99 protein-coding genes, 9 pseudogenes and 1 riboswitch (2 of these 109 cut by a window edge) are annotated in these 115343 nt (G+C 35.2%); of the genes and pseudogenes, 17 read left to right on the top strand and 91 right to left on the bottom strand.

Annotated features, from left to right (window positions below):
• On the top strand, window positions 1-48 hold the end of the coding sequence (locus CO726_RS03930) for a hypothetical protein (RefSeq protein WP_098079194.1). It extends 198 nt beyond the left edge of the window; 48 of the gene's 246 nt are visible here — the last part of the coding sequence; its start codon lies off the left edge, out of view; it ends in the stop codon at window positions 46-48.
• Between the two features lie 62 nt (window positions 49-110).
• Here the strand turns inward: CO726_RS03930 and entD are convergent, their stop codons facing one another.
• The 7 genes from entD to CO726_RS03885 form a co-directional block, all read right to left on the bottom strand.
• Window positions 111-1043 carry a cell wall-binding protein EntD gene (gene entD / locus CO726_RS03925; RefSeq protein WP_099683361.1) on the bottom strand — a complete coding sequence of 311 codons (933 nt, stop codon included), beginning with the start codon at window positions 1041-1043 and terminating at the stop codon, window positions 111-113.
• A 348-nt stretch (window positions 1044-1391) separates the two neighbouring features.
• Window positions 1392-3251 (bottom strand): PTS fructose transporter subunit IIABC, encoded by a 1860-nt coding sequence (locus CO726_RS03915; protein WP_099683360.1) that lies wholly within the window; start codon window positions 3249-3251, stop codon window positions 1392-1394.
• A gap of 13 nt (window positions 3252-3264) precedes the next feature.
• Window positions 3265-4176 carry a 1-phosphofructokinase gene (gene pfkB, locus CO726_RS03910; RefSeq protein ID WP_099683359.1) on the bottom strand — a complete coding sequence of 304 codons (912 nt, stop codon included), beginning with the start codon at window positions 4174-4176 and terminating at the stop codon, window positions 3265-3267.
• Window positions 4173-4925, bottom strand: a complete 753-nt coding sequence (locus CO726_RS03905) for a DeoR/GlpR family DNA-binding transcription regulator (RefSeq protein ID WP_099683358.1) — start codon at window positions 4923-4925, stop codon at window positions 4173-4175. Before CO726_RS03905 ends, pfkB begins: the two co-directional genes overlap by 4 nt.
• Before the next feature lie 157 nt (window positions 4926-5082).
• Window positions 5083-6246 (bottom strand): iron-containing alcohol dehydrogenase, encoded by a 1164-nt coding sequence (locus CO726_RS03900; protein WP_099683357.1) that lies wholly within the window; start codon window positions 6244-6246, stop codon window positions 5083-5085.
• A gap of 120 nt (window positions 6247-6366) precedes the next feature.
• Window positions 6367-6906 carry a DUF420 domain-containing protein gene (locus CO726_RS03895; RefSeq protein ID WP_098761926.1) on the bottom strand — a complete coding sequence of 180 codons (540 nt, stop codon included), beginning with the start codon at window positions 6904-6906 and terminating at the stop codon, window positions 6367-6369.
• A gap of 317 nt (window positions 6907-7223) precedes the next feature.
• Window positions 7224-7562 carry a hypothetical protein gene (locus CO726_RS03885; protein WP_136699347.1) on the bottom strand — a complete coding sequence of 113 codons (339 nt, stop codon included), beginning with the start codon at window positions 7560-7562 and terminating at the stop codon, window positions 7224-7226.
• A gap of 338 nt (window positions 7563-7900) precedes the next feature.
• Here CO726_RS03885 and CO726_RS03880 point away from each other — a divergent pair, with 338 nt between their 5' ends.
• A complete protein-coding gene (locus CO726_RS03880) occupies window positions 7901-9370 on the top strand; it encodes an RNA-guided endonuclease InsQ/TnpB family protein (RefSeq protein WP_099683355.1) in 1470 nt (489 codons plus the stop codon).
• A 34-nt stretch (window positions 9371-9404) separates the two neighbouring features.
• Here CO726_RS03880 and CO726_RS03875 read toward each other — a convergent pair.
• Window positions 9405-9851, bottom strand: a pseudogene (locus CO726_RS03875) (GABA permease); the annotation flags it as partial.
• Window positions 9852-9955: 104 nt separating this feature from the next.
• On the opposite strand from CO726_RS03875, the gene CO726_RS03870 reads away from it, so the two are divergent.
• Window positions 9956-11038 carry a chitinase gene (locus tag CO726_RS03870; RefSeq protein ID WP_099683354.1) on the top strand — a complete coding sequence of 361 codons (1083 nt, stop codon included), beginning with the start codon at window positions 9956-9958 and terminating at the stop codon, window positions 11036-11038.
• A 105-nt stretch (window positions 11039-11143) separates the two neighbouring features.
• On the opposite strand, the gene CO726_RS03860 is transcribed toward CO726_RS03870, so the two are convergent.
• Window positions 11144-12037: a metallophosphoesterase gene (locus tag CO726_RS03860; RefSeq protein ID WP_099683353.1), complete on the bottom strand. Its 894-nt coding sequence runs from the start codon at window positions 12035-12037 to the stop codon at window positions 11144-11146.
• Between the two features lie 196 nt (window positions 12038-12233).
• Here CO726_RS03860 and CO726_RS03855 point away from each other — a divergent pair, with 196 nt between their 5' ends.
• Window positions 12234-13049, top strand: a complete 816-nt coding sequence (locus CO726_RS03855) for a formate/nitrite transporter family protein (RefSeq protein WP_099683352.1) — start codon at window positions 12234-12236, stop codon at window positions 13047-13049.
• Window positions 13050-13190: 141 nt separating this feature from the next.
• Window positions 13191-13463, top strand: coding sequence for an HU family DNA-binding protein (locus tag CO726_RS03850; RefSeq protein WP_001043904.1), 273 nt, complete (start codon window positions 13191-13193; stop codon window positions 13461-13463).
• A 20-nt stretch (window positions 13464-13483) separates the two neighbouring features.
• Here CO726_RS03850 and CO726_RS03845 read toward each other — a convergent pair whose 3' ends face one another.
• The 11 genes and pseudogenes from CO726_RS03845 to CO726_RS03795 all read right to left on the bottom strand — a co-directional run.
• On the bottom strand, window positions 13484-13963 hold the full coding sequence (locus tag CO726_RS03845; RefSeq protein ID WP_099683351.1) for a GNAT family N-acetyltransferase: 480 nt from the start codon (window positions 13961-13963) through the stop codon (window positions 13484-13486).
• Window positions 13964-14110: 147 nt separating this feature from the next.
• A complete protein-coding gene (locus CO726_RS03840) occupies window positions 14111-16537 on the bottom strand; it encodes a heavy metal translocating P-type ATPase (protein ID WP_099683350.1) in 2427 nt (808 codons plus the stop codon).
• Window positions 16538-16632: 95 nt separating this feature from the next.
• Window positions 16633-16839, bottom strand: coding sequence for a copper chaperone CopZ (gene copZ, locus CO726_RS03835; RefSeq protein WP_000436973.1), 207 nt, complete (start codon window positions 16837-16839; stop codon window positions 16633-16635).
• A gap of 204 nt (window positions 16840-17043) precedes the next feature.
• Window positions 17044-17346: a metal-sensing transcriptional repressor gene (locus CO726_RS03830; RefSeq protein WP_000349637.1), complete on the bottom strand. Its 303-nt coding sequence runs from the start codon at window positions 17344-17346 to the stop codon at window positions 17044-17046.
• A gap of 313 nt (window positions 17347-17659) precedes the next feature.
• The gene (locus CO726_RS03825) at window positions 17660-17887 is read right to left on the bottom strand and encodes a hypothetical protein (RefSeq protein WP_000849103.1); all 228 of its coding nucleotides are present in this window, start codon (window positions 17885-17887) and stop codon (window positions 17660-17662) included.
• A gap of 319 nt (window positions 17888-18206) precedes the next feature.
• The gene (locus tag CO726_RS03820) at window positions 18207-19034 is read right to left on the bottom strand and encodes an alpha/beta hydrolase (protein ID WP_099683349.1); all 828 of its coding nucleotides are present in this window, start codon (window positions 19032-19034) and stop codon (window positions 18207-18209) included.
• Between the two features lie 15 nt (window positions 19035-19049).
• Window positions 19050-19871: an ABC transporter ATP-binding protein gene (locus tag CO726_RS03815; protein WP_099683348.1), complete on the bottom strand. Its 822-nt coding sequence runs from the start codon at window positions 19869-19871 to the stop codon at window positions 19050-19052.
• 14 nt (window positions 19872-19885) lie between these two features.
• Window positions 19886-20908: a FecCD family ABC transporter permease gene (locus tag CO726_RS03810; protein ID WP_099683347.1), complete on the bottom strand. Its 1023-nt coding sequence runs from the start codon at window positions 20906-20908 to the stop codon at window positions 19886-19888.
• Complete coding sequence (locus CO726_RS03805; protein WP_001173058.1) at window positions 20901-21908, bottom strand: FecCD family ABC transporter permease; 1008 nt, start codon at window positions 21906-21908, stop codon at window positions 20901-20903. Before CO726_RS03805 ends, CO726_RS03810 begins: the two co-directional genes overlap by 8 nt.
• A 27-nt stretch (window positions 21909-21935) precedes the next feature.
• Window positions 21936-22901, bottom strand: a complete 966-nt coding sequence (locus tag CO726_RS03800) for an iron-hydroxamate ABC transporter substrate-binding protein (RefSeq protein WP_099683346.1) — start codon at window positions 22899-22901, stop codon at window positions 21936-21938.
• A 287-nt stretch (window positions 22902-23188) separates the two neighbouring features.
• Window positions 23189-23326, bottom strand: a pseudogene (locus CO726_RS03795) (exodeoxyribonuclease III); the annotation flags it as partial.
• Window positions 23327-23404: 78 nt separating this feature from the next.
• On the opposite strand from CO726_RS03795, the gene CO726_RS03790 reads away from it, so the two are divergent.
• The 3 genes from CO726_RS03790 to CO726_RS03780 are packed head-to-tail and all read left to right on the top strand — an operon-like array spanning window position 23405 to window position 25420.
• Window positions 23405-24001, top strand: coding sequence for a bifunctional transcriptional activator/DNA repair enzyme AdaA (locus CO726_RS03790; RefSeq protein WP_099683345.1), 597 nt, complete (start codon window positions 23405-23407; stop codon window positions 23999-24001).
• Window positions 23982-24512 (top strand): methylated-DNA--[protein]-cysteine S-methyltransferase, encoded by a 531-nt coding sequence (locus CO726_RS03785; RefSeq protein ID WP_099683344.1) that lies wholly within the window; start codon window positions 23982-23984, stop codon window positions 24510-24512. The genes CO726_RS03790 and CO726_RS03785 overlap by 20 nt, the downstream gene beginning before the upstream one ends.
• Window positions 24509-25420, top strand: coding sequence for a DNA-3-methyladenine glycosylase family protein (locus tag CO726_RS03780; RefSeq protein WP_099683343.1), 912 nt, complete (start codon window positions 24509-24511; stop codon window positions 25418-25420). Before CO726_RS03785 ends, CO726_RS03780 begins: the two co-directional genes overlap by 4 nt.
• 38 nt (window positions 25421-25458) lie before the next feature.
• Here the strand turns inward: CO726_RS03780 and pepT are convergent, their stop codons facing one another.
• Complete coding sequence (gene pepT / locus CO726_RS03775) at window positions 25459-26691, bottom strand: peptidase T (protein WP_099683342.1); 1233 nt, start codon at window positions 26689-26691, stop codon at window positions 25459-25461.
• 195 nt (window positions 26692-26886) lie between these two features.
• Here pepT and CO726_RS03770 point away from each other — a divergent pair, with 195 nt between their 5' ends.
• Window positions 26887-27531 carry a YczE/YyaS/YitT family protein gene (locus tag CO726_RS03770; protein ID WP_098761906.1) on the top strand — a complete coding sequence of 215 codons (645 nt, stop codon included), beginning with the start codon at window positions 26887-26889 and terminating at the stop codon, window positions 27529-27531.
• 91 nt (window positions 27532-27622) lie between these two features.
• Here CO726_RS03770 and CO726_RS03765 read toward each other — a convergent pair whose 3' ends face one another.
• From CO726_RS03765 to CO726_RS03750, 4 genes and pseudogenes are all read right to left on the bottom strand, one after another.
• The gene (locus CO726_RS03765) at window positions 27623-27940 is read right to left on the bottom strand and encodes a hypothetical protein (RefSeq protein WP_098761905.1); all 318 of its coding nucleotides are present in this window, start codon (window positions 27938-27940) and stop codon (window positions 27623-27625) included.
• Between the two features lie 375 nt (window positions 27941-28315).
• A pseudogene (locus tag CO726_RS03760) lies at window positions 28316-28444 on the bottom strand (histidine phosphatase family protein); the annotation flags it as partial.
• 30 nt (window positions 28445-28474) lie between these two features.
• A complete protein-coding gene (locus tag CO726_RS03755; protein ID WP_099683341.1) occupies window positions 28475-29290 on the bottom strand; it encodes an alpha/beta fold hydrolase in 816 nt (271 codons plus the stop codon).
• A 209-nt stretch (window positions 29291-29499) separates the two neighbouring features.
• Window positions 29500-29889: a VOC family protein gene (locus CO726_RS03750; protein WP_099683340.1), complete on the bottom strand. Its 390-nt coding sequence runs from the start codon at window positions 29887-29889 to the stop codon at window positions 29500-29502.
• Window positions 29890-30310: 421 nt separating this feature from the next.
• Between CO726_RS03750 and CO726_RS03745 the strand changes: the two genes are divergently transcribed.
• From CO726_RS03745 to CO726_RS03735, 3 genes are all read left to right on the top strand, one after another.
• A complete protein-coding gene (locus tag CO726_RS03745) occupies window positions 30311-33034 on the top strand; it encodes a putative bifunctional diguanylate cyclase/phosphodiesterase (protein ID WP_136699367.1) in 2724 nt (907 codons plus the stop codon).
• A gap of 167 nt (window positions 33035-33201) precedes the next feature.
• Entirely contained in the window at window positions 33202-34368 is a 1167-nt protein-coding gene (locus CO726_RS03740; protein ID WP_099683339.1) for a DUF2515 domain-containing protein, read from the top strand.
• Window positions 34274-34744 (top strand): CBO0543 family protein, encoded by a 471-nt coding sequence (locus tag CO726_RS03735; protein WP_136699345.1) that lies wholly within the window; start codon window positions 34274-34276, stop codon window positions 34742-34744. The genes CO726_RS03740 and CO726_RS03735 overlap by 95 nt, the downstream gene beginning before the upstream one ends.
• A 22-nt stretch (window positions 34745-34766) precedes the next feature.
• On the opposite strand, the gene CO726_RS03730 is transcribed toward CO726_RS03735, so the two are convergent.
• The 8 genes and pseudogenes from CO726_RS03730 to CO726_RS03695 form a co-directional block, all read right to left on the bottom strand.
• Window positions 34767-35192 (bottom strand): YfmQ family protein, encoded by a 426-nt coding sequence (locus tag CO726_RS03730; RefSeq protein WP_099683338.1) that lies wholly within the window; start codon window positions 35190-35192, stop codon window positions 34767-34769.
• A 21-nt stretch (window positions 35193-35213) separates the two neighbouring features.
• Window positions 35214-35885 carry an LrgB family protein gene (locus CO726_RS03725; protein WP_099683337.1) on the bottom strand — a complete coding sequence of 224 codons (672 nt, stop codon included), beginning with the start codon at window positions 35883-35885 and terminating at the stop codon, window positions 35214-35216.
• Window positions 35886-35908: 23 nt separating this feature from the next.
• On the bottom strand, window positions 35909-36265 hold the full coding sequence (locus CO726_RS03720) for a CidA/LrgA family holin-like protein (protein ID WP_099683336.1): 357 nt from the start codon (window positions 36263-36265) through the stop codon (window positions 35909-35911).
• A 33-nt stretch (window positions 36266-36298) separates the two neighbouring features.
• Window positions 36299-37732, bottom strand: a complete 1434-nt coding sequence (gene pdxR, locus CO726_RS03715; RefSeq protein WP_099683335.1) for a MocR-like pyridoxine biosynthesis transcription factor PdxR — start codon at window positions 37730-37732, stop codon at window positions 36299-36301.
• A gap of 174 nt (window positions 37733-37906) precedes the next feature.
• Window positions 37907-38098: a hypothetical protein gene (locus tag CO726_RS03710; protein WP_098761895.1), complete on the bottom strand. Its 192-nt coding sequence runs from the start codon at window positions 38096-38098 to the stop codon at window positions 37907-37909.
• 214 nt (window positions 38099-38312) lie between these two features.
• Window positions 38313-38426 (bottom strand): annotated as a pseudogene (locus CO726_RS03705) (GntR family transcriptional regulator); the annotation flags it as partial.
• 25 nt (window positions 38427-38451) lie between these two features.
• Entirely contained in the window at window positions 38452-39447 is a 996-nt protein-coding gene (locus CO726_RS03700; RefSeq protein WP_099683333.1) for a phosphatidylinositol-specific phospholipase C, read from the bottom strand.
• A 177-nt stretch (window positions 39448-39624) separates the two neighbouring features.
• The gene (locus tag CO726_RS03695; protein WP_099683332.1) at window positions 39625-41466 is read right to left on the bottom strand and encodes a S8 family peptidase; all 1842 of its coding nucleotides are present in this window, start codon (window positions 41464-41466) and stop codon (window positions 39625-39627) included.
• Window positions 41467-41760: 294 nt separating this feature from the next.
• Here CO726_RS03695 and CO726_RS03690 point away from each other — a divergent pair, with 294 nt between their 5' ends.
• The 3 genes and pseudogenes from CO726_RS03690 to CO726_RS03680 form a co-directional block, all read left to right on the top strand.
• A complete protein-coding gene (locus CO726_RS03690) occupies window positions 41761-42558 on the top strand; it encodes a cell wall hydrolase (RefSeq protein ID WP_099683331.1) in 798 nt (265 codons plus the stop codon).
• 266 nt (window positions 42559-42824) lie between these two features.
• Complete coding sequence (locus tag CO726_RS03685; RefSeq protein ID WP_099683330.1) at window positions 42825-44162, top strand: NAD(P)/FAD-dependent oxidoreductase; 1338 nt, start codon at window positions 42825-42827, stop codon at window positions 44160-44162.
• 32 nt (window positions 44163-44194) lie between these two features.
• Window positions 44195-45250, top strand: a pseudogene (locus CO726_RS03680) (LTA synthase family protein); the annotation flags it as partial.
• Between the two features lie 99 nt (window positions 45251-45349).
• On the opposite strand, the gene CO726_RS03675 reads toward CO726_RS03680, so the two are convergent.
• Window positions 45350-48133 (bottom strand): dynamin family protein, encoded by a 2784-nt coding sequence (locus tag CO726_RS03675; protein WP_099683329.1) that lies wholly within the window; start codon window positions 48131-48133, stop codon window positions 45350-45352.
• 503 nt (window positions 48134-48636) lie between these two features.
• Between CO726_RS03675 and CO726_RS03670 the strand changes: the two genes are divergently transcribed.
• The gene (locus CO726_RS03670; protein WP_099683328.1) at window positions 48637-48822 is read left to right on the top strand and encodes a hypothetical protein; all 186 of its coding nucleotides are present in this window, start codon (window positions 48637-48639) and stop codon (window positions 48820-48822) included.
• 265 nt (window positions 48823-49087) lie between these two features.
• Here CO726_RS03670 and CO726_RS03665 read toward each other — a convergent pair.
• The 3 genes and pseudogenes from CO726_RS03665 to CO726_RS32935 all read right to left on the bottom strand — a co-directional run.
• A pseudogene (locus CO726_RS03665) lies at window positions 49088-49282 on the bottom strand (family 1 glycosylhydrolase); the annotation flags it as partial.
• 87 nt (window positions 49283-49369) lie between these two features.
• A complete protein-coding gene (locus tag CO726_RS03660) occupies window positions 49370-49567 on the bottom strand; it encodes a hypothetical protein (RefSeq protein ID WP_245916542.1) in 198 nt (65 codons plus the stop codon).
• Between the two features lie 161 nt (window positions 49568-49728).
• Entirely contained in the window at window positions 49729-49983 is a 255-nt protein-coding gene (locus CO726_RS32935; RefSeq protein WP_099683327.1) for a SunI/YnzG family protein, read from the bottom strand.
• A 541-nt stretch (window positions 49984-50524) separates the two neighbouring features.
• Between CO726_RS32935 and CO726_RS03645 the strand changes: the two genes are divergently transcribed.
• Window positions 50525-50995: an IS3 family transposase gene (locus CO726_RS03645; protein WP_099683325.1), complete on the top strand. Its 471-nt coding sequence runs from the start codon at window positions 50525-50527 to the stop codon at window positions 50993-50995.
• 80 nt (window positions 50996-51075) lie between these two features.
• Here the strand turns inward: CO726_RS03645 and CO726_RS03640 are convergent, their stop codons facing one another.
• From CO726_RS03640 to CO726_RS03365, 54 genes and pseudogenes are all read right to left on the bottom strand, one after another.
• Window positions 51076-52827 (bottom strand): methyl-accepting chemotaxis protein, encoded by a 1752-nt coding sequence (locus tag CO726_RS03640; RefSeq protein WP_099683324.1) that lies wholly within the window; start codon window positions 52825-52827, stop codon window positions 51076-51078.
• A 132-nt stretch (window positions 52828-52959) separates the two neighbouring features.
• Window positions 52960-53122 (bottom strand): annotated as a pseudogene (locus tag CO726_RS32305) (IS3-like element ISBce13 family transposase); the annotation flags it as partial.
• Between the two features lie 144 nt (window positions 53123-53266).
• A complete protein-coding gene (locus CO726_RS03635) occupies window positions 53267-54694 on the bottom strand; it encodes an S-layer homology domain-containing protein (RefSeq protein WP_099683323.1) in 1428 nt (475 codons plus the stop codon).
• A gap of 462 nt (window positions 54695-55156) precedes the next feature.
• Entirely contained in the window at window positions 55157-57097 is a 1941-nt protein-coding gene (gene mutL / locus CO726_RS03630; protein WP_099683322.1) for a DNA mismatch repair endonuclease MutL, read from the bottom strand.
• An 8-nt stretch (window positions 57098-57105) separates the two neighbouring features.
• A complete protein-coding gene (mutS, locus tag CO726_RS03625; protein ID WP_099683321.1) occupies window positions 57106-59784 on the bottom strand; it encodes a DNA mismatch repair protein MutS in 2679 nt (892 codons plus the stop codon).
• Window positions 59785-59965: 181 nt separating this feature from the next.
• Entirely contained in the window at window positions 59966-60508 is a 543-nt protein-coding gene (cotE, locus tag CO726_RS03620; protein ID WP_099683320.1) for an outer spore coat protein CotE, read from the bottom strand.
• A 125-nt stretch (window positions 60509-60633) separates the two neighbouring features.
• Window positions 60634-61065 (bottom strand): YlbF/YmcA family competence regulator, encoded by a 432-nt coding sequence (locus CO726_RS03615; protein ID WP_098758316.1) that lies wholly within the window; start codon window positions 61063-61065, stop codon window positions 60634-60636.
• A 3-nt stretch (window positions 61066-61068) separates the two neighbouring features.
• On the bottom strand, window positions 61069-62598 hold the full coding sequence (gene miaB, locus CO726_RS03610) for a tRNA (N6-isopentenyl adenosine(37)-C2)-methylthiotransferase MiaB (protein WP_099683319.1): 1530 nt from the start codon (window positions 62596-62598) through the stop codon (window positions 61069-61071).
• A gap of 427 nt (window positions 62599-63025) precedes the next feature.
• Window positions 63026-63892 (bottom strand): 2-oxoacid:ferredoxin oxidoreductase subunit beta, encoded by an 867-nt coding sequence (locus tag CO726_RS03605; RefSeq protein ID WP_000190154.1) that lies wholly within the window; start codon window positions 63890-63892, stop codon window positions 63026-63028.
• Window positions 63879-65636: a 2-oxoacid:acceptor oxidoreductase subunit alpha gene (locus tag CO726_RS03600; protein ID WP_098758314.1), complete on the bottom strand. Its 1758-nt coding sequence runs from the start codon at window positions 65634-65636 to the stop codon at window positions 63879-63881. Before CO726_RS03600 ends, CO726_RS03605 begins: the two co-directional genes overlap by 14 nt.
• A 227-nt stretch (window positions 65637-65863) precedes the next feature.
• A complete protein-coding gene (locus tag CO726_RS03595) occupies window positions 65864-66787 on the bottom strand; it encodes a dipeptidase (protein WP_099683318.1) in 924 nt (307 codons plus the stop codon).
• Between the two features lie 58 nt (window positions 66788-66845).
• Window positions 66846-67106 carry a stage V sporulation protein SpoVS gene (gene spoVS, locus CO726_RS03590; protein WP_000404341.1) on the bottom strand — a complete coding sequence of 87 codons (261 nt, stop codon included), beginning with the start codon at window positions 67104-67106 and terminating at the stop codon, window positions 66846-66848.
• 149 nt (window positions 67107-67255) lie between these two features.
• Window positions 67256-68050 (bottom strand): TIGR00282 family metallophosphoesterase, encoded by a 795-nt coding sequence (locus CO726_RS03585; RefSeq protein ID WP_098758312.1) that lies wholly within the window; start codon window positions 68048-68050, stop codon window positions 67256-67258.
• 313 nt (window positions 68051-68363) lie between these two features.
• Entirely contained in the window at window positions 68364-69926 is a 1563-nt protein-coding gene (gene rny, locus CO726_RS03580; RefSeq protein ID WP_000099774.1) for a ribonuclease Y, read from the bottom strand.
• A gap of 481 nt (window positions 69927-70407) precedes the next feature.
• Window positions 70408-70830, bottom strand: a pseudogene (locus CO726_RS03575) (recombinase RecA family protein); the annotation flags it as partial.
• Window positions 70831-71157: 327 nt separating this feature from the next.
• A pseudogene (recA, locus tag CO726_RS03570) lies at window positions 71158-71766 on the bottom strand (recombinase RecA); the annotation flags it as partial.
• Between the two features lie 143 nt (window positions 71767-71909).
• Window positions 71910-73148 carry a competence/damage-inducible protein CinA gene (gene cinA, locus CO726_RS03565; protein ID WP_099683316.1) on the bottom strand — a complete coding sequence of 413 codons (1239 nt, stop codon included), beginning with the start codon at window positions 73146-73148 and terminating at the stop codon, window positions 71910-71912.
• 20 nt (window positions 73149-73168) lie between these two features.
• Window positions 73169-73747, bottom strand: a complete 579-nt coding sequence (pgsA, locus tag CO726_RS03560; protein WP_099683315.1) for a CDP-diacylglycerol--glycerol-3-phosphate 3-phosphatidyltransferase — start codon at window positions 73745-73747, stop codon at window positions 73169-73171.
• A 63-nt stretch (window positions 73748-73810) separates the two neighbouring features.
• Window positions 73811-74722 (bottom strand): helix-turn-helix domain-containing protein, encoded by a 912-nt coding sequence (locus CO726_RS03555; RefSeq protein ID WP_099683314.1) that lies wholly within the window; start codon window positions 74720-74722, stop codon window positions 73811-73813.
• A 21-nt stretch (window positions 74723-74743) separates the two neighbouring features.
• Window positions 74744-75529, bottom strand: a complete 786-nt coding sequence (locus CO726_RS03550; RefSeq protein ID WP_000574107.1) for a DUF3388 domain-containing protein — start codon at window positions 75527-75529, stop codon at window positions 74744-74746.
• Between the two features lie 138 nt (window positions 75530-75667).
• Entirely contained in the window at window positions 75668-75916 is a 249-nt protein-coding gene (locus CO726_RS03545) for a DUF3243 domain-containing protein (RefSeq protein WP_000114448.1), read from the bottom strand.
• A 75-nt stretch (window positions 75917-75991) separates the two neighbouring features.
• Window positions 75992-76705: an elongation factor P 5-aminopentanone reductase gene (ymfI, locus tag CO726_RS03540; protein WP_099683313.1), complete on the bottom strand. Its 714-nt coding sequence runs from the start codon at window positions 76703-76705 to the stop codon at window positions 75992-75994.
• 104 nt (window positions 76706-76809) lie between these two features.
• Entirely contained in the window at window positions 76810-78096 is a 1287-nt protein-coding gene (yfmH, locus tag CO726_RS03535) for an EF-P 5-aminopentanol modification-associated protein YfmH (RefSeq protein WP_099683312.1), read from the bottom strand.
• The gene (yfmF, locus tag CO726_RS03530) at window positions 78097-79371 is read right to left on the bottom strand and encodes an EF-P 5-aminopentanol modification-associated protein YfmF (RefSeq protein ID WP_099683311.1); all 1275 of its coding nucleotides are present in this window, start codon (window positions 79369-79371) and stop codon (window positions 78097-78099) included.
• 199 nt (window positions 79372-79570) lie between these two features.
• Window positions 79571-80530 carry an ABC transporter permease gene (locus CO726_RS03525; protein ID WP_099683310.1) on the bottom strand — a complete coding sequence of 320 codons (960 nt, stop codon included), beginning with the start codon at window positions 80528-80530 and terminating at the stop codon, window positions 79571-79573.
• Window positions 80531-81589: an ABC transporter permease gene (locus CO726_RS03520; protein ID WP_099683309.1), complete on the bottom strand. Its 1059-nt coding sequence runs from the start codon at window positions 81587-81589 to the stop codon at window positions 80531-80533.
• Complete coding sequence (locus CO726_RS03515) at window positions 81582-83114, bottom strand: ABC transporter ATP-binding protein (RefSeq protein ID WP_097949871.1); 1533 nt, start codon at window positions 83112-83114, stop codon at window positions 81582-81584. The genes CO726_RS03520 and CO726_RS03515 overlap by 8 nt, the downstream gene beginning before the upstream one ends.
• 108 nt (window positions 83115-83222) lie before the next feature.
• A complete protein-coding gene (locus CO726_RS03510) occupies window positions 83223-84290 on the bottom strand; it encodes a BMP family lipoprotein (RefSeq protein WP_099683308.1) in 1068 nt (355 codons plus the stop codon).
• 90 nt (window positions 84291-84380) lie between these two features.
• Window positions 84381-85106, bottom strand: coding sequence for a GntR family transcriptional regulator (locus tag CO726_RS03505; RefSeq protein ID WP_099683307.1), 726 nt, complete (start codon window positions 85104-85106; stop codon window positions 84381-84383).
• A 232-nt stretch (window positions 85107-85338) separates the two neighbouring features.
• Window positions 85339-85440, bottom strand: a riboswitch (purine riboswitch).
• A 203-nt stretch (window positions 85441-85643) separates the two neighbouring features.
• Window positions 85644-88025 (bottom strand): DNA translocase FtsK, encoded by a 2382-nt coding sequence (locus tag CO726_RS03495; RefSeq protein ID WP_099683305.1) that lies wholly within the window; start codon window positions 88023-88025, stop codon window positions 85644-85646.
• Window positions 88026-88235: 210 nt separating this feature from the next.
• Window positions 88236-88439 (bottom strand): YlzJ-like family protein, encoded by a 204-nt coding sequence (locus CO726_RS03490; RefSeq protein ID WP_099683304.1) that lies wholly within the window; start codon window positions 88437-88439, stop codon window positions 88236-88238.
• Complete coding sequence (tepA, locus tag CO726_RS03485) at window positions 88436-89185, bottom strand: translocation-enhancing protein TepA (RefSeq protein ID WP_048550058.1); 750 nt, start codon at window positions 89183-89185, stop codon at window positions 88436-88438. The genes CO726_RS03490 and tepA overlap by 4 nt, the downstream gene beginning before the upstream one ends.
• Window positions 89186-89288: 103 nt before the next feature.
• Window positions 89289-90959 (bottom strand): ribonuclease J, encoded by a 1671-nt coding sequence (locus tag CO726_RS03480; RefSeq protein WP_063221064.1) that lies wholly within the window; start codon window positions 90957-90959, stop codon window positions 89289-89291.
• A gap of 756 nt (window positions 90960-91715) precedes the next feature.
• On the bottom strand, window positions 91716-92594 hold the full coding sequence (gene dapA / locus CO726_RS03470) for a 4-hydroxy-tetrahydrodipicolinate synthase (protein ID WP_099683303.1): 879 nt from the start codon (window positions 92592-92594) through the stop codon (window positions 91716-91718).
• Window positions 92595-92605: 11 nt separating this feature from the next.
• Window positions 92606-93838: an aspartate kinase gene (dapG, locus tag CO726_RS03465; RefSeq protein WP_099683302.1), complete on the bottom strand. Its 1233-nt coding sequence runs from the start codon at window positions 93836-93838 to the stop codon at window positions 92606-92608.
• 23 nt (window positions 93839-93861) lie between these two features.
• Window positions 93862-94908 carry an aspartate-semialdehyde dehydrogenase gene (asd, locus tag CO726_RS03460; protein ID WP_000414856.1) on the bottom strand — a complete coding sequence of 349 codons (1047 nt, stop codon included), beginning with the start codon at window positions 94906-94908 and terminating at the stop codon, window positions 93862-93864.
• Window positions 94909-95058: 150 nt separating this feature from the next.
• A complete protein-coding gene (dpaB, locus tag CO726_RS03455) occupies window positions 95059-95658 on the bottom strand; it encodes a dipicolinate synthase subunit B (RefSeq protein WP_001049480.1) in 600 nt (199 codons plus the stop codon).
• Entirely contained in the window at window positions 95655-96557 is a 903-nt protein-coding gene (gene dpaA / locus CO726_RS03450) for a dipicolinic acid synthetase subunit A (RefSeq protein WP_099683301.1), read from the bottom strand. The genes dpaB and dpaA overlap by 4 nt, the downstream gene beginning before the upstream one ends.
• A gap of 275 nt (window positions 96558-96832) precedes the next feature.
• Complete coding sequence (locus CO726_RS03445; protein ID WP_098758294.1) at window positions 96833-97084, bottom strand: YlmC/YmxH family sporulation protein; 252 nt, start codon at window positions 97082-97084, stop codon at window positions 96833-96835.
• 128 nt (window positions 97085-97212) lie between these two features.
• Window positions 97213-98454 carry a M16 family metallopeptidase gene (locus CO726_RS03440; protein ID WP_099683300.1) on the bottom strand — a complete coding sequence of 414 codons (1242 nt, stop codon included), beginning with the start codon at window positions 98452-98454 and terminating at the stop codon, window positions 97213-97215.
• A gap of 86 nt (window positions 98455-98540) precedes the next feature.
• Window positions 98541-99440, bottom strand: coding sequence for a polysaccharide deacetylase family protein (locus tag CO726_RS03435; RefSeq protein ID WP_099683299.1), 900 nt, complete (start codon window positions 99438-99440; stop codon window positions 98541-98543).
• Between the two features lie 151 nt (window positions 99441-99591).
• Window positions 99592-101730 carry a polyribonucleotide nucleotidyltransferase gene (gene pnp, locus CO726_RS03430; protein ID WP_099683298.1) on the bottom strand — a complete coding sequence of 713 codons (2139 nt, stop codon included), beginning with the start codon at window positions 101728-101730 and terminating at the stop codon, window positions 99592-99594.
• Window positions 101731-101890: 160 nt separating this feature from the next.
• Window positions 101891-102160: a 30S ribosomal protein S15 gene (rpsO, locus tag CO726_RS03425; RefSeq protein ID WP_001229392.1), complete on the bottom strand. Its 270-nt coding sequence runs from the start codon at window positions 102158-102160 to the stop codon at window positions 101891-101893.
• A gap of 100 nt (window positions 102161-102260) precedes the next feature.
• Entirely contained in the window at window positions 102261-103232 is a 972-nt protein-coding gene (gene ribF, locus CO726_RS03420; protein WP_099683297.1) for a bifunctional riboflavin kinase/FAD synthetase, read from the bottom strand.
• A 43-nt stretch (window positions 103233-103275) separates the two neighbouring features.
• Window positions 103276-104199, bottom strand: a complete 924-nt coding sequence (gene truB, locus CO726_RS03415) for a tRNA pseudouridine(55) synthase TruB (protein WP_099683296.1) — start codon at window positions 104197-104199, stop codon at window positions 103276-103278.
• A gap of 86 nt (window positions 104200-104285) precedes the next feature.
• Window positions 104286-104642, bottom strand: coding sequence for a 30S ribosome-binding factor RbfA (gene rbfA, locus CO726_RS03410; protein ID WP_000776443.1), 357 nt, complete (start codon window positions 104640-104642; stop codon window positions 104286-104288).
• A 15-nt stretch (window positions 104643-104657) separates the two neighbouring features.
• Entirely contained in the window at window positions 104658-104939 is a 282-nt protein-coding gene (locus CO726_RS03405; RefSeq protein ID WP_098758288.1) for a DUF503 domain-containing protein, read from the bottom strand.
• On the bottom strand, window positions 104936-106996 hold the full coding sequence (infB, locus tag CO726_RS03400; protein WP_098758287.1) for a translation initiation factor IF-2: 2061 nt from the start codon (window positions 106994-106996) through the stop codon (window positions 104936-104938). The genes CO726_RS03405 and infB overlap by 4 nt, the downstream gene beginning before the upstream one ends.
• Before the next feature lie 4 nt (window positions 106997-107000).
• Entirely contained in the window at window positions 107001-107312 is a 312-nt protein-coding gene (locus CO726_RS03395; RefSeq protein WP_016086616.1) for a YlxQ family RNA-binding protein, read from the bottom strand.
• On the bottom strand, window positions 107313-107585 hold the full coding sequence (gene rnpM / locus CO726_RS03390; RefSeq protein WP_000071127.1) for an RNase P modulator RnpM: 273 nt from the start codon (window positions 107583-107585) through the stop codon (window positions 107313-107315).
• An 11-nt stretch (window positions 107586-107596) separates the two neighbouring features.
• Window positions 107597-108703, bottom strand: a complete 1107-nt coding sequence (gene nusA / locus CO726_RS03385) for a transcription termination factor NusA (protein WP_000102596.1) — start codon at window positions 108701-108703, stop codon at window positions 107597-107599.
• Between the two features lie 17 nt (window positions 108704-108720).
• Complete coding sequence (gene rimP, locus CO726_RS03380; RefSeq protein ID WP_000359095.1) at window positions 108721-109191, bottom strand: ribosome maturation factor RimP; 471 nt, start codon at window positions 109189-109191, stop codon at window positions 108721-108723.
• Window positions 109192-109523: 332 nt separating this feature from the next.
• Complete coding sequence (locus tag CO726_RS03375; protein ID WP_099683295.1) at window positions 109524-113825, bottom strand: PolC-type DNA polymerase III; 4302 nt, start codon at window positions 113823-113825, stop codon at window positions 109524-109526.
• A gap of 124 nt (window positions 113826-113949) precedes the next feature.
• Window positions 113950-115343, bottom strand: the 3' portion of a protein-coding gene (locus CO726_RS03365; RefSeq protein ID WP_098758284.1) for a proline--tRNA ligase. It continues 307 nt past the right edge of the window; only the last 1394 of its 1701 coding nucleotides appear in the window; the start codon falls outside the window, past its right edge; the stop codon is at window positions 113950-113952.

The raw sequence follows: 115343 nt of genomic DNA, 5'->3' as shown, positions 1-115343 counted from the left end.
AGTGCATATAAAATTATTACAGGTAAAACTATTTATCCTTTTCAATAATCCGTAAAAGGCGGTTGCTTACATGCTTTCAAGCAACCGCCTTTTATATTAATACATATACACTACTCTATAACTTTCACTTTTACAAATTTGCGCCCCCAGCTATTAGCACTACCATCTGAACCGACTAATACATCAATACGATTCCCTTTAATCGCACCACCAGTATCTCCAGCAATCGCTTCTCCATATCCTTCTACCCACACTTTTGATCCAAGCGGAATTACTTTAGGATCAACGGCAATTACTTTCATATTTGGATTTGCTGTTAAATCATGCCCCATTGCAGTTAATACACGACCACCATACGTACCATTCTCACTTGGATGCGCTGTATACGCCGTCGCTTCTACTGTTATTTCACGTCCACCAGCAGGTGCACTTGTTTCAGTAGATTTCACAACTGGTTTCGTAGTTGACTTCTCTTGTGCCACAGGTTTACTTGATTCTACATTCTTAACAGACTCTTTGCTCTTAACTACTTTATTATTTTTAACCTTCGTATTTACTCTTACTGGTGCTTCTTCTTGCGTTACAACTTCTTTCTTTTCAATTACAGGTGCCGTCCCTGTTAAAAATGGTACGTGAACATATCCTGTTTTTCCATTATAGTCAAATTGTAACCATTCATTTTGAACTTGATTTGTCGTTTCAATTACATCATCTTTATTCAGTTTACCAATAATTTCAGATTCAGTATTCGCTCCAGAACGAACATTTAACACGCCTGCCGTTACATAATATGTACTTTTTGTAAATTCAGCACTTACAAACGCTTCTTGACCATTTAATTTAATTTTTGTCCATCCGTTTTCTGTATTTATAACATCTAATTTATTTCCACTTAACATTTTACCTACAAGCTTTGACTCTACAGTTGGGTTTTCTCTAACATTTAATACGTCTGTTGTTACAATCGTTTCTGCTTTCGCAGAACCTGCAAAAATCCCAAGACCAAAAACTGCCGCCGTTGCTATACCTAATAATTTTTTCATGAATAGCCTCCATTTGCTTTGTTTTCGTATTTTTATTATAGCAACGGATTTTTAAGATTTTTAGAAATCACACAATTACAAACCATTCGTAATATACGATTAATGAGTTGTAACATACATTTCCATATTAATAAATTCCATTTCCAATAGAATTCCCAACAGTTTTCATATATTTTCCACATACAAGCACCAGAATTTTTTTCCAGAAAAAATTACAGTATTACTTTTTTGTTACAAAAAAATCATATTTCATTACATCTTTTACCAAAACTCATCATTCTCCAATTATTTACCTCCTTTTTTGTAATAAAAAGGAGCAGCTAATAAGAGCTACTCCCTTTACATGTATTATTTAACTTTCTTTTTCCAAATTCCCATCATAAGAGCAGAAACTACTGCCCCTATCAATATCGAGAAAATATATAACACTGGTTTATTTACTAACGCGATAACAAACAATCCACCATGCGGTGCCGGTAATGTAATTTGGAATAACATAGATAATGCACCTGCAATACTTGAACCAACAACACAACTTACTATTACTCGAACCGGATCTGCAGCTGCAAATGGAATCGCACCTTCTGTAATAAACGATGCTCCCATAATATAATTTGTTAAACCAGACTTACGTTCCGCTTCTGTAAACTTCGATTTAAAGAATGTAGTTGCTAATGCAATTGCAAGCGGCGGTACCATACCACCAGCCATAACCGCTGAGTGCACCCCAAAGTTCTGTGCTTCTATTGCAGCAATACCAAATGTAAATGCTGCTTTATTAATTGGACCACCCATATCAATTGCCATCATCGCACCTAAAATAAGACCTAGTAATATAGCATTTGTACCGTTCAAACCATTTAACCATCCTGTTAACATTTCATTCAATGCTACTACAGGCGGAATTACTACTTTTTGCATAACAACTCCTGTAATCAATAATCCAAAGACTGGATATAACAAAACAGGTTTAATTCCTTCTAACTGTACTGGTAACCCTGAAAATAATTTTTTTAATCCTAAAACAACATATCCGGCTAAGAAACCAGCAATTAATCCACCTAAAAATCCAGCATTCGCATGTGCCGCTAAAAATCCTCCGACAACACCAGGCATAAAACCAGGACGATCAGCAATAGAACTCGCAATAAATCCGGCTAAAATTGGTACGAGGAATAAAAATGCTCCTGTTTTTCCTCCACCAATAGACATTAACAATTCAGCCAATGGTCCTTCTGCTTTTATACCACCAACCCAAAATGCTAATGCAATTAAAATCCCGCCACCAACAACGAATGGAAGCATATTACTTACACCGCTCATTAAATGCTTATAAATTCCTAATCCTTTTTCTTTCTCTGTACTTTCTGTCTTCCCATCTTCTTTTATTCCTTTAAAGATTGGTGCATCTTGTTTTACAGCACGATTAAGAAGTATTTCTGTTTTTCTAATTCCATCAGCGACTGGTACTTGAATGACATGCTTCCCAGCAAAACGGTTCATTTCTACTTGTTTATCTGCCGCAACGATAATAGTTGTTGCTCTTTCAATATCCTCTTTCGTTAAACCGTTCTTTATACCTGTTGATCCATTCGTTTCAACTTTAATCGCTATTCCTAGCTCTGCTGCTTTTGCTTTCAAGCTATCCGCAGCCATATACGTGTGAGCGATTCCAGTTGGGCAAGCGGTAACTGCTAATACGTACGGTTCATTTCCTTCTGGTTTTGCAACTTCAACCTCTTCTTCTTCTTTTTCATTCTCTTTTTCATCAAATAAACGAAGAAGTTCCTCTCCATCCTTTGCTTCTAATAATTGTCTGCGAAAACCTTCATCCATTAATAATGTAGATAGGCGCGACAACGTTTCTAAATGCGTATTATTCGCCCCTTCACTCGCAGCGATCATAAAGAATAAAAGCGCAGGCTGTCCGTCAAGCGATTCATAGTTGATACCGCTTACACTTCTACCAAAACAAATCGCTGGTTGCTTAACAGCTTTTGTTTTCGCATGTGGTATTGCAATCCCTTCACCAATGCCTGTTGTACTTTGTGACTCCCGCTTTAAAATAGCTTCTTTAAATTCGGCTTTACTATTTAAACGATTTGCTTCATTTAATTTCTCAACTAATTCATCTATGACAGCTTCTTTATTTGAAGCTGTCAAATTCATAATAACTGTATCCCTTTTTAATAGTTCTGTAATTTTCATATGTTGCTTCCCCCTATCGCTTAGTTACAATTACTTGCGACAATAATTCTTCTACTTTTTCCTTTTCACATAAATCAGCTGAAAATGCTGTTGCACTCCCTGTTGCAACGCCATATTGAAATGCCTTTTCAATATCTTTTGTCTGTTCATATTTACCTATAAATCCTGCAACGAGAGAATCTCCTGCCCCAACCGAGTTAATTACAACACCTTTTGGAACAGTTGCTTCATATATACCTTCTGCCGTAAATAATAAAGCTCCATCTCCAGCCATTGACACGATCACATGCTCTACACCTTGTTCGATTAATTTTCTTCCATACGGTAAAATATCTTCTACTGTTGAAATCTCTACATCGAATAACTCACCAAGTTCATGATGATTAGGCTTTATTAAAAATGGCTTATTTTTAATTACATGCTGCAGCGCACTACCACTTGCATCTACTACTATGCGAATACCTTTTTCAGCTCCGAACGCTGCGATTGATTCATAAAAAGTAGTTGGGATAGAAGCTGGTACACTTCCAGCTAGTACAACACAATCTCCCTGCTCCATACTTTCGATTTGTTTCATTAATTGTTCAAATTGTTCCTTAGTCACACTAGGACCTTGTCCATTTAACTCTGTTTCTTCTTGTCCTTTTATTTTCACGTTAATTCGGGAATCTCCGTCTACTTGGACGAAGTTTGTCGTTACACCTTCCGCCTGTAATACATCTTTAATAAATTTACCGGTAAATCCACCAGTAAATCCGAGTGCTACATTTTCAACACCTAAACGATGGAGAACGCGAGAAACATTAATGCCTTTTCCTCCAGGAAACTTCATATCTTTCTCCGCTCGATTTACTGCGCCTAAATCTAAGGAATTAACTTGTACTACATAATCGATAGATGGGTTTAAAGTTACTGTATAGATCATTGTTTATCAGCCTCAATTACATTGGTTTGTCTTTTATATTTTTCTAAATCCATTTCTAAATGGTTTGTAATAATACTTGCCTCTTCAACGTTGGCAATTTTCGCAAACGCAACTTCTGAAAACTTACTTTCATCAATTAAGAAATATCCTTCGTTTGCTAATGTTAATGCCATTTGTTTTAAAAGTGCCTCTTCTGGATCTGGAGTTGTAAAACCAAGCTGTTCATGTACACCATTCGCCCCTAAAAAACATTTATCAAAGCGATACTTCTGCATACTTTCCTGTGCCATTGCACCGATTAAAGCTTTCGTCCTACTCTTCATCATCCCGCCTAGTAAATACGCACGAATATTATTTTCAACTAAAGCTTCAATATGCATAAGTCCATTCGTAACGACAGTTACATCTTTATTTATTAAGAATGGAATCATTTCAAATGTTGTACTTCCTGCATCTAAATAAATGCAATCACCTTGTTCAATTATGTTAGACGCATATTTCGCAATTTGTTGTTTTATTTGAATGTTTTTGGATGATTTTTCAACCATCGTTGGCTCTTGTCCTTTTCCTGTTAAAACAGCAGCACCACCGTGAACTCTTTTTAATAACCTTTGCTTTTCCAATTGTGCTAAATCACGACGAATTGTTGATTCAGAGCTGTCTGTTCTTTCCACTAGTTGCTGTAATTTAACAACCTTCTGCTCTTTTACAAGTTGCAATATCATTTGATGACGTTCAAGAGTTAACATTTTATTCACCTCTTCTTTGATTACAGTATAATGAAAACGATCACAAAAATCAACCACAAACATTCACAAATAATCAAAACCAGTCACAAACGGTTATAAGCAACAAAAAGAAACCCATTTGATATAACAATCAAATGGGTTTCTTTTCTCGATTCACCTATAAAGAAGCTTTATATATACTTAAAACATCATCTTTATTTAATTTTTTAAAGTTACCAAATTCACCATAAGCCATCGCTTTATCCGCCATTACATCAATTTCGTTTTCTCCAATAGCGTAATCAGCTAATGTTACCGGCGCTTCAATTGAAGTCCAAAACTGACGTAACGCCTCAATCCCTTCTAATGCAATTTCTCGATTAGTCTTTCCATCCGTTTCTACATCGAATACACGAATAGCAAACTGTTTAAAACGACTTACATTTTCATCTACAACATGCTTCATCCAGTTCGGGAATAGAATTGCTAAGCCGCCTCCATGCGGTATATCATGAACAGCAGAAATTGCATGCTCAATATTATGAGTGGCCCAGTCTCCTTTTACTCCCATCGCTAAAATGCCGTTTAACGCCATAGTACCACAATATAAAATGGTTTCTCTATGCTCATAATTTCCTAAATCATTTAAAAGCTTAGGAGCCGTTTCAATTACTGTTTTTAAAACAGATTCACAATAACGATCTTGTAGTTCTGTATTTGTTCCGTTGTGGAAATATTGCTCTAATACGTGCGACATAATATCTACCATACCGTAAATTGTTTGATCCCTCGGCACAGACGCAGTATGGGCCGGATCTAAAATTGAAAACTGCGGGAAAGTAACGGGGCTACCCCAGCCATATTTTTCATTCGTTTCCCAGTTTGTAATTACAGAACCAGCATTCATTTCAGATCCTGTTGCCGCAAGCGTAAGTACAGTACCAAATGGTAATGCCTCATTAGCAAATCCTTTTTTCGTTACAATATCCCATACATCTCCATCATACTTACTACCAGCTGCAATTGCCTTCGTACAGTCGATTACACTTCCTCCACCAACTGCTAAAATAAATTCAACATCATTCTCTTTACAAATTTGAATTCCTTTCTTTACAGTTGATACACGTGGATTCGGTTCAACACCTGTCAATTCAAATATTTCTGCATCTATATCCTTTAAAATAGAAATTACATTATCATAAATACCGTTTCTTTTAATGCTGCCTCCTCCATATACGAGAAGAACTTTTTTACCGAACTGTGGAATTTCAGCTTTTAACTGTTCTAACTGTCCTTTACCAAAAATAAGTTTCGTTGGATTACGAAATACAAAATTTTGCATATCTCTTTACCATCCCTTCTATATGAAAAGCAACTATACTTTTGTATACCATATTTTTTTCATTTCACAAAAATATTTGCCTAATAAAAAAATCCCAGCCTACAGGCTGAGATTTTTTTATTAGTAATAAGGTGAGATCATTAAGTAAACAATAACACCAGATAAACTTACATATAACCAAATCGGCATCGTCCAACGTACAATTTTACGATGACGTGTTAATTGATTCGTAAAACCAAATACAAGCGCGAACAATGCAAGTGGTACAATAATCGCTGCTAGGATAATGTGTGTGATTAAAATGATGAAATACACATATTTAATAAATCCTTCTCCGCCAAAATGTGTTGCTGGCGCTAAATAATGGTACGATAAATAAGAAACACAAAATAGCAACGTTGTTGTAAATGCTGCTAGGATGAAACCACGGTGCATTTTCACATTCTTTTTAATAATAGAGAATAACGCTGCTAATAAGAATACGAACGTAAAACTATTAAAGATTGCATTTAACATTGGTAAAATTGTTACATCAAAATGTACTTCTCCTTCATAGCCAACAGGTCCAAAGAACAAAAATAAAATAATCGCATTTACAATTACAGAAAGCGTTATCACAATAGGAGCATAGCTTTTCTGATTTGTTGATTGATCCACCAAAATGGTCACTCCCTCTTCCTTCAAATATGTATACGTAACCTCACTATTTTAACATACTATTCACAGTGTAAATGTGACAATAGTTTGACACAGCAAGATAAGACAAAGAAAAAACCCTTCTTAATCAAACTTCTTAAGAAGGATTTTATCGCTTTATTATTCAAATAGCAATGCGATTAGTTTTTGTTAAAAAATGTATCGCTATATGCTTGAAAAATTTCAGACACTTGATATCCCATTAATGAAATTGCTGTTAATGAAAAGAAACCAATCATAAGAAATCGAAACCACATATAAATCTCCTCCTTGTATTTAGCTTAAAAAACATTCGCTATATTACAAGTTAAGTGGCACTCTTCATCGTCACTTTCCTTTTTCTTTACAATTGCTGTTATAAATCGAATCATAAAGAATATAACAAAAGGAAATTGTTCGTAATTCACATTGGCATAGTTTAGCAACGGCTTGCGCTGCATATCGAACGGGGATGAGAAGGAATAGAACATACCTTGCTCTTCCATATATACAATTACAATTTTCATGCAAAATACGATTCCTAGAAACGAAACAATATCTTGCCATTCTGTCGTATATAACAGGTTATATAGCTCTAATACGTACTCTTCCATCGTCATCCCCCCTTCCTTTTTTACCATTTTGCTCGCCTTCGTATAAAAAGTCAAGAAAAAAGTTTATATCCACTATGACAATAGTATTTACTTGTTTCTATGATTATATATGATTCTTTTATGGCAATGATTGGGTGTAACTCTATTCGAAAACATGAAATTAGAATCGAACAGACTCCTCATTCTTACTTGTAGTATTCGATACTGTACTATTTTTATTTCTATCATGCCTTTCGAGAGGACTCCCACCTCTAAACGTAAGTGAAGGTGGTGAGGTGAATCGAAAGAAATATTTTATTTTTAAGAAAAAACAGAAACATACGTTCCGTATTTGCTATAATATCCTTAACAAGGAGGTGAATAAAATGACAAAGGAAAATCCGTCAAACTATAAAACTCTTCAAATTTGGATTAAAAAAGGGCATCGTATGTATTCTTATTTTCAAGAATGTTGTCATAACGCTAAGAACATGTACAACACCACAAACTTTTATATACGCCAGGTGTACACTGGATTAACACAAGAAAAAGAGTTGCAGCCTTTGCAAAAAGAAGTTCTGGATAATATTCATAAAAATATTGATAAGATGAATGACACACAACTTCTTGCCTATCAGAAGAAATTGGAAAAAGAGAAATTAAAGCCTAAAGAAGAACAGAAAGAGATTCCATGTAATTTGTTTTCAGAACCTAATTTTGAAAAACCTTATGTAGATTACAACTTTCTAGATGCACTATTTAAGGCTATGATTCAAAATGATTATCGAGCTTTGCCTACGCAATGTAGCCAGTCAATCATGAAAGGTTTGTTCCAAAATTGGAAATCTTTTTTTGCTAGTTTAAAAGACTATAAAAAGAATCCAAACAAATATGCTGGAACGCCTAGGATTCCAAAGTATATTCGTTCTTCTGAAAAAGAGATTCTGTATACAAACCAAGATTGCATCATTAAAAACGGTAGATTTTTAAAGTTTCCAAAGACGAAATTACAATTAAATATTGGGAAACTAGGTTTCACTGAAGGTAAACTGAAACAAGTTCGTGTGATTCCAAAATACAATGAATATGTAGTGGAATTGGTAATTGATGTTCCTTCTGAACAACAAATGATTGAAGAGAATGCTCGTTATATGAGTATTGATTTAGGGATTGATAACCTTGCAACCATCGTAACAAACACAGGTATGAAACCTGTCCTTGTTAAGGGCAAACATATCAAAAGCATAAATCAATATTACAACAAAATGAAGAGTCATTTTACAAGCATTCTTAGAAATGGAAAACAAACGAATGAAGGACCTTTTACTTCTAAAAGGATAGAAAAAATTCATCAAAAACGTTACTTGAAAATAAAAGACGTCTTCCATAAAGTTAGTCACCATATCGTAAAACTAGCTCAAGAAGAAGAAGTTTGTAAAATCGTTATTGGTCAAAACAAAAGTTGGAAACAAGAAACGAATATGGGAAAAAGAAATAACCAATCGTTTTGTCATATCCCACATAGTTTACTGATTCAAATGATTACATACAAAGCAAATGCTGTAGGCATTCAAGTTGTTGTAACTGAAGAATCATATACATCGAAAGCAAGTTTTCTGGATAACGACTTCATTCCAACGTATGGAGAAAATGACCAAAATACAACTTTTTCAGGAAAACGAATAGAGCGCGGCATATATCGTTCAGCAAATAAAACTTTAATTAATGCTGATGTAAACGCTGCGGCTAACATTTTACGAAAAGTAATCCCAAATGCATGGACAAATGGGATAGAGGGGTTAGGCGTGAAACAGCTCGCTAATGTGTTAACTCCCCTGACGTTAATCGTCCGTTAGGTCGAAACGTTAGAACCCCCCACTTCAAGCTTTGCTAAGTGAGGGAGTGTTCATTAAAAATAAAATAAGAAAGTATTATAAGAACAGTAACAAGCATCGCAACTAAAACTGCTATAATAGCGGCAATTGTAACATACGTTACATACGGGAAAAAACACATTTTCACTTTCAAATTTTGTTGTTCTACTTTCCCCATTTTTTTACGGATCTTTAAATGCGAAACAGCTATAACGAGATAAACGAGTAACGCAATTCCGCCAGATGCATTGACTAAAAATAAAAAGACTTTATCTGGAGAGATGTAACTAAAAACAACTCCAATATAAGCGAAGAACGTTCCGAATAAAACGGCCCGAACTGGAACACCACTACTATTCAATTTCAAAAATACCTTTGGAGCATCTCCTCTTTCTGCCATTGAAAAAAGCATTCTTGAGTTCGTATATAAACCAGAATTTAAATAAGAAAGTACAGCTGTTAAATTGTTGAGAAAATTATAGTTACCTTATAAAATAATGAATTTTCAGATATTATCGAATAAACAAGATTATACATCTAGACAACTTTTTGTATAGGAGTGTTGATATGTTAAACAAGTTCAAATTCATTTGTTGTACGTTAGTAATTTTTTTACTGTTACCACTAGCCCCCTTTCAAGCACAAGCAGCAAACAATTTAGGATCAAAACTACTCGTTGGATACTGGCATAACTTTGATAACGGTACTGGCATTATTAAATTAAGAGACGTTTCACCAAAATGGGATGTAATAAATGTATCTTTCGGGGAAACTAGTGGTGATCGTTCTACTGTTGAATTTTCTCCTGTGTATGGTACAGATGCAGAATTCAAATCAGATATTTCTTATTTAAAAAGTAAAGGAAAGAAAGTAGTTCTTTCAATAGGTGGACAAAATGGGGTCGTTTTACTTCCTAACAATGCTGCTAAGCAACGTTTCATTAATTCCATACAATCTCTAATCGATAAATACGGTTTTGATGGAATAGATATTGACCTTGAATCAGGTATTTACTTAAACGGTAATGACACTAATTTCAAAAACCCAACTACTCCTCAAATCGTAAATCTTATTTCGGCTATTCGAACAATCTCAGATCATTACGGTCCCGACTTTCTATTAAGCATGGCTCCTGAAACAGCTTATGTTCAAGGCGGTTATAGCGCATACGGAAGCATCTGGGGTGCATATTTACCGATTATTTACGGAGTGAAAGATAAACTAACATACATTCACGTTCAACACTACAACGCTGGCAGTGGCATTGGAATGGACGGTAATAACTACAATCAAGGTACTGCAGACTACGAGGTCGCTATGGCAGATATGCTCTTACATGGTTTTCCTGTAGGTGGTAATGCAAATAACATGTTCCCACCTCTTCGTTCGGATCAAGTCATGATTGGCCTTCCTGCAGCACCAGCGGCCGCTCCAAGTGGTGGGTATATTTCTCCAACTGAAATGAAAAAAGCTTTAGATTATATCATTAAGGGAATTCCTTTCGGAGGAAAGTATAAACTTTCAAATGAGAGTGGCTATCCTGCATTCCGCGGTCTAATGTCTTGGTCTATTAATTGGGATGCAAAAAACAACTTTGAATTCTCTAGTAACTATAGAACATATTTCGATGCGATTCCCTTGCAAAAATAATAAAAACAACAATAGGTTTTATATGACCTATTGTTGTTTTTTATTTACCACCAATTAACATCGCTCGTTCATCAAAATCAAATTGATGATGCGGAATTGAATACATTAGTTACTATTTTGCTTCAATACAAATACTGAAAGTTCAGGTACACTCCAAAATCTAACAGGCATTCGGGTTGTCCCAATACCACGATTTACGTATAAATGTAACGGCTTATTCTTCCCTTCTAATTCATACATACCTTCAACATGACTCTCAGCTAATTTTGTAGTAATTAATGGACCTATAAAAGGAATTTGAACTTGTCCTCCATGACTATGTCCTGACATTTGAAAATCAACTGGGTAACGAGCTACTTTGTCTACAACATCCGGCTCATGTACTAATAGCATATTGAAATCTTGTTGCCTTACATGTTTTAAAGTCGCGTCTATTTGTGGCTTCCCTAATAGAAAATCATCCAAACCTGATATTGTAATATATTTGCCGTTTTCCGCTTTAATTTTCTGTACTTCATTGACTAATACAGAGAAACCTGCTTCCTCCATATACTTTTTATAAAATAAACTACCTCCACCGCCCCTGTCATGATTCCCAAACACAGCATATTTCCCTAAGGGCGCATGTATTTTCTGTAATATACCTTTCGCTTCTTCTCTTTCGGCTTGATACGATCCAAACTTATCTATTAAATCCCCTGTAAAAACTACTACATCTGGACGTAATGCATTCATCTTCTCCACCAAATTTTCTAGTTGTTTCAGTGTAAATTCTGGCCCTAAATGTACATCTGAGAATTGCAATATCTTTTTATTATTAAACTCTTTAGGAATTGTAGAAGCTTCAATTTCATTCCACGTAACTGTTACTAGTTTTCGTTCTATTTCTGTCGCATAGAAATACAAACTTATTAAAATCATTACTACACTTATAGAACTAATAATACATATCTTTACGATTGATTTTTTTTGCTCTTTTTTTACATGATGCGTATTCATGTTCTCACCTCTAGAAATACTTTAAATCCTTATTGTTACATTCATGTGACGACATGAACAATGTTAGTTATATCCAACTCCATCCCAGCTCACTTTGACAAACTTATACAGAAGTCATAACATATTTTTATAATACATAGATTTTTAAAAATGTTCCTTCTATTCATTCTAGCATTTTATTAAGGAGAGATTATTCATGTCTGTATTTACACCAGAAGAAATTACGGAACTTGCTGCTAATTCCGGAAGAAAAAAAGCTCATTTATCACTACTCCCTATGCTAATTCTCGGCTTTTTTGGTGGTGCTTTCATAGCATTAGGGTATTTACTCGATATTCATGTTATTGGAACAATGCCAAAGTCTTGGGGATCATTTACTAGTTTTCTAGGTGCCGCTGTATTCCCTATCGGTCTAATACTCGTTATTCTTGCAGGTGGTGAGTTAGTAACTGGCAATATGATGACAGTTTCTATGGCTTGGCTTCACAAAAAAATCCACTTATTTCACTTCATTCGAAATTTAGTTATTGTTACGTTTAGCAACTTCATAGGTGCTGTATTCGTTGCTTATTTTTTCGGTCATATCGTCGGATTAACAGAGGGAGCTTTTTTAGCGAAAACAGTTTCTATTGCGCAAGCTAAACTACAGGATACACCACTACAAGCCTTCATTTCTGCAATCGGATGTAATTGGCTCGTTTGTTTAGCTGTTTGGCTCAGTATGGGAAGTAAAGAATTTATCGGAAAGATTATCGGCATTTGGTTCCCAGTTATGACTTTTGTTGCAATTGGATTTCAACACGTTGTAGCCAATATGTTTGTTATCCCAGCTGCAATTTTCTCTGGTCATTTAACTTGGGCTGAATATTTTCCAAACTTCATTTTTGTTTTCTTTGGAAATTTAGTAGGAGGTATGTTATTTGTAGCATTGCCTTATTTCATATCTTATAATAAGAAACTGCCTCTAAATAAAGAGCACACCGAATTAAAGAAAAAATCTGTATCCGCTTAAATTAAATGTCTATAAAGTGGCTCTAAAAAATATTACAAATTTCATTTTTTTTGCGAATATATGTACGTACACTTGTTCTCGAATGTTTTATACGTTATAATAACAACTTAAATAGCATTATTTACATATGAGGTGAAAAACATGAACAAAACAGAATTAATTAAAAACGTAGCACAAAATGCTGAGATTTCTCAAAAAGAAGCTACTGTAGTTGTACAAACTGTAGTAGAATCAATCACTAACACTTTAGCTGCTGGTGAAAAAGTACAACTTATCGGATTCGGTACATTCGAAGTTCGCGAAAGAGCTGCTCGTACAGGCCGTAACCCACAAACTGGTGAAGAAATGCAAATCGCAGCTTCTAAAGTACCTGCTTTCAAAGCTGGTAAAGAACTTAAAGAAGCTGTAAAATAATGAAAAAATAGCCTTCTCGTTTATGAGAAGGCTATTTTTTTCATTACATAATTAATAAAAATCTGACCATTATGCTGTTTCTTTTGTTCCTTTATGCAAATAAAACCTTTACTTTCAAAGAAAGGCTTTGCTGTAATACTCGCTTCTGTATATATCTCCCTATGCCCAAAGTTTACTGCTTCTTTTTCTAACTTCTGTAGTATGTAGGAAGCTACCCTTTTCCCTTGATAATCTTTATGTGTAAATAAACGATCTACATAATGCTCATCATTATAATCTCCAAATCCCACTATCACACCGTTATGATCCGCTACATAACTAATATTCTTCTCTAAAGATTTTAACCAGCTTTCTCTATCTAGTCGATCTGGCGCCCATGCCTGTAGTTGTAACTCGTTATAATCTTTTGCATTAATTGTATGAACTGTTGCATAGAACAACTGTAAGACTTGATCTAAATCATCTTTATGGAATGTCCTAATTATCGTGTCTTTTAACATATTTGAGCCTCCTTACTAAACTATCATTTAACTTTTCTACCATCTACGATTCAATATTCTTGCTTTATTATATCTTTTTTCTTTCTATATAAACAAAAAAAACAATACTTATTTACAAGTATTGTTTTTGTTTAAAAGCATATTCAATTACTCTATAGATTTTAATTTAACCCTCTGTAATCGCAATGCATTTAATACGACCGATACAGAACTAAATGCCATAGCCGCTCCTGCAACCCAAGGTGCTAGGAAACCGAACGCTGCAATCGGGATTCCTAAGCCGTTATAAGCTAATGCCCAGAATAAATTTTGTTTAATATTTCTAATCGTCATTTTACTCATAAAGATCGCATCAGCAATACTATTTAAGTCACCGCGGATTAACGTTATATCCGCTGCTTCCATCGCTACATCCGTTCCCGTTCCAATTGCCATACCAATGTTCGCTGTAGCAAGAGCAGGAGCATCATTTATCCCATCTCCAACCATCGCTACCTTCTTACCATTTGCTTGCAGTTTTTTCACTTCTTCTGCTTTTCCTTCTGGCAATACTTCTGCAATTACGTGATCAATACCAACTTGCTTTGCAATCGCCTGAGCAGTTTGTGTATTATCTCCTGTAATCATCACAACGTCTAGACCCATTTTCTTAAGTCTTGCGATAGCTGCTTTTGAAGTATCTTTCACAGTATCCGCAACGGCAACTATACCAGCATATTCTTTATCGATTGCAATAAGCATTGCTGTTTTTCCTTCTCGTTCTAGTGCTTCCATTGATTTAGAAACTGCTTCAATATCAATATCGAATTTCTTCATTAATCGACGTGTACCAATTAATAATTGTTTTCCTTCTACAACCGATTCAATCCCGAATCCAGGAATGGCTTCAAATGTTTCCGAATTTGGTAGATCAATTCCCTTTTCTTTAATTCCTTCTACAATCGCTTCTGCAAGTGGATGTTCCGAATTTCGTTCTGCTGCCCCTACTAATCTAAGCAGTTCATTTTCATTGAATCCATCTGCTACAATTACATCTGTTAACACCGGCTTCCCATTTGTCACAGTACCTGTTTTATCTAGAATAACTGTATCTAATCGATGCGTTGCTTCTAAATGCTCCCCGCCTTTAAATAAAATACCATACTCAGCCGATCTTCCTGATCCAGCCATAATAGATGTAGGCGTTGCAAGACCTAATGCACATGGACATGCGATAACAAGTACTGCTATCATTTTCTCAAGTGCTCCGCCAAAATCGCCTGGTGTAACAAATATCATCCACACTGCAAATGTGATAATAGCAATCACAACTACAACCGGTACAAAAATACCTGAAATTTGATCTGCTACCCTTTGAATAGGAGCTTTTGAACCTTGAGCCTCTTCTACTACTTTGATAATTTGAGCTAATGCAGTATCTCTTCCTACCTTAGTTGCTTTCACTTTTAAAAATCCATTTTTATTCATTGTAGAACCGATTACTACATCCCCAATTGTTTTATCAACTGGAATACTTTCCCCTGTTAACATCGATTCATCTATTGCTGACTTTCCTTCTACAATCTCACCATCTACCGGAATTTTTTCACCAGGCTTTACATAAACGATATCACCAGCTACTACTTCTTCGATTAAAATTTTCATTTCTGTTCCATCTCGCACAACTGTAGCTGTCTTTGCTTGTAAACCCATCAACTTTTTAATTGCTTCTGATGAACGTCCCTTTGCTTTTGCTTCAAATAATTTACCTAAAATAATTAGTGTAATAAGTACCGCACTCGTTTCAAAATATAAATCTGTCATATGTTCCGAAGAACCGATAGATTGAATGCTTAAATATACACTATAGAAATAGGCGGCCGACGTTCCAAGTGCCACAAGCACATCCATGTTAGCACTTTTATTACGTAACGCTTTATAAGCCCCAACATAAAACTGTCCACCAATGATAAATTGAACTGGCGTTGCAAGAGCTAGCTGCACCCAAGGGTTCATAAGCATATCAGGTAAATAAATAAACGATGTAAATGAGAAGTGACTTACCATTGCCCACAGTAACGGGAATGATAAAATAAACGAAATGATAAACTTCTTCTTTTGTCGCTCAATTTCTTGTAAGCGATGATCAGTCGATCCATCTTGCTCATCTGATTTCACTTCCAATTTATATCCTAATTTCGTAATTGCACTCTTCATTTCATTTACATTAATTTCATCAGGATTAAAATCTACTGTAGCCGTTTCCAAAGCGAAATTTACTGTCGCCTCGTTCACACCTTCTAACTTATTTAAACGCTTTTCTACTCTATTGGCACATGCTGCGCATGTCATTCCTGAAACAGTAAATTCAGCTTTATCACTTACAATTCCATATCCTAACAATTCAACTTTTTCTTTAAATTGTTGCGGATTTGTTTTTTGGGGATCATACATTATTTTGGTTTTTTCAAGTGCAAAATTTACATTTGCATCATGAACACCTTCTACTTTTTTCAGACCTTTTTCAATTCTATTTGCACATGCTGCACATGTCATTCCTGATATTTGAAGATTGGCCTCTTTTTGTTCATTCATGTCTCTCACCTCTATATACCCTTATGAGGTATAATTATTAGCAAAATAAATCGTACTTCCTATAAAGTACGATTTATTTCCATATTAAAAAATAATTATTGAACATCGTATCCTTGATCTTCAATTACAGCAACGATATCTTTTAATGTTACAGCAGACGAGTCGATAGTAACTTCAACAGTTCCTTCTGCTAATTGAACTTTCACTTGCTCAACACCGTTTAGTTCTTTCACACTGCTTTCGATAGCATTTACACAATGTCCACAAGACATACCTTCAACTTGTAATGTTAACTGTTCCATTTAAAATCCTCCTCTTGTTTCTTCATTGTTTGTTAATCACAATTACATCTTACCATACCCCCCTAAGGTAATCAATGGTTTTATATCATGATTTTCCAATTATTTTCTAAAAGTTTATTTTACATATACTTTTTCACACAAATACCTCGTAAATCCTATATAAAGGTATACAAAAAAACAAGCCAGTTACATACTAGCTTGTTTTTACGCTTTTGAAAAACGTTCAAATACTGTCATTAATTCTTCAATTGCTTCGTCACCATTTCCATTTTTAATAGCTCCTGAAACACAATGACTCGTATGATTTTTGAGAACGCCCATTCCTACTTTTTTCATCGCTGCATTAATCGCTGAAATTTGCACTAAAATATCCACGCAATAACGATCATTTTCAATCATATTTTGAATACCGCGTACTTGTCCTTCAATTCTCTTTAGTCTATTTATAATTTGTTCTTTTTCTTTTTCTGATCTATGTGTTACTGCTTCATGCTCTTTATGATCCATATTATCACCTTCTTAAAGTTTCTCTTCATCCAATAAAACAACTGTTTTTTATGAGTATACCAATTATAGCATTAAATATCTATGCATGATACCCCATAAGAGTATATTTACGCTTTATGATTATTCTTAACAACTCATTAGCTTCTTAATCTCAATTTTCAGTATACCCTTTCCTTTTTGTCAAAAAAATCATTATATCTCTCATCAAAATTCAATAAAGTGAAACAAGAATAAGCGGGGATTACCCATCCCCGCTTATTCTTCGTCTATGACATTAAAATCCCAATTTTCAGATATTCCTTTCCATATATAATTATTGTTGATCGCATACTTTTGTATCATTCACTACTGAAGTTCCTTCAACGGTTACCGTATGAAAACAGTCATTTACTCGAACTGTCACAACATTATCTTGCCGATCAATGATATGATATTCATTAAAATTTTTATTCAGAGCACTGCGAATTTGTTCTCCTTCATAAATTGGGATGCCATGCGATAGAACCCAAATAAGTCCAGCGATAGCAAGAATAGTTTTCATACGATCTACCTCCTTGGGAATATAGTGAACTTTTCATCCATGCTTTTTCAGCTCTACGAATCATGTTTGGAATAAACCAAGCCTTTTTGGAAATAAGTTCATTTCGTCTATTTTATGTTTATGCTAATTGTGACCGATTTGTGACAACTTTTTGTCTCTTTAGACGAAAAGTTGAAACAAAATTTTCAAAAAGGACAATTCTACTTGAACAACACAAAAGGCTATGGAGAATTTCCCCATAGCTTTGCGTTTGCATTTTATTAGACGATCACTTTATTAACTAACCTAAAAATGTGGATTCACTCCAATTACTAGCCTTTTAATCACTGGATACATGACTAATAAATCTCAATCCTTTACTTAAAGAAGTCGGCACAACAGATGCATGATTCTCCCCTTTAGCTTCATAAAACGTAAATCTAAACTGATCGTGTTTTACTTGGAGAAGGCGCTCTGACAATTCATTTGCACCTACAACCATATGCTCTCGTTCTAGTGAACCAACTGTAAGAAATACTCCTGTTTTAACCTTTGCATTGTTTAATTCATGTATAAGATTCTCTTCTTTTTCAAGCACAGATTGGTTATTCCACCAAATAGATGGACTACTTATAAAATAATTTTGAAAAGCATTTACGTTTGTAAATAATATATGTAAAGCAAATAGCCCACCTAAAGAATGCCCAAATAATGTTTGCTTTCCTTTATCAATCTCAAAATCCTTTTCAATTTGCGGCTTCAATTCTTCTTCAATAAAAGTAAAGAAATTATGTGCTCCTCCTGTTTTAGGCCACGGTTTACCATCTGGTTTTAAAGGTGCATCTTTTGAAATTACGCTAGGCGTAAAATCATAGCATCTTTCTTCACCTGAGAATGCCCCTTCAATTGGATAACCAATACCTACTATAATGGCTGGTGAAACACCTGTTTTTTCTGCTCTAACTGATTGTATTTTAATCGCTTCATGAAATGTTTGAAAAAAGGCATTTCCATCTAATACGTATATAACAGAATATCCTGATTCTGGTGCTGGTTGCCTCGGCTTTGAAATATGAATTTGATATTTCTTACCTTCTAATTTTGAATACATTTTCCACTGCTCTGTATTAGATGTTATAATCTGCTGTTTTTCAATAGTAGTATTCACCCTATATCCCCCCTTTTAACTTGTTACATATATTTCTACTTTTTCTTCTTGAAGTGCAACGCTATCATAACCGAAACAAACAGGAGCCCCATTATACGGATCAATCATAACACGTGCATCAATATGAAATACTTCTTTTAACACTTCATTTGTAATGATTTCTTCTGGACTACCATTTGTAACGATTTCCCCTTCCTTCATCGCAATAATTTCATCTGAAAACCTTGCTGCATGGTTAATATCATGTAATACCATAACAACTGTACAATTGTGTTCTTTATTTAACTTCTCCACAATTTGTAATACATCTAATTGATGAGACATATCAAGGTATGTAGTTGGCTCATCTAATAGCAACACTTCTGTCTCTTGTGCTAATGCCATCGCTAGCCATACCTTTTGTCGTTGACCACCTGATAAACTTGCAATTTGTCTCGTTCGAAATTCAGAAGTTTTCGTTATATCTAGTGCCCAATCAATCATCTCTTTATCTTTTGAAGTTAACTTATTTACGTTATTTCGATGTGGATGGCGTCCATAAGAAATTAATTCTTCTACTTTAAGCTCTCCTGGCGCGATTGGAGTTTGCGGAAGTAACGCTAACTGCTTCGCAATTTCTTTCGTTGGAATTGTATGTAAATCCTGTCCTTGCAAATATACTTTACCGCTTTTTTGCTTTAAAATTCTTCCCATTGTTTTTAACAGTGTCGATTTACCGCACCCGTTTGGCCCTATAATTGTCGTTACTTTTCCTTCTTGTATTTCCACATTTAAATCGCGAAACACTGTAAGCTTTTCATAACTCGTTTCTAAATTTTTTGCACTTAAAATACTCACTTTTATTCCCCCTCTTACGCTTTCGCCTTATAAAGTAAATATAAGAAATACGGTACACCGACAATAGAAATAACGATTCCAACTGGTAACTCTACAGGTGTGAAAACTGTTTTTGCAATAAAGTCTGAAGCAATTACAAGGAACATTCCGATTACCCCGCACGTAGGAATAATATATTTATGCTGAATACCGACAAGTCTTTTCGCTATATGCGGTGCCATTAGTCCAATAAAACCAATACTCCCTGAAACAGCGACACATGCGCTCACAAGTCCGATACTACTTAGTAGTAAAATAGATTTCTCTCTTTCTACTGAAACACCTAAACTTGTAATACTCGTTTCTTCCAATTGAAATAAATCTAATAAATAAGCTTTCTTTTGTATAAGCGGAATTAATATGATAAGCCACGGTAACATTGCAATAATATACTTCCAGTTTGCATTATATATACTCCCCGACACCCAAACTGCAGCCATTTCAAAATCAGTTGACTTCATTTTGAGTGATAGGTACATAGAAAATGCTCCAAATCCTGATCCAATCGCAATCCCTGTTAATAAAAGACGCTGCGAATCTAATTTACCGTTTTTCCAAGAAAACAGATAAATGATGATAGCTGCACCTAATCCGCCGACTAAACCAAACATCGGCATCATCATAATAGAAACCCAGTCTGTGCTCTTTAATTGTCCTTGAAAGAAAAACATAAAGATGACGATCGCTGTTCCTGCTCCGGCATTTACTCCTAAAATACCTGGGTCTGCCAGTCCGTTTCTTGTAATCCCTTGAATTACAGCACCTGCAACGCCTAGGCCTAATCCTACTAATCCAGCAATTACGATGCGCGGAAGACGAAACTCAAAAATAACTAAATCATGATCCGGTACTGGATCTATTCTAAGGAGTGTTTTAAATACATCTGTAATCGTAATGTCAAACGTACCATTTGTTAAACTAATATAAATAGCACATAGTATTAAAAATATAAGTATCCCCATCGTCATTCCAAAACGTTGACTTGAACTTTTAAGCATGTCTCTCTCCTCCTCTTGTACGAATTAAATACAGGAAGAAAGGAATTCCAATTAAGGAGGTAACGACTCCAATCGGTGTTTCAAATGGATAGTTTACAAATCTACTTAAAACATCACATAATGCTAAGAAAACGCCACCAATAACGCCTGCACATGGTAAAATCCACTTATAATCTACCCCAATTATAAAGCGAGTAATATGCGGAATAATTAAACCTACAAAACCAACTTTCCCCACTAAAGCAACTGCCGTTCCTGTTAAGAAAATAACTGATAAAATTGCCATCGCTTTAACTAGTTTTGTACGTTGCCCTAGATTAATAGAAACTTCTTCGCCTAAAGAGAGAATCGTAATAGATTTTGATATTAACAGTGCTAAAATTATTCCAATTATCCCAAACGGTATCGTAATTTTAATGATATTAGGATCAACTTGATCTAATTTTGCATTAAACCAAAAACTAACATTTTGAGAAATTTGGAAATACGAAGCCATTGCAGCAGATACACTACTTAAAAATGTTCCAATAACTGTTCCGATAATTGCCAACCTAACTGGTGATAAACCATTTTGAAGGAGTGAACCAAAACCAAATACGATACCGGCTCCTAGTGCAGAACCAATCATTGAACATACAACCATACCAATCGATGACATTCCCGGAAGAAAAATCATACAAAGTGTAATAACAAAAGCTGCTCCGTCCGTCACACCCATAATAGAAGGGGATGCAAGATAGTTTCTTGTCATCCCCTGCATAAGTGCTCCTGATATGGCTAGAAATGCTCCGACTAAAAGAGCTGCAACTACCCTTGGTAAACGTGAAGTAATAATAATATTATGATTTACATCACTTGAATCAAAATGAAATAATGCGTTCCACACCGTTTCAGCATCAATACTTTTCGCCCCATACAAAATAGAAAGTATAACTGTAAATAAGATGAGTATGGGTGCGATACATAATATAGTTACTGGTACTGCATTTGTTTTCTGCATATCATTCAACGCACCTTACTTAATATATTATTTAGATAAATTTTTCACTGCTTCTTTTAAGAATGCTGTTTTACTCCAAGCAGTACCACCTTGTGCCATTGGATCAACAACGTTTACAAATACTTTCTTTTCTTTCGCAGCATTCATACTTTGCCAAATTGGATTCTTTTCAATTTCTTCTAGCACTTTCGGGTTTTTATTTTCAGTTGTCTCATATTGTAAGAAAATATAATCTGGGTTTAGTTCAGCAAGTTTTTCAAATGAAATTTTCTCTTGTGCTTTTACAGTTTTCAATTGTTCTGGAGCAGTTAATCCAAGATCTTTATAAATTACAGGGTTGAAGTATACTCCTTCTGGGTATAGGAATAATTCGTTTGCTCTTAGTCTAATGACAAGAACTTTTTTGTCTTTTAACTTATCACCTAGTTTTGCTTTTGCTTTTTCAGCATCTGCATTGTAATCTTTAATAATTTTTTCTGCTTTATCTTTTTTACCAGTTAATTCTCCCATTAACTTTAAGTTATCTTCCCAATTTGTTGAAACGTGTGATACCGGGAATGTAGGCGCTACTTTCGTAAATTTTTCAGCTGTTTCTGCTGGGAATTTCGTACTTGATGTAATAACATCTGGTTTTAATTGAAGTAATGTTTCGAAATTTGGTTGCATTTTCTCACCAACAGATTTTGCACCCTCTAAATCTTTTTCAAGATACTTCGGTAATTTACCACCAACAGTAATGGCACCGACTGGCTTAATACCAAGTACCGCTGCATCTTCCATTGACTCTAAACTAGCTGTCGCAATTTTATCTACTTTTGCTGGTACTGTATATTCTTTACCTAAATATGTAATTTTTCGTTTTTCGTCTTTTTTCGTTTCCGTAGCTTTTGTCTGTTGCTTCTGCTCTCCTGAAGTCTTATCCGCACTATTACATGCTGCTAGTCCTACACTTAAAACTGTAACCATCCCTAATGTAAATAACTTCTTATTCATCTTTATATATCTCCTCTCGAATTTTCAAAACTATATTCTCAATAAAATTTAACTATATGAAACTTATCTTACATATATATTTCATTCTATCCAGAACTCATTCTCGTTCACTTCCCCTAAGCTATAATTCTTTTACACCTCGTCTATTGATAATCCTTTTCAATGATAATGATTATCGTTACTAAGTATATATTTAATATTAAATAATTTCAAGAAAGATTTGAAAAATTTTAACAAACTGAATTAAAAAAGAAGTATTCGCCTAATGTTAGGGGGATACTTCTTTTTTAGAAATTTATATGTAATTCAACTGGGCAATGGTCTGATCCCATTACTTCACTATTAATTTTCGCTTCTCTTATTTGGTCTTTCATTCTCTCGGAAACAACAAAATAATCTAAACGCCATCCAATATTTTCACCTTTGTAATCTTGCTCTTACATTTGTGAATACATACATACGCACTTTATTCAGGTTATACTAAATTTCAGAGGTGATGTTCTTTGTACAATGAAAGGATTACGTTAACAAATGAGCATTGGCAAGCAATTATTCAGAATGATTCTTCCTATGATAGCAAATTCTTTTATGCTGTGAAATCAACCGGAATCTTTTGCAGGCCATCGTGCAAATCAAGAATACCGAATAGAAACAATGTACGAATTTTTCATCATGCAGAGCAAGCATTAAGTGAAAACTTTCGCCCGTGCAAACGTTGTAAGCCAAATGGGATCACTTTACCTAATGAAGAGTGGGTAGAACAAATTAAAGATTATATCGAAAAACACTTTGACGAATTATTGACTCTCGACATACTTGCGGAAATGTGCCACGGTAGCCCATTTCATTTACAACGCACTTTCAAAAAAATGACAGGAATAAGTCCAATAGAATATATACAGCAGTTCAGGATTGTTAAAGCGGCAGAACACCTTTTACAAACAAATCAAACCATTAAAGAAATTAGTACTGCTGTCGGGATAGAAAACCCAGAGTATTTCGCAACTTTATTTAAAAAGAAAACCGGATTTACTCCTACTGAATATCGAAAAAAGAATGAAATGAAAGAGGGATACAATAATGAATTCCTACAAAAATAAATTTATATATTGGACGCTATTTACACATAAAAATTTTCAGTTTCATATTGCTGCAACTGAAACTGGACTATGTTTCATTGGATCTCAAGATGAAAACTTTGAAGAGCTAAATATATGGGCTAGAAAAAAATTGCCACAACATATATTGACCTGTAATCCAGATTATCTAAAAACATATACGAAAGAAGTTATGGAGTATTTAGAAAGTAAACGAGAAACTTTTACATTCCCTATCGATGCTTACGGAACTGATTTTCAATTATCTGTTTGGAATACGGTACGTGAAATTCCTTACGGGAGAACATATTCTTATTCAGAAATTGCCGAAAGAATGCAAAAACCTAAAGCTATGCGTGCCGTTGCTTCTGCCATTGCTGCCAATCCTCTTCTCATTACAATTCCTTGCCATCGTGTTATTGGAAAGAATGGTAAACTAACCGGCTTTAGAGGTGGATTAGAAATGAAGAAAGAATTGCTTATATTAGAAAAGTCGCAGGTAGAATTCATATGACCGCAGAATATACTAGTGCATTAACTTTAGCAGTTCCAACAGAATTTAGTTTTCAAGAAAATTTGCACTATCTATCCCGCTCTAACAATGAATGTATGTTTCACATTGAAAATAACAAAATTTATAAAGTTATCCCAGTACAAGATGTAAATCCTTTAGTTGAAATTAGTATGAATTCGGATGGTAATATTCAAATACGTTTTTTAGAAGAATCATATACATCTAAGAAATCGATTCGCGAAGCTGTAGCTAACTATGTGAAAGAGTGGTTTGATTTAACTACTGATTTAGCTCCCTTTTATACATTAGCTAAACATGATGTACTCCTTCAAGGACCAATTGAACAGTATTATGGCCTTCGTACTTTAGGTATTCCAGACTTATTTGAGGCACTTTCCTGGGGAATTATCGGTCAACAAATTAACCTAACATTTGCTTATACGCTAAAAAGACGGTTAGTCGAACACTATGGAAATTATGTAGAATGGAACGATAGAAAACATTGGATATTCCCTTCTCCTGAAACGATTGCCAATTTACACGTAGAGGATCTAAAAAAGTTAAAAATGACGACTAGAAAATGTGAATATTTAATCGGTATTGCAAAGCTTATTACAGAAGAAAAACTATCAAAAGAATCTTTACTGCAAATACAAAATGTAAAAATCGCTGAAAAACAATTAACTGCTATCCATGGTATAGGACCGTGGACAGCCAACTATGTTTTAATGCGATGCTTACGATTTCCTTCCGCTTTTCCAATTGAAGATGTTGGCTTGCACAATGCAATTAAATATATAACAGGCTCTAAAAGTAAACCGACTAAACATGAAATAAAAGATTTTGCGGCAAATTGGACCAACTGGGAGTCTTACGCAACTTTTTATTTGTGGCGAGTATTATACTAAAAGAACCAAGTAGCGCATCCGCACTACTTGGTTCTTTTTTAAGCTTGCTCTTCGAATCGTCTTGCAATTTCTACAATAACTTGAACAGCCTTTTCCATCGTATCTACCGAAACATACTCAAATTTACCGTGATAGTTTTCACCACCTGTGAAAATATTCGGCGTTGGTAATCCCATGTATGATAATTGCGATCCATCTGTTCCTCCGCGAATTGGATGAATATTTGGTTCAATGTCTAAACTTTTCATTGCTTCATAGGCAATATCAACAATCTCTCTCACTGGTTCAATTTTTTCAAGCATGTTATAGTATTGGTCATTCATTTCTAAAACGACTGCATCTTGTCCATATTTCTCTTGCATTTGCTTCACAATATTTTCAACGTTATTTTTACGCGCTTCAAAATTCTCACGATCAAAATCTCGAATAATATAATACGCTTTACTTTGCTCAACATCACCATTTAAAGAAAGTAAATGATAGAATCCTTCATAGCCTTCTGTATATTCTGGTGCCTCTTCTACTGGTAAATTCCCATTAAACTCCATAGCCAGTTTAGTTGCGTTACGCATTTTATTTTTCGCTGTTCCAGGATGTGTATTTGTTCCGTTAAACGTTAGCTTAGCACCTGCAGCATTAAAGCTTTCATATTCTAAACCACCTAATGGACCTCCATCCATCGTATAAGCAAATGATGCACCAAACGCTTCTACATCAAAATGTGCTGGGCCGCGGCCGATTTCTTCATCCGGCGTAAACGCAACTCTAATTTTCCCATGCTTAATTTGCGGGTTATGTATTAAATAATTCATTGCAACCATAATTTCTGTAAGACCAGCTTTATCATCTGCTCCTAGCAGTGTTGTACCATCCGTTGTAATAATTGTATGCCCTTTATAAGATGGTAATTCTGGGAACTGTTCCGGCGTTAACACAACATTTAGCTCTTCATTTAACGTAATCGCATTACCATCAAAGTTTTCATGAATTTGTGGTTTTACGTTTTTCCCTGTAAAATCTGTTGCCGTGTCTAAATGTGCTAAAAAGCCGATTACAGGAACATCCTTGTCCGTATTAGCCGGAAGTGTTGCCATTACATATCCATTATCATCCATCGTTATCTCTGTTAACCCAATTTCTTTTAGCTCTTCCACTAATAACTTACCAAACTCAATTTGCCCAGGTGTTGTTGGAACTGTATGGCTTTCCTCATTTGATTGCGTATCAATTTTTACATATCTCGTAAATCTTTCAATAAGCTCTTGTTTCAAACTCGTTCACTCTCTTTTATATTTCTTTCTCTATTATAATCCTTGAGACGAAATATTTTAACTTTTTTGACTGCGAATGTAACTATATCATTTATATTTTAGCAGTTTTAAATAACAGCTAAAAAGTCGTAATATTTGTACATTAAGACTCTTACATGTAATATACATAATTATAAAATATGGGAGGTATTAAAGATGAGGCTAACTCTCTTTCGCTATTTTCTTTTCTTCTTAGGATTAATTTTTTTCAGCCTTGGAAATGCTCTTGCAGTTAAAGTTAAATTTCTCGGTTTACATCCTTGGGAAGTTTTAAATATGGCTCTCTACCAAAGGTTTGGATGGACCATTGGTACGTGGAGTGTCATATGCGGATTATGTCTCGTTCTCATTTCTTTACTAGTAGATCGAAAATATATAAATGTGGGTACATTTTTAAATGCACTACTTATCGGTCCCATTATGGACTTTTTCTTGCAATCAAATATCCTTCCAAACGCTAGTGATTATTTATGGGTTAACTTACTCATTTTATTTTCTGGTATTGCCATTACAGGTATCGGAGGAGGTATGTATGTTGCGGCTGGAATTGGTGCTGGACCTCGTGATGGATTCATGCTTACTATTTCCGACAAAACAGGACTATCTATTAGCCGTGCGCGAATCATTGTAGAATGCATTGTATTAGTTATTGGATTTATGCTCGGTGGTCCTGTTTTTATCGTAACTTTTCTATACACTTTTATTCAAAGTCCAATCTTTCAGCAATCATTTAAGGTGTTTCAAACAGTCCTACATACTTTACAAAACAAAAACAAAGAGCAACTTAATGAAAATTTATAAAACATAACTTAATACAAATAATTCACCCTATTTACGGTTCTCACCGCAAATAGGGTGTTTCTTTTTTTATCTCGCAATTTAAGAATATATACTACTCATTCACAGTAAAAGTATATACATCGTTATAAATACAACCATTTACCCTAATAACGTATTTCCCAGGTTTACTAAAACTAATTGTGTATTTGTTTAGTTGAATTGCTTCTTTATCCCCAGAAAGAACATCAATACTTCTGCCACTCAATAAATAAAATTCACTTTGATTCATCGTTACATCAATTGTATTGAAATTGTCCTCTTTCACTTGCTGTGTTTCCGCAGCGCTTACACTTGGTTCTAAAAACAGTAGTCCACTTAATCCAATCGTACCCGCTAAAGCTACTCCCGCAAACTTTTTAATCTTTTTCATCACAATGCCCTCCTTATAAATTTTGCGTAAAGGTGATATCCCCCCTTACACCACAAAGCCTATATGTAATGAAACGAAAAGTAAACGGGGAACAGTAAGACAAAATTCTACATCTTTTTCTCCTATTGAATATAAATCCAACGTTTGGAGTTTTGACACATTTAAAATTGTTTCCCTAAACCAATTTCTCCATAATTTATTCAAATACTGAATAATTATTTATTGATTTAACATTCTAAAAATAGTTGATAAAAATGCTTTCTATTCAAATAAGAAAATTTTGCTATAAAAGTATCTTTTACAATAAAACCCATGCAACCAATTTTATTCCGCTTTCCATAATCTCTCTACATTCATTAATTGTTCTTCTTTAAACTCCATCTTTAATATGTCAGTCACTCTATGAGTATCCATTTTTCCCTTTTCAGTTAATCCACGTGTTCTTTCATCTCCTTCTAATTTTGGTGATTCACCATGCCTAACCATATAGATATATGTATTCATACTTCCTCCTTGAAAATATTCATTCGTCTTTTATAAACTTTGCTGATCTGTTCGTCTAATCCATTCTCCTACTAAACTCTCGAATAATTCGGGCTGTTCAATTTGCAAATTATACCCTGCCATGTCTAATACCGCTAATGTCGCTCTTGGATAATCATCAATAATTCCTATAATATCTTGATAACCTACCGATACATCTTGTCTTCCAGCTAACAAAAGAACTGATTTCTCATATTTCTTATGATGAAAATCCATAGTAAGAGAGTAATTTTTTTGCAATCTATCAATAAATTCATAATTAGCAATATCTAGTCCTGGCTTAATCTCCTTTTTAAATCTCGTATATGTATATTCATTTGCGACCACTGCTAACTCACAAAACTCTTCTCTATCAGTAGAAGTTAGTGTATTTAAAAACTCCTTATCTTGTACAAGTACCTGTTTATCCGGGATAATCCTTTTTTCTTGCTCCGCTACAACAACAGGGCATACTAATAGTAATCCGTTAACTCTTTCAAACAGCTTTGTGAGTATACCTCTAGCTAAATATCCACCATAAGATTCTCCTACTAATAAAAAGTTTTTCGTTGGAATGATTTCTTCAATACATGCAATTAACAGTTCTAATATATGATCTGAACTATTTATCCAATTTGGAGCATTCGATTTCCCCATGCCAGGTAAATCAATATATATTCTTTGGTAACCTTTATATTTTTGGAATACTGATTCCATGCACCTCTGCATTAGCCTATGATCAGGAGCACAGCCATGTATGATAATGACTGGTTTTCCTTCGCCAATAATTTCATAATATATTTCTGCATCCTTAATCCTGCATATCATAAAAAAAGCCCCCTAGTTTTCTATTCATCTTTACAGACAACCCTCTCAAACCAACAGGAATATACGTTCTTATTTTATAACTTTTCAGAATATGATTTCAAATTTTATTTTTCAGATTATAAACAAAAAAGCCTTCCATGAGTTTATCCCCTCAAAAGAAAGCTCTTTTACGTATTTCCCTCTACTTGAACTTCAAGCTTCATTACACATTATTCCTCTAGTTTCATCAACACAATTCTCCAGCCATCTGGATCCTCTATCGTTATCCCCTTATCTTTCCAATATGGGTTTTCCGGTTCGACTTCATCATATCCCAATGCATGCAGCCTTTTACTCACTTTTTTCATTTCACTATCTTCACTCATATAAAATACAAGTAAATTATCTTTTGTTGGAGCTGGACAAGGAATCCCGTCAAGATGTCTTGTAAATTCTAAATGATACTCTTCATCTGGGAGTCCAAACATAATCCCCTCACAGCCTTCATGATCGTAGAATTCACCTATACGTTTTAAACCTACACCCTTTTCATAGAATGCTATAACCTTTTCGAACTGATTAGTTGGACGTGCTATTCGAAACTTCACCCAATTCTTCATGCTTTTCCTGTCATACTAAAAATTTCATACATGCTTACGTATTATTGTATATACGTAACCTCTTTTTGAAATTCCTCATTAGGATAAGAATAAATACATACAAAAGTTTACTTCATACTTTATAACAAAATATTTTTACATAAAATGGAATCAGTTTCACTTATGCAATTATGCATATTTACTTGCGAACTAATAAGAAACCTTTAGAATTCAAATGATGACTAAATATACAATTTCTATTTTAAATTTTGATGCAGTATATACTATTAAACGTGATATTTTTAAACCTTAAGAATAATTATACTTTTCAACACTTTCCTTATAAACATGATTTTTATAAGGAAATCTGATACAATTCTTAAATAATATTATTATGTATAGATATTACGAATATAGTGCAAAATTAAAGAAGGTGATTTTATTGAAATTAAATAAAAATTTACAACTATATATATTAATTGGAACATTAATATGTTATTCAATCTATTTTATGTTTTTTTATCTGTTCCCTACTCATTTTTCAAATTCAGATGTACGCTTCGCTTCACTTATTGTTGAAGCTATTACATTTGTATCACTAATTTACTCTATATATTCTAAAAAAGTCAGTTCAAACCCGTTTTGGATATGTATCACAATTGCAATTGGTAGTTTTTTATTAGGAAAAATAGTATATACATATCAAGATAGATTCTTCGAAATTCCAATACATCGTTTTACAATTTCTGATGTATTTTACATGTTTTTTCTACTCTTTTGTCTTATCGCTTTCTGCTATAAAATCTTAAAAGAATGCAATAAATGGGAAAAAGCGTTCTTTATTTGTGATATATGCATAGTACTTACTTCCATATTCACATTGGAGTGGTATTTATTTAATCAACCAAATTTAAATATATTCTCTCTTTCACTAGGAGATGTTTTCCTTTCATTTCTATATCCAATTGCAGATTTATTATTTCTTCTACTAGGTATTAGTCTCTTTTTCCGTCCAACAATTTTTAATTCCAAACGGAAAATTTACATCTTTATTTTTGTATTAATAAGTTCTGCAACTTTTAACTATATTTATGTTTACCTAAATAACCATTTATCAACTGAAACGATAACATTATTACGTCTTTTATATAGAATACCTATATTACTTATTGCAATAGCTGGATCTATTTCAAAAGATCATAATAGCCATAAAAATTATTTCATTGTTAACCCTATAATAGGAAAAAAAGCTTTAGTTGTATTTCCCTATCTTGCCGTTGCAATACTAATCGGGTTTACATTAAAAGAACAAACATCATCTTCAACTCTCATTACGGGAAATTGTATTACTTTTATTTTCGTACTCATTCGTCATTCTATTGTACGTATGCAAAACAATTCCCTAACAAAACGTTTACAGGCATTTAATGCTCAACTAGAAGAAAAAGTGACTTTACGAACTTCTGATTTAGTTCATAAATCAGAGGCTCTATCTCAGAAACAACAAAAATTTAAATCACTATATGAATATCATCCTGACCCTATTTTTACGATTGATTTAAATGGAATATTCTTAAATGTAAATAAAGCTGGGAGTATACTACTTGGAGCACCAACGGATGAGTTACTCGGTGAAACTTGTTTTTCGATTATTTTAGAAGAAGATAAACATAAACTAGCATCTGCATTAGAAAAAGTGAAACAACAAGAATCGGCATCCCTACAACTACGTTCTCAATATAAAGATAGCTTTACTTATTTCTTATACGTTACAATTGTCCCTATTATGATAGACAGACAAATTTCAGGAAGCTATATTATGGTAAAAGATATTACCGCATTAAAAAAACAGCAAGAAGAAATAAAGTATTTCGCATTCCATGATACTGTAACAAAAATTGGGAACCGTGCCTTTTTCCATAAGAAATTAAAAAAAGTTATAAAAGATGCTAAATTAACGCAAAGTGAGTTTGCATTATTATATTTAGATTTAGATCGTTTTAAATCAATTAATGATACACTTGGACATTCGTCAGGGGATTACATATTAGAAGAAGTAGCAAAGCGATTCCAATCATGTCTTCCAACACATACTCATGTATCAAGAATCGGTGGCGATGAATTTACAATCTTAATTGAAAACTATACTGACCAAGATTCCTTATTCCAGTTGTGTAACCAATTATTTGAATGCATGAACAAGCCGTTTGTCATACATGAGCATAAATTAACTTTATCACTGAGTATCGGCATCGCTATTTATCCACATTCTGGAATCGATACCGCTACACTTTTGAAAAACGCTAATGTTGCAATGTATGATGCAAAGGCAAAAGAGCTTAACTCTGTCTCTATTTATGACGATGTAATTGCTAAAAAAATTGAAAGACGATTACGATTAGAAAAAGATTTACCAAACGCAATACAAAATGAAGAATTGTTCCTTTTATACCAACCTCAAGTTGATAGTGAATCTAATAAAATTATCGGTGCAGAAGCTCTAATTAGGTGGAATCATCCTGAATTAGGCGTTATTTCTCCATACGAGTTTATTCCGATTGCAGAAGAAACGCTACAAATTATTCCAATCGGAAAATGGACATTAGAACAGGCTTGTGAACAAATGAAACGTTGGCACGCACTCGGGTATTCTCATTTAAAAATAGGTGTAAATTTATCTGCTAAAGAATTTGAACAAGAAGATTTTATAAAGACTATTTCTGCTACATTAGCAACTACAGGCTTACCAGCAAGTTCTCTCGATCTAGAATTAACAGAACGAATTGCCATGATGGATGAGCGAGAAACATTGATAAAACTGCGCACACTAAAAAGTTTAGGAGTTCACATTTCAATCGACGACTTTGGTACAGGTTATTCTTCACTAGCGTATTTACCTTTATATCCAATAGATACGTTAAAGATCCCAAGAGAATTTATTACAATGTCTGAAACGTGTGAAGATGGAATGGAAATTATTAAAACAATTATCACATTAGCACATACATTAGAAATGTCTGTCATTGCTGAAGGTGTAGAAACGAAAGAACACGTGAATTTCCTTCAAAAAAATAAATGTAAATTTATTCAAGGTTACTATTACAGTAAGCCTATTCATGCTGATTCATTTTCTACTCTTCTCAAAAAAGGTGTTCATTCTCTATAGCTTTACGTTATAATCTTTAGCGCAAATACATACAAGAAAAAGGAAAGAAGAGTCCGTATCTTCTTTCCTTTTTCTGTACTTTGCAACTTTTCATTTCCTTCACATATCATTTATGTAAGTAGTTACTAATACATTTATGATAACAGACTGAAATAGGAGGGTTTTATATGTACCACGACAATCCAAATAATAAACTTTACAAAAACATTCCTCTATCCCTCTTCTCAATAAAAAATGAGCTAAAACAAAAATGCACCAACGCAAATAGCTCCCTTTATCCCCTTTCGAAAGAAGAAGAAATATTAATACATACAATTAAAGAAAGAACAGAATTATTAAATCAAAATAATGTTACAAGAACTCGTGCTTACTATCAATTTTACAAAAGATATCCTGAAATACAGTGGGCATTACTTGGACATATGGTATCGCGTAACAGTGGTTGGAACATGACAGATTTAAAGGGGGATTTATATACGAAGTTGTTATCTGAGAAAGATCAATTTACTTTCTTTTCTTTTTTAGAACGGGGAAATTGGCTTATCTTTCAAGATGTGTATCCACAATTTTTATTATATGAACAGAGTGTGAAAAAATCCAAAAATCTTTTTCATCTCCTCCCTCATCTCAATGTGTCAACCTTTATGGAAACGATGTGGAGATTTTTTTTGAAAACTGGAAACAAACAACTATTAGCAATTGCGACTATTATTAATGAACAAAACTACTTAGAAAAAAGAGTGATTCAAAATAAACACTTCCAAAAAAATGTTCTAAATAATATTGGATTCAAACTTTTTGATTTCTTTCAATTTAATCATATCCTCTTCCCTTTCTGTGAAGAAAATCCTATACAAAAAACAATATTAATTGGTGATACAATGAAACATTTCACTTCCTTACACGAACGAATTTTGCTCGGAAAAAGATTATATTCATTATTATTTCATGATAATCATGTTTTAGCTCGTATACTACAATGGGCTGACACTCATCCACACACTGGATCACGAAAAGATTATTGGCCACATTTATTTTCAAGCGTAAATGAATCCTTTTCAAGAGAGTTTTATAAACGAAAAATAAAAAAATGCCAGTTAAAAAGTGGTGCCTACCGTATATATAGCCCCGCACTTATTTATGCATGGAAAAATATAAAACATGAAGAAACAGAATATGAAGATTGGTTTAACGACTGGCAAATCATACATTATTTAACTGATAAGGAGGAAAAGATACATGGACAAATTACAGAAGACTACTGTAAAACACTCGAAAAAATTGAGCTCGCCATTCTTGCAAAGAAAAATGTTCTCCTTCGAGAAGAAGAATAATCTTTTCGCATTAGTCATTACAATCATACTATCTTCTATTATCGGAACTTGCTTAGATACCTTCTTTGTTGCGAAACAAATATATTCCTTTCCGGTTAGACCATTCTCATCCATATTTTCAGTTAACATTGGCTTTACTTTGTTTATACTACCGATTTTAACAACGATTTTCATACAAATTTCAAAAAAATTATCTACAGTTTCTAGAATTCTATTTATTGTTTCAATAGGTATTTGTGCTAGCATTTTTGAACAGATTGCTGAAAGATTAGGTTTATTTGTTCATAGTGTGGATTGGAATCATACATATTCTTTATTTGGCTATATAATTTTCTTTTCTTTTATTTGGAAAGTATATCATTTCATACAAAAATAAAGAGACCATTATAGACCTCTTCTTAAGCATAATCTTCAGTTACTGCTAATGATGTAGGATTTTGAAGACTTTTAGAACGTAAACGATAGGCAACGATTTTCTTCTTATATTGCTTTATTACATCAACATGTTCCTCATGGCTATACAGAGAAAACCTAATTTCTTTATTTCCTTTCTTTGTATTAATAACGATTGGTGTTCCTTCCCCATGCGGCGGGAAATAATGTTTATCTAAAAATAATGCCTCATTAAATTCATGAATAACTTGTAGTTTCATTTCCCCCTCTATATTCTTTCCGTCTATCGATATAGAGGTATTCTCTTCCTCAAGTTTTTGATGCAATTCAAATCTACTAATAATTGATTCTACAACAGAAGTTGGCATACTAGAAACTAGTACTTTAAAAGCGCCAAAAATAAATAATGTAACTATAAACCATGTTGTCATTTTCATCATCTCCATTACATGTTAAAATATAAATTTCGTTCCATACGGTATAAATACACTAATGAGTATTCCAGTTACAATCATCGTTACCGAACCGATCGTTGCTTCTTTCTCGCTTTCCTTCACAAGACGACTCACACCGATAATATGTGATGCGCAGCCCATCCCCACTCCTTTTCCAATCGTACTAGTTATACGGAAAAACTTTAGTACTGTTGGTCCGATAATAGCACCGGTTATTCCTGCAACAACTACAAAACTAGAAGTCATAGATGGAATGCCCCCAATTTGATCCGATAATGAAATGGCGATAGGCATTGTCGCTAATTGCGGGAGTGTCGTTAATATGAGTTCTTTATCTATATTTAACATCTCACCAATCACTACATTCATACTCGTTAAAGCTACTATACCTACTGCTACGCCGATAAGAATCGAAAAAAAGTTTTTCATAAGTATTTTTCGCTCTTTAAATAAAGGTATCGCTAACGCTACAATTGCAGGACTTAATAAGCCGGAAAGAATATCTCCCCCATTTCCCCTATATTCATGATGAGAAATTCCAAAAATCAGAAATAAGCAAATCATACTCGCTGTAACTGTTAACACCGGTAACGTAAATGGAAACGTACATTTTTTATATAACTTTGTCGCCAATATATACATTACTACAGTAATAATAATTAAGACCATTTGCATCGTGCACCTTATCGATTTTATTTTTTTGATGTTACTACTAATTGACTTATATACCCTGAAACAATCAAAGTTACTACCGTGCTTGCAACTACTAAAAGGAATATAACACTCCCCTTATTAAAAAGAAAATACCCGTATTCCATCAAACCTGTTGTCGAAGGAATTAGAAATAACGGTAAAAATACGATTAACTTTTCCGCACCTTCCTCAAACCACTTTAATGGTAAAATACGAATAGAAAGGAGTAGAAACAACATTAACATCCCTATTAAACTTCCTGGCATTGATAGATGGAATACTCCCTGAATCCATGTACCAACTAAGCTAAATACATATAGCACGCCTACTTGAAGTAAAAGCGTCACATACTTCATTTCTTTCCCTCATTTCAATATTACGCATCACTATTATGAAATCTTATTTAACGTTTCCGCAAACCTCGTAATGCCAACTTGAATTTGTTCGACGTCTACTCTCCCAAAAGTAAAACGAATATATTCACTTTTAGAACCTAAAACACTTCCAGGAACGAATGCTACACCATTTCGTATAGATTCACCTAATAAATGATATTCATCAAACGTTCCTTGCACTTTGCACCATAAATGTATTCCACCCTCTGGAACAAAAAATTCAACCTGATTCCCTAATATTTCTTCAAGCTTTTTAATTAACGCATCTCTTCTTTCCTTCAATTGTCCACGAAGCATTGTAATATGTGCATGAAAATCTTCTGATTCTAAAAATTGATTTGCCACCCACTGCGTAAATACGCTATGGCCAAAATCAACTTGCTGCTTCGCATCCGCTAAACGTTCTATTACACGTGTAGGGCCAATTATCCAACCAATACGTAATCCTGATGCAACAATTTTTGATAATGAACTTATATAAAGAACATTTCCGTTTTGATCCATTGATTTTAATGTTGGATTCACTTCCCCATTAAATGACGTTAAACTATACGGATCATCTTCTACAATCGGTATACCAAATTCAGAAGACAATTCTAAAATCTTTTTACGTCTTGCTAATGAAAGTACAGTTCCAGTTGGATTTTGATAATCCGGATTCAAAAATACCATACGAATACGATGCTTTTTATGCAAATCAATTAAATCATCTGGATTCATTCCATGCTCATCAACAGATAAATGGAATATTTTTAAGCCAGCAGATTTAAACATCGGCAGTGAGAAACAATACGAAGGGTCCTCAATTGCAATCGCATCGCCAGGTTTTAATAAACATTGAACGATAAGATTAAGTGCCTGTTGTGCTCCAGATGTAATAAGGATAGAATTCGAATCTGCTTCAATTTGTTTATATTGCTGAACATGTGCTGCAATTGTTTTTCTCAACATTTCATTTCCAAGTGGATGGTCATAACCGAGGTTTTCCATAAATGTTTTCTCCGACAAAATCGTTCGGAATCTATCACTCGGAATTAATTCTGGTGACAATTCACCACTCGCTAAATTAATTAAGTCATCTTTTTGTGTTTCCGTTCTAATTTGTTGAACGAGTGGTACATTAGGTAAGAACGATCCATCCTCAACGTACCTACCCCAGTTCGGTATTCGTTTATGTGAAACACCCCATATGTCTGTATTCACCCGTGTTCCGCTTCCTTTTTGCCGTTCTACTACTCCAAGCGATTTTAATTCTTCATATGCAGCTACTATTGTACTCCGATTCACCTGTAATTCTTTTGCTAACATACGCTCAGAAGGTAACTTACTGTCAGAAGGAAACTCACCTGAAGAAATACCCCTTTCAATATAATCTGCTATTTGTTTATATACAGGCGTCTTATCTGCACGATTTGGTTTCCATTCCATATAGTTGCCTCCTTTCAAAACGAACTATCCTCAATTTATTACTAACAGTATTCACCGTAAAAATAGTATTAATTTTATCCTAAAATAAATATATTAAAATAGCTTCCTTTCTGATCACTCGATAGCTTCTGAAATTCCAGCTTCATGCTCTCGTTTCAGTTCTGTTACAAACTATCAAATTATTACCGCATACCATGTTACCCCTATCAGTAGAACAAAAAGAAGGAGAATATAGATTGCAGATAAATTTTTCACATTTCTCTTTGTAGACTTGCCGTAATTCTCCTCCACATTTCGTGCAACTAGCACGGTCCCAAACAGCGATCCAATTACAATAATAACCACTAGTGAAATTGCAAAAATCATTGTATTTTCACCTCTCTAAAGACAATTTATTTTAATAAAGAATTTCCTCTTTAAAACGTTAATAACATACTACCTTTCTTCTCTTATCATAATGGATATTTGTAAAAAACGGACCAACCACTTTTGTGTTTTTTTGCTCATCCACTTTGAAAATAAAAAGCAACTGATCCCTTATGATTAGTTGCTTTTTCGTAAAGTTAATTATATTCATTTTTCACTTGAAATTGATCCGATTTAAAAGTTTGGCCTTTTCATAATGAAACATCGATTGAGATAATTCGAAAATTGCCCCGTTTACAAGACAAACTGTATTTTCAATAAGAAGCGACATATTTTATCACTTCTTACTCTCATCATTTTGATTCTTGTATAAGTGACTTATTCGCTCTTATAACTTCTTGATACAGCAATGGTGACCATTTTTCATTTATGTAGTCTTGAATGATCCAGCCTACTCTTGTAGGGTTCTTTTGTTTTATATGGTTTGCAATTTCAGGATTTATGTAAGAGGCGTAGTAATATGGACTATTCCATGCTGTACCACCAGAAGACAAACTTGTAAAATTAATATATAGATGATGTAAGTCCTCACTATTATTCATCGTTTCATTGATCGTATCTTTAATAGATTTTACTTTCTCATCATAACCCACTTTATATTTATCTTGTACTGTTACATTTACGTTTTGATTTACAGTTGTCGTAAACGTCTCATTATCTGGCCAATAAAAATTATTATATCCTCCAGATTCATTACTACCACCATATCTTTTTAGTAGTACAATTTTCCCACGAGCATCTCCCAATTTTATATTTCCTTCTGTTTTTAAAAAGATAGGATCAACAAAATAATTTTTTTCAAACGTACTACTAAATGAACCTTCTGCCCCTTTCATATCCTCATACTCTTTTTTTAAGGACATAATAATCGTTTCACTTGGGTTATCTTTTAAAAATTGTTTCGCTTCGTTTACGAATTCATGCAGTGTTACATAAAGATATAATGGTCCATGATGAAGAACTATCGTATTATCATCTGTTAAACGTCCTCTTATATCGAAAATTCTAGCTCCATGATCCATTTGATAACGAAAATCATATTCTTGCGTCATTCCCCATACTTGCTTAATTGGATTTTGCAACTTGAACGTCCCACTATCATGTGTTCCTGGAATTGAAATTCGTGCTAACGGGATATTATCAGGTATAGGTTGCATCCACTTTGACCAATTTTCAAGCTCATTATCAGCGCTAGCTGCAATTACTTGCTTATCATGTAAAGCAAATATACAGGTACTAAGTATCGTGCTACATATTAATAATTTCAAAATAAATTTCTTACTGCTCATTATTATTCCTCCTTTTTCTGTTTTATATCAAACTTATTGAATATAATATAATCTGGTGAGTAAAAAATAAATACCATTTTATAAGTATGAAATATTGCATAGAAGTAAAGTTAAAAAGTCATTCACATATCCTGAGTTAGAATAATTTAAAGGAACTTCATCTGAAGTTCCTTTCATTTAATTTATGTTCAATACATATGAACCATCTTTATTCTCATATTTATAGACGTATAAATAATATTTACCTGGCTTTGCATTATAAGTTCCTTTAATTACATTTCCTTCATTTTCACCATATGCTACATAATTATTTAAATCTGATTCATGATGAAGTACCCATGTCATTCCGATATTTTGTTCATTTAGTAGAGAAATATTAATATTTTCCGGCGAGTCGATTTGGAAATTAAATACATCTACATTATCACTATTATGTAACGTTCCTTTCACCCGTGTATGAATGTTAACTTTATTTGCCTGTCTAGGCTCATTATTTGGTTCATTTTCTGTTACTTGTAACTCATTCCCGCCGTTTGGTTTTCTTTGTTCGTAGCCTAAGTTTACTAGTATAGACTTCAAATCTGGTAAAACACCAATTTTATCTACATATGGATCTTTAGACTTTGTTCCTGTGCTCTGGTTGCTTAATATTGATCTTAGTTCACTCGGTCTATATGGTTGTCCTAAATTTTCTTTAGCAATGCTTTGTACTAAAGTCGCTGCTCCGGCAATAATAGGCGAAGCACTCGACGTGCCACTAAAGCTAGCTGTATAAAGATTTACAGCACTTCGACTTTGCTCAGCTGTAGTTGTATCCACGTTTTCTCCCCAGCCATACACATCAATACGGCTTCCATAATTCGAAAACCACATACGCTCATGAGGGAAAGATGAAGAGCCCGCTCCTACCATAATTGCACCTGAATCTTTAAAATCTTTACTATTACGATTTAAAATTTGTTTACCATTTCTATCTTTAAATTGATCTAAATCATTCCAACCATTTGCTCCAGCTTCTATAATGACAACACCTTTATCTGTACCAGCACGAATTGCATCAAAGATATCTGGTTGTACTTCAACAGGTAAATATTTATTACCATATCCATCAAAGGAAGCTTGTGCCTCTAATAATAAAACATCACCAGCTTCTAACTGATTCACAGCACTTAATATTGCATCAGCTGTATTATACTGTCCATTATCTCTTATTTGAGAAATCACCTTTGCTTTCGCTTTTGGTGCAATCCCAATATTCCCAAGTTCATTGTCCTCAGAGGATACAATTCCTAGTACAGACGTCCCATGACCGACATGTTGATCTATATTTATTCCAGACATTAACTCAATATTTTGATGTACTAAATCCTCATGATTTAATAACCAACCATATTCCATATCAACAAAGGTTATACCATTTCCATTACCACCTTGAACTCCCCAGGCGAAAGGCGCATTAATACCGTATGGAGCTGCTTCAAGATAACCTTGTTTTTTAAATCTAGGATTATTATTAGGATTAAGAGATACATTTGATAGTTGCACTTCAGGTGGCATTACTTTCTCTTGTTTCTTAATATACGCATCTTCTATTAACGAAGATGCCTTTAATTTACCTACTAGTTCTTCTTCATGCCCACTATTTTGATTTTGAAGAATGTAGTAGTTTAATAAACTTGTAGATACATTATTAGGTGCTTTCACTTCAAGGTCTTGTATTTCTTCTGGACTTACGGATGTAAATAAACGAGTAAATGTTACATCTGGATATTTTACCAAAAGATCTTCTAGTACTTTATCACTTGCTTGATCTTGTATCTGTTTTTCAACACCATCTTCATATGGCAATTTCAAATCTGCTCTAAATTTTACAATGATTTGCTTATCTGTTTCTTGTTCTATCCCTAATTTACTCTGATGTTCTATAGAATCAGCATGTACAATATTGACAGTGCCTCCTGTTCCTAAAAGTGTTGTAATGATTACAGTTGACGCACACATTTTTTGAAATATTTTCATTACATCAATCCTCCTAGTAATAATTATTAATCATTATATTAATTTATAATGATTTTATTTCTATAACGTATTCCCTTTCTACTAAATAGATTATAGTAATCAAAAATATGAACTTCAATGTATTTTCATATGCAATATTTCATATTCGGACTCTACACTACACGAATATGAAACTTATGGTGATTATTTATTTTGTATGTGCTAATATACTTACATTAATATATTACGCATATATATATTTCAAACTACATTACTTAATAGTTTCACCTTAATTTTTTCTTAGGAGGATTTACAATGAAATTACTAAAAATAAAACATATAATCCCTTTATCTGCGGCTGCAATTACATTCGTATGTAGTCAAAGTACAGCTGAAGCTTCTACCATTCATACAGTAAAAAAGAACGATACACTTTGGGGCATTAGTAAACAATACGGAGTTTCAATACAATCCATTAAACAGGCTAATAATAAAGGAAACGATCAAACTTTCATTGGCGAACAGTTACATATTCCAGGTTCCGTCAACTCAAATGAAATCACTGTTCGCCAAAACGCCAAACCTGCGAATATTTCTGAGCAAATTATTTATCAAGTACAACCGGGAGATTCATTGGTAACGATAGCAAAGCGTTACAATGTTACCGTTCAATCTATAAAACAAATTAACAATATAGTCGGAAACAAGCTTTATACAGGACAACATATAAAAATAAACTCAAGCATTTCAGAAAAAGAAAAAGACTTAATGGCACGCTTAGTTACTGCTGAAGCAGGTGGCGAATCATATAAAGGAAAAGTAGCAGTAGCGAAAGTTATACTAAACCGTGTAAACGCAAAAGGTTTTCCAAATACAATAACAGGCGTTATTTATGAACCTATTAAATACGGATATGCATTTACTCCTGTTACAGATGGAAGAATTAATCAACCAGCAAGCGCAGAAGCAAAAATGGCTGTAGAAGAGGCTATCTCCACAAATGGAATACATTCTGATTGGCTTTATTTCTATAATCCGAAAACATCAACAGACAAATGGATTACGACACGTCAAACAATAGCAGTAATCGGTAACCACGTCTTCGCTAAATAAGATTTAAATTCATTAACAGACCTATTCACTTAAAAGGTCTGTTTTTTTTATATGTAAGATTTTATTAATCATATGACATAGTAATCTTTTAAAACTATCTCTTCTTTCAAATGCAAACATTTGTATTTACTCCACCAGTCGAAGAAATGAAAATGCATCAAGTTCAAAAACTCCCACTTTATTAATAAAAGCTATTTCTTAACTTCATAAAATTGTTATACACTAGAAAAATAAAAAACAAACTATTCGTTAGCAGGTGAAAGAATATGTATGATGTTACCATTATTGGCGCTGGAGTAAGTAGCATTTTTATGGCTTATTCACTAGCTAAAAGTAACAAAAAAGTTTTAATTCTTGATAAAGGTAAAGCGCTAGAAGATCGCCATTGTCCTTTAGACGACGGAAAAGTGTGTACTTGTACTACATGTGATAAATATTTCGGGTTTGGTGGTTTAGGAAAATCTGAAGGGAAATTTAATTATACAAACGGATTTGGCGGAGAACTTGAGCAAAAAGTCGGTAAAGAGGGCTTTATACAACTCATGGCTGAAGTAGATGAAATTCTATGTCAGTTTGGCGGAAGTTCTGTCTCAAAATATTCTACTGAAAATTCAAGTCTCACTAAGAGAGCTGAAGCGTGTGGTTTACAAATGCTAACAACAGAAGTAAGACATCTTGGTACTACACTTTCCAGTAACATTTTTCAGCAGCTCTATGAATTTTTACTGACGAAAATAAAGATCCAATTTCATATAGATGTACAACATATTCTGAAACAGAAAGATCATTTTACAATAGAGACAAATGAAGGAACAGTTCAATCTAAGCAACTAGTATTTGCAACTGGGCGCTCTGGGGCCAATTTGTTAAAAGAAATGTGCAGTTCTCTAAATATTTCTCAGGAGCAAACACGTGTAGATTTAGGAATTAGAGTAGAAATGAAAGAACATCAATTACGTTCTATATTAAAAGATACTTTTGAAACAAAACTTTCTTATCAAGGTGAGCATTTCACAGCAACTACTTACTGTATGAATCCAAAAGGACGCATCATTCGGAAGTACGAAGAAGGTTTAGTTATGCCTGACGGTCAAAATTTTCGAGAGCAAGGAACTGGCACTTCTAACTTAAATTTCACTTTATTTATTCCTCGCTATTTTCCAACTCTCAAAGAAACAAATGTATACGCAAGTTCAATTATTAAAAACATTAACCAAGGACGAGATCGGATTGTTATACAGCGCTTAGAGGACTTACTAAATAAACAGCCTACAACAACGAACGACATGAAACATAACCGTATACAGCCTACACTACAAGGAGATTATGGAGATTTGAATACAGAAATTCCTCCATTATATATTGAAGGACTTAAAGAGTTTTTATTACGCTTAGAACAATTTATCCAAGAACCAATCGATAAAGATACTTTATTATATGGAATTGACGGAAAGTTCTATGCTCCTACGATAAAAATCAATAACTATTTTGAAACAAGTGTGAATGGACTATTTTTAGTTGGAGATTGTTCAGGCGTCACTCATTCATTATCTCAAGCTGCTGCAAGTGGGTTGTATGTTGGAAAATATTTATCTGATATTTAATTTCTTTCATTAAAATAGCAATCAAATATTTTAACTTCTATCAAACTGGTCAAGGGAAAACATCCGATTCTGAATTTCTAATCGATACGTCGTTGTATCCATTAAATCGAGGAGCTGTATTTTTCACACACGGTAACAATGATTATACTGCGACTCCAGAAATTTTACGTCAGCAAGGTTATTTCACTTCTGTATTCCATGCGAATAACGCCACATTTTGGAATCGTAACATCATGTACTCTGCTCTCGGTTATGATCGTTACTATAATGAACTTGATTACAAAATTACGCCCGAAACAAATTTAAATTGGGGATTAAAAGATATCGAATACTTTGATCAATCAGTAGATATATTAAAAACTGTTGATCAACCATTTTATGCTCGCTTCCTTACTTTAACAAACCATTATCCATTTACGTATGATGAAGATACAAAATTCATTGAACCATATAACTCTGCTAATAGCGTATTTGATCGTTACATCGTAACAGCACGTTACTTAGACGAATCCATTAAAAAATTTATTGAGCGTTTAAAAGCCGAGGGAATGTATGATGATTCTATTATTGTGTTATACGGTGATCATTATGGCATCTCTGAAAAACATAATCGTACAATGGCACAGTTTTTAGAAAAGGATCAAATAACAGAATTTGATACTTTAAATTTACAACGTACACCTTTATATATTCATATTCCTGAACAAACAGAAGGTCAAACTATTTCAAAGCCTACGGGACAAATCGATATGAAACCTACTATTCTAAATTTATTAGGGGTTGATACTACGAATGATATCCGTTTTGGCCATGATATGTTTTCAGATGAATATACTGGCTTTGTTGTTTTACGTGATGGTAGCTTCGTTACAGATAAGTATGCATACAAAAACAACACTTTCTATGATCGCATAACAGGTGAAATTGTAGATTTACCAAAAAAAGAAGCTCAAGCCCTCATTAAACGTGCACAAAATGAATTACAAATGTCTGACGAAATTATTGAAGGCGATTTATTACGCTTCTCAGAAAGCAATAAAATTAAAACTGGCGAAGTACAAACTAAAATTAAAGAAACTGAAAAATAATCTATATATGAAAAGGGAGCAACTCATTACAGTTGCTCCCTTTTACTTTCTTATAACACATGATGCAATTCCATATAAAAAATCTGATGTATTTTACTTTTATTCTACGCTTGTTTCTAAAGCTACATCTATATAGGTATTATCATCACCTATATTTAAAATTACTTCACATTGACGCAATCTCAATTCAAAGAGCATGATAGAATCATGATAGATTTCAGGATTTGATTTCATCTTATGTAATATCTCTTGTTTTTCTTGTATTTCTAAATGCGTGTTTTCTACAGCTTGCTTCAAGGAGTTAAATGGATTCCTAAAGAATATATTAATATCCCGCTCTTGCGTGTTTTCAAATAGCTCAAATTGCAAGAAAAATTTCTTCATAATAGAAGCCGTTACTTCGGTATAATCTTCATTATCTACATACTGTTTGTATTTGTTATATAGCATAGCTTTGTTTTTAGGGAGAACTCCAAATAATTTACCGGCACTTTTCAGTAAAAATTGTGCTGGCGTAAATCGACGTAATATATTTACTTCATCCATTTGTATTCTAGTCGTCATTCTGTCAGTATCTCTGCGCCAGTCATCAAGCACTTTAAAATCACATTCTAGCTGTATTCGATTTTCTCCAAATAAAGAATTAAGTCCTTCACTGAGTTCGTCTAAATATGATTGACCTTGAAGGAGCTCATTATTAGAAGTTGCAATCCAATTTTGCATAGAAAGAGCAAGATTAGGTAATACAGTTTGTTCTAAATATTTTTGCACTCTTTCATTCATTGCTTTATTTAGTTCCGTATCCATGTGCCCGAAATCACTTTCTTCACTAATTAAATTGGAACAACTCTTTAATATCTTCGGAATATTTTCGGTAAGATCATTTGTAATTTCAGTTTTCATTGTACGATATGATTTTGTAATGAGATGAATTTTTTCCTTCTCAAATACAGTAAGGTTATTAATACAACCATTTAGTTTAACTAGCATATCTTCATTCCAATTAATAGCATCCACTAGATTGTTTTCTTTCTCAACCCGTTTATCCAAAAGATATGTAATTGTTTTTCGAATGAAAAACAATAGCTTTTCAGTACGTTCTACATCGATATGTTTATGATTAAAGTTAAAATGAATAAACTCCGTTAAATCATTTAATTGTTGACTACTTGTATATAACGAAGAGTAAGGGAAAATTCTCGCATGCGGAAAATATGTGTTTATTCTCGCTGCCGTATCATATAATACTCTTTTCACTTCTGCTTCACTGTAAATGTTATCGATTTTATTTAATAAGAAATGAATTTGTAAATTTGGTGTATGTTCTTGAATACTTAATAGAATGTCACGTTCTTTATCAGTAAAAGGTGAATCCGCATTCAATACGAACAGTAATTCGTCTACAGAATTTAAATATTCGAATATTTCATCTCTAGTGTCATTATTTCTATTAAAGCCAGGTGTCACTACAAATGTAAGTTTATTTTCATTTAAAAATCTGCATGGTAATTTAAATTCAACACACGCTCTATCTCTATATGTTTGATGGTGCTGAGATATCATATTATGGTAATCAGAGATATCTTCCGTTGTTGTAATTGCTGAGTCTGTTATGGCGTTTATTTCTATATGAGCATCATTTTTTAAAACTACTACATTTGAAATTGATTTTTCTAATATATTTTCTCCTAATATAGAGTTAATAAATGTAGTTTTTCCGTTTCCTGAAGTTCCCGTTACTAAAATACGATTTGTTCTTAAATCTGCGAGTTCGTCAACTAACCATTTAAATCGGTGACCTATTTCTATATTGTGCTTTTGTGCCCACTGTGTAATAGATTCAAAAAGGTGTAAGCTGTACTCTAAGCCATTTACATGATTAATAGAATGTGACAGTAAGTTTTCCGCATGTTCTATATTTGCTGAATCTATTTTGGAAGGGAAAATCTCATCCCATGCCAATACAGCTGCAGATGGAAATACAGCATAAGATGGATTGACTACCTTTAACCAATTTGCTAACAGATTTGGTATGATATCGTTTAATTGTCTAAGCGTATATTGACCTTGAATTAATGCAAAGTACGTTTCTTCGTAAAGAGCAGAAACTTTGTTCCATATATCGGACGAATGTATTTCAATATGTAAGAAAAATTCATTTATTGTATTAAGCCATAATAAATAATTTTGTTCATCTTTATAACTGTTCCAAAGTGATGAAACCATTTGTGTAAATTGTACTTGATCTACATTATTTAATGTAGCTAATGCATCATAAAAATAGTCTGGTGAAATATGTTTAGTAAACCCTTTATCGATATATCCTTTTAACACCTCAAACCACGGATACGATTCTATTCGAATTAACTCATTCACAGCAAGCTCTACTGCACTATCAAAATCTTGCTGTTCCTCATAAAAGGAGCGGGCAATTTTTGTGACGTTCGGATAATCAGGATTTAAAGAAACTGCTTCTTTAATAACACCGAAAGCTGCTTCAAAATTATTTTGCTCAATGTAAAGAGAAAGTAATTGTAGTCTAATTTCGGTCATCAATATTTTATTATCAGTAGTAATGGAAGTATAAATATTTTCAGCAAATGATAATTGATTAAGTTCGAAATAAGCATCCGCAATATTTTTTTGTGCCCATGGTGCTAATTCATTACTAACCTTCTCCCATTTAAAAATAGCTGCTTCAAAATCTTGATGGCGATAATAAAATTCACCTTGTGCAAAACGAATATAAGACCCATCAGAAATCTCATTTTTTTCTTCGTTTACATAAGCTTGTCCAAGTACGTCAAGAATTGGTTTTGTTTCATTCTCCATTAGGAATGTTTCATAATACATCTTTTTTATTAATTGTTTTTCTAATCTCATCTTTTCCCCCACTATATCTTGAAAATACATTTTTAAGATATGTCAATACTTTTTGTATGTATGCTTTTTATCTTAACAAAGAATATCTTTTGGAAAATTTCATTTTCCTTTCATTTTTCAAGTTAGATTGAATTTTTATGAGAAAAGTTTCAGTTTTTTTTCAATTCCCTTTCAGTTATGAAACAGCATTAAATGTTCTTAATAACCTAATAACACTATAATCTCCTGCATTATATTATCAAGAAAACCTCATATAAATTATATTATAAAAACAATCTATATTGAATTTATATACACTCTTTACTTCGCTATCAAACAAAAAACAACAATAGGAGGTACTGGCTATCCGTACAATATCTTTCTCAAATTGTTTTCCTTTAAAATGTTTCAGTAGTTACGTAATTAAATTCCATTAACCTATATAAATAACTAGTCCAAAAAAATTCTATATGCATATCATGTTATAGTAAAGAATTTAGGAGATCCTAAAAGGAGGCATTTTCATGTTTGAAGATAAATCTAAAATAAATTACCCATATGAATTTACTGAAACTACAACAGTTCCTCTAAAGAACCCCATTGATAAAAAATTCAAGAACGGCACAGGTACACATAACTTCCCAATTAAAAAGCATTATAAAGAACAAGTTTTATATACTGAAAAAATTAATAATAACAAGGACAAATAATCATTTAGATTCTTATTACAATTAACCAAATAAGGATCTATGTTAGGCCTTGTATAGTTATGTTTTTAGTAATGTATAAATCTTTATTATACAACCCACGTATTTTTAAAAAGTGCTGATATACGGCGCTTTTTTATACATAGATACATTAAAGCTATCTTAGCTCGGAAATGCATTACTTGTAGCATTAAATATCATACACTTATATTTTAATACACAACAACATTAATCCCTCCAAATTTCATTTAACATTTAACACTTAACTTTACATACAAACAAATAAAATCTTTTTACTTCTTTTTAATGTCCCATTTTCTTTATTGTCCTGGTCAACATAAATAAATCCATACCGCTTGTCCATCTCACTAGATCCTGCACTCATTAAATCTATATGTGCCCATGTTTTATATTCTAAAATATCTATCGCATCCTTCATCGCTTGGATGTGTTCTCTTAAATAATATCGCTAGGGCAACTCCCACCTTTGCGAAAATACAAGCAAAGAAAGGCATCATCGCGTTATCATATCCCGTCGTCATAATGTTATTTAGATATACAGGTATAAACCCCTAGTTAATACCAAAAATAACCAATATTTCCACACACCTCCCACTATGAGGCCAGCAAACAATGGGCTAAAGTCTCTAACTACAAATACAAATTCAGAAACAATTGTTGAGCCAAATGTTGCAAGTGGTCCAATTACAATAAATACAACTGGTAATGTAATTAATAATGTAAGCATTGGAACATTACTTTTCCATACTGAGCACATCCTTTTTTAGAGTACTAGTATCATTATGAAAAAATCCAGGGTATTAATTATAATTTTTTACCACAACCTTTATTACTGTTGATAAAATAACAATATTTAAAATAAAGAATAATAAAACAAAAAAAGCCTGGTTACTCAATATTGATTTCTTCTAGGATTATAGATGGGTTAATAACAAATATAATGAAGTTTAAGTTTGTAGTATGTATCAATATTCCATTGTTCGAGGAAGATGGAGTTCCGATATAAACGACATGGTCGAGTTTATTAAGAGGAACGTCATTAGTAGATATAGTAAGGATATCTTTTAAAGGGATGGTAATCTCTGCTGATTGCCATGCAATCATTATACTATCTTGGAACTTTGTTATGTTAACTTTTGACACTTTATATCAATCCTTCATTAGTTTTAGATAAATAATTAATAAATTATCTAATAGCATTAATTAAAACTATATATCATTATATAATGTTTTATTTAATTTGTGTGATTGTATGCAAAATTACATGTGAAAACTCCTTATCACCATAAAAATACAATATATTAAAACGATTTAACTACTTATTAATTAATTTTATTTCTTTAAATTTAACAGTAATTAACTGTAAATAAATCTCCTGTTCTATTAGTAGATTAAATAAGTGATAAATTGATGCAAACAAAATTTTTGTATGCAATGATGTGGAGAATTTTTAAAATATCCATCCGAAAAAATAAAAAAGACCATTGTATTTTATATGAACTGTACCCCGAATCGTGGCCACTAAAAAAAGTCCATGATTCGGGTTTTTTGTGTATTTTCACACGTATTCGTCGTGCGAATCCATACAAACAACTCGCAAAAGGGACACAAGAACACAAAACTTGTCCGAACTTATTATAACGTCAATTCAACCACGAAGAACCGGAGAAAAGTATGTTAACGGATATTACATATTTATTTTACGAAAAAGGAAAAAAAAGCTTATTTATCTTGTGTCAAAGATAGTACGACACGAGAAATTTTAGCTTATCATGTTTCCCCTTCTCTACAGATGGATATTGTCTATGAAATATTAGATAAGTTAAAAGATAGATTAGGAGATACCATTCATCCTGAAGTACTTTTGCATTCTGATCAGGGTACTCACTACACGCATCCAGAATTTCAGCACCGTGTAAAGGAGATGGGAATCAGACGATCTATGCCACATAGAGGAAACTGCTTAGATAACGCTCCAATGGAATCTTTTTTTGTTCGTATGAAAGATGCATTAGACTATAAGTGTTGTCAAACGTTACAATCTCTTAGGCAGGTAATAGAGGATTATATGCAAGATTATAATTATGCTCGTTATCAATGGACACTCAAAAAAATGGCCCCGGTACAATACCGGAACCATCTTTTAAGTGCCTAATTTTTAAATTTCTTTTTATTAAACTGTCCATTTTATAGGGTACAGTTCAATAAATGTTACAATAGTCTTTTTTATTGCTCTTATATCATATTTGATATATTTTCTTTCTTTTTATCTTGCTTCTCAATAATAAATTTTGAAACTAATTCTGACAATGCTTCTACTTTTTCTTTTATTTTGTTAGATTGATTTGATATCTCCTCAATTGATGCTGCTTGTGATTGGATTGACTGTACCGTTTGAGTTGTTTCCTTAGCTACTTGCGTTGCAGTTTCAGAAACAATTGACATGGAGGCATTCACTTCTTCTGTACCGGCAGACATTTCTTCTGTCGCTGCAGATACTTCCTGAATTTGGCTGGTAATTTTATTAATATCTAACATAATAGATGAGAATGCTTGATCTGCTTTATAAGCAGCTTCTTTTCCCTCTGCCGCCTTTTGTTGTCCCATTTGCATGACATCGACCGTATCTTTTGTATCTTTTTGAATAGATTGTATTAAATGATTGATTTCATTTGCGGATTTTTTAGACTGCTCAGCTAAATTTCCCACTTCTGCTGCCACTACTGCAAATCCTTTCCCATTCTCTCCAGCACGTGCAGCTTCAATTGAGGCGTTTAAGGCAAGAAGGTTTGTTTGTTCAGCAATGTTAGTGATTGCATCTAGAGCTGTATCAATTTCCTGCGTACGTGTAACAAGCCTCTCTATTACTTTTGATGTTTCTTCAACAACCTCATGAATACTATTCATTTGAAGTATAGATTGTTTGATTACTTCACTACCAGAATTAACTTGTTCTGTTGTTGTGACAGCTACTTCTGTAACTGTTGCTGAAGATTCAGCTACTGTTTGAACGCCAGTCGCAATTTCTTCCATTGATGAGGAACTTTCTTGAATACTAGTAACTTGTCCTTCTATTTTTTTATCAACCTCAGAAATAGTTTGAACAACCTCTCTTGATATATGAGATGCTCGTTTTGTATCTTGCAACATTCCATCAGTAGAAGAAATAACCTCCTGTGTTGTGATTTTTACTTCCCCAATTAATTGTTGCAAGTTATCCAGCATACTATTAAAGGACTTCACAATACTTCCCAATTCATTATTCGCTTTATAAGAAGTACGTATCGTTAAGTCCCCTTCAGATACTTGCTCCATATCCCTTTGCAATAATACAATTGGTTGTTTAATCGTACTTTTAATAATGTGACCAATAAACATAACGATTGCAATTGCTATAATAGAGATACTAACAAACATTATCATTGTGTTTTTTGCACTGTCGATATTATTTTTTTGTAATTGCTCTGCATTATTATTATTAAATTGAATAAGTTCACGAATTACCTGAATTTCCTTTTTCATATTAGGGTCAACCTCTTTCAGATAATAAGCATATGCTTCTTCATTGTTAGATTGTCCTAAATCTTGTACTTTCTTCATCTGTATTCTTAATTCATTAAATATTTCATGAAATGTTGTATACAATTCTTTTTCTTTATTAGAACTAACTCTAGCCTCAAACTGCTTTAATAACTGATCAGTTTCTGTACGAGCTTTCTCTATTTCTGTCATAAGCTCTTTCATTCTTTTTTCATCTTTTGATAGCATAATTTCCATCACATTCATATTAACATGATAAAAATTAGACTCTACAGTTCCTATCCACTGAATTGGTAATAAACTGTCTTCATACATCGTAGAGGAAGCATACTCACCTTTTTTAAGGCTAAAAAATCCCAGCATAGATAATATTATACAAGCAATACTTGATATAACTACCAATACGTTTAATGTTGTCCCAATTTTACTATTTTTTAAAAACGACAATCAAATCCACCTCATTGTTATATATTGATTAGATAATAAATTATACAATAATAACCGACAAAAAACGACATTTAATTAATTATATCCATTAAAATAAGTATATATAATGGATAGGACACAAAAAAGTTAAATCTAAGCTACTTTTTTAGCTAGATCCTCTATTGCTTGGGGCGTTTTGTAATCAATGGCTACTATAAAACCCTCTTGCGGTTATACCCCCCTCAATGAATTGAAATAGTGCTAAGTTTGCTTGTACAAATGTGACATATCTTGTACGGTATACTTCTTCTTTCTTTTACTAATGCAAAAAAGTTAAAGAAAATAATTCTCTAACTTTTTTGTATACATAACTATATTTTAAGAAAGTAAAAAAACTTGTCTCCTAATTATATGGGATTAAACCCCAAACAGTTAAGAGTAGTAAAGTAGATCTTTTTAATTACATACTTAATTTCCTTTTTAATGTCCAGTATTTTTCTCCATTAGCTTCAAAAGAGAATTCGACCCATCCATTTGGATCTTCACGATAAATAAAGATGTTTGTTCCAGGAGTGACTATACCAATTTTATTTTCCTCGACTGCTACATCTGGTCTACTTTTAATTTTTAAATTAAATGGATAAGGTACATGGTAGTAAGCAGCTGATGATACAACTTTTGAGCTTGAACCATCTGCATATATTTTATACGGAATTTCATTAGATAACGCTTCAACATCTAATGTTTCAGGATTCTTTGGTAATTTTTTTGCATATGTATAGTCTTCTGCACGGAATGGTTTAATACGTTCCATAATACCTGCAATTTTTTTAGCCCAGCCTTTATCTGATGCATATTTCACGTTCATACCAGCTAACGTTGGTCCGTTATAATGCATACCACTTTCTTCTAAATATCTTTCTCGTACATAATTAGCGTTATAAGCAATACTGTCGCCGTAGGTTGGTAAATATTTTGCATATTTAAACGGATCTCCATCATATGCACGTAATCCGAATAGATTATGTTTTTGATATGCGATTTCTGATTTTCCGTATCCAGATTCTAAAATCGCATGTGCCGCTAAATAATGAGCATTCACGCCATATTGATTTTGCGCATTGATAAAATCTTGCCCATGTCCAACTAAGGGACTATCTGAATGATATTTTGCAATAAAACTATTAATCTCTTGGGCTGTAATTTTGGAAGCCACTGTTAAATTTAAATCTTCATATGAGGTAGCAGTAATAATCTCTTTTTCTTCTAAAACATCTTTTAAATTTAGTTGCATCATATCTGTTTTTGCAGTAAGTTGAGCAGCTTCGGTGCGTGTTATGAATCTATCTGGTTGCCAACCGTTATTAGTACCAACGGAAATTTTTAAGTCAATTAAAATATTGGCGAATCTTTCACCCCAATGTCCTTTTAAATCCTCAAATTTACTTTGGTCATTATCATTTGTTGTACTTTGTAGTTTATAAGCATTTACTAGCATTGTTGCCATGGCAGCGCGAGTTACTTTTCCGGATGGATTGAAGATTCCATTACCTTCACCTTTAATAATGGCAGCTTTTTCAGCAGCAGCAATATATGGAGCTCCCCAGTGGTTTTGTGAATCTGTAAAGGATGGTTTTGCATCGAAGTCAATTTGTATACCTAAAACTTTTGTCATAATTGTTGCGGCGGAAGCTCTGTCTAATGAATCATTTGAGCCAAAAGTTCCATCTGGGTAGCCACTTAATACTTGTTTATCCACTAAATAATTAACGGATTGCTCTGCCCACTTTGGAACATCAGGAAATTTTTGAGTATCTGCTAAAATATTAGAAGAATAAGATAGTATAGCCCCTGCAAGGATACCTGTTGCAATTAATTTGTGCTTCATAAAAATAAACACCTCTACCATTCTATTGTATTTATCGAATTGAGATTTTCTCTTTTTATATTTACCTATTTGTAATGATGAAACTGTATAGACATGTTTCAAATTCGATGTAACGATTATAGTTACTTATATACACAAGTGTCAATGAATGTCTTTTACAAAACTGTAGAATATTTACATGAATTTTAATTTCCAAAATCCTATACTTGATTCAAGTATAGGTTAGGTTTGATAGTTAGCTCCCCCAAACTACAATTGGGAGAGTTATTTAATATTATTTATTGAAAATATTTTGGGCAACATTCATCATAAAGAAATATATAAACCTCCAAATTAAAAAGGAGCAATTTTTCATTGCTCCTTTTACATATACGCTTCATAATTTTATTGAAAAAACAATAAAAAATTCACGTTTATCAATTTACCACTAGTCTAATTAATTTTCCCCTCAACACAGTATCCCTACATAACCCTCTTAAACATCTTCTCCAACTCATAAGTAGAATGATGCACAAGAATCGGTCTTCCGTGCGGGCATGTGTATGGGTTTGTTGTTGTACGTAGTTCTTCAAGTAAAGCAAATATTTGATCGTTCGTTAAATATTGATTTGCTTTAATGGATGCTTTACAACTCATCATGATAGCTGCTTCTTCACGTAGTTTTTTAATATCAACTTTTTTTAGTTTGACGACTTGCTCCATCATTTCGTCGATAATTTCTGTTTCTTGTCCTTTCGGGAACCACGTTGGATGCGAGCGGACGATAAAGGATTGATGGCCGAATTGCTCTAAAAATAGGCCGACTTTTTTCAGTTCTTCTAGCTGCTCTTCGACACGTAAAAATTCAGTAAGAGATAAATCGATACGATATGGTACGAGTAGTTCTTGTACTTCTTGTGCTACTCTCCCTACTTTATCACGGAAATATTCATAATTAATACGTTCCTGCGCGGCATGTTGATCAATCATATATAAGCCTTTATCATTTTGGGCGAAAATATATGTTCCGTGCATTTGTCCAATTGGATAAAGCGGTGGTAAGTCATTACCGTTCATCTCAATCTCTTCTATTTCCCGAACTTCTTCTAATTCCTCTAGTTCAAACTCCTCTTCGTTACTGTCCCACGATTTCTCTTCTCGAATTGGTTCTTCCATTATCGGTTTAGTAGATGGCTGCCAACTTTGTTCTTCTCTTACGAGCGATTGTGGTGGTTGCCATTCTTGCTTTGGTGGTTGCCACAGTTGTGCTGGTTGTTTCACAGCCAGTGGTTCTTCTTGTTTTTCATCCATGCCCGTCGGTAAAATGATATCCGGCATGGATGGTTCTTTCGGCTTCGCATGCTCAAACTGAAACTGTTCTTGCACACTTTCATCTTTTTCTTTTTTCTTCGTTGTTACACCTGCATCTGGAATGAGCTGTATTTTTTTGAATGCTGCTTGCAATGTTTCTTCGATCAACTTTAGTAATTCTTGTTCTTTACTAAAACGAACTTCTAATTTCGCTGGATGTACGTTAACGTCAACTAGCATTGGATCCATTTCAATCGATAAGAAGCCGATTGGATATCGTCCGACTGGCAATAATGTATGGTATCCTTGCTGAATAGCTTTCATTAATACGAAATTACGAACGTAACGGCCATTTACAATCGTTGACATATAATTACGAGATGCTCTCGTTACTTCTGGTAATGTTACATAACCTTTAATCGTGAAATCTAAAGATTCAGCTTCAATTGGAACAAGCTTCTTTGCAACTTGAATGCTATAAATCGATGCAAGTACTTGTCTTACATCACCATTTCCTGATGTATGAAGCAATTTCTTTTCATTATGAAATAGCTTTAATGATACTTCTGGATGTGACATTGCAATACGATACACGATATCTGTAATATTCCCAAGCTCTGTATGAATGGTTTTCATATATTTTAGGCGCGCTGGTGTATTAAAGAATAAGTTTTGTACTGTAATATCTGTTCCTTTTCGGCTCGCTGTTTTTTCCTGTTTTATAATGTCTCCACCTTTAATAATAAGGTGCGTACCAGGCGCATCACCTGTGCTACTGATTAATTCTAATTCACTAACAGAGGCAATACTCGGCAATGCCTCACCACGGAAACCGAGTGTTCTTATACGAAACAAATCGTTTTCATCTTTAATTTTGCTCGTCGCATGTCGTTCAAAGGCGACGATACAATCTTCTTCGGCAATACCATCTCCATTATCAATGATGCGAATTTTCGATAAACCAGCTTCTTCTAAGTGGATTTCAATAGATGTACTATTCGCATCGATAGAATTTTCCACAAGTTCTTTTACGACTGAGGCAGGGCGCTCTACTACTTCCCCTGCCGCAATTAAGTTAGAGAGTTGGTCATCGAGTTTGCGAATTTTCCCCATCTACTTACTCATCCTTTCTTTAACTTTTTCTGTAAGCGATACAGTTCGTTCATCGCTTCTAAAGGTGTCATATCAAGTAAATCAATTTTTTTAATTTGTGCAAGCACTGCCGTTTCTTTCGTATCTAGAACTGGCTTTTCTTGTTTTTTCGAAGACTGTTCTCCACCAAAGAATGATAGTTGCGATTCTTCTTCAGTCTCTACTTTCGTCTCTTGTATCTCTGCTGGATCTTCTTTTACAACTACAGGTTCTGGAATTACTTCTTGCTCTTGCGCTTTCACTTCAACACGCTTTGGAATAATAATTTCTTCTTGTCCTTCTAGTTGTGCTAACACTTCTTTCGCACGAGCGATTAAACTATCTGGAAGCTCCGCAAGTTGCGCAACGTGAATTCCGTAACTTTTATCTGCTGCTCCATCTTGAATTTTATGAAGGAATACTACTTTTCCGTTCTCCTCAATTGCTGAAACGTGTACATTCTTCAGTTGATCTAAACTTTCTTCTAACACCGTCAATTCATGATAATGCGTAGAGAATAACGTTTTCGCACCAATTTGGTCATGAATATGTTCAATAATTGCTTGTGCAAGTGCCATACCATCATACGTAGATGTACCGCGTCCAATTTCATCGAATAAAATTAAACTTCTTTCTGATGCATTTGCAATTGCATTTTTCGCTTCTAACATTTCGACCATAAATGTACTTTGACCTGAAATTAAATCATCCGCTGCACCAATTCTCGTAAAGATTTGATCAAATACAGGTAATACTGCTTCTGTTGCTGGTACGAAACAACCGATCTGTGACATAACCGTCACAAGTGCTAATTGTCTCATATACGTACTTTTACCAGACATGTTCGGTCCTGTAATTAAAAAGACATCCATCTTCTCTGGCATAATACAATCATTCGGTACATACAATTTCCCGTTCAATACTTTTTCAACAACAGGATGACGACCATCTTTAATAAAGATTTCGCGCTTCGTTGTTAGTACAGGTTTTACAAACTGTTCTTCTTCACTAACTGTCGCAAAACTTTGCAATACGTCTAATTCACTAATCACTTTCGCTAAATGCTGTAATTTCGGAATAAATACTTTTACTTCTTCACGAAGCGCTGTAAATAAATCGTATTCTAGTTGTACAATTTTTTCTTCTGCTTCTAAGATTAATGTTTCTTTTTCTTTCAGTTCATCTGTAATGAAACGTTCAGCATTAGCAAGCGTTTGTTTACGTTCATAGCGACCTTCTGGTAATGCTCCAAGATTCGCTTTCGTTACTTCAATGTAGTAACCGAAAATACGATTGTACCCGATTTTTAACGATTTAATTCCTGTAATATCACGCTCTCGTTTTTCAAGCTCAGCAATCCAAGTTTTTCCGTTTTTACTAACGTAACGATATTGATCAAGCTTGTCATTATAACCATCTTTAATAATATCTCCATCTTTAATAGAAAGCGGTGGGTTTTCTTGAATACTTCTTCCTAGTAATTCTGTTAAGCTCTCACATGGATCTGCACCTTGAATTAATCTCGCTGCATAAGCGTTATCCAACAAACTAATCGCTTCTAAAATAGCTGGAACTTGAAGTAAAGAGCGTCTTAATTGTAATAAGTCCCGTGCATTGACATTACCAAATGCAACTTTCCCTGCTAAACGTTCTAAATCATATACTTCTTTTAACTTTTCTTTTAAATCTTCTCGTAAGAAGTAATCATTTACAAACGTTTCAACCATTTCTAAACGCTCTTCAATTCGTTCTTTCTGTATAAGTGGACGTTCCATCCACTGTTTTAACATACGACCACCCATAGCTGTTTTCGTCTTATCTAATAACCATAATAATGATCCTGTTTTTTCTTTCGTTCGAAGTGTTTCTGTCAGCTCTAAATTTCGCTTTGAGTGCACATCAATTTTCATAAATTGATTCGTATAATAAATTTCCACTGGCTGTAAATGATCTAATGAACGTTTTTGCGTTCTTATCACATAGTTAAATAAGCGCCCAACTGCTTTAATTAACTTTGCTTGTGAAACGTTTTTCACAAGCTGTTCTAACCCTTCAGGAATTGCCGTTGCATCTTCATATGAAATCGTCATTTTTAACGTTTCAGTTAACTTGTTTAGTTCATCTTTAGAAAATGAAGAATCTACAACAATTTCTTTCGAACCAGTTGCATACACTTCTAATAAAATATCTTCTACTGAACCAGTCAATAACGTTACTGTATTTTGTCCAGTCGTTAAATCATTACAAGCTAACGCATATGATCCATCTTCAAAATATGTTAATGCGGCTAAGAAGTTATTTTCTTTCTCATCAATAGTACGCCCTTCCATCATCGTTCCTGGCGTAATTAATTGTACTACTTCACGGCGCACTACACCTTTAGCTGTTTTTGGATCTTCTACTTGCTCACAAACCGCTACTTTATATCCTTTTTCAACAAGTTGTTCAATATAGTTTTTAGCCGCATGATACGGTACACCGCACATCGGTATACGTTCACTACTACCACCGTCTCGGCTCGTTAATGTAATTTCAAGTTCGTGGGCTGCTTTAACAGCATCCTCAAAGAACATTTCATAAAAATCACCTAAGCGAAAAAATAAAAAGGCATCTTGGTAGTCTGCCTTAACCTTTAAATATTGCTGTATCATAGGGGTATATTGCGTCATATTTCTCCTCCATAATTCTTACATAATAATCTATATTCATATATGTCACATTTCACGGACATCCATATCTCCTATTTCAGGAGTCTGTCCTCATTATAGCACATTTCATAAGGAATCATGTTCATTCAGCACCCACTTATGTAAAGTAAAAAGCTAGGAAGAACTTCTCCCTAGCTTCCTATTACTCTTCTTCTGCGTCAATGATAAAGTTCGGATCTAATTCTTCAAACTCATCATCGTCAATTTGGAAATCATCATCTGATTCTACACAGCCTTCAGGATTTACACTTACACAAATTTTTGTTTCGCCAACTACTTCTGTTACAAATTCACGTTCTACAGTTACAACAATTTTATTACCATTTGGTGATACAAGAGCTTCTAAACAATTTGGTGGCTGAATAACACGAGCAATAATTTCTAAATCATCACCAGAAAAGTTTTTATCACGATAGCCAATGCTTACTTCGTCCGTGTAGTTCACACGTTCTGTTACAACTTCAGTCTTTGTATTGTCATCAAATGAATACCAAGTGTTCACATCATAGAAACCTTCAATTTCCACATGCTTTCCATTCTTTCTTGCTTCGTACGAGTGGTTAATTACCCAGCACCCTAAAATACTTGTTGGCTCATTACTCGATTCACATGTATGCGTTGACTTTGTATACTTACGTCCTTTTCCAACCACTGCTTTTGTAATAATCTCTCTAAATTCGGACATTCGTAACCCTCCTCAATCACTATTCACTTAATCATATGCGTGACAATAGCGGAATGTGTCATTCTTTTTTCGAGAAGAACTTACGTTTAATCCACTAAAAAAAGAGATGTCAATTCGACATCTCTTTAACAACCACAATTTCCTTTTTTACTTTCTACCGCTGCGCCCGTTTCACCCTTCAATACATCACCATTAGTTGAAATTAATATTTCATCTGTTACGTTGTTAGAAATCGTACTTGCAACTAGCTGTAGTAAGTCATTTACATATGTTTGTGAAGATTTAAATTCTTGTACTACTGGTATACTGTCTAACTTATCTTGCAGGGCATCAATTTCAGCTTCTACTTTTTTCAAAGCTTCCCATTTCCCGTAATGCTGCAAGTTTACTGCTTGCTTTTGCAGTGCTTTAATTTCATCAATTGCGCGCTTTACATTTTCATTTTTATGAATTTGTGCTTCTGCTCGCTTAAAGAAATCAACTTCTTCTGTTTCAGAAATCATTTTTGCTAGTTCTTTCGCGTGCTCAACAATTTCATCTTTCGTATATACTTTCATCTACTATTCCACCTCAATCGGCTCTTCAACTAATTCTCCGTTAAGAGACCAAGTTTTTGCATCCGTTACTTTTACTTTCACAAGCTGACCAATTAAAGATTTTGGAGCAACGAAGTTTACAAGTTTATTCGTACGAGTATAACCTGCAAGTACTTCAGGATTATTTTTACTTTCCCCATCAACTAACACTTCTACAATTTGCCCTTTATACCAATTGTTCTTTTCAATTGCCAATTTATTTACTAATGTATTTAAGCGTTGAAGACGTTCTTTCTTCACTCCCATCGGTACATTATCTTTCATTTTCGCAGCTGGTGTACCTTCGCGCGGTGAATAAATAAAGGTAAAGGCAGTGTCAAATCCTACTTCACGATATAGCGACATCGTTTCTTCAAATTGCTCATCTGTTTCATTTGGGAAACCGACGATAATATCAGTTGTTAATACCGCGTTTGGAATTGCTTCTTTAATTTTTCTTACAAGCTCTAAATAATGCTCTCGTGAATATTTACGCGCCATAATTTTTAACATATCTGTGCTTCCAGATTGAACTGGTAAGTGAATATGTTCTACTAAGTTTCCACCTTTTCCAAGCACTTCAATTAAGTGATCATCGAAATCGCGTGGATGGCTCGTTGTAAAACGAATACGTGCAATATCAACTTTACGGAGTTCGTCCATTAAATCGCCAAGACCGTATTCTATATCTTCAAAGTCTTTACCATATGCATTTACGTTCTGTCCAAGTAACGTAATTTCTTTATAGCCATTCGCAGCTAAATGACGAATCTCTTGGATAATGTCTTCTGGACGTCTGCTTCGCTCTTTTCCGCGTGTATACGGTACAATACAATATGTACAGAACTTATCACAGCCATACATAATATTTACCCAAGCTTTAATATCGCCACGGCGTACTTTCGGAAGGTTTTCAATTACGTCTCCTTCTTTTGACCAAACTTCAACTACCGTCTCCTTCGAGAACATTGCATCTTTTAGAATGTACGGTAATCTATGTATATTATGAGTTCCAAACACCATATCTACATGCTGGTTTTTTTGCATAATTTTATTTACAACAGATTCCTCTTGAGACATACAACCACATACACCAATTAAAAGATCTGGATTTCTTCGTTTTAGTGACTTTAAATGACCTAGTTCACCGAACACTTTATTTTCAGCATTTTCACGAATAGCACAAGTATTTAATAAAACTACATCTGCATCTTCAGTTGAAAAGGTTGGTTCATATCCAAGTGTGGTGAAAATACCCGCCATTACTTCTGTATCGTGCTCATTCATTTGACAACCATATGTACGAATATAGAACTTTCTTCCTGTACCAAAATTGCGAAACTCTTCAGGTAAGCCAAAATCCCGTTCAATTTTAACTTCTTCTTTCCCTCGTTTTTTCGCATCTTTTAAGGAAGGTGGTTGGTATACACTTTCAAAGTATTTGCTATAATCTTTCTCTTCTTTTTTCGTAGAGGAATTTGCTTGTTGACTTGCTAATCGTTGTTGCTCGTTCATCGGTAATCTCCTTTCACCCTTAACTATACACACTTTATAGTCCATTTTAATGCGCTTAGACCCACCTCAAAAATGGTTAGATAGCTTGAGAGATAACTTGTCCTTTGAAACTTGAGTAATCAATCTAATCATCTATAAGAATGAAGTCTTCCCCACACAAATAGACATTTCCTTTTCGTATTTCTTTTGTCCTACCCAAAAGCATATTGCTTTATCCCTATAAACATTACCATAGTATGAAGCGTTTCGCCAATTTTAATAAGAAATAGGCTCTGTCTTATCTTATATTTCATTAGCAATGAACTTGCCATTTTCATACAACGATTTATATATTATTTTACCATTCTGAATTTTCTAAGTAAATATAACTACCTTATATTTTTACTCATTAAAAAAGGTTGCCAAATGGCAACCTCCTCTTCTTACATTACATAAATTCAGCAACAAGCTCATCAAACATTTTCTGATCCATATTTAAATCAGATTGCACTAAAGGCTTCTCACTATAGCCTTTTACAAGTTCTTGGTATGAAGGTTGCGCTGTATTTTGATAAATTAAACCTGTTACTAATCCGTTATTTTCCATTAACGTTTGCATAGCCATCATGCGATTAGACGGATCATATCCCTCTACTGTACTTAGTTTTGTTAAATTCTCTTTAAACCAATCGTAAGTATTTACTTTATTGTAAGTAACACACGGGCTGAATACGTTAATTAATGAAAATCCTTTATGGTTAATACCAGCTTCAATAATTTGTGTTAATTCTTTTAAATCACTTGAAAAGCTTTGCGCCACAAATGTCGCACCAGCTGTTAAAGCCATTTCCATAACATTTAGTGACGGTTCAATTGAACCTTGTGGTGTACTTTTCGTTTTAAATCCAGCTTCACTACGTGGCGAAGTTTGCCCTTTTGTTAATCCGTAAATTTGGTTATCCATTACGATGTACGTAATGTCGATGTTACGACGAATAGAATGGATTGTATGTCCCATACCAATCGCAAATCCATCACCGTCACCACCTGATGCGATAACTGTTAAATCACGGTTTGCCATTTTCACACCTTGTGCAATTGGAAGGGCACGGCCATGAATACTATGCACACCATATGAATTAATATAACCTGAAATACGACCTGAACAGCCGATACCAGAAATAACAGCCAGTTCATCTGGATTTAAGCCAACGTTAGCTGCCGCACGTTGAATTGCAGCTTGCACTGAGAAGTCTCCGCAACCTGGGCACCAGTTTGGTTTTACGCTGTTACGAAAGTCCTTAAATGTTGCCATTTAATACAACCCCTTTTTTGCATTCGTTGTAAATCTCTTTCGGCAAGAATGGGTTCCCATCATATTTTAAAAGACTAGAAATTTTCTCACCGTTACCAAGATTCATTTTCATAATGTTAGCAAGCTGACCTGTTGCATTGTTTTCTACCACTACAACACGCTTCGCATTTTTCACAAGTGGATCGATTTCAGCTGTTGGGAACGGGTGAATTAAACGCACATGAGCATGGTTTACTTTCATACCCTCTTGTTCTAAGCGCTCTATCGCTTCTTCGATTGCACCACGAGTTGAGTTAAATCCAACAAGCAATACGTCTGCTTCTTCATGCTTAACATTTTTATAAACAGGGGTATTAAACTTCAAGTTCTCCATTTTACGGAAACGTTTGTCCATTTGATCTTTACGGTTTATTGCTGATTCAGATGGTTTACCAGTTTCATCATGTTCTACACCTGTAACATGGTGAACACCATTTTTCATACCAGGTAAAACACGTGGAGAAACGCCATCTTCTGTTACTTCATAACGCTTGAAGTATGCTTTATTTTCACGTTCTGGTAATTCCGCTTCTAAATCAAGCTTACCGCGACGAATTTCCACTTTATCTAACTTAAGTGGTTCTACTGTTTGTTTTCCTAAAGAAAGCTGTAAATCTGTTAAGAAAATAACAGGTACTTGATATTCTTCTGATAAGTTAAACGCTTCTACAATATCATAGAAAGCTTCTTCAACTGTACTTGGCGCCATTACGATTTTTGGAATTTCACCGTGTGTACCGTAAATCATTGCCATTAAATCAGACTGCTCTTGTTTCGTTGGTAATCCTGTACTTGGGCCACCACGTTGTGTATCAACAATTACTAATGGCGTTTCTGTAATACCCGCTAAACCGATCGCTTCCATCATTAAAGATAGACCCGGACCAGCAGATGCAGTTAATGTACGAACACCAGCATAGTTTGCACCGATTGCCATTGTACAAGCTGCGATTTCATCCTCAGTTTGGATTACTGTCCCGCCAACTTTTGGTAATTTTTTAATTAAGTATTCCATAATTTCAGATGCAGGTGTAATTGGATATGCAGACATAAAGCGAGCACCACCAGCTACCGCACCAAATGCGATTGCATCGTTTCCAATCATAAACATGCGTTTCTTACCATCGGCTTTTTCAAGCTGCATCATGTTTACTTTCTCACCTAGCAACTCTTTCATATATTGAGAGCCGCGCTTAATTGCGTCCATATTCTTTTGAACAACTTGCTCTCCTTTACGACCAAAGATTTCTTCAACAACATCTAAATAAGCTGTTTCATCTAATCCTAATACCGCACTTGATGCCCCAACAGCAACCATGTTTTTCATTAATGATGTACCTAATTCTGAAGCAATATCTGTAAACGGTATCACATATAGATTTACATCTGTATTGTCAGGTATCGTTGGATTAAATTTCGCATCTGCAACTACAATTCCACCTGGACGTAGTTCGTGGAAGTTAAAATCAATTGTTTCTTGATCAAAAGCAATTAAAATATCTAAATCATCTGAGATCGCGCGTACTTCTGTTGTACTTACACGAATTTTATTATTTGTATGGCCGCCTTTAATACGTGATGAGAAGTGGCGGTAACCGTATAGGTAATATCCCAATCGGTTTAATGCAATACAGAAGATTTCTCCTGTACTTTCAATTCCTTCACCTTGTTGGCCTCCAACTTTCCATGAAAGTTGACTAATCATCTCCTACACCCCTTTTGGCTGCATTCATTGTAGTGTATTTTTTTACAGTAATAGTTTAGCATTTTTTATACAAATAAACTACAACGGACGCAAATTATGCCTCTTCTGATTTCCCTGAATCTTTAGTATAAAGCTATTTTGTTTTTCATTCTAGTATTAGGTCTTAAAAAAAGCAATACTATCAAATTAATTAATTCTAATTTTTCTGTATTTTTAAAACAAAAATCTTAAAAGCTTATATGTTCAACAAAATTTCCATATAAAAATCGCTCTACAGTAGATGCCGTATAATGTTTACAAAGCTCATTCATTATATTTTCATAATCTCCATACGTTGATACATTTACAACCGTTTCTAAAATCCCATCAAAATCCGAACCAAACCCTATATTGTTCTCTCCACTTAATGCACAAATATATTCGATATGTCTTACTATATCTGCTATATTCGCTTGTTTTTCATTTGTTAGAAAATGTGGTACAAAAGTGACACCGATCATGCCATTGCGCTTTATAAGAGCTTTAAGTTGTTCATCATTTAAATTACGTGGGTGCTGACAAAGTTTCATACAATTTGAATGGGAGGCAATAGGATTTTTTGCAAATTCTATAACATCCCAAAAGCTTCTTTCATTCAGATGAGACACATCAGTCCATACATGTAACGCATTAAGTTCTTGTACAACATGTTTACCAAAAGTCGTTAAACCCGCCCCACGCGTCTCTAGCGCACCATCAGCTAATAAATTGGCATAATTCCATGTTAATCCAAAAGAACGTACTCCTAGGCGATAAAACAACCGTAATTTCATTGCATCTTTCCCAATTGCTTCGCATCCTTCTAGTGTTAATATCGCTCCAATCTCGTCCTGTTTTAACATGTTAATATCATCTTTTGTCTGAATAAACTTCACACCCGGTAGTGATAAAATTTCATTATAAAAAATATCTACCATTTGTAATGCCACTTCAAATCGTTTTTCATATGCTACTGTTTCTGGCACATATATAGCAAAACATTGTATACTTCCTTTTCTTCTCTTTAACTGTTCAAATGTAATATGTAATTGCGAATCATGTTTAAAATCCTTTTTCCCCTGTGCACTCCATAACTGAAAGAGTACATCACAATGAGCATCAAAAATTTTCATTTTCATTCCTCCACTATAAAAACAACCTGTTTGCATACTGCAAACAGGTTGTTTAAACTTAACGAGGTTCTACAATTAATTTTATTGCTGTGCGCTCTTCCCCATCAATCATAATATCTGTAAACGCTGGGATACAAATCAGGTCCAAACCACTAGGTGCTACAAATCCTCTTGCAATTGCTACTGCCTTTACCGCTTGGTTCAATGCACCTGCACCAATGGCTTGAATTTCTGCTGTTCCGCGTTCGCGAATAACACCTGCAAGTGCACCAGCTACAGAATTAGGGACCGACGTTGCTTTAACTTTTAATATTTCCATTCCGCGTTTCCTCCTCGTTTCTTTAAAAAGTATTAGCAATTATTTCACTTTAACTTATATTCACGAGGAAGGACGCGTATTCCTGCTAAATTTCTGTAATTTTTCTAAAAAATTAAAAAATAACAACTCATCTAAATTTCATCCGAGAATCACTCAAAAAATGGTTGATCATCATTAATTAAGATACGCTCAATTTTCTTAGCTTTTCCTGTATTAGGATCCACATCAATTAGCACTGCACTTAATTGTGTTCTACCATTTGTCACTTCAAATCGTACTGGTAAGTTTGTTAAAAACTTCTTCAATACCGCTTCTCGGTCCATACCTAAAATTCCATCGTACGGTCCTGTCATACCAACATCTGTGATATATGCCGTTCCGCTTGGTAAAATGCGATTATCTGCTGTAGGGACATGCGTATGTGTACCTACTACCGCTGTAGCACGACCATCTACATACCAACCTAACGCTTGTTTTTCACTTGTAGTTTCCGCATGGAAATCAATAAAGATAATATTCGTACGTTTTTTTGCAATGTTAATTAATTCATCCACTTTACGGAATGGACAATCAATTGGAGGAAGGAATGTACGTCCCTGTAAGTTAATAACTGCAACTTCTGTTCCATTACAGTTCACAAAGATAAGTCCTTTTCCTGGAGTTCCGTCTGGGAAGTTAGCTGGTCTTGCAAGATATTTTGCGTCATCAATAAATTCAAATACTTCACGGTTATCCCAAGCGTGGTTTCCAAGTGTAACCGCTTGTGCTCCGCATTCTAAAAAGTTTCGATATATTTTTTCTGTAATTCCACGTCCACCAGCTGCGTTTTCTCCATTAATAATGGTTACTGTAGGTGTATATTTCTTCTTTAATGCCGGTACGTATTGTTGAATCATACCTCTACCAGGAGATCCTACTACATCCCCAACAAATAATATTCTCATATGTCTTACCCTTCCTATGTACTACATTTTTTATTACTATAGCTTTAAGTGATTTCCTTACAATATATTTATTATAAGTTTGCTTCACTTGTATGCTAGGTATAAAGTGAAACTTTAATCCGTGGGGGGATCTTCATCCCCACGGATTATTAGCCCTCACCAATCGGACATTTACGGACAGCCCGCCCCCCTAACTTCTTTGCTTTTGCTGAATTTTGAGGTAAGGGTCTTACTGCCCACAAATAGTGGGATAACTAATTTCCTTTATTTTAACCAATTCCAACACAAAAAAATAAAGTGGTGTTTCACCACTTTATTTTGCGTATTCCACTGCACGTGTTTCACGAATAACAGTTACTTTAATATGTCCTGGGTAATCCAGTTCATTTTCAATACGTTTTCGAATATCACGAGCTAAACGATGAGCTTCTAAATCATCAATTGTATCTGGCTTTACCAGAATACGAACTTCTCGTCCTGCTTGAATTGCGAAAGATTTTTCTACGCCTTCATAAGACTCTGAAATCTCTTCTAACTTTTCAAGACGACGAATATAGTTCTCAAGTGTTTCACTACGAGCTCCAGGTCTTGCAGCTGATAATGCATCTGCTGCTGCAACTAAAACTGCAATGATAGAAGTTGGTTCTGTGTCCCCATGGTGAGATGCAATACTGTTTATAACTACAGGATGTTCTTTATATTTCGTTGCGAGTTCAACACCAATTTCAACGTGGCTACCTTCTACTTCATGGTCAATCGCTTTACCGATGTCATGTAATAGACCAGCACGTCTTGCTAGTTTTTCATCCTCACCAAGCTCCGCTGCCATAAGTCCAGTTAAATATGCAACTTCCATAGAGTGTTTTAAGACGTTTTGTCCGTAACTTGTACGGTATTTTAAACGACCTAAAATCTTAATTAAATCTGGATGTAATCCGTGAACACCCACTTCAAACGTTGTTTGCTCTCCGACTTCGCGAATGTATTCGTCCACTTCACGTCTTGATTTTTCGACCATCTCTTCAATACGCGCTGGGTGAATACGTCCGTCCTGTACTAGTTTATCAAGAGCGATACGAGCTGTTTCACGACGAATTGGGTCGAATCCAGAAAGAATAACCGCTTCTGGTGTATCATCGATAATTAGGTCAATACCTGTTAACGTTTCTAACGTACGAATATTTCGACCTTCACGTCCGATAATACGTCCCTTCATTTCGTCATTTGGAAGATTTACAACCGAAACGGTTGTTTCAGCAACATGATCAGCTGCACATCTTTGCATTGCAAGAGATAAAATCTCTTTTGCTTTCTTATCCGCTTCTTCTTTCGCACGAACTTCACTTTCTTTTACCATTACGGCAATTTCATGAGAAACTTCACTTTCTACTTTACCAAGAATAATTGCTTTCGCTTGTTCGCGTGTCAGATTGGAAATGCGCTCTAATTCTGTTTGTTGCTTTTGAACTAACTCTCCCACTTTGCTTTCCAACTCTTCAATCTGTTGTTGTCTCGCTACAAGAGAATCCTCTTTCTTTTCTAACTGTTGCTCGCGTTTATCGAGCGTTTCGTCTTTACGATCAAGGTTCTCTTCTTTTTGCATTAAACGATTTTCTTGTTTTTGTAATTCGCTTCTACGGTCACGAATTTCTAATTCAGCTTCTGTACGAAGTGTATGAATTTCATCCTTTGCTTCTAAAAGCGCTTCTTTCTTAAGTGCTTCAGCCTCACGATTCGCTTCGTCTAGAATACGTTTCGCTTCATTAGCTGCACCATTAATCTTCGCTTCAGCAATAGACTTTCGAACAAAAAAGCCAACAACTGCACCGACTGTTGCAAGCAAAATGGAGATGAGTATCCAAACTGTACTACTCATGATTTCACCTCCCCTTGCTATGAATGAAAAAAGACTGTCGGCATGTACATTGAATACCAACATACAGCAAAGACCGTCGCCCCGCTTTTTTAAGGGACTTTCTTCATTTCACAATTAAAATGTCATATTATTATTTCGGCAAGATTTAAGTCTTACTCCGAATATTACTTCTCTTCTTGAGAAGAGTGTTTCGTATATAAGAAAAAATATACATTCTCATTGTATCTATCGCAATTTTCATTGTCAAGCGTTGTCTACTTTTACTTTCTTTACCTTCAGCCCTAATTCATATATGAATTTAAAAAGCAGACAGCATATTATCCTGGAAAACCTTAGTAAATTCCAGTTTATTCATGTGAAACGTGCATATATCCCTCTTTATACATAATCTTTTAGATAGATTAAATATTTTATCTCCAACGATATACAACGCTTTCATAATGATACAAAAATAAAAGACACGATCCCGTGTCTTTTATTTTTAATCAAGAAGATTTGAATCTTCCGGACCTTCAGCACCAGAATCTTCACTAATTCCGTGATGCTCACGAATAAAGAAAGCAATTTCTTCTCTTAAATCCGTATTTTCTTTTAAGAACTGCTTCGAATTTTCACGACCTTGTCCTAAGCGTTCTTCATTATAAGAGTACCAAGCACCGCTCTTTTGAACGATATCAAGTTCAGAAGCCATATCTAAGATTTCACCTTCTCTTGAAATACCTTCTCCGTACATAATATCAACTTCAGCAACACGGAATGGTGGTGCTACTTTATTTTTAACTACTTTTACTTTTGTTTTATTACCAACGATGTCGTTACCTTGCTTTAATTGCTCCGCACGACGCACTTCAAGACGAACAGTTGAATAGAATTTCAACGCACGACCACCTGGAGTTGTTTCTGGCACTATCTATAGATTTTCCATCTCTATAGTCCGGACTATCTCTTCATCTCTTTACAGAGAGCCTTGCACTTCCAGCAGTAGCCTATCATCTGCCGTACCCTACTCAGTTAACTAAAAGTCCTTTTCGGTAGTCTCTACACCTTCCCCATATCACTATGGAGCTTGGCACGGTATTACCCTAAATAATGGTGGGCTTCACCGTTAGCAACTATATGAATAGTTACACCCTTAGGCAATAAGGTTCACAAGGTTTTTTAACATGCTATCACTAGCAAGGGAAACCCATAGTAAACTCCTTAATCTTTACGATTAAGCAACTTGTAGTTGATTTCCGAACATAACCCCAACTTTTTCACGAATTTGGTTAATAAAGATTGCAATTGTTTTTGATTTATTGATTGCACCTGAAAGTTTACGAAGTGCTTGAGACATTAAACGAGCTTGTAAACCTACGTGTGAGTCACCCATGTCCCCTTCGATTTCAGCTTTCGGTACAAGAGCTGCTACAGAGTCAATTACGATAATATCAACCGCACCACTTCGCACAAGTGCTTCTGCGATTTCTAAACCTTGCTCCCCTGTATCAGGTTGTGATAATAGTAATTCATCGATGTTAACACCTAATTTTTGTGCGTATACAGGATCCATTGCATGCTCCGCATCGATGAATGCTGCTTGTCCACCTTGACGCTGTACCTCTGCAATTGCATGTAATGAAACTGTTGTTTTACCTGAACTTTCAGGTCCATAAATTTCGATAATACGGCCGCGTGGGTATCCGCCTACCCCTAGTGCCACATCAAGTGCTAAAGAACCACTAGAAACTGTAGAAACTCTACGCTCCGCTTGTTCTCCTAATTTCATAATTGAACCTTTACCGAATTGCTTCTCTATTTGTTTTAACGCCATATCTAACGCTGCTTGACGATCACTCATTCAAAATTCCTCCTTAACTGAATTGCTAATCTTATTATACCTATTTTCAATTCAATTTGCCAACAAAAATCGAACATTTATTCGTTTTTTTATTTTCCATCAAATAAAACTGCATTTAACCATTAAAAAAAGCTAAAAGAGACTTATATCTCTTCTAGCTTTTTATACAAATGATAAAATCCATATTTTACTGAGCGTTCCCTAATTTGTTGACGACTTCCACTTAAATGAAGAGGAAAGACTACAGTTGGTTCATCTTTAATCGCCAAACCAACGAATACTGTTCCTGGTTCTTTCTGTTCTGAAGCATCTGGTCCTGCTACCCCAGTGAAACTAATTCCGATATCTGCTTTTAATAATTCTTTAACATTTTCAGCAAGATAACGAGCACATTCTTTACTAACTGCACCATCAGTAGACAACACTTCCTCAGGTACATGTAAAACATGTTGCTTCACATCATTACGATAACAAATGACACCACCTTTAAATACTGAAGACACACCAGCACTTTCGGTTACTTGATTGCCGAAGAGACCACCTGTTAAACTTTCTGCACACGCTAAAGTTAATCCTTTTTTCTTCAATAACTCTATCGCCTTATAATGCAGAAACTCTTGGTCATATCCGTAGAAAAATCCTCCTACTCTTTCTAAAATCAAATCTTCCATATGCTGAATGAGTTTCTCCGCTTCATCAGCTTTTTGATGCTTAGCAGTTAAACGTAGTGTCACTTCTCCATCATTCGCAAGGGGGGCAATTGTCGGGTTCGTTTGTTCATCAATTAAATCTTGAACTTTCACCTCTAATTGGGATTCCCCAATCCCGAAGAAGCGAAGCACACGAGAATAAATGTTTTCTCCTGTTGTAATGTTACGTAAAAAAGGCTCTACATAACTTACATACATCGGCTTCATTTCTTTCGGTGGTCCTGGCAATAAAATATAAACTTTTCCGTTCTTATTTAACCCCATACCAGGTGCCATGCCGTGATCATTCGCAAATACAGTTGCTCTATTCAAAACGAGCGCCTGCTTTTTATTATTCTCCGTGAACTCACGGCCTGTACGCTTAAAGTAATCGCTTATCGATGCTAATGCCTTTTCATCATACACAAGCTCTTCACCCAAACTAGAAGATATCGTTTCTTTCGTCAAATCATCTTTTGTCGGGCCTAATCCACCTGTGAAAATAAGCATGTCAGCACGTTCTTCCGCAACTTCAATCGCCTGCTGTAATCGATTGTTATTATCGCCGACTACAGTATGGTAGTAGACGTTAATTCCAATTGAAGCTAACTTTTCAGATAAAAACTGGGCGTTTGTATTTGCAATTTGTCCAAGTAATAATTCAGTTCCAACCGCAATAATTTCAGCATTCATCCCAATTCCCCCATAAACTTCTATTTTGAGTTTACAAAAGCAGCTCTATTTTTCCAGAAATAATCCCATCCTGAAATAACAGTAAAAATTAATGCAATCCATATAAAGATATCAGCTACCGGAATATGAATTAAATTTAAAGGTACATCGTGTAATAAGTATGCTGCAATCGCAATAATTTGTGTCCATGTCTTAATTTTCCCTAGCTGATTTGCCGCAACTACTTCTCCTGTTCCAGCAAGTACAAGGCGTAAACCAGTTACCGCAAACTCACGGCTTATAATTACAATAACGATCCAAGCAGATACGTATTGCATCTCAACTAACGTGATAAGAGCTGCTGAAACAAGTAATTTATCAGCTAACGGGTCAAGAAACTTCCCTAAATTCGTTACAAGATTATACTTTCTTGCGTAATGTCCATCAATCCAATCTGTAGCCGAAGCAATAATAAAGATAAGTGCCCCTACTAAATGTTGAACTGGTAAATCAACATCACCAATTGTGTATGAACCCCAATCAAAGGGTGCTAACATAATTACCATAAAAATTGGAATTAAGCAGATTCTAGATATTGTAATTTTATTTGGTAAATTCACAGCTATTCCTCCATCATATCAAAAACATTTGTTCATTGAAAAAAGTCATCGAAGCGATGACTGTTATTGTGCAGGTTGCTCTATCCCTTGGTTTTTTATCACCAATCTTTGGTGAAGTTCTTTTTCTGGATCCAATGGGTATGCGACCACTTGGCCATTCAGTTTAACTTCAACATTCGTTGCATTTCCAATATTAAGTCGCACTTCTTTTAATGTTGATACATCATGTTTTTCTATTTGGCCCTCTTGTACTGTAGTGTTTAGAATCACATTCCCAGCATCATCTTTAACATCTACATAACTCGCACCTTTACCCGATATTTCCAGTTCTAATGTTTTATTATTATGAATTTCCAAAGTAGATACCTTCCCAGTTGTTCCAACTACTTTCACTTCTTGCTGTCCAGTTGGCTGCGCTGGTTGTTCCTCTTTCTTTGGTTCTTCTTTTTTCGGTTCCTCTTTTTTCGGCTCTTCCGCTTTCACTTCATCTTTCTTCGTATCTAACGGAGAGTTTTCCGCTTTTTTAACTTCAATTTTTTCACTTTGAGCATTCGGAACTTTCTCATCACCTTTTCCAGTTAACGCTTGGAAAACAAACCAAATTACCACTCCAACTGCGATTACTAACAGCGCAACTAAGATTTTTGGCATATGATCTGCAATTGGCCATGATGAAGATTTTTGCATTGTTTCTTGTGTTTTTTGTCCAGTTGACACTTGTGGAACGTCGCGTTTTTCAGATTGTGGTATCGTACTCTGATATTCTACAAGCAGTTCTTCTCCATTTAATCCAACCGCATCTGCGTATTGTTTAATGAATGCACGCGCATAAAAAGCTCCTGGCAATACATCATAATTGCCTTCCTCAATCGCTACTAAATGGCGTTTTTGAATTTTTGTAATCTCATGCAGCTGATCAATAGACAAGCCTTTCGTTCCTCTTGCTTCTTTCAGCTTTTGTCCTAATTCTGTCACTACTAACACCTCAATATTTCTTTAAAAGTCAAACATAGAGAAATTATTTTGCGTACCTTGCTCAATTTCATCTACTAAATTATATTGAATTTCTTCATCATAATCGTTACGCAACTCGATAATATAATCAAAATCATCCAACGTGTATTCTGACTGACTCACAAATACGTCAGGATGTTCCACAACTTTCGTTGCAGGCAATCTCATGATTTCACGGACAAGCTGCCAATGCCTTTCGTTAGCACGCTTTGTTGACACGATTCCATCTAAGATGAAAATATTGTCGTCGCTATACTCGTCTTCAATCAATTGACTACGAACCGTTTGCTTAATAAGAGTAGATGATACAAATAACCATCTTTTATTTGCACAAACACTTGCGGCAACAATGGATTCTGTTTTTCCGACACGAGGCATGCCTCGTATACCAATTAGTTTATGACCTTCTTTTTTCATTATTTCAGCCATAAAGTCTACAAGTAACCCTAATTCATCACGCACAAACCGAAATGTCTTCTTATCATCTGCATCTCGTTGTATGTACCTTCCATGTCTAACCGCTAGCTTATCTCTTAGCTTTGGCGGACGATATTTCGTTACCGTTATGTTATCCATCGTATTTAAAATTGATTCAAGTCTAGAGATTTGCTCTTGATTATCACACATAAGGAGTAATCCACGTCGTGCATTATCTACACCATTAATTGTGACAATATTAATGCCGAGCATACCGATTAACGAAGAAACGTCACCAAGCAAGCCAGGTCGGTTTTTATGTATTTCATATTCAAAATACCATTCAATCATCCAAGATCACTCCCCTTGCTTACTTTACACCTACGTACTATATTATATGATTTCACCTTAATAGGGAAGCTAAATGTATAATCTATCTCGTTCAATTATTATACAAAAAAATAGAGAGGAAATTCTCCTCTCTATTTTTTACTTATGTTGTACAAACTTTACCATTAAGTTTGCGATTGTATGCTGCTCTTGTTCATCAGCAACTTTCCAAAGCTCAGCCAACAATTTCTCTTGATCGTTGCGCGCTTCTACTTCATTTGCTAAATAATCACCAACACGAAATGCCATATCTGATACAGCACCACTGTTAAGCCCTTTCCCTTCTGCTTGTTCTAAACGTTCTCCTAAAAAGCTCTTCCATTGATCAAAATTATCTAAAACTGACATGTGTAAGCACCTCACTACTTAGTAATAGAATCATGCTTAATTTGTACAGTTTTTCATTTTTTATGTAAGAAATTTTTAACAATGCCAACCGCCATTTACTCCGATAATTTGTCCAGTTATGTAAGATGCACCTGGCGATACGAGAAATGACACTGTTTTCGCTACTTCTTCTGGTAGTCCCAACCTGCCTAACGGGATCTCTTCCGCAATTTCATTCTTATCCTCTTCTGAAAATACACTTAACATTTCCGTTTCAATTGCACCTGGCGCCACCGCGTTCACTCTTAATCCACTTAATGAAACTTCTTTTGCTAAAGCTTTCACATAGGAATTTTGTGCACCTTTTACCATAGAGTAAAGCACTTCACATGATGCGCCAATTTGTCCCCATATAGACGAAACAAGTACAACATTACCGCTTCTTCGCTGAATCATAGATGGGAGTGCCATTGATAATAATTTATAGATACTCTTCACTTGAAGTTCTACCATGTAATTCAATTCATCGTTCGTTACATCTGTTACGAGTCCAAAAATACTCTTCCCAGCTGCATATACGATAACATCAAGAGGATGTTCAATTTGTTTCCACAATTGCTCTGCCCCATCAGTAGAAGCTAAATTCGCTTGAACAGGAATTACTTCACCCCATCCTTTCTGTAACTCATTCACTTTCTCTTCACTGTTATTATAATGAACATATACTGTATATCCATCTTGAATTAATTGTTTTGAAATAGCAGAGCCAATCCCTCCGCTTCCTCCAGTTACTAATGCATACTTTTTCATACAATTCCTCTCTTATCTCAAAAAAAATCTTTTTCCTACAAATAAATAATACCCTCATCTTACAATTTATCAATGATAAGATGAGGGTATTATTATGAAACCTTTTATTTTTTCGGTAAAACTTGGCAAACACTCATTTTCTCTTCTGATAATAGTAATTGGGCTACTTCTTGTAAATCTTGAACCGTTAGACTTTCTAATACAGTCAATGCATCAAACAGACTCGATTCATTAAACGCATATCGTGTAAATTGATTTGCAATATATTCCGGTGAATTCAAGGAACGTAAAAAGCCACCTATTTTCTTTTTCTTTACTCGTTCTAATGCTGCCTCATCTAATTGATCATAGTTTGTGTTTAATAAAATACCTTTCAAACGCTCTTCCAGCTCATCAGGTTGCTTCGTATCGCCGCCAACCATTGCAAAACCGAAGTTATTCTCTTCCGTATAATCATACGAGAACGAATCATCAATAAGTCCTTCATTATATAAAGATTCGTAATGAACTGAGCTTTTCCCAAATAAATAATCTAAAAGCAACGTAAGCGCAATTTCTTGTTTTAAAAGGGCTTTCCCTTTTTCTTTTAAGTTTGTCGCTTTAATACCAACTAAACATTTCGGTGTTTGTACAGGCATTGAAATAATCTTCTTCTTTTCATTTACCTCATCTGGTTCTTCTTCAAATGAACGTACAATTTCTGGTTGATTTTTGTAATCTTTTGTCGCTTGATTTTCACGTATCAAATCCATCGTTTTCTCTGGATCAATTGCACCTACAACAAACATTAACATATTGCTCGGATGATAAAACGTTTCATAACATTCATATAATAGGTCTTTCGTAATTTTACTAATAGACTCAATTGTCCCTGCAATATCAATTTTAATTGGGTGTTTTACAAATAAGCTATCAATTAATCCAAAGTATAAGCGCCAATCCGGATTATCTTGATACATTTGAATTTCTTGCCCGATAATCCCCTTCTCTTTTTCAACTGTTTTTTCAGAGAAGTAAGGCTCTTGTACGAAATTTAACAATGTATTTAAATTTTGTTCTACATTTGATGTACATGAAAAAAGGTAAGCTGTTCTTGTGAACGATGTGAAAGCATTTGCCGATGCTCCTTGTTTACTAAACAATTGGAAAGCATCGTGATCTTCTTTTTCAAATAATTTATGCTCAAGAAAATGAGCAATTCCATCAGGCACACGAACCATTTCCTCTTTACCTAGTGGTACGAATGTATTATCTATAGAACCATATTTTGTCGTAAACGTTGCAAATGTTTTATTAAATCCTTGCTTCGGTAAAATATATACATCTAATCCATTAGGAAGTTTTTCATAATAGAGCGTCTCTTTTAATTGCTCATAAACAATTTTCTCCATTTATTCTCCCTCCGTTCCATGTAAAAAGTAAATTGTATCTAGTTCAATATTTTTAGCAACTTTCACAATCTCTTCTTTCGTCACACTTTCAATACCTGTAAGCCATTCTTCAACCGGGCGCGTACGATCTGAAATAATGCCATGATACAGCATTTCCACAAATCCGCGTGGTGTATCAATCGCCTCTAATATTTGATTTTGAATAACACTTTTCGTTTGGTGCATCTCTTCTTCAGAAAAATCACCATTTTGCATCGCTAGCATTTGTTCTTTAATAATCTCAACAGCTTTTTCATAATTTTTCGCTTCGATCCCTGACATGACAAATAATAAGCCTTTATGACTTTCAAAGCGGGATGCTGCATAGTACGCTAAACTATTTTTTTCACGAACATTAACGAATAGCTTTGAATGAGAAAATCCTCCAAACAATCCATTGAACAATTGCAGTGCAAAATAATCTTCGTCTTTATACGTAATAAACGTACGATAACCGATGTGTAATTTACTTTGTTTTAATTCTTGTTTTTCAACAACTTCTTTTTCTTCATTATTTCTCTTATGAAGAAGTACATTTCTCTCTCTCTCAGGACGCGCTGAAATAGAAAAATACTTACTTACAAGATCCACTGCTTTTTCCGAAATATCACCAATAATGTATAGATCCATTTCATCTTCCGCTAACACTTTTTGATAATATCGATACAAACTTTCATTTGTAATAGATGCAACACTCTCTTTTTTTCCATTTGCACTTAATCGATACGGTTCTACTTTGCACATTTCTTCAATTAAACGCTCGTTTGCATAACGCATTTTATCATCATACGTAGCTTCAATCCGTTGCAAGAGCGCTCTCTTTTCACTCTCTACGATAGAAGATAAAAAACCGTTCCCCTCTGTTGCTGGATGTAAAACGATATCCGATAACATAGAAAGCGCTTTTTCAAATAATGGCGGTGCATCATGCAAATATACTTCATTTGCAATGTCTACATAAATAGAGATGATATGGTCTTCTCCTTTTTTACTTACATCTACTGCCAAAGAAGATCCGTATAATTCTTCTAAATATTGACGAAGACGAATTACAGAAGGAAGTTTTTCTGTCGCGCTTTGCAATACGTATGGCAATAGGGCACGCTCTGTCACCGTCTCCTCATTTAAAGGTGCTTTAAAACGAAATACAAAAGTATTTGTTTTATATTTATCAGTTGGAATAATATGTACTCGTAAACCACCTAACTCGTGTAACTGTTGTTCCATCAGTTTCATTTATAGCCCTCCTTTACGTATATAGGAATATTCCTCTTCAATATACAGTTTTTAGAAATGAAAAATCAACTTTTCTTCCTCACTATACTTACATTCGACTCTTTCTAAAAACTGTAATATGTAAGGAACATAGTAAAATTCCGTATTAAATATATTCTATGTAAAAAAGCCCGCACTAATGTGCGAGCTTTTTTTATACTTATCGTTTTCCTTTTTCATAAGGAGTTCCTAATGCTTTCGGAGCTTCAGAACGACCTACAAAACCAACAAGTGCTAATATTGTGAATACATACGGTAATATCGTTAAGAATACACTTGGAATTTCTTTTAGTACCGGAATTGTACCACCTGTTATTCCTAGTGATTGAGCAAATCCAAAGAACAGAGCCGCTCCAAGAGCACCTAGTGGATTCCATTTACCGAAAATCATAGCCGCTAACGCTAAGAAACCTTGTCCGGTAATTGTAGCACCTGAGAAGTTACCGGAAATTGACATAGCGAAGACCGCTCCACCTATTCCTGCAAACATTCCAGATATAGCAACTGCAATATAACGCATTTTATATACATTAATCCCCATCGTATCTGCTGCCATTGGATGTTCACCAACCGCACGAAGACGAAGACCGAACGGTGTTTTATAAATGATATACCAAACAACAAACGCTAAAATAATAGCGATATATGATGTTAACGGTACATTTGAGAAAAAGATTTTTCCAATTACCGGAATATCCGAAAGACCCGGAACATCGATTTTTTCAATACGGTATTGAATGAAATCCGTTTGTCCTTTGCCAAAGATTTTCTTAATCGCAAATACTGTTAAACCAAGAGCTAAGAAGTTAATTGCTACCCCGCTCACTACTTGATCCGCACGGAACGTAATAGATGCTACCGCATGAAGAAGTGCAAATAACCCACTACCAATTGCTGCAAATAATAGTGCAATCCAAGGAGTCATCGATCCCCACGTATCACCCATTAATAACGTTGTAACAATACCAATAAACGCACCAAATAACATTAAACCTTCTAACGCTATATTTACAACTCCAGAACGCTCACTGAACACTCCACCTAACGCCGTAAAAATAAGTGGCGCTGCCGTATATAACGTACCCGTCACAAGAATGGCTAAAATATCTAAAAAGCTCATTTATTTCCCCTCCTTGCTCATGCGTGTAAGTGCCCAGCGTAAAACATAACTGCACGCAACAAAGAAAATAATACATGCAATAATAACGTTAATTAACTCAGAAGGTACATCTGCTTCAAAATTCATTTGTGGGGCTGCACTTTTCAAACCACCAAACAGTAAAGCTGATAATAATATACCAAATGGATTATTTCCTCCTAGAAGCGCTACAGCAATCCCATCAAATCCAATACCAGTAAACGACGACATCGCCGTCATACTTTGGAATGTTCCTAAACCTTCCATAGCTCCACCAATTCCAGCAAAAGCACCAGCAATTGTCATTGATAATACAACATTACGCGATACTTTCATCCCTGCATATTGAGAGGCATTTTGGTTAAAACCAACCGATTTTAGTTCATACCCTAACGTTGTTCTATCTAATAAGAACCACATTACAATTGCAACGATAATAGCTACAACAATTCCCCAGTGTAAACGAGATCCATCTGTCAATGAAGATAACCAATCAGAAGCTAACGAAGCACTTGCTTGTACATCATAAGATTTCTCATTACCTTCATGAATAAAGCGTTTAATAAGGTCATACGTAACATAAAGTGCAATGTAGTTCATCATAATTGTAACAATTACTTCATTTACTTTAAGCTTTCCTTTTAAATATCCAGGTATAAAACCCCATAAACCGCCGGCGATTGCTGCCACTAATATAGATAACGGAATATGCAAAATTACTGGTAACGACACTGCATATCCAAACCAAACAGCAGCAAGCCACCCAACTAATAACTGTCCTTCCACCCCAATATTGAAAAGACCTGTACGAAATGCGAATGCTACTGAAAGACCAGCTAGCACAAGCGGAATCATCGTACGCAACGTCTCACCGATGGCTTGTGGATTTCCAACCATTCCTTCCCAAAGTGCGGCATATCCAACAATTGGATCATATCCACTAACTAACATTACAATGGCACCAACAAGTAAACCGAAAACTACGGATAACACAGGTACTAAAATATTAATTGTTCGTTCTGTTAAAAATTTTTTAGCCATTTGTGTTCACCTTCTCTTTCCCTGTCCCGCCGGCCATTAATAATCCAAGCTGTTGTTCATTCGTTTCTTTCGCATCCACAATTGCTACAATTTTCCCTTCATATATAACAGCAACTCGATCACTTACATTTAAAATTTCATCCAGCTCTAAAGATAAAAGCAATACTGCCTTCCCATTATCTCTCTGCTCGATTAATTTTTTATGAATAAATTCAATCGCACCTACATCTAAACCACGTGTTGGCTGCGCTGCAATTAATAAATCTGGATTACGATCTACTTCACGTGCAATAATGGCCTTTTGCTGGTTCCCACCAGATAGAGCACGAGCTAACGTTTGTTCACTAGGTGTACGTACATCAAACTGTTCAATAAGCGCTTTTGCTTTTTCTGTAATTTTACTAAAATTTAAAATCCCTTTCTTTGAAAATGGATTTTTATAGTATGTTTGTAAAACAATATTGTCCCGAACAGAAAAATCGAGAACAAGTCCGTGTTTATGACGATCTTCAGGAATATGACCAATCCCCTCTTCTGTTATTCTTCGAACAGGCCAATTCGTTATTTCTTTTCCTTTAATTGCAATAGAACCTGACTCAACTTTTCGTAAACCAGTAATCGCCTCTATTAATTCACTTTGACCATTTCCATCAATCCCTGCAATCCCAACGATTTCTCCTGCACGAACAGTTAAGTCAAGGCCTTTTACAGCAGGTAACTTGCGCGTATCATGAACAATTAGGTTTGCAATAGATAGTACTTCTTCCATTGGTTTAGCTTCTATTTTTTCTGTTTTAAAATTCACTTGACGTCCGACCATTAACTCTGCAAGTTTATGCTCATCCGTTTCCGCTACATCAACAGTGCCAATCCCCTTACCTTTACGAATAATTGTACAACGATCGCAAACTTCCATAATTTCTTTCAACTTATGTGTAATAAGAATAATAGATTTTCCTTCTTGTACAAGCTTTTTCATAATTTGAATCAACTCATGAATCTCTTGGGGAGTTAACACCGCGGTTGGCTCATCAAATATTAAAATCTCAGCACCACGATAAAGAGTCTTTAATATTTCAACCCTTTGCTGCATCCCAACAGAAATATCTTCAATTTTCGCATGTGGATCAACAGCTAAACCGTACTGTTCAGATAATTGCTTAATTTCTTTTGCAGCTTCTTCAACAGCAATTTTCCCGTTTTTCTTCGGCTCATTCCCAAGAATAATATTCTCTGTAACTGTAAAATTATGAACAAGCATAAAATGCTGATGGACCATCCCAATACCAAGGTCATTTGCTATATTCGGATTTGTAATTTTTACAGGTTTTCCTTGAATCTTAATTTCTCCCTGTTCTGGTTGATACAAACCAAACAGCACATTCATCAGCGTTGATTTCCCTGCACCATTTTCTCCAAGTAAAGCATGTATTTCTCCCTGTTTTACTTGCAGCGTAATATCGTCATTCGCTACAATGCCTGGGAATACTTTTGTAATATTGTTCATCTCAATTACGTATTCCATTTTGTTCCTCCTTTTAGCAGGGAACACTCCCTAATTACACTCTATTAAAGGTATTTTTATATATGCAAAGGTTAGTTCTACGAACTAACCTTTGCTATTTCTCTATTATTATTTCTTTAGAGAAGCTTCATATGTTTTATATTCTTCATCAGTTGCAGGTACTTTAATTTCACCGTCAGTGATTTTCTTCTCAAGCTCTTCTACTTTTGTTAAGATTTCAGGATTTACTTTTTTCACATTATCAGTTGTTTTTGAAATACCAATACCGTCATCTTTCAAGCCAAATTCTTCTACTTTACCGCCTTTAAGCTTTCCATCTTTCGCTTCTTGTGCTACTTTTGCTACTGCAATATCAACACGTTTTACCATAGAAGTTAAAGTTACGTTTTCAGGCATACCTTCTTGATTTTGGTCACGGTCAACACCGATTACCCAAACATTTTCACCTTTTTTCTTACGGTTTTTTGCTTCTGTAAATACACCATTACCAGTTGCACCTGAAGCATGATAAATTACGTCAACTCCACCACCGTACATTGCTGAAGCTAATACAGACCCTTTTTCTGGTTTATCAAATGCATCAGCATATTGTGATACGATTTCGATATTTGGATTTACTGCTTTTGCACCAGCTTTAAAACCTGATTCAAATTTTGTAATTAACGGGCTTTTTACACCACCAACAAACCCAACTTTATTTGATTTTGTCGTCATTGCTGCTACAGCACCAACTAAGAATGAACCTTCATGGTCTTTAAATGTAATACTTGTTACGTTTGGCTTCTTTACAACTGTATCTACAATCGCAAATTGTTCTTTTGGATACTGATCAGCTACTTTTTCGATTGATTTTTCCATTAAGTAACCAATACCAAATGTTGTGTTATAATGATCTTTCGCAAATTTCGTTAAATTCGGGATATAATCAGCATCTTTGCTTGATTGAAGATAACGATATCCTTCATTTTTCTTTAAATCATTGTCTTTACCGAATTTCGTTAAACCTTCCCAAGCTGATTGGTTAAATGATTTGTCATCAACGCCCCCAACATCTGTAACCATACCAACTTTAAACTCTTTTTTGTCGCTACTTGCTTTATCAGAGTTACCACATGCACCTAAAACTGCGCTTGCTGCTAATGTTAATGATAATAAAAGACCTGTTTTTTTCTTCATACTAGAAACCCCTCCTGAAATGATTTATCTATTTTTTTATACGCTGCTGTCCCTAACTTCTTGCTGTCACCTCCCTAAAAAGGAACTCATTTACATGCGTTTTCTTAATACGTGGAAGCTAAATTTATCAGCTCTAAAGTAATTGATAGAATATAAGATTGGCTCATCATTTTGATCATAGTGCATTTGTTTTAATACTAGCAGTGCTGTTTCTGGCTCACATTCTAAAATCGGTGAGATTTTCGGATGTGAGCCAATTGGCTCAATATGAGCAACCGCATATGTTATGCGCTTATGCGTGTTATTATGTATCACTGTTAGCAATGATTCCTCATTGTATCCTGATAAATCCGGCAATATTTCTTTTGCAAGTTTATCGATACAATACACAACAGGTTCCCCATCTGCTGTACGCACACGCTCAATCATCACTGCGTTAAAACCATCTTCACTATTAAACTTCTCTTTTTCCTCTTCTGTTAAACTAGTTGTAGATGATGATAAAAAGATAGTTCCTGGTGTTTTCCCCACACTAGAAATCATATCTGTAATACTAGAAAGTTGTTCAATCCCAGAAGAAAATAACGGCTTTGCATTTACAAATGTTCCTACACCATGTCTACGAATAACAACATTTTCTTCTTCTAAAATACGCAGTGCTTCCCTTAAAGTCGCTCTACTTACACCAAGTTCTTTCGCTAAATCAAACTCTGATGGTAGCTTCTGTCTTTCTTTGTAAGCTCCATCTTTAATTTTTTCTTTGATGTGATCAATCACCCGTAAATATAGGTGACGACTATCCGATTTTACTGACATAAGACTCCCCCGCATTTCAATTATTCGACCTCTGATGTAAGACTTCTTTTCTCTTTTTTCAACTTACAACATAATAAAATTGCTAAATAATAAAAACAACCATAATTGTCGAATAAATATTAATAATTTTTTAAGATGAAATTTTCACTCTTTACTGCATAAAAAAAACTTTGCACCATAAACATTCCTCATTTCGAGAAAAAGTTCGGCACAAAGATTTCTTACATCCCTTGTTACACACTTTTCCCCTCATAGTCCAGCAATTCATGGTTGCCAGGTAGAAACTTATGGACCTTATCTCCAAGATTATATGAGGCAGTGATTCTTTTCGAAGTAATCTTACCACTTGCTCCCATACGTGTCAACAAAATTTAACATTTTTCTACATTAAATATCGAACGTTTATAAAAAACAAACTCAAAGTATTCGTATTCTAAAGAATCGTTTTAAATGTAAGCCCTTTCTTTATTGCTGAATATAGTATATAACAAAACCAACATATAAAAAAGCCTAATTGTAAAAACAATTAGGCTTTTTTTATGAACTTTTTTCTTGGACATCATTAATGAGCACTTCTCGCGGTTTACTACCTTCATACGGACCTACTACACCATTCATTTCCATTGCATCAATTAAACGGGCAGCTCGCGTATAACCAACTCTAAACCTACGTTGCAACATAGAAACAGATGCTGTTTGCATTTCCACTACGAGCTGAACTGCTTCATCATATAATTCATCTTCTACTTCCTGCTTCGTATCAGGAACGTCTTGTGGAATCATATCTTCTTGATATTGCGCTTTTTGCTGGCCAATAACATATTCTACAACTCTCTCAACTTCATCATCTGATAAAAATGCACCTTGTACACGTACAGGCTTCGATGCACCAATTGGTATAAACAGCATATCTCCACGACCTAGTAGTTTCTCTGCACCACCGCCGTCAAGAATTGTACGAGAATCCGTTTGAGAAGATACAGCGAATGCAATACGTGATGGAATATTCGCTTTAATAACTCCTGTAATAACATCAACTGATGGACGCTGCGTTGCAATAATTAAATGAATACCAGCAGCACGGGCCATTTGCGCTAGACGCATAATCGCATCCTCTACATCCGATGAAGCAACCATCATTAAATCTGCTAACTCATCCACAATTACTACAATATAAGGTAATTCCGGTTGTTTCGCTTCTGATTGACTATTATGCTCTTTTATATAGCCATTATATCCTTCAATATTACGCGTGCCACTATGAGCAAATAACTCATAACGACGCTCCATCTCACTCACAACTTTTTTCAATGCTTGTGATGCCTTTTTCGGATCAGTTACAACTGGTGTTAACAAATGAGGCACACCGTTATATACATTTAACTCTACCATTTTCGGATCAATCATCATTAATTTTACTTCATGTGGTTTTGCACGCATTAAAATACTAACAATAATACCGTTAATACATACACTCTTCCCGCTACCTGTCGCACCTGCCACTAGTAAATGGGGCATTTTATTTAAACGGGCTAATACAGCTTCCCCTGTAATATCTCGTCCAAGACCAATTAACAACTTCTCTTCCGGATGATTGTTAGCTTTAGAATCAAGAACTTCTCTAAGCGTTACCATAGAGACTTCTGAGTTCGGAACTTCAATTCCTACAGCTGATTTCCCGGGAATAGGTGCTTCAATACGAATGTCTTTCGCAGCTAAAGCAAGTGCTAAATCATCACTTAAACCGACGATTTTGCTTACCTTTACTCCCATATCAGGATACACCTCATACTTCGTAACTGCAGGACCTCTATGTACTTTCGTTACTTTCGCTTTCACTCCAAAGCTTTGGAATGTACGTTCCAATTTACGAGCATTCTCATAAATTTCCGCATTTTCATTTGTAACTTGCTTATTCTTTGGAAACTTCAATATATCAAGTGCAGGAAGCTTGTAATCTTTATTTTCTACATTTGAAAATTGCATAGGAGGTGCTTGTGTTTCCCCCTCTAGCGATTCAACGATTTTTTCTCCACGCTTTTTCTTCGGCTCTTCAATTGGTGGAGCCTCTTCGATAGACGGTGAAGTGATTAACTCTTCTTGCTCCACTTCAATTCGTTTATCCTCTTCTTCATTTACAGGATAATTCTCAGTAAAATTTGAAATAATCGGAGGATCAATTGAGATTTCTTCTATCGGCTCAATCATTTCTTCTTGTTCTACAGCACGTTTGCTCCTTGTGCTTCTTGTTGTTTTTTTCTTTTCTGTTTGTTCAGCCGTTCTTTTGGCTCTCCAATCTTTATAATCCCCTTGCATCACTTGAAATTGACTTCTAAGAATTCTACCAACCGGAGCTAACACTTCTCCAATATGCTTATTTGTTATACAAAGTATACCAAGAATAACTAAAATAATACCAATGATATAAGCTCCTACTTCGTCAAATAAGAAGTAACATGTAGCAAACATAAGAGCACCAAACATGCCACCACCTAAATGAACACTATCTGGTCCTTTTTTCATTTCAAGAAAGAAGTTATCTTTCGTACTCACAATAACAGAAGTATTTTGCACTGCTCCATCTTTTGTAAGAAGGTTAAATAATGTAATATGACTAAACATTAATATCGCCAATACTATTAAATAAAAACCGATTAACCGTTTATTTAAAAGGTTCGGCCATCCACGTTTTATAACGAACGAAACGGATAAAGCTATTACACCTAACACACCAATTATGTACCACTCACCAAAGAAGAAGCGAAAAAATAACACAAACGATTTCCCTACAACGCCTAGCTGTAAAATCGTAATGATTGAAAGTGCAAAAAGAGTTAAACCGACGATTTCATAATACAAAGTTGGCTTTATCGTACGTCTTGCCTTTGCCTTCGTCCCTCTTTGCTTTTGTTTTGCCATTTCTTCACCTCGTGTTCTACATATAAGTAAAGCCCCCTAAAAACTCTACTTATATGTCCGTTTTCTCTATTTTTTCAGGTCTTTATATCTTCTATTTTTACACTTCTTGTAAAATGTTAAATAAACAGAAGAAAGCAGCCCTCTCATGGCTGCTCAACCGTCTTGTTTTTTATATTATACCATAGCTTCTAAACAAAATCCTTCTTTTTGCTAAAAGGTTATTTTCTGACCAGGCTCAAACTCTAAGTAGTGAAGCGGATCCGTACTTAACACACGCACAATGGAATACTCCCCACGTTCTTCTTCAGAAACCATTAATTCAACACCGTTTATATTTACAACTTTTTGACTTTCACATTGTGAATAATCGGCTGGATACACTAGTTGTTCTGGCATAATTGTATATAAAATCATTGTAGCATTGTCCCTTCTGCACTATCATTCCCGCGAGCATCTATTAATTCGTTTAATTTCCGAATCGCATTTCCAATACCACCAACATCATCTATAAGACCATACTTCACTGCATCTCCACCAATTACATTCGTACCAATATCCCGCGTTAAATTTCCTTTCGCAAACATAAGCTCTTTAAAACGATCTTCCGTTACTTTCGAATGCTTCGTCACAAATCGAATGACTCTTTCTTGCATTTTATCTAAATACTCAAATGTTTGCGGCACACCTATAACAAGACCCGTTAGACGAATAGGATGAATTGTCATCGTCGCAGTTTCTGCAATAAATGAATAATCCGTAGAGACAGCAATTGGCACACCGATAGAATGTCCTCCGCCCAGAACAAGTGATACCGTTGGCTTTGAAAGCGAAGCTACCATCTCAGAAATTGCTAGCCCAGCTTCCACGTCACCTCCGACCGTGTTTAATATTAAAAGTAAACCTTCAATTTTCGGATTTTGTTCTATCGCAACAATTTGCGGAATGATATGCTCATATTTTGTTGTTTTATTTTGTGGTGGCAACTGAACATGACCTTCCACCTGTCCAATGATTGTTAAACAATGAATACGTGATTCATTCATTTGTGGTACATTCGTTTGTCCAAGCTGTTGAATTTTTTCTACTATTGAAGCTTCTTTTCCGGTTTCTTTCGGTTCAGCCTCTTTCTCTTCATTTGTATAACGATCACGTTCTGTCATATCGCATCCCCTTTCACTCGTATATAACTAGTATTTCTTAAGTTATAAATTTCATTCGATAGAGTGAAAAAAGAAAAAAGATCACCCGTAAAGGTGATCTTTTTTATACTTCCATAATAATCGGTAAAATCATAGGTTTTCTCTTGGTCTCTTCGTACAAGAACTGCCCTAATAATTCACGAATATTTTGTTTTAACATAGACCATTCAATTGAATATTCTTTAATCGATTGCTCAACAATCATGCGTACAATCTCTGTAGATCTGTCGATTAACGCTTCTGATTCACGAACATATACAAATCCACGTGAAATGATTTCTGGACCAGAGATAATTTTCTTTTCATCTTTACCAAGTGTTACAACAACTACTAATATTCCATCTTGAGATAACATTTTTCTATCTCGAAGAACGATATTACCAACGTCACCTACACCTAGTCCATCAATTAACACATTACCAGCTTGCACTTTGCCAACTAAGTTTGCTTCATCATCACCAAAAGCAATTACATCGCCTTTTTCTACGATAAAGATATTTTCTCTTGCAATACCTACATCTTCAGCTAAATATGCATGTGCTTTTTGCATACGGAACTCACCATGTACGGGTACAAAATATTTCGGTTTCATTAAATTTAACATTAATTTTAATTCTTCTTGGCTACCGTGACCTGAAACGTGAACTTTTCTTTCGCCGTAATAAACAACCTCAGCGCCAGCTCTAAATAACAAGTCAATAATTTTCGATACAGATATTTCATTACCCGGAATTGGAGAAGCCGCAATAATAACCGTATCACCTTTACGAATTGAAATTTGTTTATGTGCTTGCTTCGCCATTCTAGAAAGGGCTGCCATCGGTTCACCTTGGCTACCTGTCGTTAAAATAGCTACCTTTTTCTCTGGGAAATTGTCTACTTCTTGTAGTGAAATAACCATACCTTCTGGAACATCTAAATAACCAAGACGTCTTGCGATATCTACTACTTTCACCATACTACGTCCTACAACCGCTACTTTTCGTCCTGTTTCAGCAGCTGCATCAAATACTTGTTGAATACGATGTACATTCGATGCAAATGAAGCAACAATAATACGTCCTTCTGCGCCGTAGAACACTTTAGAAATTTCTACACCAACTTCTTTTTCAGAACCTGTATAGCCTGGACGCTCAGCATTTGTACTATCAGATAGTAAGCATAGAACGCCTTCATTTCCGATTTGCGCCATTTTCCCAAGGTCCGCTCCATTATTTCCAATTGGAGTTTGATCGAATTTAAAGTCTCCCGTATATACGATAGCACCTTTTGATGTATGGAAACAAACACCAACAGAATCTGGAATACTATGTGTCGTTCCAAAGAATGACACCGTTGTAGTATTAAACTCTACTGTTGAATTTGAATCGATTGTTTTTAAGTCTACACGGCCTAACATACCCGCTTCGCCAAGTTTTTCTTGTATTAGCCCTACTGTTAATTTCGTTGCATACACTGGAATAGATAATTTACGAAGTACGTAAACAATACCACCAATATGATCTTCATGACCGTGAGTAATAAATAAACCTTTTACTCGCTCTTGATTTTCCACTAAATATGTAATATCAGGAATAACGATATCAATTCCAAACATTTCATCTCCCGGGAACATTAATCCTGCATCTACAATAAAGATTTCAGAATCAATTTCAACACAGTACATGTTTTTCCCGATTTCACCTACTCCACCAAGAGCAAATACTTTAACAGACTCATTCTCTTTTCTCTTCATGTTGTTGCCTGGTTTAAAAATCTTTCAAACACTGATTTCACTAAAATTGCAGAGACACCAGGGGAAACTCTACAACCACCATATATTCACCGTCCAAGACGAATGTCCTTACCGTTATGCGATATCATGTCCTTGTTTATTTTTTAAACCAGGTTTCACCTCTCTTTCATTATATAAATCAAATATCTTATTCGATATGATATGAAAATGTAATCAAATTATAATTTTTACCAATTTTGCTAAGCATACCCGTACTAAGCTACTTAGCCATATTATACCTGATACAAGAAATAGAACACAAGTTAAATCGTGCGAAAGAAAAAGGAAAAGAACGGATTTACAACAAACATATCGAACAGATTTCCTTTATATTTACTCCGATTTTGTACTCCACATCATTTTGAAGAAATCGTTATAAATACTCTAAATCACTTTCATAATATGGATTTCCAAGACTTATTTTTCCATATTCAAACAAAAACACTTATAAAATACAGTTTTTTTATGATTTCCGTCATATTCGAGACAATTACTCTGAAAAATAGAATCAGTAGTTCATTATGTTTATACAAATGTTTATTCTATAATAACTATGATTTTTGGATTCCTTTAAAGGTGTAGATTATTTTCTTATACATGTTGCAATACATAATGAAGAAGCTATGATCTTATAAGAACACATATAGGTGAGAAAAGAGGGGGAAAGATTTTCATACCATAAAAAAATGACCTAGTTCTACACTAGGTCATTTTTTATTAACGAGGGATAGATTGCATAACAGATTGTAACGTTACTCTTTCTTCTTCTGTTAATGGAAGAAGTGGTAAACGTACAGAACCTACATCTAATCCAACCATTTGTAACGCTGTTTTTACTGGCGTTGGGCTTGGCGCCATAAATAATGAATCCGTTACTCTTACAAGTAATTGATGTAATTTTTGCGCCTTCTTAAATTCTCCTGCTTGGAATGCTGCAATCATTTCTTGCATTTCATTTCCGATAACATGAGATGCTACAGAAACGATACCTGTTGCCCCAACTGCCATAGCTGGTAACGTTAAACCATCATCACCGCTGTATACTGCAAAGTCGTCCGCTGTTTTTTCAATGATTTCTGTCATTGTTAACACATCGCCGCCTGCATCTTTAATCGCAACAATGTTTTCTATTTCTGATAAACGAACAACTGTATCAACGGAGATTTGTACAATAGATCGTCCTGGAACGTTATATAGCATAACCGGAAGCAGCGTGCTTTCAGCAATTGCTTTAAAGTGCTGATACATTCCTTCTTGACTCGGTTTGTTATAATACGGTGCTACTAGCATTACTGCATCAACACCAACTTCTGTTGCCTTTTTAGTTAAGTCAATAGAAGCATGCGTATTATTACTACCTGTTCCAGCGATTACGGGCACCCTTTTATCGACAACAGATACGACATGGCGATATAACGCTACTTTTTCTTCTGAAGTTAATGTAGGAGATTCTCCTGTCGTTCCTCCTACCACGATTGCTGTTGTACCGTTATCTATTAAATAATTTACCAATTTAGTTGTCTTTGCAAAATCGATATTTCCGTTTATATCAAACGGTGTTACCATCGCGGTTGCAATTGTCCCAAAATCTATCATGGTCTCACTCCTTATTGTTCCAGTTGCTTTTCTTTTGAAAGCTCAAACGCACTATGTAATGCATTTACAGCTTCCACTAAATCCGTTTCTTTTACAAGAACCCAAATTGTCGTATGGCTATCTGCCGATTGCAGAATTTGAATACCTTTTTCCGCTAAAGCTGTAACAATTTTTGCAGTAACCCCTGGGTATCCTGCCATTCCAGCTCCTACAATAGATACTTTCGCACAATGTTCTGTCACAATTGGCTCATATCCAAGGTTTTGTAATAATTCAACTGCACGACTTGATACATTATCACTTACCGTATAAGCTACCCCAGTAGGTGAAATGTTAATTAAATCGACACTTATTCCTTCATTCGCCATTTCTTTAAACACATGCTGCTGCAAATCATATGCTGTTTCTTTTGCAAGCACTTTAATTTGCGTCACATTTGATACATGTGCGATACCTGTAACAGGACGTTCTTCTACATCACGGCCTTTTGTAGCACCGTCAGATGCTGAAATAAGCGTACCTTCACTATCAGAATACGTAGAACGTACACGAAGCGGTACTTTTGCATGCATCGCAATTTCAACCGCACGTGGATGAACGACTTTTGCACCTTGGTATGCCATGTTACAAATTTCGTTATACGTTACCGTTTGAAGATGACGTGCATCTTTTACAATGCGAGGATCCGCAGTCATAACACCTTCTACATCTGTGAAGATATCGATATATTCAGCATGAAGCGCAACACCTAACGCTGAAGCTGAAGTATCGCTACCTCCGCGTCCAAGTGTTGTCGTATCACCTTTTTTCGTTTGCCCTTGGAATCCTGTAACAACGATTACATCTACATTTTCTAACTCTTCATGTATACGATCGCAATTCATTTCAATAATCTTAGCATTTGTAAAATCATCATTTGTTACAAAACCAGCTTGTGCACCATTGAACGCTGCCGCTTTTATACCGTTCTCATTTAACATATTAGAGAAGACGATTGCTGAGATTAATTCTCCGCATGATAGTAATAAATCTTGCTCACGATTAGAAATGTGTGATTCCTCTTGATTTACAAGATTTAACAAAGTATCAGTTGCATATGGTTCACCTTTGCGGCCCATAGCAGATACGACAGTAACTACTTTATAACCCGCATTTAGCGATTTTTTTATATGATGAAGCGCATGCTTACGTCCATTTTCATCACGTACGGATGTGCCACCAAATTTTTGAACAATAATTTTCATATTTTGCACCTTCTCTTAGCCGTTTACACTAATTGTAATTTTACTAAGCGCTCTGCAATTTGAACAGAATTCCATGCAGCGCCTTTTAATAAGTTATCAGATACGACCCAAAGATGAAATCCTTTATCGTTATTTAAATCTTTACGGATTCTTCCAACGAATACTTCGTTTTTACCTACTGCAGTAGCTGGCATTGGATATAACTGCTCTTCTGGGTTATCTTGCAGAACAATACCTTCCGCATTTGCAAGTAAGCTCTTTAATTCTTCTACTGTTACGCCTTCTTTTTCTACTTCGATGTAAACAGACTCAGAGTGACCTGATACAACTGGTAAACGTACACATGTTGCCGCTACTTCTAATTCAGGCATATGCATAATTTTTTTCGTTTCATTAATCATTTTCATTTCTTCAAACGTAAATCCATTATCTTGGAACTTATCAATCTGTGGAATCGCGTTGAAAGCAATTTGGAAATGTTTCTTATCACCTGATACAGGTAAAACATTCGCCTTCACTTCTTCGCCATTTAAGATTGCTTGTGATTGTTCATGAAGTTCTTCAATCGCTGCCGCACCAGCACCTGATACAGCTTGATATGTGGAAACGATTACTCGTTTTAAACCATATTGCTGACGAACTGGCTCAAGAGCTACTACCATTTGAATTGTAGAACAGTTTGGATTTGCAATAATACCATTATGTTCTTTTAAGTCGTTTTCATTTACTTCAGGTACAACAAGTGGCACGTTTTCTGTCATACGGAATGCACTTGTATTATCAACAACAATCGCACCGCGCTTTGCTGCTTCTGGCGCTAATTGTTTTGATACAGATCCACCAGCACTAAATAGTGCGATATCTACTCCTTCAAAACTTTCAGGAGTTGCCTCTTGAACTGTAAATTCTTCGCCTTTAAATACAAGTTTCTTACCTGCAGATCGTTTAGATGAAAGTAACGTTAACTTCCCGATTGGAAATTCTCGTTTCTCTAAAGTATTTAACATTTGTTCACCAACTGCGCCGGTTGCTCCAACTACAGCGACATGAAAAGTTTTTTGCTTTTCCATCACTATGCCCCTTTCTAGATACCAATCCTTCTATAACTTAGAATCAGAAGGAGTATAGAATACCCCTTCTAATCTTAATAACGTTAATTTTATCATATTCTACAGTAAGAATGATGGTTTCATCAAAAATTGTCCGTTTTTTTTCGTTTTTTAATTCATATATCTGAATTTTTCTACGACAACCGGTTGCAATTGCTTTCCTTGCAGCGCTTCTAATACTGTATCTTCCAGTAACTCCATGCGAGCTACCATCGAGTTCGGTTTTTTCTCTGGTGCATCTTGACCGAATGGGACGAAATAGATGTTTTTTGTCGCCATTAGGCGCATGAGGTTTACTCCATTAAGCCCTAATGCATCATTCGTCGAAACAGCCAATACGACAGGCTTGCCATTTCTTAGCGTCGCTTTTGCTGCCATTAATACTGGAGAGTCTGTCATTGCATTTGCAAATTTACTCATAGAATTTCCCGTTAGTGGTGCAATTACCATACAATCTAGTGGAATTTTAGGTCCTAGTGGTTCTGCGCCAACGATTGAATTAATCGCTTTAAAGCCTGTTACTTCTTCAATCTTTTTAATCCACTCTGCTCCTTCTCCAAATCTCGTATTTGTTGATTGAACAGTGTAAGAAACAACAGGACGTACTTCTGCTCCCTCAGCAATTAATTTCTCTAAATGAGGCATTACTTCTTCGTACGTACAATGTGAACCAGTAAAGCCAAATCCTATTCTTTTCCCTTTTAAATTCATTCCTCATTCTCCTTTCTTGCTATTACATCTTCTGCTAGTAACTGAGAAAGAACGTTCGCTAAAATTTGCCCTGCTGTTTTCGGAGCCACAATACCTGGTAATCCAGGTGCTAACAGCGCTTTAACTCCTCTTTTTTCCGCATATCTAAAGTCGGTACCGCCTGGTTTAGAAGCTAAATCAATTACTAACGTATGAGCCGGCATTTTTGAAATGACGTTCGCTGTCACAACGAGATGCGGAATTGTATTAATGACAATATCGATATTTCCTACTTCTTTCTCAATGTCTTGCATATGAAAAGGAGAAAACATCATTTCTGTAATACGTGCAATATGTTCTGATCGTCTTGCTCCAACTTTGACATGGGCTCCTAATGATTGAAATGCTCTGGCAACACTCATCCCTGTTCTACCAAATCCTAAAACCATTACATTGGAACCATGAATTGTATAGTCGGTATGTTGAATTACCATCATTAATGTACCTTCTACAGTTGGAATAGAATTGTAGATTGCCACATCATCACGATCAAATAATTTAATAAGTTTGCGGCTTGTAGTAGATACGAGATTTTCCAAGTAAGGCGTACCAATACCTGAATATATAGTAAAATGTTCTGGTGTATTTTCAATTTGTTCTTTCGTTATAGAAACTTTTTCATTTGAAAAAATAGTATCTACTTCTCCCTTGGCGTTTGTACCTGCAACTGGCAAAATAATTGCATCTACAGTAGTGAAATCTAAATTTTGTATACTTTCTTTTGCTGCCCCTGTGAAGCCATGATCTAACTGGTCAAACCCTATCAATGAAAGTTTCGCATCCAATTCAACTAGCTTGCGAATTACTTCTAGCTGTCTTGCATCTCCTCCTATGACAGCAATATGCATCTCAGTCAACATTCCCTAATTCACCTTCTTTTTCTGTCATTTATAAGAAAAGTGCCTACTTTTTCTTTTTCCTCCACATCATATGTAATGTACGAGTTTGAGGTGATTGAAAAACAAAAAGCACGTATGATTTATCCCGCTCTTTGTATGCCGTAAAACCCCCACCTCAAAACTCTGCATTTGAGAGGACATCATGCGGGATTTTAATTGCCAGTAAAAGCTCGATTCATGTGGGCTAAAACTCAGAGGGGATGAACAAAAAAAAAGATGACCACAATGGCCATCTTTCACTTCGAATTTGAACGATCCGTAATATCACAAAGGATCATATCATGCCCCACTTTCTTAATTTGACTCCACCCGACTCTTACTTCTTGTGGCTCCTTTTTAAAACCTCCCCATTTCCCAGCAGGTATGATAAGAGCCTGTATTTGGCCATCCTTCTCATCAATCTCTAAATCCACATAGCCTAAAACCCCCATTTTTTCTGCTCTTTCTAAATTTACTATCTCTTTACCACTTAATTCACTTAATCGCATACACTCTCCCCCTACCGAATTATTAATTTAAGTTATCCATAATTAGTATCTATTCTGTATATCCAAAAAAATAACCGTATCTCATTTAAAAGAGATACGGTTATTTTTACATACTTCATATAAAGCAATTATAGTTTTATTCCTTTTGGAAGTTTTCCATCTGGACTAATTAATGCTGCAGAGAATTCATCTGTAAACATGTTACGAATTAGCGCATCTACATTTTCTTTTGTTACAGTGTTTACACTTTCAATAATTTCATCAAGTGAACGATGCTTACGAAGTAGCAATTCATTTTTACCATTGCGACTCATACGGCTATTCGTACTTTCTAAACTTAACATTAAGTTTCCTTTTAATTGCTCTTTACTATTCATGAGCTCTTTTTCTGTAATACCTGTATTTTTCAATGTTTCTAACGTTTCTTGCATTGTTTCATACAGTGTATCTAATTGTTGGCTACCTGTTCCACCATACAGTGTTAACATACCTGTATCTTCATAAGAAGAATGGTAAGAAAATACTGAGTAAGCTAACCCGCGTTGCTCACGTACTTCTTGGAATAAACGGCTACTCATACTACCGCCTAAAACGTTATTTAATACGATTAAGTTATAAATATCTTCGTGTCCCATTTGTAAGCCTTTATATCCTAAACATAAATGAGCTTGTTCTGTTTCCTTTTTACGTGCTACCTTATTAAAATGGAAAATTGGGCTATGTACTTGTTCACGGTTTGCTGTTCCTTCATAACTACCGAAATATTGCTCTACCGTTTGTAAAAAGGCTTCATCAATATTTCCTGCAACTGAAACAACTACATTTTCAGGTGTGTAATGATCCTTTATATATTGGCGTAGCGTATCACCTGTAAACGTATCAAGTGTTTCTTCTGTTCCTAAAATAGGATATCCAAGCGGATGCGTTTCATATGTTGCTTTCGTTAACATATCATGCACAATATCATCTGGAGCATCTTCGTACATTTTAATTTCTTCACATACGACATTCTTTTCTTTTTTCAATTCTTCCTCATCAAATGTTGAATTAAAGAACATATCTGCTAATACATCTAAAGCATATTTAGCATGCTCATCTAGCACTTTTGCATAGTAACAAGTGTATTCTTTGGAAGTAAAAGCATTCACTTGCCCACCAATGCTATCAAATGATTCTGCAATTTCGCGTGCACTACGTGTTTCCGTACCCTTAAAGAACATATGTTCTAAAAAGTGAGAAATCCCGTTATTTTTTTCATTTTCATTTCTTGATCCTGCATGGATCCAAATACCAATCGCAACCGATCTTACAGTTGGTATATTCTCCATAACTATTCTTACACCATTTTTACAAGTATATTTTTTAATCAAAAACTTTCCTCCTACTGCCAGTTTCTCTAAATAAGTGCTATTATTTAATGATAACAAGTTTAAGGATGAATGTCATGCAAATGTATTTAATCCACTCGTTTTTCATCCAGTAATTCTGTTATATTCCCTACTTTATATCCTTGTTCCTTCAATTTTGTAATCATTGTATCTAATGCTTCTGCTGTTGACGAAGTAGGATGCATTAACACGATAGCACCTGGATGTATTTTTCTCATTACTCTCTGCAATAGTACATCTGGCTCAGGTCGCTTCCAATCAATTGTATCGACAGTCCACATAATCGTTCCCATTTGAAAATCGTCTGCAATTTTCACGACTTCATCTCGAAAACTTCCACTCGGCGGGGCAAACCATCTCACCTTTTGATTCGTAGCTGCTTCGATCATTCGATTTGTTTTTTGCAACTGATCTCTTATTTCATCAGACGATAGCGTTTTCATATTCGGATGTGTGTAAGAATGATTGCCGACTTCTTGATTTGCATCGACAATCATTTTTGCAAATCGTAAATTTTCTTTCACCCAACGTCCTTCCAAAAAGAAAGTCGCCTTCACATCATGTTTTTTCAATAACTCTAATATACGAGGCAAATACTCGTTTCCCCATGCCACATTTATTGTTAATCCCACCATCTTTTTATTTGGATGTCCCCTATAAATTGGTGCTGGTGATAAATCTTCTAAGTGGACATTCGGTGATACTTCCTTGAATTCAAGATGTTTTTGATCAAATTTCTTTAGTTTCTTCATATTGTTATAGGATGCTTCAATATCAACTTGTCTTCCATTATATCCTGGTGTTGCTTTCCATATCTTATCAATCATCGCATTTTGAGGTGCAATCTCATATTGTTTTGCATGTTTTTGAATTTCTTCGTACAAGTTATCCTGTGCAAAAACGGAATAAGAGCCTACACTGATATATAAAAAGAATATACATATGTATGCCAATATACGAGCTTTCATATAAACCCTCCCATTAACTATATAAAAACATTTTTCTTCTTATCTTTGTTAATTTGAGCGTTATAATGAAAACTATACCTATGCTGACATAAAAATATATGTAAATCATATTTTTTACATAACAAAAAAAGCCAGTTAAACTGGCTTTTACTTATTGCTGCTCTTGTTTGTTTTCTTCTTTAGCAGCTTCTTTTTCTTGCTCTTCTTTTAGCAATACTTTTCTAGATAGATTCACACGACCTTGCTTGTCAATCTCGATAACTTTAACTGTAATTACATCACCGATTTTCACAACGTCTTCTACTTTACCTACACGCTCAAGTGCAAGCTCAGAAATGTGAACTAATCCATCTTTACCGCTGAATAATTCAACGAAAGCACCAAATTTCTCAACACGTTTCACTTTTCCTTCGTAGATTTCACCTACTTGTACTTCGCGAACGATATCTTCAATAATTTTCTTAGCTTTGTCATTCATTTCTTGATTTATTGAAGAAATGAATACTGTACCATCTTGCTCGATGTCAATTTTAACACCAGTTTCTTCAATAATTTTATTGATTTGTTTACCGCTTGGTCCGATAACGTCACGGATTTTATCTGGGTTAATTGTCATTGTAATAATCTTTGGAGCGTAAGCTGATAATTCAGTACGTGGCTCTGCAATTACAGATAACATATGATTTAGAATGTGCACACGACCAACTTTCGCTTGTTGCAATGCCTCTTCTAAAATTTCACGAGATAGACCATCGATTTTAATGTCCATTTGTAGTGCAGTTACACCTTGTGCTGTACCTGCTACTTTAAAGTCCATATCACCTAAATGATCTTCCATACCTTGAATATCAGATAAAATTGTGTAATTCTCACCTGATTTAACTAGACCCATTGCAATACCTGCAACTGGAGCTTTAAGTGGAACACCCGCATCCATCATTGCTAACGTACTACCACAAATACTTGCTTGTGAAGTAGAACCATTTGATTCTAAAACTTCAGATACAAGACGTACTGTATATGGGAAATCTTTTTCAGATGGAATTACAGGCTCAAGAGCACGTTCTCCTAGTGCACCGTGACCAATTTCACGACGACCTGGTCCACGCATTGGTCTTGTTTCACCAACACTAAATGATGGGAAATTGTAATGGTGCATAAAGCGTTTTGATTCTTCTACACCTAGACCATCTAAAATTTGCACATCGCCTAATGCACCTAATGTACAAATACTTAATGCTTGTGTTTGTCCACGTGTGAACAAACCAGAACCGTGTGTACGAGATAAAATGCCAACCTCTGATGCTAATGGACGGATTTCGTCACCTTTACGGCCATCTGGGCGGATTTTTTCAACTGTAATAAGACGACGTACTTCTTCTTTTACAATTTTATATAAAATCTCACTTACTTGTCCTAATGTATCAGCGTCAGCTTCTTGAGCTTCGTAATGCTCAATTACACGCTTTTTCACTTCATTAATTGCATCTTCACGTGCATGTTTCTCATGTACTTGAATTGCAGAATGCATATCCTTTTCAGCCATTTCACGTACAGCTTGATTAAGATCAGCGTCAACTTCATAAAGTTTCACTTCTGATTTCTCTTTACCTACAGCTTGTACAATCTCTTCTTGGAATGCAATTAGGCGTTTAATTTCGTCATGACCAAACATAATTGCTTCTAACATTGTTTCTTCAGGTACTTGATCTGCCCCTGCTTCAACCATGTTAATTGCATCTTTCGTACCAGCTACAACAAGGTGAATATCACTTTGTTCTTGCTGTTCTACTGTTGGATTGATAACGAATTCGCCATTAATACGACCAACTGTTGCACCAGCGATTGGACCTTCAAATGGAATATCTGAAATCGATAACGCTAATGAAGAACCAAGCATAGCTGCCATCTCAGAAGAACAATCTTGATCAACACTCATTACGATGCTGACAACTTGTACTTCGTTACGGAAACCATCTGCGAAAAGCGGACGAATTGGACGGTCGATTAAACGACTTGCCAAAATTGCTTTTTCACTTGGACGACCTTCACGTTTAATAAAACCGCCTGGAATTTTTCCGACTGCATATAAACGCTCTTCATAGTTTACTGTAAGTGGGAAGAAATCTACATTTTTTGCTTCTTTTGATGCAGTTGCTGTAGATAGAACCGCTGTATCGCCATATCTTACTAATACTGCTCCGTTCGCTTGCTTTGCAAGCTGACCTGTTTCAACTGTTAGCTGACGACCAGCTAAATCTATCGAGAAGACTTGCTTTTCTTGACTCATTTAAGTACCCCTCTCAATTTAAAGTATTCAATTCTTCTATGTAAATGGATAGTATATCACAATATTCTACCTCTAGTATTACCGAAAATGAAGTAAGCTATAAAGGGTAGAAGATATATTTTTACCTAACAAAAAAGCGGGAATATTCCCGCTTCTTTGACTATCGACGTAAGCCAAGCTTTGTGATTAATTCACGGTAACGTGTGATATCGCTATTACGAAGGTAAGTTAGTAAGTTACGACGTTTACCAACCATCTTTAATAGACCACGACGTGAATGATGATCTTTCTTGTGAGTACGTAAGTGCTCGTTTAGAGTGTTAATTTGCTCCGTTAGGACAGCAATTTGAACCTCTGGAGAACCAGTATCAGTCTCATGAGTTCTAAATTGTGCAATGATTTCATTTTTACGCTCTTGTGTTAAAGCCATCCTATTTCACCTCCTATTAATTAAACCCCCGATTACCTAGCAAGCGTCGGTGAGTCGCAATGCCAAGCAATGGTTGTCATAAAGTACATAACATAGAATACTACTTTTCATTTGAAAAAGCAAGTATATTCTTTTCGTTCGCAAAATATTCTTGTGCTGTTTTCTTATCTTTTGCAATTTGTTCAACTAACTCATCAATGCCATTGAATTTCTTCTCTTCCCTTATACGCATATGCCACTCTACCGTAACATTTTGATCATATATGTCGTTGTTAAATTCAAATAAATGCACTTCAATAGATAATTGACGCTCATCTTCTTTAAACGTTGGTTTATATCCAATATTACATACACCTTCGTACCATTCACCGTGAACTTTTAATCTCACTGCATAAACGCCTACAGGTGGTAATAGATACTCATCACTTAAGCCTACATTAGCTGTTGGGAAACCAATTTGACGTCCGCGTTTATCACCGTGTATAACCGTCCCCCCAACTGTGTATGCTCTACCTAAAATAGATGGAATTTGTTCCATTTCGCCATTTCGAATTAACTTTCGTAATGCTGTAGAACTTACTTTCTCTTCTTGAAATTCAACTTTTTCAATCACAGTCTGTGTAAACTCCCCTCTTGCATGAAATGGTAAAGTCTCCATCTTTCCTTTTCCTAAACGTCCATATGAATAATCAAACCCTGCTACTACATGCTTTACATTTAAACCAATAATATAATCATCTACAAATTGTTGTGGTAATAAGCCTGCAAATGATTCGTCAAATTTAACAACATATAATATATCGATTCCTAAGTTTTCGACTATTTTTTCTTTATCACACATTGGCGTAATATACTCAGCATGCGCTTCTTTTTTTCCTAAAACAACAGATGGATGCGGATAAAATGTCATAACTGCACTTTTATATCCTCGTTCATCCGCTATTTGTTTCGCAGTTCGAATCACACATTGATGTCCTAAATGAATGCCATCAAAAAATCCTAATGCCATTACAGTAGGTGGTAATTCTAATTTATTTTGTTCATGTGGATGAGTTAAATGAATAAGTTTCACGCTTGAATTCACCTTTTTCTGTAATAATCCTTCCAATAATTCATTATAGCTTTAGTTCTTGATTATTCACAAGTACTTTCATCGGCTTTAGCATACCAGGGTGTTTTGGATGGTGCTCATAAATTGCTAAACAACGATCGTTTTTATCAAACACTGTTATAAATGGCGCCGTTATTTCCAATTCATTTTTTAAGAACATACCATTCTTTATTTTCTCTGCTTGCTTTTCATCTACAACCATTTTCGGGAACTTACTTAACGCTTCATCAATTGAAATGAAGATAGACTCTACTGTTCCATTTTGCACGTTTTCTTCAATTTCTTCAAATGATATGCAATCTTCTAATAAAAATTCACCAGAAGCCGTTCTTACAAGGTGAGACATATGTGATGGAAAACCAAGTTTTTCACCAATCATTACTGCTAACGTTCTTACATATGTTCCTTTACTACACGTTACACGGAAACGGAATGAAATATTTTCTCCTTCAAAAACTTCACGGTCATCTAGTAATACAAATTCATGAATTGTAATTGTACGAACTGGACGTTCCACTTCCTGTCCTGCTCTTGCATATTCATATAATTTTTTTCCGTTAACTTTTACAGCTGAAAACATTGGGGGCATTTGCTCAATCGTACCTGTTAATGCCGCAAGAACCTCTTCTACTTCCTTACGAGTAATAACACGATCTACATTTTTCGTTTCCACAACTTCACCAGAAGCATCTTCAGTTGTTGTTGAAAACCCTAATGTCACTTCACCTTCATATTTTTTCGTTTCACTTGTTAAAAATTGTGCAATCTTCGTTGCTCTTCCAACACAAATAGGCAATACTCCTGTTACATCTGGATCTAATGTTCCTGTATGACCAATTCGTTTCTCACGCAATATCTTTCTTAATTTAAATACACAATCATGTGATGTCATGCCTTTTGGCTTATGTAATAATACTACACCTTCCATATATGTTCACCTCATCATAATTCTTTCATAGTAAATGTCCAAAATTTATTTTGCATTGAAAAAATGGATAGACAATTGTCTATCCATTATTCTTCACGTTTACCTTCTTTATTAATTTCATGTAAAAGTGTATCAATTCGATGACCATATCCGATAGACTCATCAAACTCAAAGGAAATTTCCGGTGTTTTACGAAGACGAATACGCTGGCCAATTTCTGAACGAATGAAGCCCTTTGCCTTCGCTAAACCTTTTAATGTACTTTCTTTCTGTTCTTCATCACCTAAAACAGAAATATACACTGTAGCAATTTGTAAATCTCCACTCACTTGTACATCTGTTACTGTAACAAATCCGACACGTGGATCTTTAATTTTACGACTGATGATGTCGCCTAATTCTTTTTTCATTTGCTCGCCTACACGGTTTGCACGTAATTTCATAACTCTTCACCTCATTCAATACCATTCCACTTGTGTTATCGTACGTTCAATTTCAGGAAATGAATCGATGTACTCAAGTACACGATTCATTTCTTTTTCACAAATAACACGATTGGAGGATACAGAAACAATTGCAATTTCCGTACGTTGCCATACATCTTGATGCCCTACTTCTGAAACAGCTACGTTATAACGCTGTTTCACACGAGTTAGCACCCGTTGCAAAATTGCTCGTTTCTCTTTTAAAGAATGCACATCGTAAATCATACACTCGAATGAGAGTGAAGCGATAATCATCGCTTCACTTCTTCCATAATGTATGCTTCAATGATGTCCCCTTCTTTAAGATCATTATATCTCTCAATTGTAATACCACACTCATAGTTTTGTGCAACTTCTTTTACGTCATCTTTGAAACGTTTTAACGTATCAAGTTGTCCTTCGAAAATTACTACGCCATCACGGATAATACGCACGCCACTATCACGTGTAATTTTACCGTCTGTTACGTAACAACCTGCGATTGTTCCAACTTTTGTTACTTTAAACGTTTGACGTACTTCTGCTTGACCGATTACTTTTTCTTCGAATTCTGGATCTAGCATACCTTGCATCGCTGCTTCGATCTCTTCGATTACTTTATAGATAATACGGTGTAAACGAATATCAACGTTCTCTAATTCAGCTGTACGCTTCGCATTCACATCTGGGCGTACGTTAAATCCAATTACAATTGCATTAGATGCAGAAGCTAAAATAATATCAGATTCTGTAATCGCACCTACGCCTGTATGGATAATTTTAACTTTAACACCTTCAACATCAATTTTACGAAGTGATGCTGCCATTGCTTCTACAGAACCTTGTACGTCTGCTTTCACAATTAAGTTAATTTCTTTTACATCGCCCTCTTGGATTTGTTGGAATAAATCTTCAAGGCTTAGTTTAGATTTTTCACCACGTTGTGCAACTAACGCTTCTTGTGCACGTGATTCACCGATTTGACGCGCTTTCTTCTCATCAGCGAATGCCATGAAACGATCTCCCGCTTGTGGTACTTCGTTTAAACCTGTAATTTCAACAGGAGTTGATGGACCAGCAACTTTTACACGACGACCAATATCACTTACCATTGCACGAACACGTCCGAATGAAGTACCAACAACGATTGGGTCTCCAACTCGAAGCGTACCGTTTTGAACAAGTAATGTCGCGATAGTTCCTTTACCTTTATCAAGCTGTGCTTCGATTACAGTACCAGTTGCATAGCGGTTTGGATTTGCTTTATATTCTTCTACTTCACTTACAAGAAGAATCATTTCTAGTAAGTTGTCAATTCCTTCACCTTGAATTGCAGAAATTGGTACGAAGATTGTATCTCCACCCCATGCTTCTGGAACTAATTCATATTCTGTTAATTCTTGCATTACGCGATCAGGATTTGCTGCTGGTTTATCCATTTTATTCACAGCTACAATAATTGGTACTCCCGCTGCTTTCGCATGGTTAATCGCTTCAACTGTTTGTGGCATAACGCCGTCATCAGCTGCAACAACAAGGATTGTAATATCAGTTACTTGCGCACCACGAGCACGCATCGTTGTAAACGCCGCGTGACCAGGTGTATCTAAGAAGGTAATCTTCTTGTCATTTACTTCAACTTGGTATGCACCAATATGCTGAGTAATTCCACCTGCTTCGCCAGCAGTTACTTTAGAGTTACGGATAGAGTCAAGTAATGTTGTTTTACCATGGTCAACGTGTCCCATGATTGTAACTACAGCTGGGCGCTCTTTTAAGTTCTCTTCATCATCTTGCTCATCGATGAATGTTTCAAACTCAGTCTCGCTTACAATTACTTCTTCTTCTACTTCAATACCGTAGTCGTTAGCAATTAACTCAATTGTATCTTTATCTAAGTCTTGGTTAATTGTTGCCATAATTCCAAGCATGAAGAGCTTCTTAATAATTTCAGATGGCTCTTTGCTTAATTTCTTAGCAAGATCACCTACTGTAAGGCTTCCAGAGAAAGTAATTTTATCTGGTGTTTCTACAGTTTGTGTTTGTTGTCTTCCAGCAAAGTTCTCTTGACGCTTGTCTTCGTTTCCTTTGCCTTTTTTCTTTTTCTTATTGCTGTTCTTTTTACTACGAACAACTTTTTCTTCTACTTCAAACTCATCTGCAACAGAAGGTTTTTCAGCTTGATACTCATTATCTAATTTGTTTACTACTTCATCTTCTAACATTGTCATATGATTCGAAACCTCGATATTCATTTCTTTTAGTTTTGTCATAAGATCTTTACTTGAGATATTATGTTTTTTTGCATATTCATGCACTCGAATTTTACTCATACCTTCACCCCCGGTAATTTGTATCGAGCATGCTACGCAGCTTTTTCGCAAAGCCTTCATCTAACACAGCTACAACGACTCGCTCATCTCTCCCAATCGCATGCCCTAATTGTTGTCGATTTTCGACCTTTCTCATTGGTACGTTGTAATACGTCGTTTTATCCGTGATGCGTTTTGTAGTATTTGCTGACGCATCTTCAGATAGCAATACAAGCTTTGCTTTGCCACTTCGTACTTCTTTTAAAACGAGTTCTTCACCCGAAATAATTTTTCGAGCCCGGTTTGCTAGTCCTAAAAACGATTTCCAATCGGACACTTATTTCGACTCCTTCTCAACAAGCTCAAGAAGCTCTTCGTATAGAGAACCGTCGATTTTCGCTTTTAGATGATGTTCCAAAACATTCTTCTTTTGAGCTTGAAGGATGCTTTCTTTATCTTTTGATAAATAAGCACCTCGTCCTGATTTCTTTCCAGTTAAATCAATAGACACTTCTCCCTCTTTGGAACGAACAATGCGAACTAGCTCTCGTTTTGATTTCATTTCTTGCGTTGCAACACATTTTCGTAACGGAACTTTTCGATTGCTCATACTCATCACCTCTATTCGATTTCGTCTTCAACTGAATCGAATCCGAATGCGATTACGCTATCTTCTTCTGTTACAATACCAAGTTGTTTCGCATCAGACTCACTCTTAATATCAATTTTCCAACCTGTTAATTTAGCTGCAAGACGTGCATTTTGTCCACGCTTACCGATAGCTAATGACAGTTGGTGGTCTGGAACAACAACTGTTGTTGCTTTTTCTTCTTCATCTACAAGTACTTTAACAACTTGTGATGGGCTTAAAGCATTTGCAACATATTCTACTGGATCATTTGACCAACGAACGATGTCAATTTTTTCACCTTTTAGTTCGTCTACAATGCGTTGTACACGTTGCCCTTTCGGTCCTACACAAGAACCTACTGGATCAACATCAATGTTCTCTGCATGTACAGAAATTTTAGAACGATCGCCTGCTTCACGTGCTACAGAACGAATTTCAACAGTTCCATCATAAATTTCAGGAACTTCCATTTCGAATAAACGTTTTAAAAGACCAGGATGTGTACGTGATACGTAAATTTGTGGTCCCTTAGTTGTTTTTTCTACTTTCGTAATGAATACGCGAATACGATCATGTGGTTTATACTGTTCGTTTGGCATTTGCTCACTTACAGGTAATAAAGCTTCTACTTTCCCTAAGCTTACATAGATGAAACGAGCATCTTGACGTTGTACGATACCCACCATGATATCTTCTTCACGGTCACTAAACTCAGAGTAAATAACACCACGCTCTGCTTCACGCACTCGTTGTGTTACAACCTGTTTTGCAGTTTGTGCTGCAATACGACCGAAATCTTTTGGTGTTACTTCAATCTCTAGTACGTCACCATCTTGATAGTTTGGATTAATTTGTCTTGCTTCTTCAACAGAAATTTCAAGACGTGGATCAAACACATTATCAACAACGTCTTTACGTGCTAAAACTTGGATTGTTCCCACTTCTGGGTTAAAGCTCACACGAACGTTTTGTGCTTGGTTAAAATTGCGTTTATAAGCAGAGATTAACGCTGCTTCAATCGCATCAATAATAATATCTTTGCTAATTCCTTTTTCTGACTCTAATACGAGCAAGGCATCTAACAACTCAGTGCTCATGAAGATCCCCCTTCTAACTAAAACGTAACAGCAAGTCGCGCATTTGCAACTTTATCCATTGGAATTTGGATTTCTTTTTTACGTGTTTTAATTGTTAATAATAGTGTAATTGTAGTACCATCGTAGGAAAGTAGCTTTCCTTCAAACATCTTTTCACCATCAATCGGCTCATATGTTTTAATTGCCACTTGTTTTCCTACCGCTTGCTGGAAGTCTTTCTCTTTCTTTAATGGGCGTTCCGCTCCAGGAGATGATACATCCAAAAAGTAAAGATGAGGAATTGGATCCTCTTTATCTAAAGCTTCGCTTAAACGTTCACTTACCGCACCGCATTCTTCAATGTCGACTCCCTTTTCAGAATCGATGAATACGCGTAAGAACCAGTCTTGTCCTTCTTTCACATACTCTACATCTACAAGTTCAAGATTTAACTCTTCAACGATTGGCTGCGCAAATGCTTCTACAACTTCTGTGACTTTCTTATCCATAAACAGCCTCCTTCCTGCCGCCATGTACCATTTACAAGAAAAGACTCCGTCCATAGAACGGTCTATCTTATTCTTTCTCGTTAGCTAACAAAAGCCCCTGCCGTTAAGCAGGGAATATCTGTCTTAGTATTACCAAATTTAAGAAGTAAAACTTGTAACAAAATATGTATATACGACAGAAATTTCTTACCTCTCCACATCAATAAAACGTAGATAGTAACACGAAAGAGTGGGTTTCCCCACTCTTTTTTTCACACAATATACATGACATGGTTATCTCGGTTAATAGTATACCATAGCAAATGTTGATTTGCAAAGACTTTTCCTACCTACTAGAACAGTGATAACTGGTTTTGATCAGGTAGATCTCCTAAGCAACCTTGACTATCTAAATACTCAATAATTGTTTTTGAAACCTTACTGCGCTGCTGTAAATCTTCTTTTGATAAGAAATCTCCATTTTTGCGTGCTTCTACAATACTTAAAGCTGCGTTTGTACCAAGTCCAGGCACTGCATTAAATGGAGGAATTAAAGTATCTCCATCAATAATAAAATCTGTTGCATGAGAGCGATACAAATCAACCTTTTGGAATGAGTATCCTCGCTCACACATTTCAAGTGTCATTTCTAGTACTGTTAATAAACTCTTCTCTTTCGGCGCTGCATCCAAACCTTTTTGCGCAATTTCATCAATTCTTGCACGTATAGCTGCTGAACCTTTCGCCATTGCCTCTACGTCAAAGTCATCTGCACGAACCGTAAAGTATGCCGCATAGAATAGAAGCGCGAAATGCACTTTAAAGTATGCGATACGTACGGCCATAAGTACATAAGCAGCCGCATGGGCTTTAGGGAACATGTACTTAATCTTCTTACATGAATCAATATACCAACCTGGTACATTATTACTTCTCATGTCCTCTTCCCATTCTTCCGGCACACCTTTACCTTTACGAACCGACTCCATGATTTTGAAGGCTAATGATGGGTCTAAACCTTGATAGATTAAATATACCATGATGTCATCACGACAACCGATAACTTCACTCAGCGTACATGTACCGTTATAAATTAACTCGTTTGCATTACCAAGCCATACGTCCGTACCATGTGATAGTCCAGAAATTTGGACTAACTCTGAGAACGTCGTAGGTTTCGTCTCTTCTAACATCTGCCTTACGAATTTCGTACCAAACTCTGGTATACCAAGTGTACCTGTTTTACAGTTAATTTGTTCTTCCGTTACACCTAACGATTCTGGTCCAGAGAAAATTTTCATTACTTCTGGATCGTCCGTTGGGATTGTTTTCGGATCGATACCACTTAAATCTTGTAACATACGAATAACGGTCGGATCATCGTGTCCTAGTATATCAAGTTTCAATAAATTATCATGAATCGAGTGGAAATCAAAGTGTGTCGTTCTCCACTCAGCCCCTATTGAATCCGCTGGAAACTGTATTGGTGAGAAATCAAAGATGTCCATGTAATCTGGCACAACAATAATACCACCTGGATGCTGTCCGGTGGTACGTTTTACACCGGTACACCCTGCTACTAAGCGGTCAATCTCTGCATTTCGAATCGTTAAATTATGATCATTTGCATAACCTTTTACATATCCATAAGCAGTTTTTTCCGCAACTGTACCAATCGTTCCTGCACGATATACATAATCTTCACCGAACAGTACTTTCGTATAGTTATGGGCACGTGGTTGGTATTCCCCGGAGAAATTCAAATCGATATCGGGTACCTTATCTCCTTTAAATCCAAGGAACGTTTCGAACGGAATATCATGTCCATCTTTTACATATGGAATATTACAAGCCGGACATTCTTTATCCGGTAAGTCGAAACCAGAACCTACAGAACCATCATTAAAGAATTCTGATTGCTTACATCTCGGACATACATAGTGTGGTGGTAATGGGTTTACTTCTGTAATTTCCATCATCGTTGCAACGAATGATGAACCTACCGATCCACGCGAACCTACTAGATATCCGTCTACTAACGATTTTTTCACAAGTTTATGTGAAATTAAATAAATTACGGCGAATCCATGCCCAATAATACTTTTTAATTCTTTTTCTAAACGCGCTTCTACAATTTCAGGTAACTCTTCACCATAAATGCTACGCGCCATTTCATAACTCATATCACGCGTTTCATCATCCGCACCTTCAATTTTCGGTGTGTATAGATCATCTTTTACTGGATGAACATCGCCAATTAATGATGCAATCTTTTGTGTATTCGTTACGACAATTTCTTTCGCTACGTCTTCACCTAAGAATGAGAAACACTCTAACATTTCATCCGTTGTACGGAAATGTACAGGTGGTAATGAATGTCGGTTTAACGGATTGGCTCCGCCCTGTGAACTAACTAAAATTTTACGATACATTGCATCTTCTGGATCTAAATAATGCACGTTTCCGGTAGCGACAACTGGTTTATCTAACGTCTCACCTAGTTTTACTAAGTTCGAAATAATTGTTTTTAATTGCCCCTCATCTCGAACAAGTTCACGCTCTACTAAATGACGTAGCACTTCTGGTGGCATTACTTCAATGTAATCATAGAACTGTGCAATTTCTTCTACCTCTTCAGGAGCTTTTTGCATCATCGCCTCAAATACTTCACCTTTATCACAAGCCGTTCCTACTAAAATTCCTTCACGATATTTTTTTAATAGTGATCTCGGTACACGTGGTACACGATAAAAGTAATTTAGATGCGAATAGGAAACAAGTTTATATAGATTTTTCAACCCAACATCTGATGTAGCAAGTAATGTCATATGACTTGGACGTCCACGCTTGTACGCATCACCTTGCCCCATGCTATCGTTTAATTGATCGTGATATTCAAATCCTTTTTCAATCACATCTTTTAACATTTTTACAAGTAAGTATCCCGTTGCTTCTGTATCATAAATCGCACGGTGATGTTGCGTTAATTCAATATCAAGCTTTTTACACATCGTATTTAATCGATGATTTTTCATTTCTGGGAATAAGAATCTTGCGAGTTCTAACGTATCAATAACTGGGTTATTCGTTTTTTCGAGTCCCGCCTTTTTAAAACCTACGTTAATAAAGCCCATATCGAAGCTTGCGTTATGAGCAACAAGTGTATGGTCGCCCATCCATTCCTCAAACTTTTTAAACACTTCGTCCACTTCTGGTGCATCAGTTAACATATCATCTGTAATACCTGTTAGTTCAATAATTGTCGCAGATAATGGTTGATGCGGATTTGCGAACGATTCAAAACGGTCAATAATTTCGCCACCTTTTACCTTTACGGCAGCTAACTCAATGACAGTGTCATACACAGCAGATAACCCTGTTGTCTCAACATCAAAAACAACATATGTTTCATCTGCAAGTAGACGATGCGCTTCGTTATATGCAATCGGTACACCATCATTAACTAAATTCGCCTCAACACCGTATATAACTTTAATCCCAGCCTTTTTGCCAGCAGAATATGCTTCTGGGAATGACTGCGCAACAGCATGGTCTGTAACCGCAATGGCCTCATGCCCCCATTTACCTGCTTGGGCTACAAGTCTAGAAACCGGAGTAACAGCATCCATTTGGCTCATTGGTGTGTGAAGATGGAGCTCTACACGCTTTTCACCTTCTGGCGCTTTATCTTTACGAGACGGTCCTGTTATTTCATTAATATCATTTGCAATCATTACTAAATCTCGAACGAATGTATCATTTTGAACAGAACCACGCGCTTTCACCCACATTCCTTTTTTCAAGGACTGCAGCATTGGAATATCTTCTTTGTCACGCGAGAACATTTTAATCATAATAGAATCCGTATAATCTGTTATTTTTAAAGTTAATAACGTACGGCCACTACGAAGCTCTTTCGTTTCTACATGGAAGACATATCCTTGAACTGTTTTTCTTCTTTCTTCATCTTGAATTTCTCGCATCGGTGTAATCTCTTCATCTGGCTTAATTAGATATCCGAGTACAACCGGTCCTTCATGCACAACGCTACTTTCTTCAGCTTGCTTCTTCGCCATTTCTTCCATCGCTTGTATAACACGTTCGCGGTCTTCTTGCTGTGTTTGCTCACGAAACTTTTGCATTTCTTCTGTATTTTGCTGTATATGTGTATCTAACTGGAAACGTGGGAATCCAAAAGCTTCGTATTGATCCCCTACTGGTTTCGCAACGTTTTTCTTTAAAGCAGTAGATTCCAGCTCATTATTCACATTTATTAGCAACTTCACTCCATTCACCTGCGGAAGCTGCTTCTTTAAGTAAGCAAACATAGGTGAAAATGTAATTCGTTCCGTACAAAGTGGCCAATACGCCCTCACTTGTTCTTCTGTAAATTGTTTATTCTCTGTTTCTAATGCAAATGTTGTTCTTGCAATATGAGAAAATGATTGCTTAAGCTTTGTTTCTAGCAATTCATATAATTCTGTAGGCAAAATACGTGGCACTTGTAAATCAAAATGCCAACTTTTATTCGCTTTATCAATAACGAGCCTTTCAATACCACCGCCTTGTAAATATTGATTTATAAGGTCGTCTGGTATTTGTAACTGCTGGAGCAAAATTTGAAATCGCTCTTGTTGTTCATTTGTTAAAGACATAAGCACTCTCCTTCCATTTGCTATTATAAATTGAAACGTACTACAAAGAAAGATTTCTCCCTTCTTCTTTTACAAAATACGTTTACAAAGAAAGAGAAGGTACCCCATTACGAGGTACCTCTTCTTATTTTAAAATATTAGCAATATATGTTTGAAGTTCTTCTACTTTCACTTCTTCAGACTCGCCTGTAGCACGTACTTTCACTTCTACAATACCTTCGTCTGCTTTTTTACCAACTGTCACACGAACTGGAAGGCCGAATAAATCTGCATCTGCAAATTTAACACCTGCACGTTCTGCACGATCATCTAGTAATACTTCATATCCTTGCTCTTGTAACGAGTTGTAAATGTTCTCACCCATTTCACGTTGTGCATCAGATTTCATATTTACTGGAATTACATGCACATGGAACGGTGCAACAGCTTTTGGCCAAACTAAACCGTTCTCATCATTAAATTGCTCTGCAATTGCTGCCACTGTACGAGATACACCGATACCGTAACAACCCATAATAAGTGGTTGTGTTTTTCCGTTTTCATCTAGGAATGTTGCGTTCATCGCTTCACTATAACGAGTTCCTAATTTGAATACATGACCAACTTCAATTCCGCGTGCGAAAAGAATTGTTCCCTTTCCATCTGGAGATTGGTCTCCTTCTTGAATGAAGCGTAAATCTGTATATTGACTTACTTTAAAGTCACGTTCTGGATTTACATTTACATAATGGAATCCTTCTTCGTTCGCTCCTGAGCATCCGTTGACAATTGATGCTACAGCGTGATCAGCAATAATTTCAATATCACCTGTTACACCAATCGGTCCTAATGAACCAACTTCACAATTTAATAATTCTTTTATTTCTTCATGAGAAGCAAGCTCAACAACTGAAGCACCGTATACATTTTTCACTTTTACATCGTTTACTTCGTGATCACCACGAACAAGTACAACTACTAATTTCTCATCTACTTTAAACACCATAGACTTAATGCAATTGTCTGCTTCAATGTTTAAGAATGCAGATACTTCTTCGATTGCTTTTTGGTCTGGTGTTGCTACTTTTTCAAGTGCTTTTTCTGCTTCTTCACTCTTCGTATACGTAGCTACAACAGGAGCCATTTCGATATTCGCTGCATAATCAGATGTATCAGAATATGCAATTGTATCTTCACCAACATCAGATAATACCATAAATTCATGTGTATCTTTTCCGCCCATTGCTCCAGAGTCAGCAATAACCGCACGGAAATTCAAGCCACAACGAGCAAAAATGTTAGAGTATGCTTTGTATAAGCGATCGTACACTTCATCTAAGCTCTCTTGTGTAGCATGGAAAGAGTATGCATCTTTCATTAGAAACTCTCTTCCACGTAATAAACCGAAACGAGGTCTTTGTTCATCACGGAATTTTGTTTGAATTTGGTATAATGTTAATGGTAATTTTTTATATGATTTCACTTCATCACGCACAAGATCCGTAATTACTTCTTCATGTGTCGCTCCTAATGCGAATT

The sequence above is a fragment of the Bacillus fungorum genome, from assembly GCF_002746455.1.
Classification (GTDB): domain Bacteria; phylum Bacillota; class Bacilli; order Bacillales; family Bacillaceae_G; genus Bacillus_A; species Bacillus_A fungorum.
The sequence above is the reverse complement of the archived record's forward strand: the minus strand, read 5'-3'. Positions and strand labels throughout refer to the sequence as shown.

Excerpts from the sequence above, each read along its gene's own strand:
- entD (WP_099683361.1), bottom strand. The coding sequence starts at position 1,043 with ATGAAAAAATTATTAGGTATAGCAACGGCGGCAGTTTTTGGTCTTGGG.
- CO726_RS03915 (WP_099683360.1), bottom strand. The coding sequence starts at position 3,251 with ATGAAAATTACAGAACTATTAAAAAGGGATACAGTTATTATGAATTTG.
- pfkB (WP_099683359.1), bottom strand. The coding sequence starts at position 4,176 with ATGATCTATACAGTAACTTTAAACCCATCTATCGATTATGTAGTACAA.
- CO726_RS03905 (WP_099683358.1), bottom strand. The coding sequence starts at position 4,925 with ATGTTAACTCTTGAACGTCATCAAATGATATTGCAACTTGTAAAAGAG.
- CO726_RS03900 (WP_099683357.1), bottom strand. The coding sequence starts at position 6,246 with ATGCAAAATTTTGTATTTCGTAATCCAACGAAACTTATTTTTGGTAAA.
- CO726_RS03885 (WP_136699347.1), bottom strand. The coding sequence starts at position 7,562 with ATGGTAAAAAAGGAAGGGGGGATGACGATGGAAGAGTACGTATTAGAG.
- CO726_RS03880 (WP_099683355.1), top strand. The coding sequence starts at position 7,901 with ATGACAAAGGAAAATCCGTCAAACTATAAAACTCTTCAAATTTGGATT.
- CO726_RS03870 (WP_099683354.1), top strand. The coding sequence starts at position 9,956 with ATGTTAAACAAGTTCAAATTCATTTGTTGTACGTTAGTAATTTTTTTA.
- CO726_RS03860 (WP_099683353.1), bottom strand. The coding sequence starts at position 12,037 with ATGAATACGCATCATGTAAAAAAAGAGCAAAAAAAATCAATCGTAAAG.
- CO726_RS03855 (WP_099683352.1), top strand. The coding sequence starts at position 12,234 with ATGTCTGTATTTACACCAGAAGAAATTACGGAACTTGCTGCTAATTCC.
- CO726_RS03850 (WP_001043904.1), top strand. The coding sequence starts at position 13,191 with ATGAACAAAACAGAATTAATTAAAAACGTAGCACAAAATGCTGAGATT.
- CO726_RS03845 (WP_099683351.1), bottom strand. The coding sequence starts at position 13,963 with ATGTTAAAAGACACGATAATTAGGACATTCCATAAAGATGATTTAGAT.
- CO726_RS03840 (WP_099683350.1), bottom strand. The coding sequence starts at position 16,537 with ATGAATGAACAAAAAGAGGCCAATCTTCAAATATCAGGAATGACATGT.
- copZ (WP_000436973.1), bottom strand. The coding sequence starts at position 16,839 with ATGGAACAGTTAACATTACAAGTTGAAGGTATGTCTTGTGGACATTGT.
- CO726_RS03830 (WP_000349637.1), bottom strand. The coding sequence starts at position 17,346 with ATGGATCATAAAGAGCATGAAGCAGTAACACATAGATCAGAAAAAGAA.
- CO726_RS03825 (WP_000849103.1), bottom strand. The coding sequence starts at position 17,887 with ATGAAAACTATTCTTGCTATCGCTGGACTTATTTGGGTTCTATCGCAT.
- CO726_RS03810 (WP_099683347.1), bottom strand. The coding sequence starts at position 20,908 with ATGCTTAAAAGTTCAAGTCAACGTTTTGGAATGACGATGGGGATACTT.
- CO726_RS03805 (WP_001173058.1), bottom strand. The coding sequence starts at position 21,908 with ATGCAGAAAACAAATGCAGTACCAGTAACTATATTATGTATCGCACCC.
- CO726_RS03800 (WP_099683346.1), bottom strand. The coding sequence starts at position 22,901 with ATGAATAAGAAGTTATTTACATTAGGGATGGTTACAGTTTTAAGTGTA.
- CO726_RS03785 (WP_099683344.1), top strand. The coding sequence starts at position 23,982 with ATGAATTCCTACAAAAATAAATTTATATATTGGACGCTATTTACACAT.
- CO726_RS03780 (WP_099683343.1), top strand. The coding sequence starts at position 24,509 with ATGACCGCAGAATATACTAGTGCATTAACTTTAGCAGTTCCAACAGAA.
- CO726_RS03770 (WP_098761906.1), top strand. The coding sequence starts at position 26,887 with ATGAGGCTAACTCTCTTTCGCTATTTTCTTTTCTTCTTAGGATTAATT.
- CO726_RS03765 (WP_098761905.1), bottom strand. The coding sequence starts at position 27,940 with ATGAAAAAGATTAAAAAGTTTGCGGGAGTAGCTTTAGCGGGTACGATT.
- CO726_RS03755 (WP_099683341.1), bottom strand. The coding sequence starts at position 29,290 with ATGATATGCAGGATTAAGGATGCAGAAATATATTATGAAATTATTGGC.
- CO726_RS03750 (WP_099683340.1), bottom strand. The coding sequence starts at position 29,889 with ATGAAGAATTGGGTGAAGTTTCGAATAGCACGTCCAACTAATCAGTTC.
- CO726_RS03740 (WP_099683339.1), top strand. The coding sequence starts at position 33,202 with ATGTACCACGACAATCCAAATAATAAACTTTACAAAAACATTCCTCTA.
- CO726_RS03735 (WP_136699345.1), top strand. The coding sequence starts at position 34,274 with ATGGACAAATTACAGAAGACTACTGTAAAACACTCGAAAAAATTGAGC.
- CO726_RS03730 (WP_099683338.1), bottom strand. The coding sequence starts at position 35,192 with ATGACAACATGGTTTATAGTTACATTATTTATTTTTGGCGCTTTTAAA.
- CO726_RS03725 (WP_099683337.1), bottom strand. The coding sequence starts at position 35,885 with ATGGTCTTAATTATTATTACTGTAGTAATGTATATATTGGCGACAAAG.
- CO726_RS03720 (WP_099683336.1), bottom strand. The coding sequence starts at position 36,265 with ATGAAGTATGTGACGCTTTTACTTCAAGTAGGCGTGCTATATGTATTT.
- pdxR (WP_099683335.1), bottom strand. The coding sequence starts at position 37,732 with ATGGAATGGAAACCAAATCGTGCAGATAAGACGCCTGTATATAAACAA.
- CO726_RS03710 (WP_098761895.1), bottom strand. The coding sequence starts at position 38,098 with ATGATTTTTGCAATTTCACTAGTGGTTATTATTGTAATTGGATCGCTG.
- CO726_RS03700 (WP_099683333.1), bottom strand. The coding sequence starts at position 39,447 with ATGAGCAGTAAGAAATTTATTTTGAAATTATTAATATGTAGCACGATA.
- CO726_RS03695 (WP_099683332.1), bottom strand. The coding sequence starts at position 41,466 with ATGAAAATATTTCAAAAAATGTGTGCGTCAACTGTAATCATTACAACA.
- CO726_RS03690 (WP_099683331.1), top strand. The coding sequence starts at position 41,761 with ATGAAATTACTAAAAATAAAACATATAATCCCTTTATCTGCGGCTGCA.
- CO726_RS03685 (WP_099683330.1), top strand. The coding sequence starts at position 42,825 with ATGTATGATGTTACCATTATTGGCGCTGGAGTAAGTAGCATTTTTATG.
- CO726_RS03675 (WP_099683329.1), bottom strand. The coding sequence starts at position 48,133 with ATGAGATTAGAAAAACAATTAATAAAAAAGATGTATTATGAAACATTC.
- CO726_RS03670 (WP_099683328.1), top strand. The coding sequence starts at position 48,637 with ATGTTTGAAGATAAATCTAAAATAAATTACCCATATGAATTTACTGAA.
- CO726_RS03660 (WP_245916542.1), bottom strand. The coding sequence starts at position 49,567 with ATGCTTACATTATTAATTACATTACCAGTTGTATTTATTGTAATTGGA.
- CO726_RS03635 (WP_099683323.1), bottom strand. The coding sequence starts at position 54,694 with ATGAAGCACAAATTAATTGCAACAGGTATCCTTGCAGGGGCTATACTA.
- mutL (WP_099683322.1), bottom strand. The coding sequence starts at position 57,097 with ATGGGGAAAATTCGCAAACTCGATGACCAACTCTCTAACTTAATTGCG.
- mutS (WP_099683321.1), bottom strand. The coding sequence starts at position 59,784 with ATGACGCAATATACCCCTATGATACAGCAATATTTAAAGGTTAAGGCA.
- cotE (WP_099683320.1), bottom strand. The coding sequence starts at position 60,508 with ATGTCCGAATTTAGAGAGATTATTACAAAAGCAGTGGTTGGAAAAGGA.
- CO726_RS03615 (WP_098758316.1), bottom strand. The coding sequence starts at position 61,065 with ATGAAAGTATATACGAAAGATGAAATTGTTGAGCACGCGAAAGAACTA.
- miaB (WP_099683319.1), bottom strand. The coding sequence starts at position 62,598 with ATGAACGAGCAACAACGATTAGCAAGTCAACAAGCAAATTCCTCTACG.
- CO726_RS03605 (WP_000190154.1), bottom strand. The coding sequence starts at position 63,892 with ATGGCAACATTTAAGGACTTTCGTAACAGCGTAAAACCAAACTGGTGC.
- CO726_RS03600 (WP_098758314.1), bottom strand. The coding sequence starts at position 65,636 with ATGATTAGTCAACTTTCATGGAAAGTTGGAGGCCAACAAGGTGAAGGA.
- CO726_RS03595 (WP_099683318.1), bottom strand. The coding sequence starts at position 66,787 with ATGAAAATTTTTGATGCTCATTGTGATGTACTCTTTCAGTTATGGAGT.
- spoVS (WP_000404341.1), bottom strand. The coding sequence starts at position 67,106 with ATGGAAATATTAAAAGTTAAAGCAACGTCGGTCCCTAATTCTGTAGCT.
- CO726_RS03585 (WP_098758312.1), bottom strand. The coding sequence starts at position 68,050 with ATGAGAATATTATTTGTTGGGGATGTAGTAGGATCTCCTGGTAGAGGT.
- rny (WP_000099774.1), bottom strand. The coding sequence starts at position 69,926 with ATGAGTAGTACAGTTTGGATACTCATCTCCATTTTGCTTGCAACAGTC.
- cinA (WP_099683316.1), bottom strand. The coding sequence starts at position 73,148 with ATGAATGCTGAAATTATTGCGGTTGGAACTGAATTATTACTTGGACAA.
- CO726_RS03550 (WP_000574107.1), bottom strand. The coding sequence starts at position 75,529 with ATGATTGAATGGTATTTTGAATATGAAATACATAAAAACCGACCTGGC.
- CO726_RS03545 (WP_000114448.1), bottom strand. The coding sequence starts at position 75,916 with ATGTCAGTTTTAGATAATTTTGATCAATGGAAGAGCTTTTTAGGAGAA.
- ymfI (WP_099683313.1), bottom strand. The coding sequence starts at position 76,705 with ATGAAAAAGTATGCATTAGTAACTGGAGGAAGCGGAGGGATTGGCTCT.
- yfmH (WP_099683312.1), bottom strand. The coding sequence starts at position 78,096 with ATGGAGAAAATTGTTTATGAGCAATTAAAAGAGACGCTCTATTATGAA.
- yfmF (WP_099683311.1), bottom strand. The coding sequence starts at position 79,371 with ATGAAACTGATGGAACAACAGTTACACGAGTTAGGTGGTTTACGAGTA.
- CO726_RS03525 (WP_099683310.1), bottom strand. The coding sequence starts at position 80,530 with ATGAGCTTTTTAGATATTTTAGCCATTCTTGTGACGGGTACGTTATAT.
- CO726_RS03520 (WP_099683309.1), bottom strand. The coding sequence starts at position 81,589 with ATGGCTAAAAAATTTTTAACAGAACGAACAATTAATATTTTAGTACCT.
- CO726_RS03515 (WP_097949871.1), bottom strand. The coding sequence starts at position 83,114 with ATGGAATACGTAATTGAGATGAACAATATTACAAAAGTATTCCCAGGC.
- CO726_RS03510 (WP_099683308.1), bottom strand. The coding sequence starts at position 84,290 with ATGAAGAAAAAAACAGGTCTTTTATTATCATTAACATTAGCAGCAAGC.
- CO726_RS03505 (WP_099683307.1), bottom strand. The coding sequence starts at position 85,106 with ATGTCAGTAAAATCGGATAGTCGTCACCTATATTTACGGGTGATTGAT.
- CO726_RS03495 (WP_099683305.1), bottom strand. The coding sequence starts at position 88,025 with ATGGCAAAACAAAAGCAAAGAGGGACGAAGGCAAAGGCAAGACGTACG.
- CO726_RS03490 (WP_099683304.1), bottom strand. The coding sequence starts at position 88,439 with ATGATTTTATATACAATTATGCCAGAACAACTAGTGTATCCAGCCGAT.
- tepA (WP_048550058.1), bottom strand. The coding sequence starts at position 89,185 with ATGACAGAACGTGATCGTTATACAAATGAAGAGAAAGAGGCTGAACCG.
- CO726_RS03480 (WP_063221064.1), bottom strand. The coding sequence starts at position 90,959 with ATGAAGAGAAAAGAGAATGAGTCTGTTAAAGTATTTGCTCTTGGTGGA.
- dapA (WP_099683303.1), bottom strand. The coding sequence starts at position 92,594 with ATGATAGATTTTGGGACAATTGCAACCGCGATGGTAACACCGTTTGAT.
- dapG (WP_099683302.1), bottom strand. The coding sequence starts at position 93,838 with ATGAAAATTATTGTTCAAAAATTTGGTGGCACATCCGTACGTGATGAA.
- asd (WP_000414856.1), bottom strand. The coding sequence starts at position 94,908 with ATGGAAAAGCAAAAAACTTTTCATGTCGCTGTAGTTGGAGCAACCGGC.
- dpaB (WP_001049480.1), bottom strand. The coding sequence starts at position 95,658 with ATGAATTTAAAAGGGAAAAGAATAGGATTTGGCTTTACTGGTTCACAT.
- dpaA (WP_099683301.1), bottom strand. The coding sequence starts at position 96,557 with ATGTTGACTGAGATGCATATTGCTGTCATAGGAGGAGATGCAAGACAG.
- CO726_RS03445 (WP_098758294.1), bottom strand. The coding sequence starts at position 97,084 with ATGCGATTAAGTGAATTAAGTGGTAAAGAGATAGTAAATTTAGAAAGA.
- CO726_RS03435 (WP_099683299.1), bottom strand. The coding sequence starts at position 99,440 with ATGAAAGCTCGTATATTGGCATACATATGTATATTCTTTTTATATATC.
- pnp (WP_099683298.1), bottom strand. The coding sequence starts at position 101,730 with ATGAGTCAAGAAAAGCAAGTCTTCTCGATAGATTTAGCTGGTCGTCAG.
- rpsO (WP_001229392.1), bottom strand. The coding sequence starts at position 102,160 with ATGGCTTTAACACAAGAGCGTAAAAATGAAATCATTGCACAATTTAGA.
- truB (WP_099683296.1), bottom strand. The coding sequence starts at position 104,199 with ATGGAAGGTGTAGTATTATTACATAAGCCAAAAGGCATGACATCACAT.
- rbfA (WP_000776443.1), bottom strand. The coding sequence starts at position 104,642 with ATGAAATTACGTGCAAACCGTGTAGGCGAGCAAATGAAAAAAGAATTA.
- CO726_RS03405 (WP_098758288.1), bottom strand. The coding sequence starts at position 104,939 with ATGATTATCGCTTCACTCTCATTCGAGTGTATGATTTACGATGTGCAT.
- infB (WP_098758287.1), bottom strand. The coding sequence starts at position 106,996 with ATGAGTAAAATTCGAGTGCATGAATATGCAAAAAAACATAATATCTCA.
- rnpM (WP_000071127.1), bottom strand. The coding sequence starts at position 107,585 with ATGAGCAATCGAAAAGTTCCGTTACGAAAATGTGTTGCAACGCAAGAA.
- nusA (WP_000102596.1), bottom strand. The coding sequence starts at position 108,703 with ATGAGCACTGAGTTGTTAGATGCCTTGCTCGTATTAGAGTCAGAAAAA.
- rimP (WP_000359095.1), bottom strand. The coding sequence starts at position 109,191 with ATGGATAAGAAAGTCACAGAAGTTGTAGAAGCATTTGCGCAGCCAATC.
- CO726_RS03375 (WP_099683295.1), bottom strand. The coding sequence starts at position 113,825 with ATGTCTTTAACAAATGAACAACAAGAGCGATTTCAAATTTTGCTCCAG.